Below are 112555 nucleotides of genomic sequence, written 5' to 3' on the forward strand. Positions count from 1 at the left end.
GTCCGCGCGTCGGCGGGCTGGCGACCCATGATCGCCCCCGCTTCCACCGCATATTCGATCAGCGCGCCGGTCTTGAGCTGCTGCAGCCGGGTGATGGCGGTGAGGTCGAGCTGCTGCTCCTCGGCCGCCAGATCCATCATCTGGCCGCCCGCCATGCCGTCCTGGCCCGAGGCGCGCGCCAGCTCGAGCACCAGCTCGGAGCGCACGAACGGGTCCTCGTGCGTGTCGGGGGAGGCGAGAATCTCGAAGGCGAGGGCGTGGAACGCGTCACCCGCCAGGACCGCGGTCGCCTCGTCGAATTGCTTGTGGACGGTTGCCTTGCCGCGGCGGAGATCGTCGTCGTCCATGCACGGCAGGTCGTCATGGATCAGCGAATAGACGTGAATGGCCTCGATCGCGGTGCCGGCGCGGATCGCCCGCTGCTCGTCGATCGCGAACAGGCGCGAGCTGGCCAGGGTCAGCAGCGGGCGGAGCCGCTTGCCGCCGCCGATCGCCGCGTGGCGCATCGCCTCGAACAGCCGCTGGCGGCCATCGTCCGGAGCGGCGAGCCACTGGTCGAACAGCGCGTCGACGCGATCGCGGACCTGCTGTCCCTCGCGCTCGAGCAGGTCGTCGGCCACCAGCGGCTCAGCGGCCATCGAACGGCGCCAGTCCCTTGGGCTGGCCGTCGGGCCCGAGCGCGATGGCGTCGATCCGCGCCTGCGCGGACTGGAGGCGCTGCTCGCACAGCCGCTTCAGCCGATCACCTTCCTGGTAGAGGTCGATGGACTGGTCGAGCGGCGCTTCGCCGCGTTCAAGAAGACGGACGATTTCCTCGAGGCGGGCGAGCGCCGCCTCGAAGCTCAGTTCCTGCTCGGTCTGGGTGGCCATGGATCAGTCTTGGCCGGAAACCGACAGGGCGGCAACCGTCTTAGCGGCGGAACGGATCGCGGATGCCGGGGACGATTTCGTCCGCGCCCAGCTCCTCGCCGCTGAGCGCCGCCTCGGCGTCGCGGGCATGCTGCTCGCGCTGCGCGCGCAGCTCGTTGATGAGGGCCTCGCGGTCGCCCTCGAGGCGAACGTCGGTCGGCGCCTCGGCCCCGGCCGCCTTGGCCGCCTTCGCCACCGCCGCATCCAGCTCGCGCTGGCTGGTCAGGCCGAGCGTCACCGGATCTTTAGGGGTGATATTGGCGATGTTCCAATGAGTACGATCACGGATAGCCGCAATCGTCGTCCTGGTCGTCCCGATCAGCTTGGAAATGGCGCCGTCGGACACGTCGGGGTGGTTGCGGATGATCCAGGCGATGCCGTCCGGCTTGTCCTGCCGCTTGCTGACCGGCGTGTAGCGCGGGCCCTTGGTGCGGGTCACCGCGTCGGGCGCCTTCTGCATCTTCAGCCGATAGTCGGGATCGGCCTGTCCTCGCTCGATCTCCTCATGGCTTAGCTCGCCGGAGCGAAGCGGGTCACGGCCGGTCAGCTTGGTCGCGGCGGTGTCGTCGGCGATCGCCTGCACCTCGAGAATGTGGAGGCCGCAGAAATCAGCGATCTGCTCGAACGTCAGCGAGCTGTTGTCGACCAGCCAGGCGGCGGTCGCATGAGGCATGAGCGGCGGGGTGGTCTGGGCCACGGGGCTTCTCCGAAGCATGTAGAAACAAATAGGGCCGCCCCTTCCCGGAGCGGCCGATCACCTTATCGCCTTAATCCGCGCTTCGCCCAAGGGCAAGGCTGCGCCTACTCCGCCGCCTGGGGGACCTGCTGGGCGAGAATGATCTCGCCGAGCTCCACCGTCAGCCGCTCGAGCAGCCTGGCGCAGCGATCGAAGCCGGGCCCCGGCCGCCGCAGCGTTCGATCGAGGTAGCAGCTGCGGTCGATCTCCACCTGCAGCGCGTGGATCCCGCTGGAGGGGTTGCCGTGCCGTTCGCTGATCCAGCCACCGGCATAGGGATCATTGAAGCCGACCGCGAAGCCGGCGCTCTCGGCGATCCGGCGGGCGGGATCGGTGACCCAGCGGTCCGCGGATCGACCGTAGCGGTCGCCGAACACGATCTGCGGCTTGCCCCGGCGCGGCGGCGGCATGGAGTGGAGGTCGAGCAGCAGCGCCGCGCCATAACGACTGCGCAGTCGCGCAAGCTCGGCGGCGAGGGCGGCATGGTAGGGCGCGTGGGCGTGGGCGACGCGACGCGCGAAATCATCGGCGTCGACCAGCCCGCGCCACAAGGGTCCGGCAAGGACGCTCCGGCCGGGAACCACGCCCAGTCCGTGGCGCGCGCGATGGCTCGGTTCGGGGCAGGGAAGGGCCACCACGCTGGTGTCGATGTCCGCCGCGTCGCGGTTGCAGTCGATCCCGGCGCGCCCGGCGTTGGCGATCACCGCGGCCGGTCCGGCCCCGAGCGCGCGCCAGGCGAGCCGGTCGACCAGCGGGTCCTCGAGGCTTTCCAGCGCGGCGCGCCCGCTGGCCGCCCGGCGCAGCAGCCAGTCGGGATATTCGCGTCCGCTGTGCGGAACCGACAGGAGGACAGGCAGCCCGCCGGACGCGGCTATAATGGTGGGAGAAGGGAGCGTATCGGCAGCCAAGAAGTTCTAGCTAGTCGTGCCACCTTGGGGCGGCAAGCGGTACGGCGCAGCGAGGCGCTGGAAAATCTTAAAGGTTGGGCGCATAGTCCCATGACGATGATCAAGATCCTGCTGGCCGAGGACGACACGTCCATGCGCGAGTATCTGCAGCGCGCCCTGCAGCGTGTCGGCTATGAAGTGCAGGCCGTCGGCTGCGGGACCGAGGCGATACCACTGCTCGAGACGGAGCATTTCGACCTCCTGCTGACCGACATCGTCATGCCCGAGATGGACGGGATCGAGCTGGCGCAGAAGGCGAGCGGGATCGACCCCGCGATCCGCGTGATGTTCATCACTGGTTTCGCCGCCGTGGCGCTGCAGAGTGGCCGCACCGCGCCGGAGGCCAAGCTCCTCTCGAAGCCGTTCCACCTCAAGGACCTGGTCGCCGAAGTCGACCGGCTGTTCCAGACCGAGGACCAGCACGGCCGGCTATAGGCCTGGGCGAGCGTCCAGTTGACCGGCAGTTCACTGGCGCGAGCAGCGCAGCAGCCTTAGACGTGCCGCGCATGCCGACCGTCCTCCTGCTGCTCGTCTCCAACCTGTTCATGACCACCGCCTGGTACTGGCATCTCAAGGGCGGGATGACCAAGCCGCTGGCGGTCGTCGTGCTGATCAGCTGGGGCTTGGCGTTCGTCGAATATTGCTTCGCCGTCCCCGCCAACCGGATCGGCTATGCGAGCGGCTGGAGCGCGGCCCAGCTCAAGATCGTGCAGGAGGTGATCGCCTTGCTGGTGTTCGCCGGCTTCATGGTGACGGTACTCGGCGAGCCGCTCCACTGGCGCCACCTGGGCGCCTTCCTGTGCCTCGTCGGAGCGCTGCTGTTTCTCTTCGCCGGCAAATAGCGAAGAGGGTTGCGCGGTCCGTCGAGCCCGACTAGAGGGCTGGTCCGGCCACGGCCTCGGTGGGCGTGTAGCTCAGTGGTAGAGCACTGTGTTGACATCGCAGGGGTCGCAAGTTCAATCCTTGCCACGCCCACCATACTTCTCAATCGTTTAGCACTAGACCGCGTGCTTGGAACACAGGGATAGGCTGGTTCAAGTGCACCAGCGTTCCTCTTTTTGAGCCCATGGTCATCTGCGACGATGATTGGAACGCCTGTCTTGCGCCCAGCACGGCCATTCCGCCGGCGGCCAAGGGCAACCGTAAGCATACGTTCGTTCAGCATCGCCTCGCGTCTGCTTCTGGTGGGTAGCGGACGGTCCGCTACCCTCACCAAGTCGGCGAAGGCGGCCGTTCATTCAGGACGACAAGGTTTCAGCCCCGATCCTTTCTCTACAGTAACGTCGACTAACCTCCGAGCTTTCGTGTCCCCAGCCACTTCACCATTGCGGGATCGCGATGGTCGAAGAAGCTGCTGGTCTTCTGATCGAGCTTGGTGATGGCGGCGAGAACGTCTGTGCCCAGCTCAAAGTCGAACACGTCAAAATTCTCGGCCATACGCTCCTTGCGGACCGACTTCGGAATGGCGACGATTTCACGCTGGATCAGCCACCGCAGCACCACTTGTGCGATGCTCTTCCCGTACTTCTTGCCGACGGACGCGAGGACGCCGTTCTGGAACAGCCCGTTCTTGCCTTCAGCGAACGGTCCCCACGCCTCCGGTTGGATGTTGTATTCCTTCAGGACCGCCTGAGCATCCGCTTGCTGGTGGAAGGGATGGATCTCGATCTGATTGACCGCGGGCGTGATCTCATTGTGGAGGACAAAGTCCACGACCCTGTCGGGGTAGAAGTTGCTGATGCCGATGGCGCGGACTTTCCCGGCTCGGTGCAGCTCCTCCATCGCGCGCCAGGCGCCATAGACGTCGCCGTACGGCTGGTGGATGAGCCAGAGGTCGAGGTAATCGAGCTGGAGCTTGTTGAGAGAGCGCTCCAACGCCGCTTTCGCGCCATCATAGCTTGCGTCCTCGATCCACAGCTTTGTGGTGACGAATAGATCCCGCCGATCGACACCGCTGCTCCGGATGCCGGCGCCGACCGCCGCCTCGTTGCCGTAAGAGGTAGCCGTATCGAGCAGACGATAGCCCACCTCGATCGCGTCGCGGACGCTGCGTTCGCACTCGGCTGGGTCTGCAACCTGGAACACTCCGAAACCTAGGATCGGCATTTCGACGCCGTTGTTCAGCGTCACGGTTGGCGTCTTGGTGATTGTATTAAGCATCTGCCTTCTCCGGCGCCTCGCGGCCAACCATGGCCATTTGCGCGGGCGCATAGCGGTCGCCTTCCGGCTGGGTGTGCGACGCACCTTCATTGGTTTCCCGAAGGTCAGCCGCCGTTAGCTCGATGTTCGCGGCGCCAATATTCTCCTCCAAACGGTGGAGCTTGGTCGTCCCAGGGATCGGCACAACATAGGGTCGCTGGGCTAGGAGCCACGCCAACGCTATCTGCGCCGGGGTCGCGCCCTTCTCAGCCGCGAAGCGTTTCAAGAGGTCGACGAAGGCCTGGTTCTTGTCCATCGCTTCGGGCTGGAAGCGCGGAATGCTGGCGCGGAAGTCGCCTGCCGGAACCTCCTTGCTCATCGTCCCGGTCAGGAAACCCTTGCCGAGCGGGCTATATGGCACGAAGCCGATACCAAGCTCGTCGCACGCTTCGAGTATCCCGTTGGTTTCCACCGCGCGCCACCACAGTGAATATTCGTTCTGGATCGCCGCTACCGGTTGCACCGCATGCGCCCGGCGAAGCGTCTGTACGCCCGGCTCGGAGAGCCCAAAATGCTTGACCTTGCCTTCGCCGATCAGGTCGCGAACCGTCCCTGCGACATCCTCGATCGGAACATTGGGATCGACGCGGTGCTGGTAGAGCAAGTCGATGGTATCGACGCGGAGGCGTTTCAGTGAGCCTTCGACGGCCGCGCGGATATGCTCGGGCCGGCTATTCAACGCGCCGCCACGGTTTTCTCGCGTTTGAACGTTGATGTCGAACCCGAACTTGGTCGCAATCACGACGCTGTCGCGGATGGGCTGGAGAGCCTCGCCAACGACTTCCTCATTCTCGAACGGGCCATAGACTTCGGCCGTGTCGAAGAAGGTGACGCCGCGCTCGAAGGCGCCGCGGACCAGCCGGACTCCCTCGTCCTTCGACAGCTTGTCGGCGTAGCCGAAGCTGATCCCCATGCAGCCAAGCCCGATGGCTGAAACCTCGGGGCCGTTGCGGCCAAGCTTACGCGTCTGCATCGTCTGCCTCCTCGGATTTGGGTTGGGCGCCGGCGGCGTCGGCAAACACCTGACGCGCGATGCCCAGCGCGGTGCTGGCCGTCGGCCAACCGGAATAGAAGGCGAGGTGAGTGATCGCCTCAATGATCTCCTCGCGCGTCACGCCATTCTCAAGCGCCTTCCTGAGGTGAAACGGCATCTCATTCTGTCGGTAGAGCGCGATCAGCGCCGAAATTGTGACGAGGCTTCGGTCGCGCGGGCTGAGCTGGGGCCGCTGCCAGACGTCGTCGAAGAGCACCTTGTCTGTGATGTCGGTAAGATCGGGCGCGATATCTCGCCAGGGTGCGCGCATTGGACTTTCGGATGCCATTGCCTGGTTCTCCTTGCTGGTTCTCCATGTAGTGAGGCAGAGCAATGCCGATTAGGCTAATTAATCCGAATGACACTGTGAGCTGGATTCACTAATGCCGCGACATACGATCGATGACCTGTTGACCTTTCGCGCCGTCGCTCGCGAGCGGAGCTTCACGCGTGCGGCCGCGCAGATGGGCCTTTCCCCATCGGCGATCAGCCATGCCATCCGAGGCCTCGAGGAACGTCTGGGCATCAGGCTTTTGACCAGGACAACGCGCAGCGTCGCACCCACCGAAGTGGGGGAGCGACTACTGGGCGCAATCGGTCCGCGCTTCGACGAAATTGAAGCGGAGATTTCCGCTCTGAGCGAGCTTCGCGACAAGCCGGCCGGCACCATCCGCATTACGACCGGCATGGATGCCGCCAGATCGATCCTCTGGCCCGCCGCCGTGCACATTTTGCGCGATTACCCCGACATAAAGCTTGAAATCAGCGTCAATCCCGGATTCGTCGACATCGTCGCCGAACGCTTCGATGCCGGCATCCGGCTCGGCGAGACGATTGCGCACGATATGGTCGCGGTGCGTATCGGGCCCGACCTGAGCATGGCCGCCGTCGCTTCGCCGGCTTACTTCGCAAGCCACAAGCCACCTCGCACTCCGCACGATCTCAGCAACCACAATTGCATCAATCTACGTTTCCCGACGCTGGGCGGGCTCTACGCGTGGGAGTTCGAAAAACGCGGGCGGCCGCTTATCGTCAGAGTCGATGGTCAGCTGATCGTCAACGAAACCTCGATTGCCCGGCAGGCAGCGATGGATGGAAACGGGATCGCCTTTCTTCCTGACAACGCAGTGGCAGCCGAATTGGAGAGTGGGCGACTGGTGAAGGTGCTCAAGGATTGGACACCGCCCTTTCCCGGATATCACTTGTATTATCCCAGCAGACGCCAGCAGACCCCCGCGTTCGCGCTGCTTGTGGAGGCGTTGCGGCACCGAGGATAACAGCAGATTTCACAGATTGATGCCGCTCAAACCCAAGTTCGTGGTGGGCCAGCGGACCAGCCCACCTTTTGAATTACAACTCCGTGGCCTCGGCCAACGCCAATGCGTCTTCAACCTCGATCCCTAGGTAACGGACTGTTGTCTCGATCTTGGTATGGCCGAGCAGGATTTGAACGGCGCGCAGATTGCCAGTCTGCTTATAGATCAAGGCTGCCTTGGTGCGTCGGAGAGAGTGGGTACCATATTCGTCCGGGCGCAACCCGATCGCAGTCACCGAGTCGTCGACTAGGCGGGCGTATTGTCGAGTACTTAGGTGCGCGAGCCTGTCCGTTCGGCTGGGGAAAACATACTCCTCAAGGGAGCCTCCGCGCCTCTCAAGCCACTGAAGCAAGCTGGTGCGGGCTGGCTCCAGAAGCTCGAACTGTACCGGCCGGCCGGTCTTCTGCTGAATGACGATTGCCCGTTGACGAATGCGCGCTCCGCTGACGAGCTCTTCGATCTTGATCTTCACAAGATCGCAACCGCGCAGCTTGCTGTCGATCGCGAGGTCAAAGAGCGCTCGGTCACGGAGGCGATGCTCCTGCTCCAGAAAGAAGCGCACGGCCCAAACCTGCTTGGGTAGGAGCGGCCGCTTGGCGCCGAGCTTCCGGCCAACATTCCACGCAGGACGGTCTTCCCAACCGGGATCGTAGATTGCATGTCCCATGCTTCATCTCCTCAGGCCAACAGCGGCCGAAAAGGAAACGCGTCCAGGGGCTAGGCTTGGTGGATAGCGGACCGGCTGCTTTCGGGTGCGCATTCCCTTGTACCCGCCGTTAGTTCATCTGCCGGGGGTCAGCTTAAACACCTTTCTCGGACATAGCCGAACGGCCATTTTCCTTCAGCGGCCAACTGTATTCGCGCTCTGCACAAGGCAGTGCTCGCACGCTTGCCCACCCGTCAGCGTTCACGGTTGGGGTCGAATCATTATTGCGGCGTGCTACTTGGAAGTGGGGCTGTCTTTAGAGGCCAACTACCAAATCTAGCATTGGCGGCAAACACCTGAAGGTAAGTTGCGACCATTGCTCGAAATTCATTTTGAAACTGTTGCGGTAAATAAAAGCTAAATATAACGTTGGCTTACGACTGGACCAATGTCGAGTCGCGGGGCGGGGGCCCTAGTATTGTGCGTTCTTGTAAAGCTTTCCCAAGCTTGCACCCTGCTGCACCGGCGTTCGTCGGGCCGACGGCAATCGCGGTCGCTGATGCTGCTCCCACCATTGTCACCCCTGTCGGCGTAGTATCGACCAGCGGCGATCTGCGCCGGCGGTCCAGCGACGGAAAGAAGCCAGCATGAGCGTTCATCACACTCTCGAGGTGGTCCTCGATCGCTTTTGCTCGCACGTTGATCTCAGCGCCATTTCATCTCGCCAGAAGGCGGAGGCGCTTCGCGAGATAGCCGACCTCCGTCCGCTGCTAAGCGCCCGGTATCCCGCCCTCGCCTCGCCGCTCGCACGTCTTGAGGCGGAACTGCGCCGGGCCTCGACCTCGCCGACCGGCAACCGTCGTGCGGTGCGGAAACTGAGGCGTATCCTCCGCCTGCTCGTTCCTCTGTCGCTCGGCGCGGCGTCGGCCGGACTGATCGGCGCAGTTCCGGCATTTGCCAACTACACCCCCATCCCGGTGGGTGGGACCGTGTTCAACCCGGTAACCCGGGCCGACGAGAAAGTCGTTGAGATCATCGGGGCCGGCTATGCGGTTCGGACCGACCAGGATCACATCATCTTCCTCGCGACGGCGGTCGGCGATACCTATTCGGTGACCAGCAGCACCGGCGTGACCACCAGCTACAAGGTCACTGCGGTCAGCAAGACGACCTATGGCACCGGTCAGTCGGCCGTAACCTATGTGACGGGCGTCACCGTCGAGGACAGCAGCAAGACATCGTCGACGATCCCCGTCGTTTCGAGCATCTCCTACACCGTCCCGGCGGTCGGTGGCGCAGACGGGACCGGAGTCGTTTTCCCGGCCTTCCCGGTTCCGGCCGGCAACGAGCAGTTTTCCGACGTCCGCGCTGGGGCCAATGGTAGCAAGGGCAGCGACGGCGGCGGCATTCGGGTCTGCGTTCCTCTGACCGACATCTGCGGAATCATCGGCTACGGTGGGAGCGCCGGAGGCAATGGGGCAACTGGGCCGACCTTCACCAGCACTGTTCCCGCAACCTATTCGGGCGGTCTGATCAGCAGCACGGCGGACAATCTGCCGGGCATCCAGATCGCCAGCATCGGCGGCACTGGCGGACAGGGCGGGGCGGCCTACGGCAATTTCGACGCCCAGCCCGGCGGCGCGGCCGGCAACGGCGGCAACGTCACCGGCATCAACTATGTCGACGTTTCGACCTCCGGCAAGAACAGCTACGGCATGTGGGTCTTCTCGCAGGCCGGTGCCGGCGGTGCGGGCGGCGGCGCCTTCATCCTGGGCAGTGGCGGCGGTGGCGGCGGGGCGGCGTCCGGCGGATCGGCGACCGGTCAGAACTACGGCTCGCTGACCACCCAAGGCGTGAATGCAACCGGTCTTCTGGTGCAGAGCCTTGGCGGCGCGGGCGGGTCCGGCGGCTCCAGCTACGGGATTGTCGGCTCAGCGGGGTCCGGCAGCGTCGGCGGCAATGGGGGCAATGTCACCGCCTATAACGCCGGGACGATCCTGACCCGCGGCACCTTTGCGAACGGAGTCGAGGCCCAGTCGATCGGGGGAAATGGCGGCAGCAGCGGAGATGCCGGCGGCATCGTCGCGTTCGGTGCGACCGCCGGCGGCGCCGGGACGGGCGGCAACGCGACCATCACGCTCGACTCGACCAGCGACGTCACCACCGCGGGCAATTACGCTCACGGCGCGTTTGCGCAGAGCGTCGGCGGCGGCGGCGGATCGACCGGCTTTATCGGCGGCGCGGTCAGCTTCGGCGGCTCGGCGGGCATCGGCGGCACGGGCGGTCAGGTCAACGTCAACACCATTGCCGGTTCTTCGATCACCACCTTCGGCATCGGATCCTACGGCATCTTCGCGGAGTCCGTCGGCGGAAATGGGGGCACGGCGGCCGGCACGGGCGGCGTCTTCACCATGGGCGGGAGTGGCGGCTCCGGGAATACAGGTGGCAATGTCACTGTCGCCAGCAATGGCGCGATCACGACCTACGGCACCGATTCCCGGGGCATCTTCGTGCAGTCGGTTGGCGGTGGTGGCGGCAACGCCAACACCTCCGGCGGCGTCGTGTCGCTGGGAGGCACCGGTGGCAGCGGTGCGAACGGCGGCACCGTCAAGGTAACGCTCGGAAGCAGCAGCGATGTTTCCACCGCAACCAAGGGGAGCGACGGCGTGTTCGCGCAGTCGGTCGGCGGCGGCGGCGGCGCGGGTGGGACCTCCGGTGGCCTTGTGGCGCTCGGCGGCAGCGGCTCGGTTGGCGGCCAGGGAGGGCAGGTCAGTGTCAGCAATGCGGGTGTGATCACGACCGGCGGCGCCTATTCGCGCGGCATTTTTGCCGAGTCGGTTGGCGGTGGCGGCGGCAGCGGCGGTGACGGCTATGGCCTCGCGGCAATCGGCGGCAGCGGCAGCGCGGCCGGAGCCGGCGGCAACGTCAGCGTCGACAACAGCGGCTCGATCGCCACGCAGAAGAACATGTCGGCCGCGATGCAGGCGCAATCGGTCGGCGGCGGCGGCGGCGACGGCGGGACGACCGGCGGCGTGCTGCTGACGATCGGCGGCTCGGGTGCGGGGGGCGGTGTCGGTGGCACGGTGATCTCGAACATGTCGGGCACGCTCGAGACCCATGGCAACGACTCCATGGGTCTGTTCGCGCAGTCGGTTGGCGGCGGCGGCGGCAATGGCGGTTCGTCGACTTCGGTCAGCCTGTTCGCCGGCCTCGCGCTCGGTGGCAGTGGCGCGGGCGGCGGCGCGGGTGGCGTGGTCACCGCCAACTTCTTCGAGCGGTCGCTACTCGTAAACGGAAGTCCGCAGCTCGTGCTGCCCTCGATCGTCACCTCGGGCGACCGCTCGGGCGGCGTCCTTCTGCAGTCCATCGGCGGCGGCGGCGGGAACGGCGGCATGGCCGTCCAGGTCTCTGCCGGTCTGTTCGGCGCGGCGAGTTTCGCGCTCGGCGGAAGCGGGGGTGCTGGCGGTACCGGCGGGGTAGTCACCGCAAACGGCAAGGTCGCCATCAGCACGGCGGGCGACAATTCGTCCGGCTTCTTCGCGCAATCGGTCGGCGGCGGCGGCGGCAGCGGCGGCGCGTCGGTTGCGGTGGCGGCGTCCGTTGGAGTGGGCGCAAGCGCGTCCCTGGCGGTGTCGCTCGGCGGAAGTGGCGGGAGCGGCGGTGCTGGCGGCACGGTCAATGTGAACAGCGGCGGTTCGATCCTGACCACCGGCGCCTATTCGACCGGCTTCGTGGCCCAGTCGGTCGGCGGCGGCGGTGGCAAGGGCGGTTTCTCCGTCAGCGTCGCGGGGGCGGGAAGCAGTTCCATCGCCATTGCGGGCGGTCTGGGAATTGGCGGCAGCGGCGGCAAGGGCGGCGTGGGCGGCAACGTCACCGCGTCCTTCGACGGCGATATCGACACGGGCGGCATGGACGGCCAAGGTCATGATTCCGGCGGCGCGCTGATCCAGTCGGTCGGCGGCGGCGGCGGCGGCGGCGGGTTCAACGTGACGGCGGCGGTCTCGCTTTCCGGCGCGGCGGCGGGTGCCGCCGCGGTCGGTCTCGGTGGCACTGGCGGCGATGGCGGCGTCGGCGGGACCGTGATCGGCAGCGTTGGCGGGAACGTCGTTACGCACGGCGTCAAGTCGACCGGTGTCCTCATCCAGTCGGCCGGCGGTGGCGGCGGCAGTGGCGGCTTCAACGTCAGCGGCACGGTCAGCTTGGGTGGAGCGGTCAGCGGCGGGATTCAGGTTGGGCTTGGCGGCGCGGGCGGCGGCGGCGGCAATGGCGGGACCGTGACCGGTTCGGCGCTCGGAACGGTTCAGACCTTCCAGGCGCAGTCCGACGGCGTGGTGATCCAGTCGGTCGGTGGCGGCGGCGGCAGCGGCGGATTCAACGTCAGTGGTGGGATCGCCCTTGGCGGCACCGGAGCGCTGGCGATCGGCGTTGGCCTTGGTGGCAACGGCGGCGGAGCCGGCAGCGGCGGGATCGTCACCGGTACTGTGGACGACGTGGTGACGACGAGTGACGACCAGTCGCGCGGAATCGTCATCCAGTCGGTCGGTGGCGGCGGCGGTGCCGGTGCCTTCAACGTCACTGGCGGCCTCGCCGTTGGCGGAACCGCGGGCGGCGCCATCGGAGTCGGGTTGGGGGGCAACGCCGGCGGCGGCGGAAGTGCGGATATCGTCACTGCGACGGTTCGATCCGTGCACACCATGGGTGACGACTCCACCGCCTTCGTCGCGCAGTCGGTCGGCGGCGGCGGCGGCATTGGCGGGTTTAACGTAACCGGCACGCTCGGCATCGGCGGCACGGGCGGCGGGACCGCGTCCATCGGCCTTGGTGGCAGCGGCGGCAGCGGTGGCTCGGCCAAGAAGGTCACCGCCAGCCTGACCGGCGTGGCATCGAGCGGGGGCGATCGCTCGGGGGCCATCCTCGCCCAGTCGATCGGTGGCGGCGGCGGCGCCGGAAGCTTCAACATCAGCGCTGGGATCGCGGCCGGGGGAACGGGCGCGGGAACGCTCAACATCGGTCTTGGCGGCTCCGGCGGAACCGCGGGAGTTGGCGGCGATATCGATCTGACCGTCGCGGGCTACGCGATCACGGACGGCATGGAGTCGGACGGCATTGTCGCGCAGTCGGTCGGCGGTGGCGGCGGCAACGGCGGATTCACCATTTCCGGCGGGATCGCGGCGGCCGGTACTGGTGCCGGTCAGGTCGGCTTCGGGCTTGGTGGTCGCGGCGGTGGCGGTGGCCATTCGGGCGACGTCAGCCTGACCCTCAACGGAGGGGCGACCACGAACGATCTCGATCGTGCCGCGGCGATCACGACCCACGCCTTCAGCAACGGCATTATCGTCCAGTCGCTCGGCGGGGGCGGCGGCAACGGCGGCTTCAACGTCACCGGCGGAGCGAGCTTCGCGGGCACGGGCGCCGGCGGGGTCAATATCGGGATCGGCGGCTCCGGCGGGGCCGGTGGCTACGCGATGGCTGCCAAGGCCGACATCAGCGGCTACACGCGGACGAGTGGTGACGAGAGCGTCGCCATCCTCACCCAGTCAATCGGCGGGGGCGGTGGCAATGGCGGCTTCTCGGTGACCGGCGGGCTGACGGTCGCGGGGACCGGCTCGGGCACGCTCAACATCGGGATCGGCGGAGCCGGCGGAACCGGCGGCAAGGCCGGCGACGCGACCCTCAAGGTCAATGCCGGCATCGTGGATCCGGCGCAGCAGCTCATCGCGGCGGTCACGGGCGGTGATCACTCCGACGCGGTGGTGGTGCAGTCGCTCGGCGGCGGCGGCGGCAACGGCGGGTTCAACGTCACCGGCGGGATCAACATCGCCGGAAGCGGTTCCGGCGGCGGCAACATCGGCATCGGCGGCATGGGCGGCGACGGCGGCATGGCTGGAAACGCCACCGCCGATATCACCGGCGGCATCGCCACGAGCGGGTTCGATTCCGACGGCGTGATTGTCCAGTCGATCGGCGGTGGTGGCGGCAACGGCGGCTTCGACGTCAGCGGCACGCTCTCGGTCGCGCGCAACAGCGGAGCGCTGAGCGTCGGTGTCGGCGGGTTCGGCGGCAATGGCGGTCAGGCGGGCGATGCTCGCCTCGATTTGAACCAGCGCACCAGCGACCCGCTCAACACGCTTGCCGCGGTGTCGACCGTTGAGGCGGAGGCCTCCGGTATCATCGTCCAGTCGCTCGGCGGCGGCGGCGGCAACGGCGGCTTTAACGTGACCGGCAGCATGAGCTTCGCTCAGGGCGGCGCCGGTAACCTCGGGATCGGTGTCGGCGGCTTCGGCGGAGACGGTGGCTTGGCCGGACAGGCAACCGCGAACGTGCGCGGTGACCTCGTCACTATCGGCGCCAGTTCAGGCGCCCTGCTTGTCCAGTCGATTGGCGGTGGTGGCGGCAATGGCGGCTTCAATGTCACTGCTGGCCTCACCGGATCGAAGGGCGCCAACGGAAACATCGGGATCGGCGTCGGCGGTTTCGGCGGCACCGGTGGCGACGGCCAGGCCGTTCACGCCAAGGTCGAAAGCGATATTCAGACCTCTGGCGCGGAGAGCTTCGGCGCGACGATGCAGTCGCTCGGCGGCGGCGGCGGCAACGGCGGGTTCAACGTCACCGGCGGGGTGGCGCTGACCATCGGCCAGGGAGCCAACGGCAACTTCGGCTTCGGGATCGGCGGCTTCGGCGGCGATGGCGGCGACGGCGGGACCGTCACTATCGACCTGACCGGCAACATCCAGACCGTCGGCAAGAAGAGCTACGGCATCCTCGTCCAGTCGCAGGGCGGCGGCGGCGGCGGCGGCGGGTTCAACGTCACCGGTAGCCTGTCTGCGAGCAAGGGCTCAAACGGCTCGATGGGCGTCGGTATCGGCGGCTTTGGCGGGCTTGGCGGCGACGGCAAGCTGGTCACCGCGTCGATGACCGGAAACATCCTGACCCAGGGTAACGAAGCATACGGCGCCACCTTCCAGTCGCTCGGCGGCGGCGGCGGCGACGGGGCGTTCAACGTCACCGCGGGCATCAGCCTTGCCCTCGGCTCTGGCACGGCCGGCAACCTCAACATCGGCATCGGCGGCTTCGGCGGCGGCGGCGGCACGGCCGGCGACGTGATCGGCAGCCTCTTCGGCAACGTCCAGACGCACGGCGCCGACGCCCACGGCATCCTCATTCAATCGCTCGGCGGCGGCGGCGGCAACGGAGGCTTCAACGTCAGCGGCGGAATCGCGCTGGCGAAGGGGACGACGGGTTCGGTCGGCTTCGGTCTCGGCGGTTTCGGCGGCGACGGCGGTGACGGGGGGATCGTTACCGGAACGCTCGCCGGCAACGTCAACACCAGCGGCCCGGGAAGCTACGGCGCGATGATCGAGAGCGTCGGCGGTGCCGGCGGCAATGGCGCGCTGAACGTCACCGGCGGGCTGACCATCTCGAAAGGCGACTCTACGTCCGGCGCGGTGTCGATCGGCATCGGCGGATTCGGCGGTGGCGGCGGAAATGCGAAGGCGGTGACGGCGGACGTTCGCGGGACGTATGTGGCCGAGGGTCCGCTGTCGCCGGGTGTCGTCGCGCTCAGCCTCGGCGGCGGCGGCGGTGCCGGCGGGCTCAACGTCTCGGGCTCGATTGCGGTATCGACTGCCGGGACCGGCGCCGGAGTTGCGCTCGGGCTTGGCGGTTTCGGCGGCGACGGCGGAAATGCCGGCGATGTCACGCTCGTCCGCGTCGGCGAGACCGTCACCCGGCAGAGCAATTCCGATGGTGTCGTCGCTGCGTCGATCGGCGGCGGCGGTGGGCGCGGCGGGCTCAACGTGTCGGGCGGAATCGCCGCGACCAACACCGGCAACGCGGGAACGGTCACGATCGGGATCGGTGGCTTTGGCGGCGGCGGCGGAGACTCCGGGATCGTCAACGCGACGATCGTCGACAGCGTACGGGCATTGGGCAGCGACGGCCCGACCAGCTTCTTGCCGGAAAACAGCATCATTGCCGGTAACGACATTACGTTCGGTGCGAAGACCCATCTTCTCAACGGGTCGAACGGGATCGTGGTCGAATCGCTTGGCGGCGGTGGCGGCTCGGGCGGCATGAACATCAGCGGCGGCATTTCGCTCGCCAAGTCGGACGACCAGTCGACCGGAAGCGCGCTCGTCCTCGGGATGGGCGGATTCGGCGGTGGCGGCGGCGACGCCGAGATGGTCAACGCGACGGTTGGCCAGCCCTCGGGCGAGCGCATCCGGGTCCAAGGTACCGGCGACACCAAGTCGGCCGTGCTCGTCGCCTCGGTTGGCGGGGGCGGCGGCGACGGCGCGATGAACATCTCCGGCGGGATCACCACCGACGGGTCGGTCGTCGCCGGCTTCGGCGGTGCTGGCGGCGGCGGCGGCCTCGGCCGCGCGGTGACGGCCAGCGTCAACGCCGATTTGTTTGCGAGCGGCTACAAGTCGAGCGGCCTGACCGTGCAGTCGGTCGGCGGCGGCGGCGGCACCGGCGGGATCAATATCTCGGGCGGCCTCAAGCCGCTCGCCCGGAGCGAGCCGGTCATCACCTTCGGCATGGGCGGTGACGGCGGCACCGGCAATTCGTCGGGCGACGTCACCGTCCAGCAGGATGGCGAGGTGCTGGTCGATGGCTTCAACTCGCACGGCGTGCTGGTCCAGTCGGTAGCCGGCGGCGGCGGCAGCGGCGGGATGGACATCGTTGCCGACGTCAACCGCTCCGAGGGCGACTCCAAGATCGACGGCTTCGCGGCCGGGATCGGCATCGGCGGGACCGGTGGCAGCGGCGGGTCCGCGGGCAATGTCAGCCTCCGCAGCACCGGCAACGTGCTCGTCAACACGATCGTCGGCGTGGCGGCCGACGGCTCGGCGACCCTCAGCGCGAGCAACGAAGCGGGCATCTCGACCGGCGTCGCCGCTCAGTCGATCGGCGGCGGGGGCGGCTCGGGCGGCTTCAACATTGTCGGCATCTTCGCCCCCAAGGGTAATCCGGTCAGCTTCTCGATGGGCGGCAGCGGCGGCGTCGGCGGCGACGCGGGAACCGTCACGGTCCGTCGTGGCTATGCCGAGACCGGCGCAATCGATGCGTCGCTGATCAACACCTTCGGACCCGGTTCGGTCGGGTTGCTCGCCCAATCGATAGGCGGCGGCGGCGGCAATGCCGGGACCAACTTCTCCTTTGCCAAGGGCAGCACGAAGGCCGACCAGACCGGCTTCGGCGGGCAGATCGTCATCGGCGGCGATGGAGCGACCTCGGGCGACGGCAAGGCCGTCGGGGTCGATCATGTTGGGTCGATCCAGACCAACGGGATTGGCAGCAGCGGGCTGGTCGCCCAGTCGATCGGCAAGGGCGGCGGTAACGCGGCGCTCAACGTCGGCGTGATGCTGCTCGGCGAGGATACCAAGTTCCGGGGGGACTCGACCAAGACCTCGACCGTCAACGGTTTCTCGATGGCGATTGGCGGCGCGGCAGGCGACGCGGGCTCGGCAGGCGACGTGACCGTCAACCACAACGGCACGATCGTCACCCAGGTCGCGCTCTCCAACGGGCTGGTGGCGCAGTCGCTCGCAGGCGGCGGCGGCAATGTCGCGTTCAACGCCGGCGCCTTGCTTGGCGCGGACAACAACCTCAAGATCTCGATCGGCCGCGAAGGCGGCAAGGGCGGCACCGCCGGGAAGGTCATCGTCAACGCGAGCGGCCAGATTCTCGTCTCCGGGGACAAGAGCAATGGAATCGTGGCGCAATCCGTCGGCGGCGCCGGCGGGATGAGCGGCAGCATCTCGGTCAGCGGTCAGTTCCGCGACGGCTCCGGAACGTCCTCGACGAACAATGGCGCAGCGGTTTCGATCGGCCTTGATGGCGCGGCGGGCGGTCACAGCTCCACCGTGACCGTTACAAATGCGGCGCTCATCACCACCAATGGCGAGAGCGCCCGCGGGATCGTCGCCCAGTCGATCGGCGGGGACGGCGGAATCGCGGGATCCGCGCGCACGACTACCACCGACCAGACCGACAGCGTGGCCGTCGTGGTCGGCGGCGGCGGTGGCGCCGGCGCCCAGTCGGAAAAGGTGACCGTCTCGAACAACGGGACCATCATCACCAAGGGCGTGACGAGCGACGGTATCCTGGCGCAATCTGTCGGCGGGAGCGGCGGTGTCGGTGGTTCGGCGTCGACCATCAAGCCCTACACCAAAGGCCTTAGCGACAAGTCGGCAACGACCATTGCCGTGACCGTTGGCGGGAGCGGCGGCGACGGCTCGGTGGCCGGCGATGTCGAGGTTCGCAACGACGGGATCATCTCGACCGAAGCCGATATTTCGTTCGGCATCCGCGCCCAGTCCATCGGCGGCGGCGGCGGGGTCGGAGGCGCGACCTACAACATCGAGACCCAGCTCGCGCGGGACATTAACACGATGAACCTGTTGATTGGCGGGGGCGGCGGCAACGGCCAGCTCGCCGGCCGGGTCGACGTGTTCAACCATGGCCTGATCCAGACCACCGGTGCCGGCTCGATCGGGATCAGTGCCACGTCGGTTGGCGGCGGCGGTGGCGACGCGGGTTCGGTCTCAAACTCGTCGACCTTGATCAACAGGAACGGCGGGCAGACCAACGCGCTTCAGATCCTGATCGGCGCTGGTGGCGGCTCGGGCGGGAAAAGCGGCATCGTCAATGTCGTCAATTCACCGACCGGCGGGATAGACTCGGGAACCATCATCACCACCGGGAAGGCGGCGCATGGCATCTTTGCGCAGAGCCTCGGCGGCGGCGGCGGTAATGGGTCGTCAATCCTCGATGCCACCATCAGCAATGGCGCGAAGGGTAGCATTTCGGTCGGGGTAAGCCTCGGCGGGGGCGGCGGCGACGGCAACCCCGGCGGCGATGTCACCGTTGCGAACAGCGGGCTGATCCACACCAGTGGCGAAGGGAGCTTCGGCATTCTCGCGCAGTCGATCGGCGGCGGCGGCGGCAACGGGGGACTGACGCTGTCCGCCAACCTCCTGCTCAGGTCGAGGGACAAGTCTCCGCTTATTTCGCTCGGCGGGATCGGCGGCAATGGCAATGATGGCGGGCATGTCACCGTTTCCAACAGCGGCGAGATCATTACCAAGGGCAAGAACGCCGATGGCATTGTCGCCCAGTCGATCGGCGGTGGCGGCGGAAGTGCCGGCTTCGCGGTCGCGCTGACGGGCGAGCTGAAGACCCTCGTCGCGTCAAACCTGCTCGGCATTCTGGTCGGGTCCGAAGGCGGCGGAAGCTCGGGGCTTGGCGGACAGGTGGACGTTGTTCACAGCGGCGATATCACTGTGCTCGGCGAAGGCTCGCAGGCGATCGTCGCCGAAAGCATCAACGGCGGCGGCGGCCATGTCAGCTTCGAGATCACCGGAATCGCGGTGCCCTCGCTGTCTGGCGCGCTCCCGTCCGGGCTCGTGCTCCCCGACCTCTATTCGCTGAATGGCCTCCCCAACCTAGTCGCGGGCGAGCCGGTCAACAAGCCGGTCGACCCGGTCATCGTCGCCGCGCGCGTCGGCGCATCGGATGCGAGCAAGCTCAACGGCGGCAATGTCAACATCACCGTCACCGGCACCTTGGGCGCGGCCGGTGACTTCGCCAAGGGTACGACCATCCGCTCGGTAGGCGGCGGCGGCGGCGCGCTGACGATCAGTGGATCGGTGGTCGATGCCGATGCGACGATCGCCGGTGATGTCAGCGCTCAGGCGATCTATGCGGTCGGCCTCGGCGCCAAGGACAGCAACGACAGCTCCGGCGCAGCGCTGGTCAGCAATCATAGCGGCGAGATCGTCACCACCGGCAAGGCTGCCGACGGCGTCCTCCTCCAGTCGATCGGCGGCGGTGGCGGAAGCGCTTTGGTCAATCTCACCACCGAGGACCCGGCGCTCATCGACAGCGTCCGGCTCGGCCTGGGCGCGGTCAACACTTCGGACTCGTCGGGCGGCGCGGTCACGCGGACCCAGACCGGCGCCGTGGTGACCACCAACGATCTTGCGCACGGCGCCGTGATCCAGTCGATCGGCGGGGGCGGCGGTGAGGCGATCGCGAGCGTGCGGCGCGCCGACCAGGCGTCCCCACCGGTCGACGCCTCGGCGGTCGCCACCGGCCAGCATGTGCAGGGCTGGAAGCAGACCCTGGCGGTCGACAACGGCGCTGGTACAGCCGGGATCGTCTCGCTCGGCGCCACCGGCGGCAGCGGCAATGACGGGGCTGCGGTAACCCTCTCCTTCACGGGCGGGTTCGCGACGCTAGGCGACCATGCGAACGGCCTTGTCGTCCAGTCGATCGGCGCGGGCGGCGGTGCCGTCACGCTCGACGGGATGGGGGCAAGTTCGATCCTGCTCGGCGGGCAGGCGAACGCAGCGGGCTCCGCGGGCGCGGTGACCGTCGTCAACAACGGGACGGTGATGACTGCCGGGCAGGGTGCCAACGGCATCCTCCTCCAGTCGATCGGCGGCGGCGGCGGCGCGGTGTTCAACCCCGGCGCGGGTTCGACCGTCACCCTATCGGCTTCGAACAGCGGCGATGGCGGCACGATCACCCTCAACCAGACGGGCGACTTGCTGGTCACGGGCGCGAACGCCACCGGAATCCTAGCGCAGAGCCTTGGCGGCGGCGGCGGCTATGTCGAAGGCCTGTTCGCGGGCACGGCCGGCGGCTCCGGGCGAGCCAACGCGACCTCCCTCGGCGTGAATGGCGCGGTGCTGGCCACCGGCCTGAACTCGACCGCCATCGTGGCGCAGAGCGTCGGCAGCCTTGGTGGCGGCGACATCACTGTCTCGGCGGCGGGCGCGATCCGCGGCGGCAGCGGGACGGGAGCAGGCATCGCCCTCGCCGGGGGCGCGAACAATGTCGTCACCATTCAGAACAGCCTTTCCTCAGTGTCTGGCCTGGCCCTGACGGGAACGTTCGGCAACGATCGGCTCGAGAACAACGGCCTGACCGTCGGGAACATCGATCTCGGCTCCGGCAACAACCTCGTGCACAACGCCGCCGGCGCGACCTTCCTGACCATCGATACGCTCAACCTGCGGAGCGGGGCGGGCAGCACCGGCGCCTTCCAGAACGACGGTAACCTGCTGCTCGGGTTGGGCGCCAGCCGCTACCCGCTGGACCTGCTGCATGGCGCCACCTTCGCGCCTCCGACGATCACGGATCCGCGCAACGACCTGCTTAATGGTACGTCGGTGATCAGCACCGTCGCGCTGAACGGCGACTTCCGTCAGTCGGCGACTGGGGTCATGAACTACGACGTGGCTTTCGGGCCCTATGCCAGCGACCGGATCAACGCGACCGGCACAGCGGTCGTCAATGGCACGGCGAACATCACGCTCACCTGGCTGGAGAACAACAATCCGTTGACGCTGATCGCAGCGGCGGGCGGCGGCACCGACCTCGGCCTGAAGCCGGTGGACACGCTGGCAATCGATTACGGGATCCTCGCCAACTCGACCGGTATCCAGCTGACCCTCACGCCGAACTTCGGTCTGCCTTGGCTGTCGGCCAACCAGCGGCAGATCGGGCACAATCTCGACTCCTCGGTCGAGGTCGGCGGCGCAGCGCAGATCGGGCGGCTGCTGACACTGCTCGGCAACCTCACCGCCGGGCAGGAGCAGGTTTACGCCGACATCTTCCGCGAACTGGGTCCCGAGGCCTTGCTGACGCCCGTGATCGAGCAGCTGGATGCCGCGCGTGACTTCAGCTCCAACGTCCTGGACTGCGATACTCGGCCCACTCGCGCGGGCCTGTGCCTGTTCGGACAGGTGGAGACGCATCGCCTGAGCCGTTCGCGTGGGTCGATGGACGTGGCCGTGGATATGCCGGCGCGCCTGCGCTTCGGCGGGGCGGCGGCGATCGGTGGCGGCTGGCAGATCGGCGCCGCGGTCGGGGTTGCCCGTGAGGGCGAGCTTCACGCCGACGGGGGACGGTTCGTCGGCAAGGACGGGCGCAACTTCAACGCCGGTATCGGGGTGGAGAAGCATTTCGCGGGAGATGATGGCGTGTTCGGGCTGGCGCTGGCCGCCGGTAGCCAGCGCTTCCCGACGACCCGCTACCAAGACATCTTCGCGCCTGGCTTTGGCGATGCGACGATCCGAACCGAATACCGCGGCGCGGATGCGAAGCTCGGCTACCGCTTCTCGGCGGGGACCTTCTTTGCCCGGCCCGAGCTCGAGCTCCAGGGTATCCGCATGTCCTTCAAGAGCTTCTCGGAAGAGGGGCTCCAAGGCACCGGTGCGCGCAGCGTCGGGTCGAGCCGCTGGTATCTTTCGGCAACCCCGAAGGTCAGCGCCGGCCTGGACACTGGCCCGCTTAAGCTGTTCGGAACGGTTGGCTACCAGTTCGCTAACAAGGGCCAGATCGTCGCTCCGCTGCGGCTGGTCGGCGCGCCCGACGCGTCGGACCCGGCCCGCATCGCCACCGCGATCGACAAGCAGACGATGCTGCTTGGCCTGACCGCCGAGGCGAAGGCGGGCGACCGTGCGACGCTGCAGTTCGGCTTCACCGGGCTCTACGGCGACCATGTCACGAGCAAGAGCGCGAACATGAAGCTGATCTTCCGCTTCTAACGGCAAGCATCAGCTAGCCACGAAGAGACGAGCAGAGGCGGAGGAGCGGCTGAAATCCCTCCTCCTCACCTCGATGCGGGCCCTCTGCTCCTGGCAGACAGCCGGCGCTCGACTTGACGTCTTCGAACGACTGCTTGAGGGTTTTCACGATGTCACCGTGAACGTTGGCACGGGGTCTCTCCTACCTCAGCCAGCCTCGATGAACGATCGTCCGTTTACGGGCGACAGGAAGCCGAGCCTCAGCGTCCAAGAATGGGTCTTTTCAGACGCCAGAACTTGCAAACCAAGCGTCTTCTTCATGGCTTCAGTCACCCCGAGAAAGCTGAGCCATTTGCCGCTAGGATCGTACAACGTGCGGCGAGCGGAGCGAAGGCTGATCCTAAAATCATCATTATGCTTTCAGCTGGCCAAGCGGCCCGTTTGCGATAAATTTAAATCCGTCTCCGTGCCTTCGCGTGACCGCTTAGCCATAGACGTAAGCAGGAGTATCAAAGCCGGGCGAGCCGGCGAAACAGGGGCGACGAGCATGGAATCGATGAGCCTTCGCCGGTCGGATCTGCGCTGGAGCTTACTAGCGGGGGTGGCGCTGCTGATCCCTGCGGTAGCATCGGCACAATCAACTCCGTCAATTCGAGAGCAACCCACCACGACAACCGACGCCGACCAAGATACGGCAGGCACAATCAAGACTGCCCGTACCGCTGACGGCGCGATTATTGTTACCGCCCGCAACTATGTTCCGCAGGGCGCGCAAGCGGCAAACAAGACCAACATCCCGCTAATCGAGACGCCGCAGTCGGTGTCGGTCGTCACCCGTGACCAGATCGATCTCCTGAACTTCACCGATGCGCAGCAGGCCGTCCGCTATACTGCGGGCGTGTTCGGAGAGAATTATGGGCCGGACCTGCGGTTCGACTTCTTCACCGTCCGCGGCTTCACGCCCAAGCAGTATATCGACGGGTTGGCGGCGCCCATCTCCACGACGATCTACTCGGTCGGGCTCGACCTCTACGCTTTCCAGAGCCTCGAGCTGCTTAAGGGACCGGCTTCCGTCCTCTACGGCAATGCGCCCCCAGGCGGCATCTACAACGAGACCAGCCGCCGCGCCGCCGATGAGCTGGGCGGCGAGCTGAACCTGAAATATGGCAGCTACGGTTACAAGCAGGTCTCAGGCACGATCACTGGCCCGCTTGCGCACGGGTTCGACGCGCGGCTGACCGGCCTCTATCTCGACCGGCACGCCGAGGTGGAGCATGTCCGCGACCGCCGAGCGCTGATCGCGCCCACCGCGACCTGGACGATCGGCAGCAACACCAAGCTGACCGGGCTGGCCTATTATCAGAACGATCACATCCGCGGTGGAGGGCCCGGCTTTCTCCCGGTGCAGGGCACGCTGCTGCCCAACCCCAACGGCAAATTGTCGCACCGCACCAACCTCGAAAGCCCGGACTATCTCTACCGGCGCAACCAGTGGGGGGTCGGCTACGACTTCTTGCACCGGTTCGGGGCCGCAACCTTCCGGTCGAACGCCAAGTGGAGCCGCTACAAGGAAGCGACGCCGTACGGCGCCTACGACAGCGGCGGGTTCGTCAACACGACTAACCCCGCGCTGCCGAACTATTTCCGCGACGTGACGATCTCCAACTTCACCTATCGCGAGCGGGTCAACAGCTTCGCGATCGACAACCGCGTGGAAGGAACGTTCGACACCGGCGCGATCCGCAACAAGTTCCTGGTCGGCGTCGATTACCGGAACGTTCGGAACGCGGCGGACTTCGGGTTCGATTTCGGGATCGCGACGGTCAACGCCTACGACCCGGTCTGGCCGGCGCGCGCGGCCTCGGACTTCGGCTACCCGACCCGCTACAATCACCAGCGGCTGAAGCAGACCGGAACTTACGCCCAAGATCAGCTGAAGATCGGCAACTTCTATCTCCTCGCCGGGGCGCGCTACGATTGGGTGCGCAGCCGCTACCTCGACCCGTTCACTGCCGTGACTGCACCAGCGGGAACGAACCGCACCAGGGCAGAGAAGTTCACCTACCGCGTCGGCGGCAGCTATGTGACCCGCAGCGGGCTGGCGCCCTACATCAGCTACTCCACCTCGTTCGAGCCGCAGATCGGCGTCGACGGGACGACGAGCAAGGCCTTCAAGCCATCGACCGGCAAGCAGGTCGAGGGTGGGGTCAAGTATGACGGGCGCGCACTGTCGCCAAACGTACGGGTCTTCGCGACCGCGGCCCTGTTCGACATCAAGCAGACCAACGTCGTCAGCACGACCCCGTCGGTCTCCCCGGTGTTCGGCACGCAGAGCGGCAAGGTCGAAGTCTATGGCGGCGAGCTGGAGTTCGTGGCTCGCATCCGCAACCAGCTCTCGTTCAATGGCAGCTACAGCTACAATCACAGCAGGGTTCTCGAAAGCAACACGGCGGCGGAGATCGGCCAGCCGCTGCCGACCACGCCCAAGCACAAGGCTTCGCTGTTCGGCGACTATTCCTTTCAGAACGGCGCGCTTGCTGGCTTCGGTCTCGGTGGCGGAGTCCGCTACACCAGCAAGAGCGCGGGCAGCCTGCCCGGGCCCTTCAATCCCGTCGTTTATTACGGCCAGGCGGCAACCCTGTTCGACGCGATCCTCCACTACGATGCGCCGCATTACCGGGTGTCGCTGAACGGCTCGAACATCTTCGACAAGCGCTACGTGGCGCGCTGCTCTGGCCCGGCGGGTTGCGTCTACGGGTCCGGTCGCCAGATCCTGCTGACGCTGACCGGGCGGTTCTGATCCGGGTCGGCATCGGCGGTGAGCGGGGCGGGCGTTTCGGGCTCGCCCTTGTCCTGATGCTGGCCGGCGCGCCGCTCCGGGCCCAGCACGGCGACGAACCCGAACTGGCCAACCGCCCCGCGACGAGCGATACCCGGCCGCCGCAGCAGCCGCCCGGCCAGGCCCTGCCGATCGCGCCGGCGCGCCATCTCCGCTTCACCGCCGAGCGCGGCACCTGGCTCTCGCTCGACGAGGGACGGGGTCGGATCCTGTTCGACCTGCTCGGCGACCTCTATTCGGTGCCGGCCGGCGGCGGCGCCGCGATCCGCCTCACCGGGGGCGCCGGCTTCGACACCCAGCCGACCTTCTCCCCCGACCGACGCTTCGTCGCCTTCGTCTCGGATCGCTCCGGCGCCGACAATCTGTGGGTGATGAGCGCCGACGGCTCGGCTCCGCACCAGCTCAGCTTTAACGACGACGACACGGTCATGGCCTCGCCGGCCTGGAGCGCGGACGGACGTTCGCTGTTCGTCAGCCGCTACCGCGCCGACCTCAATAATTACGAGCTGTGGCAATATTCGGCGGGTGGGGGCGCCGGCCGTTTGCTGGTCCCCATCCGCGACACGGTGGACGCGCCGCGTGACCTGTGGCGCAGCACGCTCGGTGCGGTGGCCACGCCCGACGGGCGATCGCTGGTCTTTGCAAGGCGCGTCGGCGGGCTCGATTTCGATACGGTCGACGAGTGGACGATCGTGCGTCGCGACCTCGCGACCGGCGCGGAGACGGTGCTGGTGGCGGAGCCCGACGGTCCCCGCAAGGCGCTCAATCCGGGCGCCTTCTTCCGCCCCGCCGTGTCGCGGGATGGACGCCTTCTCGCCTACGGCGCGAGGCGCGAGGGGCGGACGGAAATCCGCCTCCGCGACCTCTCCACCGGCGCCGACCGCAGCCTCGTCTTCCCCGCCGAGCACGACCAGCTCCAGGCGTCGATGTGGCAGGACCTGCTGCCGCGCTACGCCTTCTCGGAGGACGGCCGGGCGCTGGTCCTGTCGCGCGCGGGCCGGATCGAGCAGGTCGCCATCGACGGGGGCGCAGTCACCGCCGTCCCGTTCCGCGCGACGGTCGACCTAGCGGTGGGCGGTTCGACCCGGCAGGCGATCCGCGAGGAGGACGCCGGGCCGATCCATGCCCGGCTGGCGCAGTTCGCGGTCGTCGCTCCGGACGGACGCCGGGTGGCCTGGTCGTCGCTCGGCCGAGTCTTCATCATGCCGCTGGACGGCGGAGCGCCGACCCGGCTCGCCGTACCTCCTGCCGCGCTGCCGGCGTACCAGCCGAGCTGGAGCCCGGACGGCCGGACCCTGGCGTGGGTCAGCTGGGATGAAGCCACCGGCGGGGCGATCTGGTCGGCGCCGGCGGATGGCAGTGCTCCCCCGCGGCGGCTGACCGACCGGCCCGCCTTCTACACCTATCCGGTCTTCGCGCCCGACGGCCGCACCATCGTCGCGGTCCGTTCCGCGCAGGATGCCCGGCTCCGCCTCTACATGGAGTTCGGCAAGCTGCGCGACGCCGAGCTGGTGACCCTACCGGCAAGCGGCGGCCCGGCCCGGGTGGTTATGAGCGGCCACATCGGAAGCCGGCCCCAGTTCACCCATGACGGCCGGCTGTTCGTGATGAGCTCGGCCGGGCTGGAACAGGTTGACCGAGGGACCGGAGCGCACACCCGGCGGGTCCAGGTGATCGGTCCGGGCTGGTACTTCCAGGACGGCCCGCAGCCGGTCGACGACCTCCGGATCAGCCCGGACGGGCGGCAAGTCGCGGCGCAGGTCGCGCAGCAGCTGTTCCTCCTGGCGCTGCCGGCGGCGGACTCGACGCTCGACCTCACCGGCGACAAGGGCCGGTTCCGCCGGCTGACCCGCGGCGGCGCCGACTTCTTCGAATGGAGCCGGGACGGGCGAACCCTCTTCTGGTCGGCGGGATCGCGGCTGGTGGCGCAGCCGGTCGACTCGCTTGCGCTCGACACCGGCGCGCCGCCGGCGGAGGGCCGCCTGTGGCGCCTCGATGCCCTGTTCGACCGTCCCGCGCCGCCGCCGCCGCTGTTGCTCGCCAATGCGCGGGTGCTGACCATGGCCGGGGGCGACCGGGTGATCGAGCGCGGCGACGTGCTCGTCGTCGGAGGCCGCTTCGCCGCGGTCGGCCCCGCCGGGACCCTGGCGGTGCCAGCGGGCACGCGCCGGCTCGACTTCGCCGGCGCGACCATCGTCCCGGGCTTAATCGACACCCACGACCATGTCGCCACCGTTCGCCGCGAGGTGCTCGGCTTCGACGACTGGGGCCTTCGCGCCCGGCTCGCCTATGGGGTGACGACCAGCTTCGACCCTTCGACCCTGTCGATCGACATGATGGCCTATCAGGATGCGCTCGACGGCGGCCTGATGCTGGGCCCTCGGCTCCGCTCGACGGGCATGGCGATCTTCTCGTTCAACCGCTTCCAGTCGCTGGACGAGGTCCGCGCGGTGCTGCGGCGCTACCGGGACGACTACCGGCTCCGCAACGTCAAGGAATATCGCACCGGCAACCGGCGGGTCCGGCAGTGGATGGCGCAGGCCGCGCGGGAACTCGGCCTCCAGCCGACCACCGAGGGCGCGCTGTCGATGAAGCTCGACCTCACCCAGATCATGGACGGGTATGCGGGCAACGAGCATGCGCTGGTCGCCGCGCCGCTGCAGCCGGACGTGCTGACCCTGCTGCGCGAGATGCGAACGAGCTACACGACGACGCTCGAGATCACCAACGGCGGCTATGAAGGGCAGGATTGGTCGATCAGCCGGGACGACCCGGCGGGCGATCCCAAGCTCCGGCGCTTCTGGCCGGGCTTCGCGCTCGACCAGATGTTCCTCCACCGCGAATGGCACCCGTTCACCGAGTATCGCTTCCCCGCGATCGCCGCCGACGCCGCCGCCTTGCAACGGTCGGGCGGACTGGTCGGGATCGGCTCGCACGGCGAGGCCCCGGGGATCGGCTTCCACTACGAGATGGAGGCGCACGCCGCGGGCGGCATGACGCCGGCCGAGGTGCTCCACGCCGCGACCATCGGTTCGGCCGAGACGATCGGCCGGGCGACCGACCTCGGCAGCATCGAGCCGGGCAAGCTCGCCGACCTGGTCGTCCTTGACGCCGACCCGCGGCTCGACCTCCGGAATGCCCGGCGGATCCGCGCGGTGATGCGCGACGGGCGGCTGTGGGACGGCGCGACGCTAACCCCGCTATGGCCGGCCGGCCCGGTCCAGGCCCCCTGGTTCGAGCAGCGCGGCGAGCGACGCCAATGGCTTCCGGAGGAGAAGAAATGATGGCGACGAAGCCGCACCGGCCGTGGGCCAGAAAGCCGATCGACACGGTCCGGGCCCAGGCGGACAGCACCGGCATGACCCGCACGCTCGGCCCGGTGCAGCTGATCCTGATCGGCATCGGCTGCATCATCGGCGCGGGCGTCTACGTCATGACCGGCACCGCCGCCGCCAACTACGCCGGGCCGGCGGTCATCCTCAGCTTCGCACTCGCCGGGCTTGCCTGCGGGCTGATCGGCCTGTGCTACGCCGAGCTGTCGTCGGTCCTCCCGGTGTCGGGCGCCAGCTACACCTATACCTATGCGGTGCTCGGCGAGGCGGCGGCGTGGGGGCTGGGCTGGATGCTGATGTTCGAGTTCGGGCTCGCCGGCTCGGCGCTGGCGGTCGGCTTCGCCGGCTATCTCGGCAGCCTGCTCGGAGACTTTGGAGTCCACATCCCCGCCGCGTTCGCGACCTCGACCGTGCAGGCCGCGCAGCGGGGCGGCGACACCAGCTTCAGCTTCGCGCCAAGCGTCAACCTCGTCGCCCCGGCCGCGCTGGCCGTCGCCAGCCTCGTGCTGATCCGCGGGATCCGCCAGTCGGCGGCGGTCAACACGCTGCTGGTCGTCATCAAGTGCGGCGTGCTCGCGGGGTTCGTGCTGGTCGGGGCCGGTCATGTCGACAGCACCAACTGGAGCCCTTTCATCCCGGCCAACGAGGGCGGGTTCCACTATGGCGTGCCCGGGATCCTCCGCGCCGCCTCGATCCTCTTCTTCGCCTACCTCGGTTTCGAGGCGGTGGCGACCGCCGCCGCCGAGGCTCGGCGGCCGCAGCGCGACGTCCCGGTCGGGATCCTCGGCGCGCTGCTCTTCTCGACCCTGATCTACGCGGTGGTCGCCTTGGTGCTGACCGGGCTGGTGCCGTTCCGCTCGCTCGGCGTTCCCGACCCCATCGCCCTGGCGGTGAGCGCGATCGGGCTCCCGGTCGTCGCCGTCGTGATCAAGGTCGGCGCGCTGACGGGACTCGGCTCGGTGTTGCTGGTCAACACCTATGGCCAGTCGCGCATCCTATTCGCCATCGCCGCCGACGGGCTGCTTCCGCCGGCGCTCGCCGCCATCCACCCGATCCGGGCCACGCCCGCCAACGGCACGGTCACGGTGGCGGTGATTTCCGCCGTCGCCGCGGCGCTGCTCCCGATCTCCCTGCTCGCCGACATGGTCAGCATCGGGACGGCGCTGGTCTTCATCTCGGTCGCGATCGCGGTGATTCGACTGCGGACCACCCACCCGGACCTGCCGCGTCCGTTCAAGGTGCCGATCGGCGGCGCGTGGATAGGGGGGCAGTGGATCGGCGTCGTTCCCGCACTGGCGATCCTCGCCTGCCTGCTGATGATGGGACCGGTGCTGATCGACATTGTCGCCAAGGCAATCGCCGGCGACTGGATCCCGCTCTCGATCCTGCTCGGCTACATGCTGCTCGGCGTCGGCATCTATCTCGGCTACGGGCGTCACCACAGCGCTCTGCGGCTCGCCGCGGACTAGCGGTAGTTGCGCATCCAGGCGGCCAGTTCGCGATCGGGATGGCGCTCGACGATGGTGCCGAAATCGGCCTCGCTTTCGTCCTGCCCGAGCTTGAAGCGCACTCGGACCGCCTCGATCGCCGCCTCGAAGCCGATCACCCGGGCGCGCAGCACCGGATAGCGCTCGCCCATCTCCGCGACCCTCCACGGGTCGGTCTGCTGCTTCTCGACATGCGCCACCAGCCGGTCGAGCGCGGTGTCGGTCAGCAGTTCGTCGAAGCGGACCGTCCCGGTCACCACCGCCACCGCAAAGTTCCAGGTTGGCGCCCAATTGGGACCATCAACTAGCGCAGGGGATATGTAGCCGGCGGGCCCCTGGAACAGGAAGGTGGCGCGCGGATCCGTGCGCAGGGCGCCGGCCAGCGCCCCCGCCAGCGGCAGGTGCCCGAGCAACGCGCGCGGCTCGGCCTTGCCGAGCAGCAGCGGCATCGGCGAGGCGAGCGACGGGTCGGCGGTCGGAACGATCCAGCCGAGCGGGTAGGCATCGACCAGCCGGTCCAGCGCGGCCGGGTCGGCGGGCACGAACGGCTCGGTCATCCGAGCTGCCGCCGGAGCCAGGCGGAGGCCTCGCCGAGCGCGCGGTCGGCGAGCGGAGAGACTTCGACCGCCTCGAGGAAACTGTGGCTCGCGCCGGGGTAGACCACGGCCTGGGTGTCCACGCCGGCAGAGCGGAGCCGCTCCGCCAAGGCTAAGTTTTCGTCGCAGAGAATATCGCACTCGGCGATGCACAGGAAAGTGGGGGGGAGGCCGTCCAGCTCGGCCAGCAGCGGCCTGGCGAGCGGATCGCGGGAGGCGGCGAAGTCCTCGCCGAGATAGTTGCGCCAGAAGTCGGCCATCTCCTCCGACAGGAGCATGAAGTCGTCGCTGTCGTAGAGGGCGTAGGAGCCGGTCGGGTCGGGATCGAGCGCCGCATAGTTGAGCAGCAGCGCGCCGAGCGGCATTTGGCCGAGTGCCCGCAGCGCGGAGGCGAGCGCGAGGTTGCCGCCGGCGCTGTCCCCGCCGAGCGCGATACGGGCGGGATCGAGGCCGTGCTCGCGCCCGCTGTCGGCGATGAAGGCGAGGACCGCCGCCACCTCGTCGAGCGCGGTCGGGAACCGCGCCTCGGGCGCCAGGCTATAGTCGACGCCGAGCACCGCACAGCCCGACCGCGCGGCATATTCGCGCATCAGCCGGTCGTGCGTGTCGATGCTGAACAGGGTCCAGCCGCCGCCATGGAGATAGACGAGCACCGGGAGGTCGTCGCCGGCGACGGGCCGGTGGATGCGGATGCGGACGCCCGGCGGCGTCACCGTCAGCGTCTCGGACGAGGCCATCGCCGGCCCGCCGCTGCGCCACGGCTCGCGGACCTGTTCGGCGACCGCTCGGCGCTGACCGAGCGTGCTGACATCGGCGCCGAGCCGGGCATAGTCCTCCGAGGTGCGCCGATGGAATTGGCGAACTCCGCTTTCCAGCCGGTCGGTCATGCCGCCGCCGCCGCCAGCCGCCGCCGGGTCGCGGCCGCCTGCGCGCGCCGCGACCGGCGCTTCTTCAGCCAGATGTAGAAACCGGTGATGCTCATTTCGATCGTCGACAGTCCCAGCACGAAGATCAGCAGCTCGGTCGGCCACCCTGCGACCTGCCCGCTGTGCAACGGATAAAGCACGCGGATGAGTTTCAGGCCCAGGCTGTCGATATAGGGATCGACGCGGTGGCGCAGCGCGCCGCTCCTCGCGTCGACATAGAGATAGACGGGGCCGAGCGCGCGATAGTCGAGCGTGCCGTCGCGGGTGAAGGTCACGCCGTAGAAATTCCAGTCGGGGCGGTAGACCATCGTTGCCGGGATCCACGGCTGGCGGTCGGCCGCGGCCTGCCGCTCGACCAGCCGAAGAGCGTCGGTAAATCGCAGGGTCGGTCGGGCACCGTCCGGAAAGGGGGCGTCGCGGTCGAACAGGTCGTAGCGGAGCGGCGAAAGCCGGGTCACCGTGGGCTCGTAGGCCTCGGAGAAAAAGTTCATGCAGACCGAGGTCAGCGCGAGGATGCTGAGCCCGGCGAGCAGCCACAGGCCCGACGCGCGATGGAGGTCGAGGAGGAAGCGGGGCAGGCTGCTCGACGGGCTCGCCTTCCACATCCGCTTCCACTTGCTCCAATAGGGCGCCTTTGCGGGCCAGGTCAGCCAAACTCCGACGAAGTTGGTCAGCAGCCAACCGAGCGCGAGCACCCCCATCAGCCAGCGGCCCCATTTCCCGGCGAGTAGGTCGTAATGGAATTCCGCCAGTCCGGCGACGAACCCGCGGCGATCCCAGGCCGGTCCCTTGAGCCGTGTGCCGACGAGCGAGCCGTCGGCGGGATCGAGGAAAATCTGGTCGAACCCGAGCGGCGCCGCTCCCGGCAGCGGCCCGACGTCCACGGCCACGGTTCGCGCAACAGGCTGGCGGAGCGGGAATCCAAGCAGCTGCATCGCGGGTCGGCCGGCGGCGAAGCGCTCGACCGCGACCAGCGGCGGGAGCGCGGGCGCGCTGCTCCGGCGGATCGTCAAATCGGCGTTAAGCGCGCGGTCGAGCGGCGCGGCGAAGACGAGGATGCAGCCGGTGAGCGCGGCGAGCGCAAGGAACAGCATCGCGCCCAGCCCGAACCAGCGGTGCAGCAGGATCCACAGGGAACGGGGCTCGGCGGCGGTGGTCATGGTCAACCGCCTGCATAGCAGGACGCGCCGCGCTTGCTCGTCGCGAGCGGACCCAAGGGTGCCTCAATCAGGCCGGACCCCTCGCCCGCTGCATCGGCCGGGGCTTGAGATGGGCCTGCTGGAGATAGGCGCTGGGCGGCATTCCGAAGGTGCGGTGGAACATGGCGGTGAAGGCGCTCGCGCTCTCGTAGCCGACGTCGAAGGCGGCGTTGGCGATCGCCTCGCCCTGCGCCAGCAGCGACAGCGCGGCCATCAGCCGTACCTGCTGCCGCCAGACCCCGAAACCGGCGCCGGTCTGCTCGCGGAAGAGGCGGGTGAAGGTGCGCCGCCCCATGCCGGCGATCGCCGCCCAATCATCGAGATCACGCTGGTCGGCAGGATCGTCGATCAAGGCGTGGCAGACCCGTAGCAGCCGGCGGTCACTTGGCATGAAAATTTCACTAGGGGTGCTCGGCATGTGCTCGACCTCGTCGAGGAGGAGGCGCGCGATCCGACCTTCACGGCCAGCAAGGTCATAGTCGGCTGGGAAACCGCCGACCTCGAAGATCAGGGCGCGGACCAGATCGCTGACTTCGAACACGCGGCAGCGCCGGAGACCGCGGTCGAACTCGGGATCGATGTACAGCGTATAGGTCGACACCGACGCGCGGCAGTGTAGCTCGTGCATCGTGCCGGCAGGGATCCAGATTGCTCGTTGCGGCGGCAGAATAAAGCTGGCGCTTTCCGTTCGAACAGCGATGGTGCCGTTTGCGGCGTAGGACAGCTGTGAGCGGTGATGTAGATGGAGCGGATCGACGAACCCTGCCGGATAATCATCTGCGAAGCCAATGATCGGCCTGCTCTCTAGTGGATAGTCGATTGATCGCTTCATTCAGCTACCAATTGTCGCGTCGGCAGGAGCATGTTCAGGGTTCTCGAACTGGTCACCTAGTACGATGCCCGATAGGATGATCGTAGTCGAGGCTTGGCTATCTGGCATACCTGTGTTGACCACCGTAAATGCGCGCCTTGCAGCTACGAACAACACTTCAAATTAGTATTGCCGAGACTAAGCGGCGGAGTAGTCTGTGCCGGGACGATTGCGTCGTTGAAGTCGTTACAACCTCAGACCTTCCAAGTTAGCCTACCTTGAAGTCAGTCATGCTTACTCCACGTCCAGTCGGTTGCAGAACATTCCCCCGCCGTGAAGATAAGAGTGCTGGCAGGGTATGGCCGGTTGCGAGCACTTTCCGGGCTTTCGCATACGAGGAAACTGTGACCTACACAGAAGAAAGAAAAGTTAGCCGGACCGCCAAGAAGATCTTTGCGACCATCTCTGACGCGTGGGGTTTGGCCGAAGCGCAGCAGCGAACGATCTTGGGGCTGCCGGTCGAACAAAGCCTGTCGAAGTGGCATGCCAACCCGTCGCCCATGGGTTCCGAGCAGATGATTCAGATATCCCACCTCATGGCCATCTACAAAGCCTTGCATACTTTGTTGCACCAAGCCTCCCGCGCCAACGCCTGGCCGCAAAAGCCCAACAAGGCACCGCTGTTCAACGGCGGCAGCGCTCTCGACCTTCTTCTGAGAGGTAGGCAGGAAGATATCCACCTCGTCCGGCGGTATCTCAAGGCAGAGATGGGCTTACGCTGCCCGAAGCTTGATGCCCGTCCGTGAGCGCATCCAACGCGCCGACCGAGAAACAACTTTCTCAATCGTCTTGAGCCGGCTTGGCTGATCCTCCGGAGCATTGCGGCCGACCAACGCCGCTCCATTTTCTTCCACCTTCGCCGCGCGATGACGAGGCTGCGCGGATGCGCTGGCCGGTCGCTGCGGCGATGCTGAACAGATTGAGCTACAGTTTGGGAATCGGTTGGCCACTTGGTCGTGGCGCCGCTTACTCGAGCGCAAGCTGAGCCCACCAGAGGCCGGCGGCGATGGCGCCGATCAGCGCCAGCGCCAGCGCCAGCGCACGGAGGAGGTTCGAGCGACGCGCCCGCCGGTGACGCCGGCGGCTCTTCGCGCGAAAAGCCTCCTCAAAGTCGCCGGTCAGTCGCGAATCGTCGTCCGTGTCCAAGCCGAGCCCCCTGCCAGCCCCGCGTCACGCGTGGCGGAAAGCCGGGCAATTACGCAGCTCGACCTGACCATTGAAGCGCCAAGATGGCGCTGGCCGCGCCGATCTGGCAATGATTTACTTCGCCCGTTCGACCTGCTCGAATTCGAGCTCGACCGGTGTCGCGCGCCCGAAGATCGAGACGCTGACCTTCACCCGGCTGCGGTCGAAGTCGAGTTCCTCGACCACGCCGTTGAAGCTGGCGAACGGACCGTCGAGCACCTTCACTGCGTCGCCGATCTCGTAATCGACCTTGACCTTCTGCTTCGGCGCGGCGGCGGCGGCTTCCTCCTTGGTGTTGAGGATGCGCGCGGCCTCGGCCTCGCTGATCGGCTGCGGCTTGCCGTTGGGACCGAGGAAGCCGGTGACCTTGGGCGTGTTCTTGACGAGGTGATAGACCTGGTCGCTCATCGCCAGCTTGGCGAGTACGTAGCCCGGGAAGAACTTGCGGTCGCTGGTGACCTTCTTGCCGCGGCGGATCTCGGTCACCTTCTCGGTCGGCACTTCGACCGACTCGACCATGTTCTCGAGCCCCAGCCGCTGCGCGTCGGAGAGGATCTGCTCCCGCACCTTGTTCTCGAAGCCAGAGTAGGCGTGGATGATGTACCAGCGCGACATGGGATGAATTCGTCCTTGTAAGATCAGCCGGAAAGACGGGCGAGCAGGAACTTGACGATCGCGTTGAACGCCCCGTCGACCGTGAAGAAGAAGATGGCGAGGATCGCGGCCATGATCAGCACCATGATGGTGCTGGCGAAGGTCTCCCGGCGCGACGGCCAGACGACCTTGCTGGTTTCCAGGCGGACCTGCCGGATGAACTCGCCTGGGGAAATCTTGTCGGCCACGATCTGCTGCTCGCTCGGCTTGCTGGAGATAGAAAAACGAGGTCCGCGGATGGCTCCGCCGGACCTCGGACGAGGGCTATTTAGCGAAGCCCGGACGCCGCTTCAAGCGGTCCGGCCTGGCAGGGGCAGAGGGACTCGAACCCACGACCCTCGGTTTTGGAGACCGATGCTCTACCAACTGAGCTATACCCCTCCAGGCAGAGGTCCGCCTAGCTTTCCCGCCGCCGGAGCGCAAGGCGCGTCCGCCGGCGTCCGGCTCAGGCAGCAATGTCGAAGGGCACGATCTCGCCGCTGAGGTAGAGATTGCGCGCCTTGGTCCGCGACAGCTTGCCCGAGCTGGTGCGGGGCAGGGTGCGCGGCGGGATCAGCTCGACGACCGGCGAGATGCCGGTGATGGCGCGGACCCGCTCGCGGATGTCATCGCGCAGCTTGCCGCGCTCCTCCGGGTCGGACACGCGGCAGTGGACGAGCACCGCGGGGGTTTCCTCGCCGCTCGGACCGGTGATCGCGAAGGCGGCGATGTCGCCGGACTTGAAGCCGGGCAGCTGCTCGACTGCCCACTCGATGTCCTGCGGCCAGTGATTGCGCCCGTTGATGATGATCATGTCCTTGGCGCGACCGACGATGAAGATATAGCCACCCGACATGTAGCCCATGTCGCCGGTGTCGAGCCAGTTGTCCTGCAGGCAGGCGGCGGTCGCCTCGGGATCGCGGAAATAGCCGACCATGACGCTGGTGCCGCGAACCCAGACCTTGCCGATGCCGCGGTCCGGCAGGGCAACCCCCTGCTCGTCGCGGATCTCGATCTCCATGCCGGTGACCGGCCGGCCGCAGTTGACGATTGCCCGGTAGCGGGTCGGGCGTTCCTTCTGGGACGGGTCGCCCCCCGACAGCGCCGCTTCCTCGACCAGCTCGAGCCGGATTCCCTCGCCGGGCGGCATCAGCGACACGGCGAGCGTGGCCTCGGCCAGCCCATAGCTCGGGCAGAAGGCGCCCGCCTTAAAGCCAGCGTCCGCGAATGCATCGACGAACGACTGCATGACATCGGGGCGGATCATGTCCGCGCCATTGCCCGCGACCCGCCAGCGGGAGAGGTCGAACCGCTCCCGCGCCCGCGTCTGCGAACTCATCCGGCGCGCGCAGATGTCGTAGCCGAACGTCGGCGAATAGCTGATCGAGCTGCCCGGGTTGCGGGTGATGAGGTCGAGCCAGGCGAGCGGTCGCCGGGCGAAATCCTCGGTCTTCATGTAATCGACCGAGATCTGCAGGCTCATCGGCGACAGGAAGCAGCCGACCAGCCCCATGTCATGGTACCAGGGAAGCCAGCTGATGCAGCGGTCGTTGGGCTGGACCTGAAGGCCGACGCCATGGGCATGAAGATTGTCCAGCAGCGCGCGATGGGTGATCGCGACGCCGTGCGGGAAGCGGGTCGAACCGCTCGAATACTGGAGATAGGCGATTTCGTCCGTCTCGGCCGACGGCAGCTCGGCCGGCGACGGCTCGATGGCCGACAGGCTCGTCCAGTCCCGGTGTGCGATCCCGCGCTGGTCCGCGGCGTCGCGGGCATAGTCGGCGAGCTCCGGCGGGTAGATGAAGAGCGCGGGGTCGCTGCTGCCGAGCATCACCTTGAGCTGTTCGACATAGGCTTCGCGGCCGCCGAAGCTGGTCGGCAGGGGCAGCGGCACTGGCCACAGGCCGGCGTAGATGGCGCCGAAGAAGCAGGCCGCAAACTCCGCCCCGGTCTCCGCCACCAGGGCCAGGCGGTCGCCCTTCGCTAGGCCGAGCGAGATGAAGCGGCGGGCATGGTCGAGCGCGTCGGCGCGCAGTTCGGCATAGGGATAGGCCCGGACCAGCGAGCCGCGCGGATCGTGGAAGTTGAGCCCGCGGCAGCCTTCGGCCGCATAGTCGAGCGCGGCGCCGATGGTCGCGAAATCGGCGATACGACGCGGCTGGCGGTCGACGGTGGGGGTGGCGCCCGGGGGCGTCAGCTCGGCTGCTGTCTGCTTGTGGCCGTCGAGCACCATATTGTCCTGAACCATTGATCTGAAAAAACGGCGCCAGGCGCCAGATGTGGCTCATCCTGTCCGACTGTGGCACAAAAAGGGCGCGATGAGAAAAGCAAGAGGGGAACGCGCGGCGCGTCCGCTCGACGAAACGGCGCTGCGGGAACTGGCGATGGCCTATGTTGCCCGGTTCGCGACCACCGCCGCCAAGCTTCGCTCCTATCTCGGCCGCAAGCTCAGGGAGCGCGGGTGGGACGGGGCGGAGGAGCCCGATCTCGACCGCCTGACCGCGCGAATGGTTGAACTGGGGCTGGTCGACGACCGGGCGTTCGCCGAGGCGCGGTCGCGCTCCCTGCTGGCGCGCGGGTACGGTGAACGGCGGGTTTCGCAGGTGCTCGCGGCGGCCGGCGTGGCGGACGAGGACCGAACCGACGCCCGCACCCTCGCTCAGGATCAGGCGTTCGAAGCGGCGCTCCGCTTTGCGCGAAAGCGGCGACTGGGGCCGTTCGCCGCGCAGCCCCAGCATGACCCGAAACTCCGCGACAAGGCGCTCGCCGCGATGATGAGGGCCGGACATAGTTTCGCCGTTGCCAAGGCTGTGCTAGAATTAAGTAACTCCGGCAACGAACCCCGTTTGTTGCCATAGTTAAGGCAAAATACCGCAGAAATGCGAGCTTTGTTGCGTGGACGGACCGTGGTAAGAGGTGCGCTGTGCAACCGATGGTGTCCATGGACGAGGAACGCTCCGCCGAGGGCGTGAAAGCGGCTTCCCTTCCCGACGTGGGAGAGGCCATTCGCGGCCGGGTGAAGTGGTTCGATACGACTCGCGGGTTCGGCTTCCTCGTCAGCGAGGACTGCGACGGGGACGTGCTGGTCCACTACAGCGTGCTCAAGGATCACGGCCGCCGCAGTGTTCCGGAAGGCGCAATCATCAGCTGCACGGTCGTGACTTCCGATCGTGGCTTGCAGGCAGGCCGCGTGCTCGCCATTGATCTCTCCGAAGCCGTGCCCGTCCGCCCGGCGGCGCCCGCCCGATCGGCCGACCGGTCCGATCGCCAGGCGCTGGCCGAGGATGCGGGCCCGTTCGAGCTGGTGGAGGTCAAATGGTTCAACCGCGTCAAGGGTTACGGCTTCCTCAATCGGCCGAGCGCGCTGGCACAGGATATCTTCCTGCACATGGAGACGGTGCGGCAGGCGGGGCTGGCGGACCTGGAGCCGGGACAGCGTTTCGAGGCGCGCATCGCGGAGGGGCGCAAGGGTCTCACCGCCGTGGAACTGCGACTGCCCGCCTGACCCTTGCCGCGGTGCTTCTGCCGCTCGGATTTGCCATGACCGCCTGTCACTCGTCTAACCAGCCGGCGCTCGGCCTGTCGCCAGCCGGCCTGGAGCAGGCGCCGCTGGTGATCCGCAGCGCCAACGGAGAGCATCGCTTCACCGTCGAGATCGCCCGGACGGCGCAGCAGCAGGAATATGGGCTGATGAACCGCCAGACCATGGCCGCGGACCACGGCATGATCTTCCCCTATTCGCCGCCGCAACAAGTCAATTTCTGGATGAAGAACACGCTCATCCCGCTGGACATGCTGTTCATCAAGGGTGACGGCACCATCGCCGACATCCGAACCGCCGCACCGCTGTCGCTGGATCCGGTGGGGCCCGGCAGCACGCCGATCGGCGCGGTCCTGGAGCTGAACGGGGGCACCGCGGCCCAGCTCGGCATCAAGCCGGGCGACACGGTGAAGTGGCCCGGCTAGCCGCCGCAGCCGCCTTGCCATAAGCTCCTCGACCGGGCAGAGGCGACCGCATGGGATTGCTTGGCAACTTCTTCAAGCCGACCTGGTGGACCGGCATGACCTTCGGCACGGCGCTGTTCACGCAGCGGCACGGCAGCGAGGTCGGCCGCGACGAGGCCGGGAACGTCTACTACCAGCACAAGAAGAACCCGGCACGGCGATGGGTCGTCTACAACGGCAGCACCGACGCGAGCCGGACCCCGCCTGCCTGGTATGCCTGGCTCCGGGGCACCATCGACGAGCTGCCGGAGAAGGCGCTGCCGCCGCGCCGCCCGTTCCAGATCCCGCCGGAGCCCAACCGCACCGGCACCGACGAGGCTTGGCGGCCCAGCGGTTCGCTGTCGCGCGGCGAGCAGCGTCCGGCGACGACCGGGGATTACCAGGCCTGGATCCCGGACTGACGTGAACCGCGTCCTTACGTCTGTTTCGCTGTCGCTCCTGGCGCTCGCCGGTTGCAACCGGTCGCAGCCGCCTGCCCAGCCCCAGAAGCGCTCAACAGTGACGGTGAAGACCGCGCCCCCGGTTGTCGCTCCAGCCGCGACGGTGACCCCGATGGCGGAACGGGTAGCCGTGCTCGGGCTGCTGAACAAGCGCAACGGAATCGAGCGCGATATTACGCTGAAGCCGGGGCAGGCGATCCGGGTCAAGGACGCGATCGTTCGTCTTCGGGCCTGCGAGACGACGGCCCCGTGGGAAGAGGAGCGGCTGACCGGCGCCTTCGTCCAGCTCGACGTCCAGCAACCCGACAAGGGGTGGCGCCGGGTCTTCTCGGGCTGGCTCTATAAGGAGAGCCCGTCGCTCAACGTCGTCGAGCACCCGCTCTACGATGTCTGGCCCAAGAGCTGCGCGATGACTTTCCCCGCCGCGCCGGGCGAGTCCGCCGCTCCCGATGCCTCGAGTAACCGGTCCAGCGCCGTGAACTCCGCCAACGACTCCGGTTCTCCCGAACCTTCCACCGCCGCGGTCAGCAACCGGGCGTAATCGTCGCGGCTGAGCGACACCGCGCCGAGCGAGGCGAGGTGCTCGGTCATGAACTGGCAGTCGAGCAGGGTGAAGCCGCCGATCCGCAGCCGAGCCACCAGCCAGGCGATTGCCACCTTGGAGGCGTCGCGGACCCGGCTGAACATCGACTCGCCGAAGAAGGCGTGGCGCAGCTTGACTCCATACAGGCCGCCAACGAGCGCTCCTGCCGCGTCCCAGACTTCCACCGAGTGAGCATGTCCCGCCGCATGGAGGGCGATCACGGCCCGCTCGATGTCGGTGTTGATCCACGTCTCCTCGCGGTCTGCGCAACCTGCCAGGACCGTCGGGAAGGCTCGGTCGCTCGTCACGGTAAAGCGCCCCGACCGGACCAGCTTGCGCAGCGAGCGGGAGAGATGGAAGCGATCGAGCGGAAGGACCGCTCGCTCCTTGGGCTCTACCCAGAACAGCTCGCTCGAGGTGCGGCTTTCCGCCATCGGGAAAATGCCGGCGGCATAGCCGTGGAGGAGCAGCTTGGGATCGAGCGCGCTCATGGCTGACGACCAGCGATCGTCGGCGGCAGGAGAGGTCTGTTCACGCCTCCACGGCCGCGGACCGGATCTGTGTCGGTCCACAGCCGGAATGGTGAGAGATGGTCACCTTCATGCCTCGGCTCTAGGTCAATCCAGGGGCTCGAAGAAGTCAGCCGTCCACCCGCTCGGTTCGCAGATGCTCCGCGGGAACGCTCATGGTGACCACGGCGCCGTCCGACCGCCAGTCATAGCTAAGATGCCCGCGCAGCTGCCGCTCCACCGTCGCGCGGATCATCGTCGACCCGAAGCCCTGCTTCTGCGGACGGACGACGTCGCGGGCGCCGTGTTCCGCCCACTGGATGTCGATCTGCTCGGCTCCGTCGCTGCCGCTGACGTTCCAGTGGATGTCGAGCGATCCCGTGGCCTGCTTAAGCGCGCCATATTTCGCGGCGTTGGTCGCCAGCTCGTGGAGCACGAGCCCAAGTCCCTGCGCGGCGGCCGGGCGCAGCAGGATGGGCGGACCGCCCACGTGGAGCCGCTTGTCGCCGATGCTGACATAGGGCGCGAGCTCCTCGGTGGCGAGCTGCGACAGTTCCACTCCGTCCCAGCGAGCGTCCGCCAGCAGGCTGTGCGCGCGCGAAAGGGCCTGGATCCGCCCGATCACCGACTGGCGAAAGCTGTCCGGCTCGACGTCGCGGGAAAGCTGCACGATCGACTGGATCACCGCGAGCAGGTTCTTGGCGCGGTGGTCGACCTCGCGCGCGAGCAGCTTCTCGCGATCTTCCGCGGCCTTGCGATCGCTGATCTCGATCATCCAGAGGCCCGCGGCCGTGACCTGGTGGCCGGTCTTGACCGGGAACAGGCCGACCATCCAGTGCCGCTGCGCACCGGCCTGGCTTGCGGGATCGTTCGCGATCTCGAACTCGCGCATCGGCATGCCCGTGTCGAAAACCTTGTCGATCGCCGAACCCAGCGTCGCGGCGTTGTGCGGCGCCAGTTCGTGCAGGGTCCGGCCAAGATGCGCAGCGACGGGACGGCCGTTTATCTCGGCGAGCTCGCGATTGACCCGAATGAACCGGTGCGAGCGATCGAAGTAGGCGAGGCTGATCGGCGCGCTGGTGAGCAGCGTCTCGAGTTCGGCGGTGCGAAGCCGCAGTTCGTCCTCGGTCCGCTTGAGGGCATCGACGTCGGTGTTCGTCCCGAACCAGCGGACGATCTCGCCGGCCTGGTTTCGGACGGGCACGATCCTGGTCAGGAAGGGCCGGTAGATGCCGTCCCAGCCGAGCAGGGGGAAGGTCATCTCGAACTCGCGGCCGGTCCTTAGCGACTCGGTCCAGCGGCGTTCGACCTCGCCGAGCGTGTCGGGGTGGTGGACCTGACGCCAGCCCCATCCCTGCATAGCAGCGAAGTCGGTGCCGGTATATTCGTACCAGCGGCGGTTGTACCAGTAGATGGCGCCGTCACCATAGGCCATCCAGCAGAGCGCCGGCATGTGATCGGCGAGCGTCTCGAAATCCGCGTTGCGGGACTGCAGCTGCTCCTCGGCCTGCTGATGCTCGCTGACGTCGGTGATGGCTCCCACCCAGCGACACGCCGACCCGCGATCGTCGCGCAAGATCGTCGCGACATCATTGATCCAGACGACCCGCCCGTCGGCGTGGCGGATGCGGTAGCGCTTCTCGAAGCGGGCCTCATGGTCGAGCGCGGCAGTGACCGCATCCCTGACCCCCCCGCAGTCGTCCGGATGCACGATCGAGAGCCAGTCGCCGAGCCGGTGCATCGTGCCGTAGCCGGTCACCTCGGCAAGGTGGCTGTTCTCCGAGATCGTGTCGCTCTCGGGGTCGTAGACGTAGATGGACGTTCTCGCGAGGGTCTGCGCCGCTGCGGCGACCTCGGCACTGCGCTCGGCTTCTTCCCGAGTCCTGCGCTGTACATCGTTGAGGCGGTCGAAGCGGCGGGCGGTCTCGGCCAGCTCCTGCTCCCTGGCGCTGAGCTCGTGCTCGGCACGCCGCTGCTCGCTGAGATCGTTGACGACGGCGACCGCCCGAACGCCTTGATGGCCCTTGATGAGCGCGGCCCTGACGCAGACGGGAACGGGCGAACCGTCCTTCCGCACATAGGTTTTCTCCGCCTCGAAGCCGGTGCTTCGTCCGGCCATCAGGTCGCTGAGCTGGGCCTCGGTCGTCGAGCGGTCGTCCGGATGAACGAAATCGACGATCACCTTGGCCTGCAGCTCGCCCTCATCATAGCCGAGGAGCCGCTGGAACGCCGCGTTTACCCGCACCAGCCGGCGCGAGCGGACATCCGCTTCGGCCATCGCTACCGGCGCATGCTCGAACAGGAAGTCGCCGGTGGTGGTCGCACCGGAGCCGAGTTCCGGGTCGCCGGCCAAGTACACCAGATCCCGCGATCCTGTTGAATCTCGATTTACCAAGTTCGGCCAACCTTTCCTCACTGCAACAATCGCCCGGGCCGCTCATTGTTGCGGGCAGCGGGTCATGGCAGGGCGAAATCGTGTCGGATGCAGCGGTTCTGGATGGTGCGGCCCAACGCGCAAGGCTGGTGGAAGCCCTGCGCTGCATGGCCGATGGCGACCGACAGGCGCTCCAGACCGTTTACGAGATGACCAGCGCGAAGCTGTTCGGCATCTGCTTCCGTATCTTGGGAGATGCCGAGGAGGCGGAGGACGCGTTGCAGGAAGTCTACGTCAGTCTGTGGCGGCGTGCGGGAAGCTTCGATCCCGATCGGGCAAGCCCCATCAGCTGGCTGGCGAGCTTCGCACGGAACCGCGCCATCGACCGGCTGCGCTCCGCGCGCCGCAGCCGAGACACGGCCCCGATCGAGGCGGCGGCAAATGTCGGCGACGACCGGCCGAGCGCCTTTGCCGTAGCCGCGCAGACCGAGGAAGAGACTCGGCTGCACCGCTGCCTCGACACGCTCGAGGAGCATAGCCGGGTGTCGATCCGGACAGCCTTCTTCGACGGCCTGACCTACTCGCAGCTGGCCGGGCGGGCCGAAGTTCCACTCGGAACCATGAAGAGCTGGATCCGGCGCGGCCTGCAGCAGCTTCGCGCGTGCCTCGAAGCATGACCGAGCTCGAACTTCTCGCCGCCGAGCACGCCGTCGGCCTTCTCGAGGGGGAAGAGCTGCTCGAGGCCCGTCGGCTGGAAGCGACCGACGCAGTGTTTGGCGACCAGCTGTCCGAATGGCGCAACCGGCTGGCCCCGTTGCTCGACGAGGTGGCGGATCGGCTTCCCCCCGAGTCGCTGTGGGCCAGGGTGGTCGAGGCCATCGACCGCTCGCAGGTGCCGGGCGCCGGTGCCGAGCTGATCGACCTCCAGCGGCGGATCCGCCGCTGGAAGGGTGCGACCGGTCTCGCCAGCGCCATCGCCGCGAGCCTCGCGCTTGTCCTGGTCATCCCCATGGGGCGGACGCCTCCACCGGCGCCGCGACCGACGCCGGTCGGGCCGGCCCCGATCAGCCGTTCGACGATGATGGCATCGCTCCCGATGACCAAGGGGCCGGGCGTCGTCTCGGTGTCGATCGTTCCGGGAACAAGCGCGCTGCTGGTCGATGCCGCCACGATCAGGGCGGTTGCCGGGCGCGACCATCAGCTCTGGTTAATCCCCGCCTCGACCGGGGCCAAGCCGTTGTCGCTCGGCCTTGTGCGCGCGGGCCGGATGGACCGAATGGCGATGCCGTCGCCGATGCTCGATTATCTGAAATCCGGCGCGACGATCGCGCTGTCCAGGGAACCGGTGGGCGGTTCGACGACCGGCCTGCCGACCGGTCCGGTTGTCGCGTCTGGTCGGCTCCAGGAAATCTGAAGAGGACGCATCCGCCGGAGCGTGCCGCCCGTAACTGTCAGTGAGCGGCTCGGGATCACTCCCGGATACTCGCGCCGCCCGCGGCCGGCCGTCTCACTGCCCTCAGAGGCGGCCGGTCGCCACCCTCAGACCGAATGCCGCGGCCCGACTTTCGCGCGCTCCTCGCTCGGCTCGATGAACCAGGCGGTGATCGTCCGCGGGTTGAACGGCTTGCGGATGACCGGAACCGCCGCGAACCGATCCGGCACCGCCGCAGCCCCGGCGTATCCCGTGCAGAAGATGAAGGGGAGGGCGAGGGCGGTTAGGCGGTCCGCAACCGTAAAACTGGTCACATCGCCCAAATTGATATCGAGAACCGCCGCGGTGGGGCGGCGTTGCTCGATCATCTCGAGCGCCTGCTCGACCGTGCTCGCCACCCCGACCACCTCGCAGCCGCCCTCGATCAGCGAGTCCTCCAGCTGCAGCGCGATCAGCGGCTCGTCCTCGAGCACCAGCACCCGGCACGACGACGGCTTGCGGAAGGCGGCCGGATCGGGCGCGTCGCCGGGCGAGGCCACATCGTCCTCGGCCGGCGCCCGGCGGAGCAGCGCGTCGCAGGGAATGTCGAGCTTGATCTCCACCCCCTGATCGCCCCACTCGTAGGCGACCGCGCCGTGCAGCTGGTTGCGAACGCTGGCCTGGATCAGGGTGGAGCCGAACCCGCGGTGCTCCGGCTCCTGCGTCGGGCGCCCGCCGCTCTCGATCCACAGGAGGATGAAGCGCTGGTCGCTCCCGCCCCAGCGCTCGCCGACCCCCCAGCGGATCGCCACCCGCCCGCCGAGCACGCCGAGCACGCCGTACTTGACCGCGTTGGTGACCAGCTCGTGGAGGATGAGCCCGAGGCTCTGCGCCGCCGGCGGGAGCAGCCGCAGCGGCGGCCCGTCCATGCTGACCCGCGTATCGAGCGCGTAGGGGGCGAGCTCGTCCTCGATCAGCCGGGTCAGCTCGACCCCGTCCCAGCGCGAGTCGGCGAGCAGGCTGTGGGTTCGTGCCAGCGCCTGGATGCGCCCTTCGACGCTCGCCTTGAACTCGGCCATCGTCTCGGCGCGGGTGAGCTGGACGACCGACTGGACGACCGCCAGCAGGTTCTTGGCGCGATGGTCGACCTCGGTCGTCAGCAGCCGCTCGCGCTGCTCGGCGGCGTGGCGCTCGGTGACGTCCTCGCTGAACAGCACCAGCCCGCCGATCTTACCGTCGGCACAGCGCCACGGCCGAGCGCCCCACCGCAGCCGCCGGGTCCGCCCGTCCGGAAGCGCGATCTCGCTTTCCTCTTCGCGATACTCGGCACCCTCGTCGAGCACCTTGCGGTGGATGGCGCGGAGCTCCTCGGGGAAGTCGGGGAAGAGGTCGGAATGAAGTCGGCCGACCGGGCTTCCGGCCAGGCCGCAGTCGGCCCGATGGCGTTCCGATGCGGCGATGTAGCGCATGTCGCGGTCGTACATGGCGATACCCGCCGGCACATGTTCGATCGCCAGTGCCAGCTGCCCGTCGCGCTCGACCAGCTGCTCGGCGGTCCGCCGCAGCTTGCTTTCCCACCGCCGCTCGTCGGCGATCGCGGCGAGCAGGAGAATGGTCGCGGCGGTGATCACCAGATATTGCTGGAGAAGCCCCAGTCCCGCCCGGACGTCCGGCGGCACCGATCCAAAAGGCCCGAGGCCGCGGTGCGTTCCGTAGATCGAGATGGCGGTCAGAAGCGTCAGGCTGAGGCTTGCCCCGCGCACCCGCGTCGCCAGCGCCGCCCAGACGAGCGGCGGGTAGACGAGCCATGCCCGCGGGCCGGACGGAAGCGTGAAGACGAACGTGACGACGAACGCGGTCAGCGCGATTGCCAAGGGAAGCTGCAGCCGTTCGCCGAGCGGCGCTCGCATGACCGACCCGTCGCGCCACGACAGCAGCAGCGCCCCGACGATCATCGCTCCCGCCCAGTCGCCGAACAGCCAACCGGCGGCGACCTGCGCCAGCATCCCGGGCTGGATCGCGCCCGCCAGCTGCAGGGCGCCGACCCCGGCGCTGGTCGAGCAGAGCGTCAGCGCGGCGGACGCGAGGAGCAGCCCGGCCGTCTCGCGAACGCCGGGAAACTTCGGCTTCTCGCCGGCGACCCAGTCGTGGACACTGGCCGCCACCACGGTCGCCAGGCCGTTGCCGAGGCCGGCGATCAGCTGCGTCCACAAGGGGTTCGGATTATCGTTCAGCTGATAGGCGATCAGCGTTCCGAGCGAGATGGCCGGCCACAGCCGCTTGCCCCACACGAGCAGCGCCGCCAGCCCGATCCCGGCCGCCGGCCAGACGGGCGAAGCCGCACCGCTGACCATCGCCCAGCGCAAACCGAACCATGCCGCGGCCGCGTAGGTGGCCAGCAGCAGAAATCCGTGGGTCCATTCCCGCGCGGAAGCCCCGAACAAGTACGCGCCCGGCCGCGCAGGCTTCCCAGCCACGCGACTCGCTTCTTCCATCCAGATGACTTGCTAATCGAGACCTATCGGCCCCGCAACAACCCCTGCTAGGCCCGCTGCTCCTCGAGCCAGCGCTCCAGCCACTTGATCGTGTAATCGCCGGCAAGGAACGCCGGGTCCTTCGCGATCCGCTGGTGAAGGGGAATGGTGGTCTTCATTCCCTCGACCACGAACTCCTCGAGCGCGCGCTTGAGGCGCATGATCGCCTCCTCGCGGTCGAGCCCGTAGACGATCAGCTTGCCGATCATGCTGTCGTAGTAGGGCGGCACGCGGTAGCCGGTGTAGAGCCCGCTATCGACCCGGACGTGCATGCCGCCGGGCGCGACATAATTCTTCACCGTGCCGGGCGAGGGCGCGAAGGTCTCGGGATCCTCGGCGTTGATCCGGCACTCGATCGCGTGCCCGTGGATGCGAACCTGGTCCTGGGTGCAGGACAGGCCGTCACCACTGGCGACCCGGATCTGCTCGCGGACGAGATCGATCCCGGTGATCATCTCGGTCACCGGATGCTCGACCTGGAGCCGGGTGTTCATCTCGATGAAGTAGAACTCGCCGTCCTCGTAGAGGAACTCGATCGTCCCCGCGCCCCGATAGCCCATCTCGGCCATCGCCTTGGCGACCACCCCGCCCATCTGGTTGCGCTGCTCGACGCTGATGACGGGCGAGGGGGCTTCCTCGATCACCTTCTGGTGGCGGCGCTGGATCGAGCAGTCGCGCTCGCCGAGGTGGATCGCCTTGCCGTCGCCGTCGCCGAACACCTGGAACTCGATGTGGCGCGGATCGCCGAGATATTTCTCCATGTAGACGGTGTCGTCGCCGAACGCCGCCTTGGCTTCCGACGCCGCCTGCATCATCAGGCTCTCGAGCTGGTCTTCGTCGGGCACCACCTTCATGCCGCGCCCGCCGCCGCCCGAGGCGGCCTTGATCAGCACCGGATAGCCGATCTCCGCGGCGATCTCCTTCGCCTCGGCGACGCTCTCGATCGGGCCGGGCGAGCCGGGGACCAGCGGCAGGCCGAGCTTGGCGGCGGTGCGCTTCGCCTCGACCTTGTCGCCCATCACCCGGATATGCTCGGGCTTCGGGCCGACCCAGACGATCCCGTGGCTCTCGACGATCTCGGCGAACTGGGCGTTCTCGGAGAGGAAGCCGTAGCCGGGATGGATCGCGTCGGCGTGGGTGATCTCGGCGGCCGAGATGATGTTGGGCATGTTGAGGTAGGAATTGGTCGCCGCCGGCGGGCCGATGCACACCGCCTCGTCGGCCAGCCGCACGTGCATCGCGTCGCTGTCGGCGGTCGAGTGGACCGCCACCGTCCGGATGCCCAGCTCGTGGCAGGCCCGGTGGATGCGGAGCGCGATCTCGCCGCGGTTCGCGATGAGCAGCTTGGTGATGGGCATGGAGGGGAACGCCTACTCGATAACGACGAGGGCCTGGTCGAACTCGACCGGCTGGCCGTCGGACACCAGGACCTGCTTGACGGTGCCGGCGCGCGGCGCGGTGATCGGGTTCATCACCTTCATTGCCTCGACGATCAGCAGCGTCTCCCCCTGCTTGACGGTCGCGCCGGCGCTGACGAACGGCGCGGCGCCCGGGCTGGCGGAGAGATAGGCGGTGCCGACCATTGGCGACTTGACCTGCTCGCCCGAGGGAAGCGCGGGTTCGGCGGACGCAGCCGGAGCGGCCGGCGCCCCCGGCGCAGCGGCGGGCATCGGGGCCGCGGCCGGCGCGGGCGCGGCGGCGTAGGTCAGCGGCGCGGCGGCGACGTGGATCTCGCGGCGGACGCGGATCTTGCGCGAGCCGTCCTCGACCTCGATCTCGCTGAGCTCGTTCGCCGCGAGCAGCTCGGCAAGCTCGCGCACCAGCGAGCCGTCGATCCGCATCCGCTCGTTGAAACCACCCTGTTCGGCCTGATCAGCCATCGAAACCCCTGAATGCGTGGAAAAAGGAAAGCGGGCGCTCTGTCAGAGCCGGGCCGCCGCGTCCAGTGCCAGCCGATAGGACAGCGCGCCGAACCCCTGGATCGTTCCGCGGCACACGGGCGCAATCAGGCTCCGGTGGCGAAAGGACTCGCGGGCGTGGGGATTGCTGAGGTGCACCTCGATGACGGGCAGGGTGATGGCCGCGACCGCGTCGCGCAGCGCGACGCTGCTATGAGTCAGGCCGCCGGCGTTGAGGATCACCGCCCTGGCGCCGTCGCGCTGCGCCTCGTGCAGCCAGTCGATGAGGTGACCCTCGTGGTTCGACTGGCGCATGTCGATGGCGAGCCCGAGCCCGCCCGCCTGGTCGTGGAGCGAGGCGCCGATGTCGTCGAGCGTGTCGCGGCCGTAGACCTCCGGCTCGCGGGTGCCGAGGAGGTTGAGGTTGGGCCCGTTGAGGACGAAGACGGTCGCGGTCATTGCGGACGCTTGCTGCATGAGACTAAGGCCTTCCGTCAATGAGCCTCGATTCAACCCACGCCGTCACTGTCAACGGCGAGCACCGCCGGGTCGCCCCGGGGACCAGCATCGCCGGACTGGTGCAGGAGCTCGGGCTCGACCCGGCCAAGGTGGCGGTCGAGCGCAACCTGGAGGTCGTCCCGCGCTCGACCCTCGCCGATGTCGAGGTCGAGGACGGCGACGACTATGAGATCGTCACTTTCGTAGGAGGAGGCTGAGTGAACGCCCCCCAAACAATCGACGCCGACGGCTGGAGCGTTGCCGGCCGCCACTTCACCTCGCGGCTGATCGTCGGCACCGGCAAGTACAAGAGCCTCGAGGAGAATGCCGCCGCGGTTGCCGCCTCGGGCGCGGAGATCGTCACGGTCGCTGTGCGGCGGGTCAACGTGTCGGACCCGAGCGCGCCGATGCTGACCGACCACATCGACCCGAACAAGGTCGTGTACCTGCCCAACACCGCCGGTTGCTTCACGGCGGAGGAGGCGATCCGGACGCTCCGGCTGGCGCGCGAGGCGGGGGGCTGGACCCTGGTCAAGCTCGAGGTGCTGGCGGAGGCGAAGACGCTCTACCCCGACATGATCGAGACGATCCGAGCCTGCGAGCTGCTGGCGAAGGAAGGGTTCGAGGTGATGGTCTATTCGACCGACGACCCGATCATGGCCAAGCGTTGCGAGGATGCGGGCGCGGTGGCGGTGATGCCGCTGGGCGCTCCGATCGGTTCGGGGCTGGGCGTGCAGAACCCGGTGACGATCCGCCTGATCGTCGAGCAGGCCAAGGTGCCGGTGCTGGTCGACGCCGGTGTCGGCACCGCGAGCGACGCGGCGGCGGCGATGGAGCTGGGCTGCGACGGGGTGCTGATGAACACCGCGATCGCCGAGGCGAAGAACCCGGTGCTGATGGCCCGCGCGATGAAGGCGGCGGTCGAGGCGGGGCGACTCGCCTATCGCGCCGGGCGGATGCCCAAGCGCCGCTACGCCGACCCGTCGAGCCCGCTCGCCGGCCTGATCTGACCTTAGGGGGCGGACGCCGCCCGGTCCGACAGCGCCAAACTTTCGCCACCAAGCTGGATCGAGCGGAACCGAAGCATGGCTTCGCGACGTTCCATTCATCCAAGTGGGGACGCTGGCGATGGCCGTTCACAACAGCGACCGAGGAAGTTTCCGGGACTGGGAGAACAGCCTGTTCCTGCTCGGGCAGAGCCTTCGCGACGCCTATGGCAGGCTGGGGCACGAGGCCGAGGAGGACGAGGAGCTGCCGCAGCGCCGCCGTCGTTGGCGGCACGACGGGATCGTCCACTTCCCGCTTCCCGAACCGACCGAGAACGAGGACGAGACGGGCAGCGAATAAGCGCGGAAAGGCGGTGCCATGGGCAGCAGACCCGACCTCGACTCGGCCCGGCGACGGATGGTCGCCGAGCAGATCGAGGGACGCGGGATCCGCGACCCGGTGCTGCTCGCCGCCTTCCGCACGGTGCCGCGGGAGCTGTTCGTGGCACCCGAGCTGGCGGAGCGCGCCTACGACGACTCGCCGCTGCCGATCGCGTGCGGGCAGACGATCAGCCAGCCCTATATCGTCGCGAGGATGATCGAGGCGGCGCGGGTCGGCCCGGGCGACCGCGTGCTCGAGGTCGGTTCGGGCTCGGGCTATGCCGCGGCGGTGCTGGCGCTGCTCGCGCGCGAGGTGGTCGGGATCGAGCGGCACCCGGAACTGTGCCGGCTGGCCGAATGGCGGCTTCGCGGTCTCGGCTTGGCGAACGGGTGTATCGTCGGCGGTGACGGGGCTCGAGGCTGGCCTTCAGCGGCGCCGTTCGACGCCATCATCGGCTCGGCGTGCGGCCCCGACCTGCCGCGCGCCTGGCTCGACCAGCTGGCGAGCGGCGGCGCGATCGTGGCGCCGGTCGGGGTGGGCGGGGGCGAGCAGCGACTGGTCCGCCAGTGGCGCTCCGGGCATGGCGGCTGGGCCCGGGACGATCTGGGTCCGGTCCGCTTCGTTCCGCTGGTCGAAGGAGATGGCTGAGCCAGCGCAGCGACCGCGCCAGCAGCGGGATCCGAAGGGCCGGACCGCGATGGCCCGGCCCCCGGAAAAGTAGATCAGCTGTGCGCTTCCACACGGCGGCCACCGCCATGGCTGGCGCGCCCGCCGACCCGCCCGGCTTCGGCCGCGCGCAGGCGGTCGTTGGCGAAATTGCCGCCGCTCGCCTTGCCGCCCTTGCTCGCGATTTCCCGCTGCTTGCCCGGATCCATCGCGGCGAATCCACGCTTGACGCTACCAGTGCTACGAGTTGCCATAAGTGAGCCCTCTGAAAAAGGACGCCCCTCCGCGTCCGGGACAATGTTCATCAGAGATTCACTTGTGCTCAAATGACACAGGTTAAGAAGCGAGCGCAAACTTGCTAACGTCTGTTAATAGAACCCGCGCTTGGTCGAACAGCGGATAAGCGACCAACCGAGGTTCACTTGGCGGAACCTTGTCGCGGGTACTGTTCGCGAGCCCCAACCGGGGTCAGGATCGGCTGCGCAGCCTGCTGATCGTCGTCGCGTTGCTGATGACCTCGACGTCGGTCCGGCAATGCAGCAGGCGGATCCCGTCCCGCTCGAGCGCGCGGTCCAGCGCCGGCGCGAAGTCCGCCGTCCGCTCCACCGTCTCGGCCCAGCCGCCATAGGCGCGGGCCAGCGCGGCGAAGTCCGGGTTGGTCAGCTGCGTCGCGCTGACGCGGTTTGGATATTCCCGTTCCTGGTGCATGCGGATCGTGCCGTAGGCGCCGTTGTCGACCAGGATGACGAGCAGGCTCGCGCCCTGTTGAGCGGCGGTCGCCAGCTCCTGGCCGTTCATCAGGAAGTCGCCGTCTCCCGCGACGCACACGACGCTGCGCTCGCGGAAGCGGATCGCGGCGGCGACCGCGGCGGGAAGGCCGTAGCCCATCGATCCGCTGGTCGGCGCCAGCTGGCAGGGCGGCCCGGCGTAGCGCCAGTAGCGGTGCCACCAGCCGGAGAAATTGCCCGCGCCGTTGCAGATGATGGTGTCGGCGGGAAGCGCCTCGCGCATTGCCTTGACGCACGGCCCGAGATCGAGCGCGACGCCCTCGCGCGGCTTGGGTTCGGACCAGTCGAGCCACTCGGCATGGGCAACCGGGCCGCTCGAGAAGGGGACCAGCTCGGGATCCTCCCACGCGTCGAGCATCTGCGCGAACTCGCCCATGTCGCTGATGATCGGCAGGTCGGCGCGGTAGACGCGGTCGAGCTCCATCGGGTCGGGGTGGACGTGGACGAGAATCTGCCCGGGGTGGTCGGGGGTGACGAGCTTGTAGCCGTCGGTCGTCGATTCGCCGAGCCGGGCGCCGACCACGAGCAGCAGGTCGGCGTCGCGGATCCGCTGCTGGAGCTTGGGATTGGGGCCGTAGCCGAGCTGGCCGGCGTAGACCGGGCAGCGGTTGTCGATCGCGTCCTGGCGGCGGAAGGCGGCGGCGACCGGCAAGCCGACCCGCGCCGCCCAGCGCGCGAAATGATGCGCGGCGGCCGGGCTCCAGTCGGCCCCGCCGACGATCGCCAGAGGCGCCGCGGCGTCCTTCAAAAGCTCGAACAAGGCGGCGACCGCGCCGGGATCGGGCATCTCGGCGACCGGCGGCACTGGCGGTCGGTCGAGCGCCTCGACCTCGTCGCGCAGCATGTCCTCGGGGATGGCGAGCACGACCGGGCCCGGCCGCCCGGCGGTCGCGGTGCGCCAGGCGCGGGCGACATATTCGGGGATCCGCCGCGCATCGTCGATCCGTGCCGCCCACTTCGCGACCGGCGCGAAGAAGGCCGCCATGTCAATTTCCTGGAAGCCCTCGCGGTCGCGGTCGGCCCGGTCGAGGTCGCCGACGAACAGGATCATGGGCGTCGAGTCCTGGAACGCGACATGGACGCCCGCGCTGGCATTGGTCGCGCCCGGTCCGCGGGTCACGAAGGCGATGCCGGGACGGCCGGTCAGCTTGCCGTCGGCGTCGGCCATGTAGGTGACCCCCCCTTCCTGCCGGCACACCACCGTCTCGATCTCGGGCGTGTCGTGAAGCGCGTCGAGCACGGCGAGGAAGCTCTCGCCGGGAACGGTGAAGAGACGGTCGCAGCCCTGGATGCGGAGCTGGTCGACGAGGAGGCGGCCACCGGTGCGAAGGGTCATGCGCCGGCCCTAGCGGTCCCGCGGCCTTCGCGAAAGCGGGCATGCCGGTGGAGCGAAGATGCGGGGGCTCGCCGGGACAACACGGCCGGAGTTAGTCCGCCGGCTCCAGCATGACGGCGAGTGCCAGCCCGGCGAGCAGGACGGCGTCGCGCTCGGGGCCGCGTTGGCGCGGTGCGTGGATCGTCCGGCTGGTGCCGTTGAGATCGACCGCGCCGACCGGCTGGCCATTGCGTTCGAACGAGTAGCCGAGGGGCGCGCCGGTCGGCAGCCCGCCGCCGGCGAACCGGTGGACGGGACGGATGTCGAGCCGGGTTGCGCCGAGCGCGACGTCGCCGGCGCGGGTGCGACCGGCGAGCGGCCCGCCGCCGTGCGCGACCTCGCCGAGCCGGAGCGTGCCGTCTGGTTGCTCACCTATGGCCGCGAACTGGCAGGCGTAGACGAAACGTCGGTCGGGAAGGACCGCGACTCCGAGGTCGGTCTCGCGCTCTCCGGAGCCGCAGCGGCCCGCGAAGCTGCGGCTGAGCTCCGGGCCGGCGAGGTCGAATTCCGCCGTGCCGCGCCTCGCAACGAAGGTGTCGAACAGCCTGGTCTCCCCGGTGCTGCGCCGGACCCGCCCCTCGGACGCGCCAAGCCTCAGCCGGCCGACGTTCCAGCCGGCCGTTCCCGTCAGCGCCAGCGGCTCGGTGGTGGCGGCGAGGGTGGGAGGGACCGCCATCCGCGGGTCGCCGCAGCCAGCCAGCGTCATCAGGACCAGAAACCCACAACCGAAGCTCCGCATCGTCCCTCGCTCGTTCCATTCCCGCAACGATATCGCTCCGGACCGGAAGTGCAAGGAGGGGCGGCTACTGGTTCTTCTGGGAGTAGCGGTCGAGCGTCTCGGTAACCCGCTGGTGGTCGTTCACCGACAGCGCGAAATAGCCGAGAACGATCAGCACCAGCAGGACGGCGACGACGATGATGAAGCAGCCCCGGCGGTTCTGCCGGTCTTCATCGCTGGTGGGACGCATACTGATACTGCCTCGTGGTGAAAACGCCGCCCGGAACCGGAAACAACCGGAGCGAGGCTTGGGCGTTCCGTCCGGAACCTCAGCTTAACGCCCTGATCTTTAAGCTGAACGTCAGCTTGAGCCGAGCCGGCGACGGGCTGCGGTCGCGGGTTGGAAGAAGGGTGAATGGCCGGGGCGGCGAACGGCGGCTAGGATTGCTCGGCAAGCAGGAGGAGAGCCGCCCATGGTCACTGTCAGCGTCGTCTATCCCGCCACCGAGCGGTTCGATCACGACCATTACGGGACGGTCCATGTTCCGCTGGTGGGTCGGCACTGGACGGAGCACGGCCTGAACGGCGTGACGGTGCTGAAGGGGCTGCCCGGCCCCGACGGAGCTCCCGCGCCCTACGCCCTGATCGCGCTGCTCGACTTTGCCGACGGCGAGTCGCTGCAGGCGGCGATGGCGGCGCCGGGTACCGCGGAGATCATGGCCGACATCGCCAACTTCACCGACGCGCCGCCGACGATCCAGGTCAACGAGCGGGTCGGCTGATCGCGGTCATGGCTGCGACGTCGGCGCTATCAGGGCGCGCCGCGAGCTCATGAGGCTGGGAATGCCGGAAGCGCAGGACGGCTGAAACAGATCGCGGTGCGAAGACGCAAGCCGCGATCTGCCCGCCCTGTTCATCACGCCATGTGGATGGCCTTGGTCACTTGATAGCTCTGCAGCCCTTCGACCCCGCCTTCGCTGCCGAAGCCGCTGTCCTTGATTCCGCCGAACGGCGCATCGGCTGCCGAGACGTTGAAATTGTTGATGCCGACCATCCCGCTCTCGATCTCGTCGCCGAGCCGGTTGGCGCGGCGGCCGTTCTCGGTGAAGACGAAGGCGGCGAGCCCGAAGGGCAGGCGGTTGGCCTGCTCGATCGCCTCGTCGTCGCTGGCGAACGGCCGCATCAGTGCGAGCGGGCCGAACGGTTCGGTGCTCATCACCTCGGCTTCGAGCGGGACGTCGGCGAGGAGGGTGGGCTGGTAGAAATAGCCGCGGTCGCCCGCCTCGCCCCCGGCCAGCACCCGCGCGCCCTTGGCCCGCGCGTCCTCGACCAGCGCGCTGATCGCCGGCACCCGGCGGTCGTTGGCGAGCGGTCCCATGCCGACTCCGGACTCGAGTCCGAAGCCCGTCTTCACCGCCTTGGTCCGCTCGGCGAAGCCCTTGGCGAACGCCTCGTAGATGCCCTCCTGCACGTAGAAGCGGGTAGGCGAGACGCAGACCTGGCCGGCGTTGCGGAATTTCTGCGGAACGACCGCGTCGAGCGTCTTGTCGAGGTCGCAGTCGTCAAAGATCAGCACCGGGGCATGGCCGCCCAGCTCCATCGTCACCCGCTTGGGCCCGTCGGCGCACAGCTTCATCAGGTGCCGCCCGACCGGGGTCGAGCCGGTGAAGCTGACCTTGCGGATCACCCCCGAGCCGATGAGGTGGCGGCTGACCGTGTCGGGAACGCCGTGGACCAGCTGGAACACGCCCTTGGGAATGCCGGCGTCGGCAAGCGCGCGGGCGAGTTCGGCGCAGCAGCCGGGGGTCTCCTCCGCCGGCTTGGAGATGACCGTGCAGCCGGCGGCGAGCGCGGCGCTGACCTTCTTGGCCAGGAGATAGATCGGGAAGTTCCACGGGGTGAAGGTGGCGGTCGGCCCGGCCGGCTGCGGGATGACGATCGAGCGCTGGCCGGGCTGGCGGACGAGCACGCGGCCGTAGGAGCGCTTGGCCTCCTCCGCATAATAGTCGAACAGCTGGGCCGCGCCCATCACCTCGCCCTTGGCCTCGGCGAAGGGCTTGCCCTGCTCGTGGACGAGGATCCGGCCGATATGGTCCGCGCGCTCGAACAGCAGCGCGGCGGCCTTCTTGAGGATGGCGCCCCGCTTGTCGACGCCGAGTTCCTTCCACGCGGGCCAGGCCCGCTCGGCGGCGTCGAGCGCCTCGTCGAGGTCGGCGGTCGAGGCGAGCGGCAGCTCGCCGATCGTCTCGCCGGTGGCCGGGTTGCGAACCTGGAAATGATCCCGCTCCTCCCCGGCGCGCCAGCTGCCGTTGATGAAGAGCTTGAGGTCGGCTTCGTAGGAGAGGTCGGTCATGGCCGGGACGATTACGCCACGACCGCCGTCGCGCCAAGCCGGATCAGAGCGGGTAGCCCATCCGCTCCGCCCACGGCTTGAGGATTGGCAGGACGCCCTCCATCCGGTCGCGGTAGCGCTCCCACCGGCCGACCGAGCGGTCGTTGATCTGCTCGGTGATCTGCGCGTAACTCGGCGTCGCGACATGGCCGCGGTCCTGCGCGGTGCGGCGATGGTCGAGCATGCGGTCGCTCCACGGCAGGTTGAGGAAGCTCGCCAGCGGGCGAAGCTCGGCTTCGACGTCCTCGACCAGCCGCTCGTAGCGGACGAGGTGCAGCACCAACGGGAGCACCGCCCGGCAATGGGTCCAGAAATCGAGCACCCGCGCGTAGAGCCGTGCCGTGTCGTCGAGGGTGAGGAAGTTGGTCATGCCCTCGACCGGCTGGAAGCGGGTCATGAAGCCGCTGAGGACGACGTCGCAGGGATGCCGCTGGACGAAGATGAAGCGCGCGTCGGGGAAGATGCGGTGGATGAGTGGAACCTCGATCGTGCCGAGCGGGAGCTTGTCGATCAGCAGCCGGGTGCCGCTCAGCCCGTCGACGTGCCGCGCCGCTTCCTCGAAGTAGACCGAGCGCAGCGCCTCGATCCGGTCGGGGCCGAGGGCCGCCAGCCGCTCGTAACCGCCGGCCGCCTCCGCCACCTTGCCGAGCATCGGCTTCTCCTCCGCCACGATGACGTCGGGATGGCCCATCAGCAGCGTGTCGAGGAGGGTGGTGCCCGAGCGCGGGAAGCCGATCATGAAGACCGGCGCGGGGCGATCGTGGAGTGGGCGCGGCCGCGGCCAGGAGCGGATCCAGCTGCGCGAGGCGAGGCGGGCGCGGTCGCTGATCGTATCGCGGAAGCGGCGCGCCTGGCGTTGCGGCTCGACCACCTCCAGCGCGGTCTCGCGGTTCATCGCCTCGAAGGCGGCGAAGGCCCGGTCGGCATCGTCGAGCCGGTCGTTGATCTGCCCGATCAGCAGCGCCCGGCTTCCCGGATCGGCCCCGGCCGGAACATGCTCGGCGGTGGCGAGCGCGGTCTCGTAATCGCCGCGCCGATAGGCCAGCCGGGCCTCGAGAAGATCGAGCCGGGCGTCGCGCACCCCGATCGCGGCGAGCCGCTCGAGCGTCTGCGCGAACGCTTCCATCCGGTTCTCGGCTTCGTCCTGCTCGGCCCGGACCAGCAGCGCGCCGACATGGTCGGGGGCACGGTGCAGCGCCTCGTCGATCGCCGCACGCGCCAAGTCCGGCCGGTCCATCAGGCTGTGCAGCCGGGCGATGGTGGTCTGGATCAGCGGGTCGGCGGGGTGCTCGGAATCATAGTCGAGCGCGCGGCGGAGCGCGTCCTCGCCGCGGCCGGCCAGCACCTCGGCGTCCGCCCACTTGTCGCGGAACACCGCCTGCGTGCGCCGGATGCGAAGCGAATGGGCCAATGCCTCGGCGCCTTCGGCGGGACGACCGAGAGCCACCAGACAGACGCCGAGCTGGCCCCAGCTCTCGAAATCCTGCGGCTCGCCGGCGACGATCGCGCGATAGGTGCGGACCGCCGCTTCGGGGTCGCCGCGGCGGCGCTGGATCTGGGCCGCGACCCGCGACTTCTCGCTCCCGTCCGGGACCTGCGCGAGCTGCGTTTCGGCCTCGTCGACCCGATCCAGCCCGACCAGGATCCGCGCCGACTCGAGCCGGGCGAAGACCTCCTGCGGGGCGAGGCCCAGTGCGTGCGAGAACTGCTCCAGTGCTTCTTCGAGCCGGACCTCGCGTGCCAGCAGCATGCCGGTGAAGATGCGGAGCCCGACGTCCTCGGGCGCCTCCGCGACGGCAAGCAGGCCGAGCTCCAGCGCAGCCGCAACCTGGCCCTGACGGACCAGTTCGATCGCCCTTCGCGCCGTCGGTGACATGGATCCAACCACCAGAAGGTGAAGGATCAGCAATGTCGGAGCGCCAAGATTGTTTCGACCAACGGAGGTGCGAAGCTTACAGATCCTGTCCATTCTGTAAGGATTCGCTCAATTTCGGCACTGGCGAGAGCCGTCCCGCGGAGCGCTCTTGTCCGTCCCGCGCTCGGCGGATAGCAGCCGGACGATCAGAGGAGTGAAGAGATGACCAAGCAGGAACTCGTCGCGAAGATGCAGGAGACCGGTGCGGTAGTCCCCGGAAAGACGGTCAAGATCGACTTCGGCGGTGACGAGGGCGCGATCATGCTCGACGGCAAGGCCAACCAGGTCGCCGAGGGCAACGAGCCGGCCGACACCACCATCAAGGTCAGCTGGAACGACTGGGAGCAGCTCGCCAGCGGTCAGCTCGACGGGATGACCGCCTTCATGACCGGCAAGCTCAAGGTCGAGGGCGATATGGCGAACGCGATGCAGCTGCAGGGCGTGCTGGCGAAGCTCAAGGGCTGATCCGCGACGCAAAGTTGAAAGTCGGTTCAACTTTGCCTAGGCGGTGGCGAGCAGGAGGATGAATGGCCAAGAAGATCTACCCTGACGCCGCCGCCGCGCTCGACGCGCTGCTGTTCGACGGGATGACCATCGCCGCCGGCGGGTTCGGCCTGTGCGGCATTCCCGAGCGGCTGATCGACGCGATCCAGGCGAGCGGGGTCAAGGACCTCACCATCGCCTCCAACAATGCCGGTATCGACAACGAAGGGCTCGGCAAGCTGCTGCGCACCCGGCAGGTCAAGAAGATGATCTCGTCCTACGTCGGCGAGAACAAGGAGTTCGAGCGGCAATATCTCGCCGGCGAGCTGGAGGTCGAGTTCTGCCCGCAGGGCACGCTCGCCGAGCGGATGCGTGCGGGCGGGGCGGGGATCCCGGGCTTCTACACGAAGACCGGGGTTGGGACGAAGGTCGCCGAGGCCAAGGAAGTGAAGAGCTTCGACGGTCCGAACGGCCCCGAGGACTATATCCTCGAGCGCGGGATCTTCGCCGACCTTGCTATTGTCAAGGGCTGGAAGGCGGACGAGAGCGGCAACCTCCTGTTCCGCAAGACGGCGCGCAACTTCAACCAGCCGGCGGCGACCTGCGGGCGGACCTGCATCGTCGAGGTGGAGGAGATCGTTCCGGTCGGCAGCCTCGACCCCGACTGCATCCACCTGCCGTCCATCTATGTGAACCGGCTGGTGCTCGGCGCGCCGTACGACAAGAAGATCGAGTTCCGCACCGTCCGGCAGCGCGAAGCGGCATAGGGAGCCGGCCTTCATGCGCCTCTACGTCTTTCCGTTCGCCCCCAACGTGATGCGCGTGCAGGTCATCGCGGCGGAGAAGGGCATCGCGCTAGAACAGGTCAATGTTCCCGACCTGCCGCCGGGTCGCTTCGCCGAGATCAATCCGCTCGGCCAGGTCCCCGCGCTCGAACTCGACGACGGCGAGGTCATCACCGAATCGCTGACCATCGGCCAGTATCTCGACGCCGTCTCCGGCGCGCCCTTCCTCCACGGTGACAGCGCGCTTGAGCGGGCGCGGATCGGCATGTGGGAGCGGCGGGCCGAGATGGCGCTGTTCCTGCCCAGCATCGAATATGGCCACCACACCCACTCCATGTTCGCCTCCTTCGTGACCCAGCACGCCGAGTGGGCGGCGACGCTGACGCCGCGCGCCGAGAAGATGCTGGCAGTAATGGGCGACCGGCTCGACCGCTCGCCCTGGCTCGCCGGCGACGCGTTCAGCGCCGCCGACATCACCGCCGCGCTCGGTTATTTCGGGCTGGTCGCGTTCGGCGGCATCCGGCCGTCCGATCGTCCGTCGCTCCAGGCCTGGTCGGGAACGATGCTCGCCCGGCCGAGCCTCGCCCCGCTGCGCGAGGCGGCGGCCTATCTTCAGACCCAAGCCAAGGAAGCAAGCGCGTAATGGCGACCCAAGTCGAAGCGAAGGGCTGGACCCGCGACCAGATGGCGGCCCGCGCCGCCCGCGAGCTGGAGGACGGCTATTACGTCAACCTCGGGATCGGCATCCCGACGCTGGTCGCCAACCATGTCCCCGCGGGCATGGAGGTCACGCTCCAGTCCGAGAACGGCATGCTCGGCATCGGACCCTTCCCCTACGACGACGCGGTCGACCCCGACCTCATCAACGCCGGCAAGCAGACGGTCAGCGAGCTCGACAAGACGAGCTATTTCTCCTCCGCCGACAGTTTCGCGATGATCCGCGGCGGGCACATCGACCTCGCCGTGCTCGGCGGGATGGAAGTGAGCGAGGGCGGCGACCTCGCCAACTGGATGGTGCCCGGCAAGATGATCAAGGGCATGGGCGGGGCGATGGACCTCGTCGCCGGGGTCAAGAAGATCATCGTCGTCATGGAGCATAACGCCAGGGACGGCAGCCCCAAGTTCATCCCCGACTGCACCCTGCCGCTGACCGGAAAGAATGTCGTCGACATGATCATCACCGACAAGGCGGTGTTCCAGCGCCCCGACCACCAGAGCCCGTTCCGGCTGGTCGAGCTGGCGCCGGGGATCAGCGCCGAGGACGTCCGCGCCGCCACCACCGCGCACTTCGTCGAATGATCCGCGCGGCGCCGCTGCTGCTGCTGTCGGCGCTCGCCGGCTGCGGCGAGGCGGCGCCGACGGTGATCGACGGCTCCTCGCCCGCCGCCTTCGCGCGGACGACCGGAATCGCGCGCAACGAGCTGCCCTATGCGGACCGGCTGACCTTCGACGAGGCGCTGCGCACCGCCGGCGGCCGCCGCTTCGCCCGGCGCGATTCCGACGGGCTGGCGCGGACCAGCTTCGACGGGCTGACCGCGGCCGAGGTGGTCGCCGAGCAGCGCAGCCACGAGGAGGCCGCCGCGCCCGACCAGGAGGAACCATGACGCTCACCCTGTTCACCGCCAACCGCAACTATTCGAGCTGGTCGCTCCGCCCCTGGGTGCTGATGAAGGTGCTGGGCATCCCCTTCGAGGACCGCATCGTCACTTTCGCTGGGCTCGACAACCGAGCCGCCTTCCGCGCCTTCAGCCCGACCGGCACCGTCCCCGCGCTGCACGACGGCGGGCGGGTGGTGTGGGACTCGCTCGGGATCGCCCTCTATCTCGCCGATCGTTTCGCCGGGGTCTGGCCGGAGGACGAGGCGGCGAGAGCCTGGGCGCAATGCGCCGTGTGCGAGATGCACGCCGGCTTCGCGGCGCTCCGCAACGACTGTACGATGAACGTCGGGGTCCGCGTCCGCCGCCATCCCGACAGTCCGGCGCTGGCCCGCGACCTCGCGCGGATTGCCGAGCTGTTCGAGGAGGGGCTGGAGCGGTTCGGCGGCCCGTTCCTCGCCGGGCCTGCCTTCACCGCCGCGGACGCCTTCTACGCGCCGGTGGTGTACCGGGTCCGCACCTACGACATCGCGCTCGGCCCGCTGGCGACCGGCTGGAGCGAGCGGATGCTGGCGCTACCGGCGATGCGCGCGTGGGAGGAAGCGGCGCTGGCCGAACCCTATCGCGAGGCGGGCCACGAGGCCGAGCTTGCCGCCGCCGGCGCGATCCTCGAGGACCGGCGACGGGCCTGACCTAGCCCGCGGGGACCAGCCCGGGGGGCACCTCCGTCCCGCCGCTCGCCTTGCGGAACGGCATCCGGCGTTGGTAGGCCAGGCTCTTCCAGACCCATTCGCACGGGCCGCTCGCGAAGTGGCGGAGCCAGAGATTGGCCGCCGCCAGCTCGCCGATGATCACCGCCGCCGCGAGGTCCATCAGCGCGGTAAAGCCGAGTTTCCCGTACATGTTGAGGCCCCACGGCGCGAACACCAGCCACATCATCAGCAGGCTGGTGAAGAGATAGACGGTGAGCGGCATCCGGCCGGCGGCCTGGAACGGCTGGAGCAGCGTCCGCCCGACCCGCGCGCGCAGCACCAGCTGGACGAGCGCGACATGGCCGATCACCACGCCGAGGCGGCTCAGGTCATAGAGGATGCCCTCCCAGTGCGGACCGGGAATGGCGTTGATGAAGTCGCTGCTCGGGATCGCCCGCAACGGCAGGCCGAAGGCGTAGCCGCCGACCAGCAGGGCGACATAGACCCGGGTCCGCGCCAGCCCCTGGATCACGCCGAGGCGGTAGAGCGCCATCCCGACCAGCATCGTCCCGACGATCTCGGCCTCGATGATCCAGAAGAAGCCCATGATCTGCAGCCAGTAGCCGGCGACTCCCGACCAGTATCCGGCGAAGCCGCTGTTGTGCTGGGCGACGGCCTTGCGCGCCTTGTCCGCCTGCTTCTTGTCCGCGGCGGGAAGGGTGTGGAGGCTGGTGAGCCGTTCGCCGAACGGCTCGGCGAGCTTCTTGTCGTCGGCGCTGACCGGCCGGTGCGCCGCGGTCGCCGCCTGGACCCGCTCGTAGGCGGCGCGCGATTGCACGCCCTGGTCGTAGTTGCTGTAGCTGAAGACGACCAGCCCGACGAAGAACAGCGCGGCCCAGCCGAGCAGTGCCCTCGCGTCCAGCTTGCGGAAGGCGAACAGGAAGGTCGCGGCGATCCCGTAGACCAGCAGGATGTCGCCCCACCACAGCAGCAGGAAAGCGTTGACCAGCCCCAGCACGCACAGCAGCAGGTTGCGGCGGAAATGGAGGTCGGCGACCTCGACCGGCCCGTCAGCGGTCATCGCCTTTCGAGCCATGATCAGGATTCCGGCGCCGAACAGCAGCTCGAGCATGCCGCGCTGGGTCCCGTCGAGGAAAACCTGCTGAACCCACCACAGTCGCTGGTCGCTCGCGGTCCAACTCGGCCAGCGCGGGTCGTGCAGGTCAAAGCTGGGCAGGCCCATGCCCGGGATGTTCATGAAGAGGATGAACAGGATCGCGATGCCACGAAGCACGTCGAGCGAGGCGATCCGCTCGCTGCTGCCGATACGCTCGATACCGAGAGTCTGGCCGTCCGCCATTGCCGCCCCCTATGCGCAATGAGTCGAAACTGGCGGAACCATGCGCTTTTGACGTCAGGACGGCAAGCTCGCTGCTGGACGAGCGCTCCGCTCGCCCCTATCTCGCGAGCCAAGGACCATAGGGGCATGGAATGACGACCTTCGACGACCGCGAGCGCGCCTTCGAGACCAAGTTCGCGCATGACGAGGAAATGAACTTCCGCATCATCGCCCGGCGCAACCGGCTGATGGGGCAGTGGGCGGCGCAGAAGATGGGGCTGTCGGAGGTGGAGGCGGAAGCCTATGCCAAGGACGTGGTGCGCGCCGATTTCGAGAGCGCCGGCGACGACGATGTCGTGCGCAAGCTGCTCGGCGACCTGACCGGCGCCAATGTCGAGATCGACGAGTCGGCGATCCGCCAAGCGCTCGACCACAAGTTCGTCGACGCCCGTCGCCAGATCATCGAGCAGACGAACCTCTAGCCATGCCGATGGCCGCCGCCGACATCGAAGCGCTGATCCTGGCCGCCATTCCGGACGCCCGGGTCGAGATCCGCGACCTGGCGGGGGACGGCGACCATTATGCGGCGCGGGTCGTCAGCAGCAGCTTCGCCGGGCTGAGCCGGGTCCGGCAGCACCAGAAGGTCTACAACGCGCTCGGGGGACGCATGGGGGGTGAACTTCACGCGCTGCAACTCGAGACCGCGGCGCCTTCGGGAGACGAACAGTGAGTGACGTGAACAGCCGGATCGACGAGATCGTGAAGGGCAACGACGTGGTGCTCTTCATGAAGGGCACCGCTCTCTTTCCCCAGTGCGGCTTCTCGTCGCGCGCGGTGGCGATCCTCGACCATCTCGGCGTGCCGTTCGAGACGGTGGACGTGCTGCAGGACCAGGAGATCCGCCAGGGGATCAAGGGCTACAGCGAATGGCCGACCATCCCGCAGCTCTATGTGAAGGGCGAGTTCGTCGGCGGCTCGGACATCATGATGGAGATGTTCGAAAGCGGCGAGCTGCAGCAGCTGGTCGCGGCCGAAGCCTGAGGCGGCGGAAACGAAAAGGGGACGGTGAGGGGACCAGAAACCGCTCACCGTCCCCTTTTGTTTGGCGTGGAACCAAAGTGGACGTCTCTACTAAGCAGGGGGCGTGCCAAACCGAATAGAGTGGCGGAAAACCTAGGTTTCTGGATTTTGGGGGAGTGGGGTTGAGCGAGCGAGCGTCAAATTTTCCGACGCTTTTGGGACTGGAGCCGTCGACATGAGCGACCCGCGCCTGTTCTGCGACGTGACCCAGAGCTGGTCCGACGTCGGCGGCGGCGTCGGCACCTATCTCCGCCACAAGCGCGCCCACCTGATTGAGCATACCGACCATCGCCACCTGATGATTCTGCCCGGCCGTCGCGACGAGCTGGTGGAGGAGGGACGGGCGATCACCGTCCGGATCCGCTCGCCGCGGGTGCCGGGGAGCCCGCAGTATCGGCTGCTCCTGCGCAACCGCGCGGTACGCCGGGCGCTCGAGCAGTTCGGTCCGGCGCTGGTCGAGTGCCAGGACGCCTACAACCTGCCGTGGGCGGCGCTGAAGCACGGCCGCCGCCACCCCGAGGTGGCGCTCGTCGCCGGCTATTTCACCGACTTCCCCACCGTCTACGTGGACCGGCCCTTCTCCAGATTGCTCGGGCGCGGGCTGGCGGACCGCGCGGCCCGCGCCGCTTATCGTTACTGCGGGCGGCTCTACGGCCGGTTCGACGCGGTGTTCGGGCTGAGCGAGCATGGCGGCGTGGCCAAGCTCCGCACGCTCGGGGTCGAGGACGTCGACGTGCTGCCGCTCGGCGTGCAGCTCGACGGCTTCCATCCCGACCGTCGCGACACGGCGCTGCGGGCGCATCTCGGGGTCGGCGAGGGCCAGCCCCTGCTCATCTACGCCGGGCGGCTCGACGGCGAGAAGCGGGCGGCGGTGGTGGTCGACGCGTTCCGGCGCCTGCCGCGCTCGCTCGGCGCGACGCTGGTGCTGCTGGGCGACGGTCCGCTGCGCGAGCATTTCGTCGCGCTCGGCGAGGCGGGGGAGCGGATCCACGCGCCCGGCTATGTCCGCGACCGCGACGAGCTCGCGCGCTGGCTGGCGAGCGCCGACATCTATGTCTCCGGCATGGCCGACGAGACCTTCGGGATCTCGATCATCGAGGCGCAGGCGGCGGGCCTGCCGGTGGTGGGCGTCGAGGCGGGGGCGATGATCGACCGGGTGAACCCGGCGATCGGGCGGCTCGGCCCGGTCGACGACAGCAGCGTCATGGCGGCCAACCTGCTCGCGGTGTGGAAGGAGGGGCCGGCGGCGATGGGCCAGGCCGCGCGCGCGCATGTCGCGGGCGAGTTCAGCTGGTCGCACAGCATGGATGTGCTGTTCGGCACCATCTATCCCAAGGCCCTCGCCAAGGCCGCCGAACGGGCCCGTTCATCCCCGGTTTAGCCGCGAAGGGCGAGCGGATGCGTCGCGACCCAAGGAAAGGAACGACGATGCGCCACCCGATCATCCTGCTTGCCGCGGCCGCGCTCCTGCCGCTCCCCGCGCTGGCGGCGCCCGCGGCCAAGCGCACGGTCGTCGTCAAGCACATGGTCAATCCCGACGGAACGGTCGGGGTCGGCAGCGCGGCGGGAGAGGACCCGGCGGTGCAGCGGCTGGTGAACGACTGTTCCGGCCGCAAGTTCGAGACGACCGGCTCGGTCGGCGAGGGGGCGGACAAGCGCGAGACGCGGATCAAGCTGTGCGGCAAGCCCGGCGCGAGCGGCGCCGAATGGGCCAAGACGCTGAAGGACGCGCGCAGCCGGATCGCGGCGGCCGACCTGCCCGACAGCAGCAAGGCGCAGATCGTCGCTGCGCTCGATACCGCCATCGCCAGGGCCGAGAGCGAACCGGGCCGATAGCGTGCGGCGTCGGCTCGTCCTACAGGGGACGGCATGAACGCACCCTATGCGGAACTGATCGAGCAGGAGCCGGGGATCGGCCGGGTCCTCGCGCCCAATCCCTCCGCCTTCACCGGGACGGGCACGCAGACCCACCTGCTGGGCACGGCCGAGCTGGCGGTGATCGATCCCGGACCCGACGAGGCGGCGCATGTCGAGGCGTTGCTGGCGGCGATCGCGGGACGCCCGGTCCGCGCCATCCTCGTCACCCACACCCACCGCGACCATAGCCCAGCGGCGCGGGCGCTGGCGGCGGCGACCGGCGCCCCGGTGATGGGCTGCGCACCGCTTCCGGTGACGAGCGGCTCGGGGCTCGAGGCGTCCTTCGACACCGGCTACAGCCCGGACCGGGTGCTCGGCGACGGCGAGACGATCGAGCTTGACGGCGCGCCGCTCGAGGCTGTGTTCACGCCCGGCCATACCAGCAACCACCTCTGCTTCGGCTGGCGCGGCGCGCTGTTCAGCGGCGACCATGTGATGGGCTGGTCGACCACCGTCATCATCCCGCCCGACGGCAACATGGGCGACTATATGCGCAGCCTCGACAAGCTGCGGCACCGCCGGGACCGGATCTACTATCCGGCGCACGGCGACCCGGTGACCCGGCCCCAGCAGCTGCTGCGCGGGATGATCGGCCACCGGCTGCAGCGCGAGCGGCAGATCCTGCGGCTGGTCGGGACGAGCGCGATGACGGTCGAGGAGATCGTCCCCGCGGCCTATCCGGGGCTCGACCCGCGGCTGACCCGGGCCGCCGGCGCCTCGGTGCTCGCGCACCTGCTGGACCTCGAGACCCGCGGGCTCGTTGAACGGGCGGAGGGCCAGCAATGGAGCAAAGCCGCCTGAGGCAGGCGTGGATCCCGATTACCATCCTGCTCGCGCTGCTGCTCGGGCTGATGCTGGGCGGCGGGTTCGGCGCCGCGCGCAAGGTGCTCGGCGGCCCGACCCCGGAAACGGTGGCGAGCTCGAGCCTGGTCGCGATGAAGGCGCAGAACCGGCTCGTTCCCTTCATCGCCCGCTACGTCTCGGTCACCACCTCGACCGAGCGCCACCTGTTCGGCATTGCCAGCGAGCGGACGCTCGTCCTGCCCGGGACCGTCCGCTACGAACTGGACCTGTCCAAGCTGCAGCCGAACGACGTGCGGTGGAACGCCGCGGCGAAGACGCTCAGCGTGCGGCTGCCGGAGGTCGAGATCGCCGGCCCGGAGGTCGATCTCACCCGGCTTCGCGAATATGGCAGCGACGGGGTGTTCGGCTCGCTGTCGGGCGACCGCAAGACGCTCGACGAGGCGAACCGCGCCCGCGCGGTGCAGGATCTGCGCAACCAGGCCAAGGCGCCCCAGGCAATGACGCTGGCGCGCAACGCGGCGCGCGAGGCGGTGGAGCGGAGCTTCGCCATGCCGCTCGCCGCCGCGGGGATCCAGGCGAAGGTGGTGGCCCGTTTTCCGACCGACGGCAGCGAGGACCCTAGCCTTCTCGACGCCTCCACCCCAATTAACACCGTGCTTGAGGAACAGGCGCGCCGCCGCGCCGCCGGGGGAGAATAGAGTTGAGTGCACCCATCCAGAGCCTGAAGGGCGTCGACCTGCTGGGCGAGATCGCGCGGCTCAAGAAGGAACGCAACGCGGTCATCCTCGCGCATTACTACCAGAAGCCCGAGCTGCAGGACCTCGCCGATTTCGTCGGCGACAGCCTCGACCTCAGCCGCAAGGCGGCGGCGACCGACGCCGACGTGATCGCCTTCTGCGGCGTGCGCTTCATGGCCGAGACGGCGAAGATCCTCAGCCCCGAGAAGACGGTGATCCTGCCCGACATGGACGCCGGCTGCAGCCTCGAGGACAGCTGCCCGCCCGACCAGTTCGCCGCCTTCCGCGCCGCCCACCCGGACCATATCGCGCTGACCTACATCAACTGCTCGGCGGAGGTGAAGGCGCTCAGCGACATCATCGTGACCAGCTCGTCGGCGCAGACCATCCTCGACCAGATCCCCAGGGACCAGAAGATCATCTTCGGGCCTGACCGCCATCTCGGCGGGTACCTGTCCCGCACGCTCGGGCGCGACATGCTGCTGTGGCCGGGCATCTGCATCGTCCACCAGGCCTTCAGCGAGACCGAGCTGTTGAAGCTCAAGGCCGAGCACCCGGGCGCGCCGGTGGCGGCGCATCCCGAATGCCCGCCGCACATCGTCGATCATGCCGACCTGGTCGGTTCGACCAAGGCGATCCTCGACTTCGCGCTGAGCTCGCCGGCCGAGACGATCCTGGTCGCGACCGAGCCGCACATCATCCACCAGATGGAGAAGGCGGCGCCGCACAAGACCTTCATCGGGGTCCCCGGCGGCGACGGCAACTGCAACTGCAACATGTGCCCCTACATGGCGCTGAACACGCTGGAGAAGCTCTACGTCTCGCTGCGCGATCTCACGCCGCGGATCGAGCTGGCGCCCGAGCTGATGGACCGCGCGCGGCTCCCGCTCGAGCGGATGCTGGAGATGGCGAGCGGGACGGTCGGGCAGGGGGATGTCGGCAAGCCGATCGTCGCCGCGCCGGAGACGATCGACCCGACGATCAGCGGCGACTAGCCGCCGCGGTCGTCAGGCGCGGCCGTGGAACAGCCGCTCGATGTCGACCAGCCCGGCCTGGATCGTCTCGGCCAGCAGGTCGATCGCCACGGGATTGGGCTCGCCGCCGGCCGAGCGGCACTCCAGCAGGGTCTCGATGCCCGCCGCGGCGGCGTTGGCGATGCGCGTGCTGCGCTGGTCGAAGCAGCGGCGGACGGGCTCGGAAGCGAAGGGCCACAGCGCCTCGACGGTAAGGTCGTCGCCGCCCGCGCGCGCGGGCCGGCCCTCGGTCATCTCCACCAGCCGCAGCGCCTGCTGGATGCTACGGAACCGCGCGACGGCCTCGGCGACCGGCTCGGGCGCCGGGCAGATGGTGTCCGGATCGGGCAGGAAGTGGATCATGGCGACGGGTCTAGACCGCCATGACTAACGAAGCGTGAAAATGGCCTCCGCTTCGGCGGGAACCGCGCTCGTCCCACCGCTGGCGAGGCGAGGCGCGAGGCGGATCAGGCCGCCTCGCTGTTCTCCAGGTCGCGCAGGATCCAGCCGCGCTGCGGGATCGTCTCGATGAACTCGGCCCCGCCGCTGGCCATCCGCAGCTTCTTGCGCAGCTTGGAGATGAACACGTCGATGATCTTGGGCTGCGGCTGGTCGTCGGCGCGGCGATAGAGATGCTTCAGCAGCATCGTCCGGGTGACGACGTTGTTGCGGGCGAAGGCCAGCAGCTCGAGCACCCGATACTCCATCTCGGTGATGGCGATCGGGTGGCCGTCGATGCGGATCAGCCGCTGCATCTGGTCGACCGCCAGCCGCCCGCCGCACAGCGTCGGCGGGATCTCGCCGCCGCCCTCCTTGATCGCCGTCAGCATCCGCGACGCGGCTTCCTCGCCCTCGCGCGGGCTGACCGCCACGGGCGATCCCATCACCTGCTGCTGCAGCTCGGCAAGCGCGCGGTGCGCCTCCTCGACCAGCCGCGCGCCTTCCTCGAAGCGGCGGCGCGAACGGTCGAGCAGCGCTTCGACCTCGACCAGCCGGGCGGAGAGGGTCTCGGTGGCCATCAGGGAACCGACGCGCTCGCGTCCTGGCCGTTCGTCTCGGCGGCCGCCAGGATGGTCTGGGTGGTGGCGCCCTTGTCGACGATCTGCGTCGCGGGGTCGCCGACGGTGGAGCGGACGCCGAGCGAGGCGCGCTCCGCCCCGGCCTTCTCGAGCATGCTGCTCTCGCTCTGGCTGCGCGGGGCAGGCCCGCCGAACAGCGCCTCGATAGCCTGGCCCTGGACAGCCTCGGGGGCGAGGGTGGCGGTGCCGGCCTGCGGCGGGGTCAGGCTGTAGTCGGGCGGGATCACCAGCGGGGCGTTGCGGGCGACGGCGAACTCGTCGAGCGCCTTGCCGCGCGAGGCGCAGCCGGCCGCCGGAAGCAGGGCTGCCATCGCCACGAGGGTCAGTGTCTTACGCATGAGTCTCCGTCTCCTTGCGCTCTTCCTTGTTGAACAGGAAGGCGCGGATGAACAAGGTCGCTGCCCCGATGCTAATCGCTGCGTCGGCGACATTGAAGACCAAAAAGGGACGCCACGTGCCGAAGTGTAGGTCGGCGAAGTCGACAACATAGCCGATCCGCACGCGATCGAGAATGTTGCCGAGCGCCCCGCCCAGCACGAGCCCCAGGGCGAGCCTATCGCCGTGCTTGGGTTCCTTGAAGATCCACACCAGCACGGCGACCGCGATCGCGGCGGTGACGAGCACCAGCGCCCAGCGTCCGGCCGGGCTGTCGGCGTTGAACAGGCCGAGGCTGATCCCGCGGTTCTCGACCCAGCTCAGGTTGAAGAAACCGGTGAGCACGATCTGCCCGACCTCGTTCAGCCGGAGCGGGCCCCACATCAGCCATTTGACCAGCTGGTCGAGGGCGAACACCAGCCCGGCGGTCAGCAGCGCGACGCGGCGGTCAGCCATTCACCACCTCCTCGCAGCGCGCGCACAGGTCGCCGTCCTCGGCGACCTCGGTTAGGTGCCGCCAGCAGCGGCCACACTTGTGGTTGGCGGTTCGGCCGGCGACCACGGCCGGGCCGTGGACCACCGTTCCGGTGTCGAGCACCACTTCGGAAACGATGAACAATTCGGCGAGCTCCTCGGCGCTCAGCATGGGCCGGTCGGCCGCATCGGGGAAGCCCAGCGCGACCCGCACCTCGAGGCTGGAGCCGACGGTCTTGTCGCGGCGCATCGGCTCGATCTCGGCGGTGACCTGCTCGCGCAGCGCCCGGTAGCCGGTCCAGATGTCGACCAGGCGCGCATCGGCCCAGTCGCCGATCTCGGGCCATTCGAGCAGGTGAACGCTGCCCGCGTCCGGGTAGCGCGTCCCCCAGACTTCCTCGGCGGTGAACACCAGCACCGGCGCGGCCCAGCGGACCAGCGCCTGAAACAGCGTGTCGAGCACCGTCCGGTACGCCCGCCGCTTGGGATCGGCGGCGGCGTCGCAGTAGAGGCTGTCCTTGCGGATATCGAAGAAGAAGGCCGACAGGTCCTCGTTGCAGAAGTCGGTCAGCGCCCGGGTATAGTCGTTGAAGTCGAAGCCATCGACCGCGGCGCGCAGCCGCTCGTCGAGGCGGCCGAGCAGCGCCAGCATGTAGCGCTCGAGCTCGGGCATCTCCGACGCGTCGTCTACCCGTTCCTCCTCCGAGAACCCCTCCAGCGCGCCGAGCAGGTAGCGGAAGGTGTTGCGGAGCTTGCGATACTGGTCCGAGACGCCGGCGAGGATCTCCTTGCCGATGCGATGGTCCTCGGTGAAGTCGACGCTCAAGGCCCACAGGCGAAGAATGTCGGCGCCGCTATCGCGCATCAGGTCGAGCGGGTTGATCGTGTTGCCGAGCGACTTGGACATCTTCATGCCCTTGGCGTCCATGGTGAAGCCGTGGGTCAGCACGGCGTCGTAGGGCGCGCGGCCGCGCGTGCCGCAGCTCTCCAGCAGCGAGGACTGGAACCAGCCGCGGTGCTGGTCGGAGCCTTCGAGGTAGAGGTCGGCGGGCCAGCGCAGCTCGGGCCAGCGACCGCTCTCCAGCACGAAGGCATGGGTGCAGCCGCTGTCGAACCAGACGTCGAGGATGTCGCTGACCTGCTCGTAGTCGTCGGGGTTGCGGCCCTCGCCGAGGAAGCGCGCGGGGGCGCCGTCCTCGCTCCAGCCGTCGACGCCCTTCTCCGCGATCGCGGCGACGATCCGGGCGTTCACTTGCGGGTCGACCAGCAGCTTGCCGGTCTTGCGCTCGACGAACAGGGTGATCGGCACACCCCACGCCCGCTGCCGCGAGATCACCCAGTCGGGCCGCCCCTCGACCATCGACCCGATCCGGTTGCGGCCCTTCTCGGGCACGAAGCGGGTCTTGCTGATCGCCTTCAGCGCCAGTTCGCGCAGCGTCGGGGAACCGGCGCTGGCCTGGTCGTCGATCCGGCTGTCGCCGCCCTCGTCCTCCCACCGCTGCTCCGGTCGCGTGAGCGCGGGGAGACGGTCGAGCGGCTGGTCCATGGCGATGAACCACTGCGGGGTGCAGCGATAAATGACCTTGGCCTTGGAGCGCCACGAGTGCGGGTAGCTGTGGCGGTAGTCGGCGCTGGCGGCAAGCAGCGCTCCGGCCTCGCGCAGGTCGGCGCAGATCGGTCCGTCGGGCGCGTTGAACTTGGGGTTGATGACGCTGCCCTGGCCGGGGAGCCAGCCCCAGTCGGCGCGATATTTGCCGTCGCCCTCGACCGCGAAGACCGGGTCGATGCCGTTCGCCTTGCACAGGTCGAAGTCGTCCTCTCCATGGTCGGGCGCCATGTGGACGAGCCCGGTCCCGCTGTCGGTGGTGACGAAGTCGCCGGGGAGGAAGGGGCGGGGGCGGGCAAAGAAGCCGCCGAGGTGATGCATCGGGTGGCGGGCGATAGTGCTGGCGAGATCGCGAGGGTCGACCTGCCTCTCAGTATCGACCCGCTCGAACGAGGCCCTCTTCGCAAACTCACCAATCAGCTTGTTTGCAACGAGGTAGCGCCGGTCTCCAACTCCAATAAGAGAGTAGTCCACGTGAGGCCCATAAGCGATCGCCTGGTTGACCGGGATCGTCCACGGCGTCGTCGTCCAGATCACCGCATGGGCGCCCACCAGCTCGGGGATCGGGCTCTCGACGATCTCGAACGCCACGTCGACCTGCGTCGACGTGATGTCCTCATACTCGATCTCGGCCTCGGCCAGCGCGGTCTTCTCTACGGGTGACCACATCACCGGCTTGGCGCCGCGATAGACCTGGCCGCTTTCCGCGAACTTCATCAGCTCGGCGACGATCGTCGCCTCCGCCTGATAGTCCATCGTCAGATAGGGATGGTCCCAGTCGCCGTTGATCCCGAGCCGCTTCAGCTGCTCGCGCTGGGTGTCGACCCAGTGCTGGGCGTAGGCGCGGCACTCGGCGCGGAATTCGGCGGGGTCGACCTCGTCCTTGTTCTTCTTCTGCTTGCGATACTGCTCCTCGACCTTCCACTCGATCGGCAGCCCGTGGCAGTCCCAGCCGGGCACATAGGGCGCGTTCTTGCCGAGCAGGCTCTGGGTGCGGACCACCATGTCCTTGAGGATATGGTTGAGCGCATGGCCGATGTGCATGTCGCCGTTGGCGTAGGGCGGCCCGTCGTGGAGGATGAACTTCTCCCGCCCCGCACGCGCATTGCGCAGCTGGCGGTAGAGGTCCTGCTCTTGCCAGCGGGCGAGGATCCCCGGCTCCTTCTGCGGCAGGCCCGCCTTCATCGGGAAGGCGGTCTGGGGCAGGAAGACGGTGCTCCGCCAATCTTGCTTTGCGGAAGCGTCGGGCTTGCTGGAAGGGGCGTCGGCCATCGCGCGCGGCTCTAGCGGCACGGGCGGCGATTGCAAAATGCGTTGTGCCGCGGTTCGCTCCGGCGGCCGCCGCGGGCCGGCTTTAGCCGAGCAGCGCGCGCGCCTGCCGCTCGTCGCGCTTCATCTGCGCCATCAGCGACTCCATGTCGGTGAAGCGCGCCTCGGGGCGGAGGAAATGGTGGAGCGCCACTTCGATCCGCTGGCCGTATAGGTCGCCGGAGAAATCGAACAGGAAGGTCTCGAGCAGCTCGACCGGCGGCTCGAAGCTCGGGCGGATGCCGAGATTTGCGACCCCCGCATGCTCGCTCCCGTCGGCGAGGCGGACGCGCACCGCGTAGATGCCATAGGCCGGCCGCTGATAGTCGCCGAGCAGCGTGTTGGCGGTCGGATATCCGAGCACCCGGCCGCGCTGGTCGCCCGGCTGTACCACGCCTTCCAGTGCGAAAGGGCGGGAGAGAAGGTGCGTGGCGGTGCCCGGGTCGCCGTCGACCAGCGCCTGGCGGATCCGGCTCGAGGAGATCGGCTGCTGCTCGAGCATGACCGCGTGGACCGCCTCGGCGGCGATCCCGTGCTGGCGGCCGAGCGCGGCCAGGCTCTCGGCGCTGCCGCCGCGGCCCTTGCCGAAGGTGAAGTCCTCGCCGGTGACCACCGCGGCGGCGCCGAGCCGTCCGGCGAGGATCTCGGCGACGAAGCGGTCGGCGCTGGTCGCCGCCAGCTCGCCGTCGAACCCGAGCACCAGCATCGCATCGGCGCCCGCCCCGGCGAACAGGCGCTGGCGCTGGTCGAGGCTGGTCAGCTTGAAGGGCGGCCTGTCGGGGCGGAAGTGGCGGACCGGGTGGGGGTCGAAGGTGGCGACGATCGCCGGCCGGCCCTCGTGGAACGCGCGCGCGACCGCGCGGCCGACCACCGCCTGGTGCCCGAGGTGGAAGCCGTCGAAGTTGCCGAGGGCGACGACGGCGCCGCGCAGGGCGTCGGGAAGGGGCTCGGCGAGGCTCAGTCTCTCCATCGTGCCCGCCGTCTAAGGCCCCGTGCGCCGGTCCGCAAATCGCGGGCAAGCGCTTGACGAACCGGGGCCCCGACCGTATCTGGCCGCCATCCCGTTCCTCCGGCTTCCGGCGGCGCACTTGTGCGCGCGCCGTTTTTCCTTTGGTGCGGGACATGCGACGAGATGGGGCGACGACCGCCCTGTGGAGCTGAAAGAAGGACTGAGAATGGCACGTATCGCCGGGGTGAATATTCCGTCGAACAAGCGCGTCGAGATCGCGCTGACCTACATCCATGGCATCGGGCGGACGACGGCCCGCCGGATCATCGACCAGCTGGCGATCACGCCGGAGCGTCGGGTGCAGGATCTGACCGACCAGGAGGTCGTGCAGATCCGCGAGACCATCGACCGCGAGCATACCGTCGAGGGCGACCTTCGCCGCGAGACGGCGATGAACATCAAGCGGCTGATGGACCTCGCCTGCTACCGCGGGCTTCGCCATCGCCGGGGTCTCCCGGTCCGCGGCCAGCGCACGCACACCAATGCGCGCACCCGCAAGGGCAAGGCCAAGCCGATCGCTGGCAAGAAGAAGTAACTGACACAGCGGCCATCCGGGGGATGGTCGCGCTGCAGTTACTCCGCCGGAGGCAGCTCTCCACGAGCCTCGCCGCCGCGAGCACCACCGAATACCAAGGATGTAGAACATGGCCCGTGAGCCCCAGCGCCTTCGCCGCCGCGAGCGCAAGAACATCACCGCCGGCGTCGCGCATGTGAACGCCAGCTTCAACAACACGATGATCACCATCACCGACGCCCAGGGCAACGCCATCGCATGGAGCTCGGCCGGCATGATGGGCTTCAAGGGCAGCCGCAAGTCGACTCCCTATGCCGCCCAGGTCGCCGCCGAGGATGCCGGCCGCAAGGCCGCCGACCACGGCGTCCGCACCCTCGAGGTCGAGGTCAAGGGCCCGGGTTCGGGTCGCGAGAGCGCGCTCCGCGCCTTGCAGGCGGTGGGCTTCACCATCACCTCGATCCGCGACGTGACCCCGATCCCGCACAACGGCGTCCGCCCGTCCAAGCGCCGCCGCGTCTGACGCTCGCGGCCGGGGCCCGACTCCGGCCGGGAACGTGACTGGATAACGATAAATCCGGGGCCGCGGGACGCCGCCGCCCCACTGCCAAGGAAGCATTCATGGCCGTCAACGCAAAGAACTGGCAGGAACTCAAGAAGCCGAACAGCCTCGAGCGCAAGGCCGGTGGCGACAGCCGCCGCAAGGCCGTGTTCGTCGCCGAGCCGCTCGAGCGCGGCTTCGGCATGACGCTCGGCAACTCGCTGCGCCGCGTGCTCCTCTCGAGCCTGCAGGGCGCCGCCGTCACCGCGATCAAGATCGAGGGCGTGCTGCACGAGTTCTCGTCGCTCGCCGGCGTCCGCGAGGACGTCACCGACATCATCCTCAACGTCAAGCAGGTCGCGCTCCGGATGGAAGGCGAGGGCCCGAAGCGGCTCCACCTCACCGCCACCGGCCCGGGCGAGGTCACCGCGGGGCAGATCCAGACCTCGGGCGACATCGAGGTCACCAACCCCGAGCTGGTGCTCTGCCACCTCGACCAGGGCGCGACGCTCAACATGGAGCTGACCGCCGACATCGGGAAGGGCTATGTCCCGGCTTCGGCCAACCGCCCGGCGGACGCCCCGATCGGGCTGATCCCGGTCGACGCGCTGTACAGCCCGGTGCGCCAGGTCGCCTACAAGGTGGAGAACACTCGCGTCGGCCAGGAGCTGGACTATGACAAGCTCACGCTGACCATCGAGACCGACGGCACCGTCACGCCGGAGGACGCGATCGGCTATGCCGCGCGCATCCTCCAGGACCAGCTGGCGCTGTTCGTCCACTTCGACGACACCAGCGTCCGCACCTCGGCGCCGGCGATGATCGGGGTGGCGACGGCCGCCGCGCCGGTCGAGCCGCAGACCGACACCAACCAGCTCAACCGTTACCTGCTCAAGAAGGTCGACGAGCTGGAGCTGTCGGTGCGCAGCGCCAACTGCCTCAAGAACGACAACATCATCTACATCGGCGACCTCGTCCAGAAGACCGAGGCGGAGATGCTCCGCACTCCGAACTTCGGCCGCAAGTCGCTGAACGAGATCAAGGAAGTGCTCGCGAGCATGGGCCTTCGCCTCGGCATGGACATCCCCGGCTGGCCGCCGGAGAACATCGAGGAAATGGCCAAGAAGCTCGAGCAGGAGATGCTCGGCTGAGGTTGCTGATCCTCACCTGACGCGAAAGGGTCGTCCCGCGAGGGGCGGCCTTTTTCGTTTCCTTAACCCGCGGATGGCAGTCCGGCGCCCCGGGCCGGCGCGGCCCGGTTGGCGATGAGCCGGGTATTCTGGTACGCGGGGCGCCTCACTGTCGGCTTGAAGCCCATGCGTGTTGGAAGGAGTATATGGCGGGCGATCTTCAACTGGCGGCGGAAGATCATGCGACCAGCCCGGACCGGATGCTCAAGGGCATCGATACGCTCCGCTTCATCACCGCCTTGTGGGTCGCCTTTTCACACGGGGCGCGCTTCCCCGTCGCGGGCCTGGTCGACCCGGATACCACGACCGGCAAGGTCGCCCTGCTGCTCGGGAACACGACCTTCAACGGCACCGCCGCGGTCACCATCTTCTTCGTCATCTCCGGCCTCTGCATCCACCGCGCCAACCTGGGCAGGACGCGGATCGACTATGCGCCGTTCGTCACCCGCCGGCTCGTCCGCATCGGCGTGCCCTTGCTGTTCGTTCTGCTGCTCGCCCGCGCCTGCGGGCCGGCCTATGTCCGGGCGCTCGATGACGTTCTCTGGTCGGTCTACTGCGAGCTCGTCTACTATCTCCTCTACCCGCTGTTCTTCCCGCTGATCCGCCTTGTCGGCGCGGTCCGGGTCATGCTCGGCGCGCTGACCGTCTCCTTCCTCCTGCTGATGACCAGCCCCGCGTCCATCTATCTGTGGGAGTTCGGAACGCGGCTCAGCTGGCTGTTCAACGCGCCGTTATGGCTGGCCGGCGTGGTGCTGGCGGAAAAGCTCGGCGCCATCCAGCAGCGGGTTGAGCGGATCAACGTCTGGGCCTTCCGGGTCGGGGCGCTGCTCGTCTGCTACGCGGCGACGATCCTCGCGACCCACGCAGGGCGGCTGGCGATCGGCTATACCTGGACCATGCCGCTGTTCGCGATCTTCTGCCTGTTCTGGATCGCGCGGGAGGCGCAGCACGCCGCCGAGGTCGGCCCGGTGCCCCTGCTCGAGCGGCTCGGGGTAGCGGGCTATTCCATTTACCTCGTCCACAAATTCCCGATCACCGCCTTCGCACCGTTCGCGGCGAGCGTTCCGCCGCTCCTGTGGTGGGCCGCCCAGCTCCTCGCCATCGGCCTCGCCACCTTCCTGCTCTACCGGCTGATCGAGTGGCCCGCCCATCGCGTCTCGCGCGTGCTCGCAGGGCGGATCGCCTCCAGGCCCGGCATGCTTCCACGCCGGACCGCGTGAACCCCGCCCGGGCCGATCGCCTCGCACAGCGCGTCGACTCCTTGCTCGGTCGACAGGTCGGACGCGAACGTCTCGACCCACCCGCCACCGCGAGCGAGATCGGCCTTGGCCTGTGCGAGGTGACCCTCGTCTTCCGCCGCGATCAGCACGTCGAAGCCGTTCTCGAGGACGGTGCGGGCAAGCTCGAGACCGATCCCGTTGGACCCGCCGGTGACGACGGCAAACGAGGACGAGTTTGGATTGGTGGATATGCTGGTCGTTCCTCGCGGCGGAAGGCCGCGTTCGGTCCGGTGAACGGGAGCGGTCGGAGGGGCGTCCCACTTGTTTCGGGTCGGCCAACGGATCCAGCCGGAACAGCCAAACAAAGAAATTCAGCAGGTTCCGGCGAGTTCCTAACTTAGATCATTGCACGGTTTCTAAGCGAAAGCCGACTAGAAGCGGTTTGGAAAGGACCCGGCGTCGATGTTCCAGTCCTCAGTGCGCGTACGGACGGTGACCTCGAGTCGCAGAACCTGGTGCTCGCCGGCGTCAACCGGATCTTCCGCGAGGCGCTGGTGGCCGGCTCGGCCGAGCAGCTGGCGACCCGTTGCCTGACCGTCGCCGAGGAGGTCACCGGCGCGACACTGAGCTTTCTCGACGAGTCGGCCACCGCGGACCAGCCGCGTCGGCTCGCCACCAGCGAGCGGATGCCGCGACACCCGGCGGTGGACGGGATCGGGCGCAGTGCGGCCCTGTTCGGCGTCGACCCGCTGGTCGCCGAGGCGGCTGAGTCGGACCGGGGCATCATCCGCAACGAGCTTGCACAGCCGCCGATCGACCATTTCATGGGGATCCCGATCCGCGAGGGCGGCCGCACGATCGGAGTGCTCGGCCTCGGCAATCGCAGCGGGGGTTTCGGCGACGGCGAGCGGGCCTCGGCGCTGGCGCTGGCGCCGACGATCCTCCAGGCGCTGCGCGGCAAGCGGCTGGAACAGGCGGTTCGCGACAGCGAGGAACGTTACCGCAACCTGTTCGAGACGGTCCCGGTCGGCGTCGGGCTGGTCGAGGTGGTCCGCAACGCGGCCGGGCGGGTGGTCGACTGGACCCTGCTGGAGATCAATCCCGCGATGCGGCGGAGCATCGAGCTCGATCCGTCGGAAGCCGCGGGGCGGCGGATCCGCGACATCCTGTCGCTTCCGGAACTCGGCAGCTCGGGCCAGTTCTTTCAGCAGGTGCTCGACAGCGGCGAGTCGCTGCACGACCAGATCCATATTCGCCGCACGGACCGCTGGCTGGCGGTCACCGCGACGCCCGCGGGCGGCAACCGCGTCAACCTCATCCTCGAGGACATCAGCGTCCGCAAGAAGGCCGAACTGCTGCTGCGTCGAAGCAAGGAGCGGCAGGCGCTCCTGCTGCGGCTCGGCGACCCGCTGCGCCAGAGCAACAGCGCGGACGAGGTCATCGCCGAAGGATCGCGGCTGCTCGGCGAGGCGGTGGGCGCTTCCCGGGTGGTGTTCGGCGAGATCGACGAGGCGGAAGGCGTGGCGCGGATCTCGCCCGGCTGGCTGGCGTCGGGCGCGCAGGAACATCCGTCGGTCCTCCGCCTCGACGATTTCGACGTGCTACAGCTGGAGCAGCTTCGCCGGGGCCATGCGATCAGCTTCGACTCGGTCGGGAGCGGGCGCGGACGACGCGCCGACCTCGTGGCGTTCGAGGCGATCGGGATCCGCGCCGGGATCAGCGTCCCGCTGATCGTCGCCGGGCGCTTCGTCATGAAGCTCGACGTTCACCAGCACCAGGAGCGGAGCTGGACGTCCGACGAGATCGAGCTGACCCAGATCGTCGCCGAGCGGATCTGGAGCGACGTGATCCGCGCCCGCGCGGAGGAACGCCGCGCGGCGAGCGAGCGTCGGCTGCAGACCCTGGTGGAGGGGGTTCCGCAGCTGGTGTGGCGGGCCAAGGACCTCGGCAACTGGACCTGGGCTAGCCCGCAGTGGACGGAATATACCGGGCAGCCCGAGGCCGATAGCCACGGGTCGGGCTGGCTCGACCCGGTATGCCCCGAGGATCGCGAGCACGTCCAAGCGATCTGGGCAGAGGCGGGACGGCTGGGCGTGTTCCAGGCCGAGTATCGCATCCTCCACCAGGCCGAGAAACGATATCGCTGGTTCCAGACCCGCGCCACGCCGGTGCGCGACGAGCAGGGGCGGATCGTCGAATGGCTCGGCACCTCGACCGACGTCGACGACCTCCGCCGGCTGCAGGAGCGCCAGCAGGTCCTGCTCGGCGAACTTCAGCACCGCGTTCGCAACATCCTGGCGGTGGTCCGCTCGGTCTACGACCGGACGGTGGAGGCGGACGGCGGCCTCGACGAGATTGCCGACAGCTTCCGCGGCCGGCTCGACAGCCTCGCTCGTACCCAGGTGGTGGTGACCCAGAGCGCCACCGGCGAGGTCGAGCTCGGCCAGCAGATCCGCGAGGAGCTGGAGAGCGTCGGCGCGGACGAGGGGGGACAGCTATCGCTCGGCGGCCCGCGGCTGCTGCTCGCCCCCAAGATTGCCGAATCGCTGGGACTGGCGATCCACGAGCTGCTCACCAACGCGCTAAAATATGGTGCATTGAAGGAAGCGTCGGCGCGGCTCGCGGTCGAGTGGAAGGTGAGCCCCGAGCCCGAGGGCGCGCGCCGGCTCGACCTGTCGTGGAGCGAGGACGGGCTGAGCCAGCTTCAGCCCGAGCCGCGCCGCCGCGGCTTCGGCAGCGAGCTCATCACCGAGGCGCTGCCCTATGCGCTCGACGCGCGCACCAGCCTGACCTTCGGCCGCGATTCAGTCCGCTGCTCCATCTCGGTGCCGCTGCCGCCCGATGAACTCCCGCTCTGGAAGGATTTCGAACCATGATCGCCAGCCTTGCCGGCAAGAAGATCCTGATCGTCGAGGACGAGTATTTCATCGCCTCCGACCTCGCCTGGGTGCTGGCGCGGGAGCAGGCGGTAGTGGTCGGTCCGGTCAGCGACCTCGCCCGCGGCCTGTCGCTGGTGGCCGAGGGCGGGGTCGATGCCGCGGTGCTCGACGTGAACCTGGAGGGGGCGCATTCCTACGCGATCGCCGACCGGCTCGGGGAGGTGTCGGTACCCTTCATGTTCCTGACCGGCTACGACAGCTGGTCGCTGCCGGAGAGCTACCGCGACGTTCCCCGTCTGTCGAAGCCGGTGCCGATGCAGAAGGTGCTGAACTGCGTGCGCCAGCTCCTCCAGGACTAACGGCTGGTCGAACGCGGCCGAAGGCGAGCGGGAACCGGAGGGCGGCCGCGCCATTTCTGGCAGCATGGCACAGGATGACATTCAGCTCCCGCAGACCTACGACCGGGCGAGCGACGTGGTGGCCGACGGCGACCGCGTGCTGGTCGACGGTCCCGATCATGTCCATGTCGCGCTGACCGCCAGCGCCGCGGCCGAGACCGGCGAGCGGCTCGCGCGGGCCGCGATGAAGGCGACCCAGTCCTCGCTGGCGGCCAACGAGAATGCCGCGGAGTAGCGCCGCAGCTTGACTTTTCAGGCTCGCCCCTCTTAACGGGCGCCGCGCGAGGCGGCCCGTTCGGGCTGGCCGGCGCACGGGACATGGGGCGGTTCCCACTGCAAATCCGCCTGGCCGGGCCTGCCTGACACGGGGCCCCGACGAACGAAGGACTGAAGACATGCGGCACAAGGTTGCCCATCGCAAGCTGCAGCGCACCACCGCACACCGTACCGCGCTCCTGCGCAACATGGCGGCGGCGCTGATCAAGCACGAGCAGATCACGACGACCCTCGCCAAGGCGAAGGAGCTCCGTCCCTACACCGAGAAGCTGATCACGCTCGCCAAGCGCGGCGGCCTCTCCAACCGCCGCCTGGCGCACGCCCGGCTGCTCGACGACACCCAGCTGGTCAAGCTGTTCGACGTGCTGGCCGAGCGCTACGCCGGTCGCGACGGCGGCTACACCCGCGTCATCAAGGCCGGCATCCGCCAGTCGGACGCGGCGCCGATGGCGATCATCGAGTTCGTCGACCGCGACGTGTCGGCCAAGGGCCAGGACTCCGGCCCGGTGCTGACCGAGGAGGACGAGGCGCTCGCCGCCTGAGCCCTTTTTCGACGAAAGGCACTGGATAAGCGAAGGGCGCCGCTGCTAGCCAGCAGGCGCCCTTCTCGCGTTCCGGAGCATTCATGCGCCAGTCCCTGCTCTTCGCCGCCCTTCTCCTCACCACCGCTCCCGTCATCGCCATGGCCCCGCCCCCCACCGACGCTCCGCCCACGCCGGCCCCCGTCAGCGCTCCGCTGCCCGTGCCGCCCTATCCCCAGACCCGCACCGTCGACGTGGTCGAGGACCATTTCGGCACCAAGGTCGCCGATCCCTATCGCTGGCTCGAGAACGACGTGCGCGGGGACGCCGAGGTCCGCAGCTGGGTCGAGGCGGAGAATGGCGCGACCAACCGGTTCCTCGCCGAGCTGCCGGGCCGCGAGCATCTCAAGCAGCAGATGACTGCGCTCTACGACTATGAGCGGTTCGGCATCCCCGAGCGCAAGGGCAGCCGCTACTTCTACACCCGCAACGACGGGCTTCAGAACCAGTCCGTCCTCTACGTCCGCGACGCGGTGAACGGCCCGGCGCGGCTGCTGATCGATCCCAATGGCTGGTCCAAGGACGGCGCCACCGCGCTGGCCGAGTGGCAGCCGAGCGAGGACGGTTCGCACCTCCTCTACGCGATCCAGGACGGCGGGACCGACTGGCGGACGCTGAAGGTGCTCGACACGGCCAGCGGCCAGCTGCTGCCCGACGAGATCAAGTGGGTGAAGTTCTCCGGCCTGTCGTGGACCAAGGACGGCAAGGCGTTCGTCTACAGCCGCTTCCCCGAGCCCGCGGCCGGGGCGACCTTCCAGTCGCTCAACCGCGACCAGCAGGTCTACCTCCACCGGCTCGGCACGCCGCAGAGCGCCGACGTCAAGCTCTACGCGACGCCCGACCGGCCCGAGCTCAACCACCAGGCGCAGGTCAGCAAGGACGGGCGCTGGCTGGTGGTGACCTCGTCGAGCGGGACTGACGACCGCTACGAGGTCGTGCTGCTCGACATGGCCAGGCCCGGCGCCAGGCCGCGGGTGATCGTCCCCGGCTTCACCGACAATTTCACCTACGTCGGCAACCGCGGCACCCAGTTCTACTTCGTCACCAACAAGGGCGCGCCCAAGCTCAAGGTGGTGACGATGGACGTCGCCGCGGCGAACCCGGTCTCGCGCGACCTGATCGGCCAGCAGGAGGCGACGCTCGACAGTGCCAGCCTGGTCGGCGACGCGCTGGTCGCTTCCTACCTCAAGGACGCGAAGACCGAGGTCCGGGTCCACGGCCTCGACGGCCGGCTGCGGCGGACGATCGCATTGCCGGGGATCGGCTCGGCCAGCGGGTTCGACGGCGATCTCGGCAATTCCGAGACCTTCTTCGCCTTCACCAGCTTCAACCGTCCCACCACCATCTACCGCTACGACGTGGGCAGCGGGCAGGCGACCGCCTGGGCAACCCCCAAGCTCAACTTCAACCCCGACGCCTACACCGTCGAGCAGAAGTTCTACGCCTCCAAGGACGGCACCAAGGTGCCGATGTTCATCGTCCGCAAGAAGGGCTCGACCGGCCCCGCGCCGACGTTGCTCTACGGCTATGGCGGGTTCAACGTGCCGCTGCCGCCGAGCTACTCGCCGACCCGGCTCGCCTGGCTCGAGGCGGGCGGCACCTTCGCGCTCGCCAACATCCGCGGCGGCGGGGAATATGGCAAGGCGTGGCACGATGCCGGCCGGCTGGCCAACAAGCAGAACGTGTTCGACGACTTCATCGCCGCGGGCGAGTATCTCAAGGCCAACGGCTATACCGGCCCCAATCAACTCGCGATCGAGGGCGGCTCCAACGGCGGCCTGCTGATCGGCGCGGTGGTCAACCAGCGCCCCGACCTGTTCGCCGCCGCGCACCCGGCGGTGGGTGTGATGGACATGCTGCGCTTCGATCGCTTCACTGCCGGCCGCTACTGGGTCGACGATTATGGCTACCCCGGCAAGCAGGCCGACTTCCCGCGGCTGCTGGGCTATTCGCCCTATCACAACATCAAGGGCGGAAAGCCCTATCCGGCGGTGCTGGTGACGACCGCCGACACCGACGACCGGGTGGTCCCGGGGCACAGCTTCAAATATATCGCGCGGCTGCAGAGCACGGCGGGGACCGGCGACAAGCCGCACCTCATCCGAATCGAGACGCGCGCCGGGCACGGCTCGGGCAAGCCGACCTCGAAGATCATCGAGGAGACGAGCGACGTCTACGCTTTCCTCGGCTATTATACCGGGCTGAAGCTCTAGGCCGACCGCGCCCGGATCGCCGCCGACGATCGGCGACGATCCGGGGGGCGACGGACGGGCCTAGTGCGCGGGGACGGTAATCACCCGCGTCACGGCATAGCTCTGCGGGTCGACGACATAGACGTAGCCGTCGGTTGAGACGTAGCGCGCCGAGGGCGCGAGGCTGTACTGGGTGACGAGCGGCTGCGGCAGGGTCGAATAGTCGCTGTAGTAGCTGTAGTTCGGCCCGAACACGGTTCCGACCTTTACCTCGCCGGCCTGCTTGCGGGTCAGCCGGTTCCAGGCGACGCACTGGCCGTCGCGGTAGCCGCTGCAGGCGATCTGGTTGGAGTAGCTGCGCGCCTCGGCGGCGCTGCCGGCCAGCGCGATCGCGGCGCCGGCGAGAAGGACAAGACTCTTGGTCATGTGCATGGCTCCTTTCGGGTTGGGACCGGAAGAAAACCGGCCGGCCTGCTGCCCGGTTGCCGCGCATGAACAAGGATTAACCAGGTCGCGCGGCCCCGAACGCCGCCGTTGTCCGACCCCGACTTCCGCTCTCAGCATGCGTCATTGATCCGGCGGCATAATGCCGGTTGTGCCCGGGCCGAAACACCGGAGCCTTCTTCTTCGAGGCTACTTTTCCGGGAGCTTTCCGCCAATTAGAGGCGCGTAATGCGCTATTCCATCGACGATCGCGAGGCGGGTTCGGCGCCGGCTCGCGACCATTCCGCGATCATGCCCGGCACCACGCTCGAAACCTATTGCAACCCGGTGCTCGACGCCGATTTTCCCGATCCCGCCGTCCTGCTCGCCGAAGACGGCTTCTATTACGCTTATGCAACCCAGACCTGGCGCGACGGGCGCTGGATCAACATCCAGGTCGCGCGATCGGCCGACCTCGTCCGGTGGGAGCATCTGGGCGACGCGCTTCCGGACAAGCCGGCCTGGGGGCTGGCCACGCAGGATTACTGGGCGCCGGACGTCATCTTCGCCGACGGCCGCTACATCATGTACTACTCGGCCAAGCCCGACGCCTGCGCCGAGACCAAGGACCATTGTTTGGCGATCGCGGTCGCGGACTCGCCCGCTGGCCCCTTCGTCGACATCGGCGCGCCGCTGCTGGTCGGGCAGGGGTTCGAATATATCGACCCGATGGCGTTCGACGACCCGGCGACGGGGAAGAAGTATCTCTACTGGGGCTCGGGCTTCCAGCCGATCAAGGTGCAGGAGCTGAGCGCGGACCGGCTGTCGTTCGCGCCCGGCACGCGCCCGGTCGAACTCATCTGGCCCAACCCGGTAAAGGGCGCCTTCCCGCGGCTGGTGGAGGCGAGCTGGCTGATCCACCGCGACGGCGCCTATTATCTCTTCTACTCGGGCGACAATTGCTGCGGCCCGCACGCCGAATATGGCGTGATGGTCGCCCGCTCGAGCTCGCCGACCGGCCCGTTCGAGACGCTCGAGGAGGCGAGGGGCGTGCCCTACAGCCTGATGCTCCACAAGAACGACCGCTGGCTCGCGCCCGGCCACAACTCGATGATCGCGGACAAGGCGGGCGACTGGTGGATGGTCTACCACGCGATCGACGTGAACCGGCCCCGGACCCGGCAGGAAGACGAGATCAACAGCCGCCGGATCCTGCTGATCGACAAGGTCGAATGGGTCGAGGGATGGCCGATGATCGGCACGCCGAGCGACGGACCGAAGCCCGCGCCGCGGACCTGATCAGCGCGGCTAGCGGGCGGCGACCGCCGCCCGCGCGCGCGGCTTGCGGCTGGCGCGCAGCTCGTCGAACAGGATCCGCTGCGCCTTCATTTCCGCGAGCAGTCCCTCGTCGACGTGGCGGGCGCCGTCGGCGGTGACGGTGGAGAGGAGGCCGGCCTCGGCATGCCGGCTGTTGTCCCAGCCGGGATAGGCGGTGATCGGGTACCAGCAGATGCCCTCGATCCGCGCGCCGCGGCGCATCGCGTCGCGCACCTCGCTGCAGACATAGTGGAACCAGCTCGCCTTGCCCGAGCCCTCGGCCCCTGTCTCCGACAGGAAGATCGGCTTGCCGTAGCGCTCGGCGACCTCGACCAGCATGTCGGCGAGCGGCCGATATTCATGGTGCCCCATCGGGATGGTCGGCCCGTCGCGGTACCATTGGTTGTGCGGGTAGAAGTTGAGCCCGACGACGTCGACGAAGCTCGGATCGCCGCCGAGCTCCGGTTCGTCGGCGCCGATGATCCAGTCATAGGCCTGGAACTGGCCGAGCCGCGCCTGCTCGGCGGCGCGGACGTCGTTGCGATGGTGGCTGGGCGGCGCGACATGGACCAGCGGCTCGGCCCAGCACAGGGTCGCGCGGGGCCAGCGGCGGCGGATGGCGCCGGCGGCCATCACCGCGGTGCGCACCAGCTGCCGCTTGAACCAGCCCTTCTGGTCGGGTCCGACGCGGGGGAAATAGCCGACCTCCACCGCCCAGGACTGGAAGCTGATCTCGTTCAGCGGGCAGACGATCGGCGGCGCGTCGCTGACCGACTGCTGCACCTCCACGGCGGCCATGGCGAAGTCGGTGAAGCGCTTGGGGAAGTCGGGGCCAGCCTGGTCGACGAAGTCGGGCGAGCCATAGTGGAAGAGGTCCCAGATGACCTGCAGCCCGTTCGCCTCGGCGGCTTCCAGCACGGGCATCCAGCTCGACCAGTCGTACCGGCCGGGGGAGCGCTCGACGAGGTGCCAGCGGACGCCGTCGCGCAGGGTGCGGAAGCCCAGCTCGCGGCACAGCCGGTAGTCCCGGTCGGCGTGCCGGTCGTGCGAGGTCGCGCGAATGAGGTCGAGCCGGACGCCATCCTGACGCCGGTGCGACGAGCATTCGAAGCCCGCCTGGAGAAAGCTGTCGAAGCCACCAGCCATGGTGTTGTGGATGTGCCTTGTATCGTTCGCGCGCGAGCCCCCAACGGGAGTTCGGGCGGATCGTTCCGGCTGCGCTTCGCTTGTTCGCCGGCAGGGCGGCCGGCGCGCCGGGCCTCAGACCGCGTGCGGCAGGTCCGCCGAAAGCGCGTCCGCCAGCGGGTAGAGCATCCGGTTCTCGCGGGCGATCCGCTCGGCCAGCGCCGCGAAGACCGCGTCGCATTCGCGCCGGAAGGCCGGGAAGTCGGCGGTCATCTCGCGCGAGTTGCGCCAGCGTTCGGCGAAAGCGGCGTAGGTGGCGCTGAGGCCCCCCATCTCCTCGCGGAAGGCGCGGGCGGTGCGGGCGGCGGTTTCGTCGCTGGCCGCTTCCATGAATGGATAGAGGATCTCGTCCTCCTGCGCGAAGTGGATGCGCAGGAGGCCGGTCAGCTTGGCGAGCATCAGCGAGATCTGGAACGCCTGCGCGTCGCTCGGCGGTGTTCGGCAGGCGTCCTTGATCCTGACGACCAGGGCTTCGGCGGCGTCGTGCTGGTTCTTGAGGGTGGCGGTGCGGGGCATGGCGATACTCGGGGACAGGGAGCCTCCCGGTAGGCGGCCAGTCTTAACGTTTCCATGTGCAACGGACCGAAACGGAGGTGAATCCCGAAGCTGAACGCTTTCCAACCGGCATGTTCAGCACCGATGCAGCCCGTTTCGGACATCGAACGTTCGGGTGAACGACCCGCGTCGGCAACGACGCCCGGAAACAGGAGAGATGCAATGAAGTCTTTCAGGAAGGCGCTGGCGATGTCGGCCGGAGCGGCGCTCGCTGCCGCGGCGCTGGCCACCCCCGCGGCGGCCCAGTACGGCAACCCTTATGGCGGATATGGCGGTTACGGCGGATGGGGCGGTTACAGCTACGGCGCCGGCCCGGCCACGCTGATCGGCAACGTGCTCGACAGCATCCTGCGGGGCACTTACGCCGCCACCAACGGCTATAACTACGGGCCGGAGCGCTGGGCGTCGGACCAGTGCGCTCGCGCCGTCGAAGCCCGGCTCAACAATTACGGCGGTTACGGCGGCTACGGCTACGGCCCGCGGGCGCGCGTCGTCAGCTTCGACAAGATCGAGCGGCGTGGCGACGGGCTGAAGATCTGGGGCTGGGCGACGACCAGCCGGCCGGGCTACGGCGGCGGCGGTTACTACGGCAACTGGGGTGGCTGGAACGGCGCCTACAGCCGCGACGTCCGGATCGCCTGCAAGATCGACCGCTACGGCCGGGTGTTCGACACGGACATCAAGCGCGGCCGCTGGTAGGCCAACGGCCGTCTCCGGCCTGATCGGCGCCGGGGCCCTTCGCGGGTCCCGGCGCTTTTCTTTAGGGGCGCTGCTGGCTATCCGCCGGCCATGAGCCTCCAGCCCTCCGAATCCATCCTCATCGTCGACTTCGGCAGCCAGGTGACCCAGCTGATCGCCCGCCGCGTGCGCGAGAGCGGGGTCTATTGCGAGATCGCCCCGTTCAGCGCGGCGGAGGAGGCCTTCCACCGCCTTCAGCCTAAAGGAATCATCTTTTCCGGTGGACCCTCGTCGGTGACCTGGGAGGACAGCCCCCGCGCCCCGCAAATCCTGTTCGACAGCGGCCTGCCGCTGCTCGGCATCTGCTACGGCCAGCAGACGCTCCACCAGCAACTGGGCGGCAAGGTCGTGACCTCCGACCAGAAGGAGTTCGGCCGCGCCTTCATCGAGGTGGTGGCGCCCAGCGCGTTGTTCGACGGGCTGTGGCAGGTCGGCGAGAGGCATCAGGTATGGATGAGCCACGGCGACCGGGTCGAGAGCCTCGCGCCCGGCTTCACCATCGTCGCCCGTTCCGAAGGCGCGCCCTACGCGATCGCCACCGACGAGGCGGCGCGCCGCTACAGCCTGATGTTCCACCCGGAGGTCGTCCACACCCCCGACGGCGGCAAGCTGCTCGCCAACTTCGCGCGGCACATCTGCGGCTGCTCGGGCGAGTGGAGCATGGAGGCCTATCGTCAGGCCAAGATCCGCGACATCCAGGACCAGGTCGGCTCGGGCAAGGTCATCTGCGGCCTGTCCGGCGGGGTCGACAGCGCGGTTGCCGCGGTGCTGATCCACGAGGCGATCGGCGAACAGCTGACCTGCGTCTTCGTCGACCACGGCCTCATGCGGCAAGGGGAGGCGGACCAGGTCGTCTCGCTGTTCCGCAATCACTACAACATTCCGCTCGTCCACGTCGAAGCCGAGACGCTGTTCCTCTCCGGCCTCGCCGGGGTCGCCGACCCCGAAGCCAAGCGCAAGTTCATCGGCAAGACCTTCATCGACGTGTTCGAGGACGAGGCGCGCAAGATCGGCGGCGCCGACTTCCTGGCCCAAGGGACGCTCTATCCCGACGTGATCGAGAGCGTCAGCTTCACCGGCGGTCCGTCGGTGACGATCAAGAGCCACCACAATGTCGGCGGCCTCCCCGAACGCATGAACATGAAGCTGGTCGAGCCGTTGCGCGAGCTGTTCAAGGATGAGGTGCGCGAGCTCGGCCGCGAGCTGGGCCTGCCGGACGCGTTCGTCGGACGCCACCCGTTCCCCGGCCCCGGTCTCGCCATCCGGATCCCGGGCGAGGTCAGCAAGGAGCGCTGCGACATCCTCCGCAAGGCCGACGCCATCTACCTCGAGGAGATCCGCAACGCCGGGCTCTACGACGCGATCTGGCAGGCTTTCGCGGTGCTCCTGCCGGTCCGCACCGTCGGCGTGATGGGCGACGCGCGCACCTACGACAGCGTCTGCGCGCTGCGTGCCGTGACCAGCGTCGACGGCATGACCGCCGACGTCTACCCGTTCAGCGCCGACTTTCTCAGCCGAACCGCGACCCGCATCGTCAACGAGGTCCAGGGCATCAATCGCGTCACCTACGACTACACCTCGAAGCCCCCCGGCACGATCGAGTGGGAGTAACGCGGACGCGCGACTGGCCGGGAGCCAGCCGCGGCCGCATTACTCGAACGTCCCATGGTTCGGGACGATTAACGACTGCCCTTCTTGCCTCGGAGCGAGTGGTTAACGCTAAACAAGCGTTTACCAAGCCGTTGACGTAGCGGCACTTTTTCCCGCATCGCGTCAAGGGGACACATTCGAGGGCGAGGGGCCATGCGGATTTCGAAGGGGCTGGTGACGGCGACGCTTGGCGCGCTGCTGGTGGGGGCCTGTGCGAACCAGCCCAGGCAGGTGGCGCTTGCGCCGCCGCCTCCGGCCGAGCCGCAGCTCCCCTACAAGTGGACACAGGGCAATGCCCCGCAGGCGTACAAGGATGCGGTCGCGGCGTTCGGGCCGCTGGCGCTCAAGCCGGGCGAGTATAAGTGGACGGCCGCGGTTCCCACGAACGGCGACACGAAGGTCGTTATCGATCTGCTGCGCCAGCTCTTCTTCGTCTACCGCGCGGACCAGCTCGTGGGCGTCGCCACCGTCTCAAGCGGCAAGAAGGGCCGTGAAACCCCGCTCGGCTTCTGGTCGGTCATGCTCAAGAAGAAGAAGGGCTACAGCCGCAAGTACGACAATGCGCCGATGCCCTACATGCAGATGTACGATCCCAAAGGCATCGCCTTCCACGCCGGGGCCAATCCCGGCCACCCTGCCAGCCACGGCTGCGTGCGCCTGCCGCTCAAGTTCGCCGAGCGGCTGTTCGACCTGACGCAGGTCGGCACCAAGGTCACGATCGAGGGGTAGGCGCCTCGTCGCTGGTGACCGGCTCGGCCGCGAGCCGCGCTCCGGGAAACGGCGAGTCGATGGTGAACACCAGCCCGTCGGGCTCGTAGCGGGTCCATACGCCGTCCGGGAAATAGGCGCGGAGCGAGCGTTCGATCATCAGCGTTCCAAAGCCGCGCCGGGTCGGTGGTCTGACCGGCGGGCCGCCATGCTCCTGCCACGCCATCGTAAAGTGCGGGTCGACCTCGCCGTTGGCGAGCAGCGACCAGCTCAGGTCGACGGTGCCGCTGTCGTTGGACAGCGCGCCATGCTTCATCGCGTTGGTGACCAGCTCGTGCAGCGCGAGGGTGAGGGCGAGCGCTGGTAGTGGCTTGATGCAGATTGCCGGGCCGCTCAGCCGAAAGCGGCTGTCGATGCCGCTGCTGGTCGCGACCGCGTTGCGGACCAGATCTCGGATCGGCGCCTCCTCCCATTCCGCCGCGGTCAGAACGTCGGCGGCACGGCCGATCGCCGCTAGCCGTTGGGACAAGTTGACGTTGGCAGTGCCAAGATCAGTGGCGCGGCGCAGTGTTTGATTGACGACCGCCTGAATGATGGTGAGCAGATTTTTGAGTCGATGGTTCAGCTCGCCCGCCAGGAGTCGCTGGCGGTCATGTAGCAGAACCTGCGCCGTGGTCTCGGTAACGATGTCGAGCATGCCGACCACCTTGCCGGTCTCATCCCGAATGGGACTGAAGCAAAAGGTGAACCAGACCTGCTCGGGCGGGCCGTTCCGCTCGATCGTGAGCGGCCAATCCTCGATGTAGTTGGCGCAGCCGGCAAACGCCTCGCACACCAGCGGAGCGAGAGAGGGCCAGACCTCGCTCCAGATCTCGTCGAAGCGCCGGCCGAGGGCATCGGGCTTGTTGCCGAGAATGGGTAGATAAGCGTCGTTGGGAAAAGTGACCAGCCCATCGCCCCACACAACGCATTGCGGAAAATGCGATCCGAGGATCAGGCCGAGACTGGTCTTGAGAGCGGCCGGCCACTTTTCGGGCGGCCCTAGCGGATCGGACGACCAATCGCGCGACCGGATGGTTGCACCCATCTTGCCGCCGTTGTTCAGAAAGCTCAACACACGACCGCGCCCCTTCGAGCCGATACGTTAACTGCGCTGTAGGTGGTTGACAACGGGCCAAATTAATACGGTGAGTTTCCGCAACGAACTGGCTGTTGTCGGGTGGAAATCACGGCAGCAGCACCGTTGATCCGCTGGTGCTCCGCGCTTCCAATTGCCGCTGGGCCTCGGCGGCGTCGGTCAGCTTGAAACGCTGGCCGATCTCGACCTTGAGCTTGCCGGAGCGGACGAAGTCGAACAGCCGGTCGACCGACTCCTGCCGCTCCTCGGCGGTGACGGCATAGTCGAACAGGGTCGGCCGGGTCACGAACAGGCTGCCGTGCGCCGACAGGATGGCAAGGTTGACGCCGTCGACCGCGCCGGACGCGTTGCCGAAGCTGACGATCAGGCCGCGTCGACGGGCGGACTTGAGACTGTCCTCCCAGGTCGCCTTGCCAACCCCGTCGAAGACCGTCTTCACGCCCTTGCCGCCGGTGAGCTCGCGGGCGCGTTCGGCGGTCGGCTCCTGCTTGTAGAGGATGATCTCGTCGGCACCGAGCGCGCGCGCCTTGTCGGCCTTCTTCTCGTCGCCCACCGTGCCGATGACGCGGGCGCCGATCGCCTTCAGCCACTGGACCATCAGCTGCCCGACTCCGCCGGCGGCGGCATGGACGAGGACGTCGTCGCCGGCTTCAACGCGGGCGCAGCGTTCGACCAGCGCCTCGACGGTGCAGCCCTTGAGGAGCACCGCGGCGGCGGTCTCGTCGTCGATGTCGTCCGGCAAGTGGACGAGGCTGTCGGCCGTCACGTTGCGGGCCGAGGCGTAGGCTCCGCGGGCCGGGCCGAAGGTGCCGACGCGATCACCTTCGCGGAAGCCGTCCACCTCCGGCCCGACCGCGACGACGGTCCCCGCGCCCTCGACCCCCAGGCCGGAGGGCAGCGGGCCCTTGTAGAGGCCGGTGCGGTGATAGACGTCGATGAAGTTGAGGCCGGCGGCGCCGGTCTTCACCTGCACCTCGCCGGCGGCCGGGGCGGGAAGCTCGCGCTCCTCCCACTCGATGACCTCCGGACCGCCGTTGCGGCGGATGATCGCGCTGGTCGCCTTCATGTCGTGCCGGTCTCCTCCTGGTGCCGGCACCGGCGCCTAGCAGGCGAGGAGCGGCCGTTCCGACGAAACGCCGCTGAGACTGCGCAGTTGCTCGAAATGGAGGGCAGCCAGCCGCAGGTGCGCACGGGCGGCCTTGAGGCTGGGCGCGGTCAGGCCGAGGTCGAGCTCGCGGCGGGCGCGCTGGCGATGATAGTCGATGTCCTGCTCCATGCCGCCCCTATGGCACGCGGATGTGACAGGTTGATGTGAGGCTGGAAACCGGCTGGAAACAAGAAAAACGGGCGGCGCAGAGGCCGCCCGCTCCCTCGGTCGCCTGGCTTAGCGCGGCCGGCGCTTGTGCTTGCGCGAGGTCGTGGTGGTGGTGGTGCTGGTCGAGTCCGTCGTGGTCGGGCTCGTCGTGGTGGTGTCGGTGGTCGGCGCCGTGCCCAACTGGTCGCTGCCCGACCCCGTGGTGGTCGTCGAGTTGCCGGGGGTGGCCGGCGTGGCGGGGGTCGCCGGAATTCCCGCCGACGGGTCGGCCGGGGTGGCCGGCGTCGCGGGCACCGTGCCGCTGGGCGTGGTCGCCGGCGGGGTGGTGGTGGTTGTGGTGCTGCCCGACGGAGGCGTGGTGGTCTGGGCGAGGGCGGCGGCGCTCAGTCCGACGCTCGCCGCGACGGACAGGATGATGGTCGCTCGCATGAAACACTCCTGATGATTATCAATGTTGCGCCGGGCCTCGGGGGGCTTGAAGAGTGCCCGGCGCGACGGACTGGGTAGGCGGGTTCGGGATTAACCCAAGCCGTTGTCGGCAGGGCGATGAGGCGGCAGGGTTGGCCGACCGTTTCGCGTTCGTCTAAGCGAAGGGTAGCCATGTCCACGTTTACCATCGACACCGCGACAAGCCGCGCGACTCCAACGCCGCTGCCCGGCAAGAGGATGACCGTTCCGGCCATCAAGAGCCGCAAGGCGGACGGCTCGACGGCGCAGCCGATCGTCATGCTGACCGCCTACACGATGCGGATGGCGCAGCTGCTCGACCCCCATTGCGACGTGCTGCTGGTCGGCGACAGCCTGGCGCAGGTGATCTACGGCCTGCCCAGCACCGTCCCGGTCACGCTCGAGATGATGTGCGCGCACGGCGCCGCGGTGGTGCGTGGCAGCTGGCACTCGCTGGTCGCGGTCGACATGCCGTTCGGCAGCTACGAGTCCGGTCCCGAGCTGGCCTTCGCCAGCGCCGCGCGGATCCTCAAGGAGACGGGCTGCGCGGCGGTGAAGCTCGAGGGCGGCGAGGCGATGGCGCCGACGGTCCGCTTTCTCGTCGAGCGCGGCATCCCGGTGATCGGCCACGTCGGGCTGACTCCGCAGGCGGTGAACGCGCTCGGCGGTTACGGCGCGCGCGGACGGAGCGAGGCGGAAGCGGCGAAGATCCTCGCCGACGGCCGCGCGATCGCGGACGCCGGGGCGTTCATGCTCGTCGCCGAGGGCGTGATGGAAGCGCTGGCCGACGACCTGACCCGCGCGGTGACCTGCCCGGTGATCGGCATCGGCGCCTCGGCCACGTGCGACGGCCAGGTCCTCGTCATCGACGACATGCTGGGCATGTTCGAGCGGGTCCCCCGCTTCGTGAAGCGCTATGCCGATCTCGCCACCGAGATCGACCAGGCGGTCGCGCGCTACGCGGGCGAGGTGCGCGGGCGCAGCTTCCCCACCGCCGAGCAGACCTACCGCCCCAAGCCGCAGGGCTAGGCAGCCGCGCGGCGGATCGCTAGACGCGCTCTCGCCATCTGCCGTTCAGCAATCGACGGCCAGAAGGCGGGGGATTGTACAACCATTCGAGGACCAGCTTGGCCATCGCTCCCGAATCCGACGACAGCTTCATCCGCGAGGTCGACGAGAACCTCCGCCGCGACCGCACGGAACAGTTCTTCCGCCGCCACGGCGGGGCGATCGGCGCAGGTGTCGTCGTCTTCCTGGTCGCCGTCGGCGCCTTCCTGTGGTGGCAGAACCACCGCCGTGAGCAGGCCGCCGAGCAGAGCGTCCAGCTCTCGCAGGTGATGAACGACATCGGCGCCGCCAACCTCCGCACCGTCCCGCAGCGGCTCGACGGCCTGTCGGGCAGCAGCAGCGATGGCATCCGCGCCGCGGCGCTGCTCACCCGCGCCGACGTCGCGCTGCAGCAGAACGATCGGCCCGCCGCGGTCGCCGCGTTCCGCAAGGTCATGGACGATGGCGGCCTGCCGCAGCCCTACCGCGACGTCGCGACCATTCGCCTGACCCAGGCCGAGTTCGACAGCATGGCCCCGGACGCGGTCATCAGCCGGCTGCAGCCGCTCGCGCAGTCCGGCAATCCCTGGTTCGGCAGCGCCGGGGAGCTGACCGCGCTGGCGCTGATCAAGGCCAACCGCCGCAACGAGGCGGCGCGGCTGCTCACCGAGGTCGGCGCCGACCAGACCGTTCCCGCCACGATCCGCGACCGCGCCCAGGCGCTCGGCGCGTCGCTCGGAACGCCCGCGGCGGCCGCAGCCGCGCCGGCGCTCGCGCGCTAACTGCTTCAAGGAACCCAGATGAACCGTCGGATCATCCTCCTGCTCGCCGCCACCATTCTCGCCAGCGGATGCAGCGTCATCAACAAGAAGCGGCCGACCACGCCCGTGCTCGGCAACCGCGTCTCGGTGCTCACCAACGAGGCCGACATCAGCATCGACCCGGCCACCGCGGCCGCGCCGTTCAGCATCCCCGAGCCGGTCGCCAACGCCGACTGGGCGCAGCCGGGCGGCGACAGCGACAAGGCGATGAACCATGTCGCGCTCGGAAGCCGGCTGGCGACCGCCTGGACCGCGCAGATCGGGGCGGGCGCGACGCTGCGCGCGCGGCTCGCCGCGGCGCCGGTGGTGGCCGGCGGCAAGGTCTTCACGATCGACGCCAACTCGACCGTCCGCGCCTTTGATGCGCGGACCGGCCGCCAGCTGTGGGCGACCCAGTTCGGCTCCGAGCGCCGCAACGAGGCGTCGCTGTTCGGCGGCGGGCTCGCGGTCGATAACGGCCGGGTCTTCGCGACCAACGGGCTCGGCTATGTCGCCGCGCTCTCGACCGAGAATGGCGGCCGGGTATGGCAGGTCCATCCCGGTGGCCCGCTGCGCGGCTCGCCGTCGGTCAGCGGCGGCACGCTCTACGTGATGAGCCAGGACAACCAGCTCTACTCGCTCAAGGAGCAGGACGGCTCGACCAACTGGTCGGCGGCCGCCGCGCTCGAGATCGCCGGCGTGTTCGGTGCCGGCTCACCCGCCATCGCGCAGGGGACGGTCGTCGCCGGCTTTTCCTCCGGCGAGCTCAACGCCTACCGCTACGAGAACGGGCGGCTGGTGTGGCAGGACGCGCTGCAGCGGACCAGCATCAACAACAGCGTCTCCTCGCTGTCCGACATCGACGCGGATCCGATCATCGACAACGGCCAGGTGTTCGCCGTCGGGCAGGGCGGGCGGATGGTCAGCCTCGACCTCGTCAGCGGCCAGCGCATCTGGGAGCTCAACATCGCCGGAATTTCGACGCCGTGGGTGGCGGGCGACTGGCTGTTCGTGACCACCGACGACGCCAAGCTCGTCGCCATCGCCCGGCAGACCGGCAAGGTGCGCTGGATCAACCAGCTGCCGCGCTGGCTCAAGCCCAAGGCCAAGACCGGTCCGATCCACTATGACGGACCGATCCTCGCCGGCGGCCGGCTGATCGTCACCGGCACCAACGGCGCGGTGATCAACGTCGACCCGGCGACCGGCGCCTTCCAGAACCAGAGCAGCGTCGGGGCGAGCATCAGCCTGCCGCCGGTGGTGGCGGGCCAGACCCTCTACGTCCTTGACGACCGCGGCCGCCTGACGGCGTTCCGCTAAGGATCATTCCTCCCCGCGAGCATCGCTCGCGGGGAGGGGGACCGCTCGGCGTAGCCGAGTGGTGGAGCGGCCATCCGCCGCCGCCGAAGAAGCGCCGACCAGATCAAAGCTCGGAGAGCCCCAAGGCCCCTCAGCCCCTCGCTTCGCGAGCGGTCCCCCTCCCCATTGCTCTGCAACGAGGAGGATGGGAGGGTGGACCTTCCTCATTCCTCCCCGTGAGCATCGCTCGCGGGTAGGGGGACCGCTCGGCGCAGCCGAGTGGTGGAGGGGCCAGGGTTCGCCAGCGCAAGCAGCAGGTCCGCAACCTCGTCGGCATTGCGGAACACGTCCGCGGCAAGCACTCGGATCACCGCCAGCCCAAGCCCGCGCATGTACCCGTCCCGCCGCTCGTCATGGCGGGCGCCTCGGCACAATCATGCGTATTGCCGTCCACCTCGATCACGAGCTTGGCCGCCGGGCAGTAGAAGTCCGCCACATAGGGCCCGATCGCATGTTGCCGCCGGAAGCGGATGCCCGGCACTGCCTTCAGCCGGCGCCACAGGATCAACTCCGCCGGTGACATGCTCCGCCGCTGCCGACGCGCCAACTCCATCGACGATCGTGTCGCCCGCACGGCCCCTCCACCTCTCGCTTCGCGAGCGGTCCCCCTCCCCATTGCTGCGCAAGGGTGAGCATGTGCCGAGCGGCGCTACGCTACCCTGTGGGTCGCCCCATGTCATTCCTCCCTGCGAGCATCGTTCGCGGGGTGGGCCCCTCCACCACTCAGCGTCGCTGAGCGGTCCCCCTCCCCATTGCTGCGCAACGGGGAGGATTGAAGACAATGCCATCCTTAGTCCTCCCTGCGAGCGGAGCTCGTGGGGAGGGGGACCGCTCGGCGCAGCCGAGCGGTGGAGGGGCCTGCTCCCGGTCGCCCCCATCGCCACTCCTGACCCCTGTCATTCTGCGGCTTTTCCGCTATTCGGCCCGCATGCCCCGCCTTCCCACCGTCGCGATCGTCGGCCGCCCCAACGTCGGCAAGTCGACCCTCTTCAACCGGCTGGTCGGCAAGCGGGTCGCGCTGGTCGACGACCGGCCGGGCGTGACGCGCGACCGGCGCGAGGGCGATGCCAAGCTGCTCGGGCTCGAGTTCCGCCTGTTCGACACCGCCGGGTTCGAGGACGAGGACCCGTCGAGCCTGCCGGGGCGGATGCGCCGGCAGACAGAGGCGGCGGTCGGCGATGCCGACGTCGCGCTGTTCCTGATCGACGGGCGCCAGGGCGTGACGCCGCTCGATGAGGAGATTGCCCGCTGGCTGCGCGAGCAGGAGACGCCGGTGATCATCGCCGCCAACAAGGCCGAGGGACGCGCCGGAGAGAGCGGGCGGCTCGAGGCCTATGCGCTCGGGCTGGGCGAGCCGCTGGCGCTCAGCGCCGAACATGGCGAGGGCACGGTCGACCTGTTCGAGGCGCTCCGCCCCTTCGTCGAGCGCGACGAGCTCGAGGAGGAGGAGCACGAGGAGGGCGCCCCCGGGGCGCCGCTCAAGCTGGCGATTGTCGGCCGGCCCAACGCGGGCAAGTCGACTCTGGTCAACGCGATGCTCGGCGAGGAGCGGATGATCACCGGCCCCGAGGCCGGGATCACCCGCGACAGCATCACGCTCGACTGGGCCTGGCAGGGCCGCCCGGTGCGGCTGGTCGACACCGCGGGGCTGCGCAAGCGGGCCAAGGTCGAGGACAAGCTCGAGCGGCTGAGCGCGATGGACACCCGCCGCTCGATCGACATGGCCGAGGTCGTCGTGCTCCTCCTCGACGCGACCCGCGGACTCGAGGCGCAGGACCTTCGGATCGCCGACCAGGTGGTCGAGGAAGGCCGCGCGCTGGTGATCGCGCTCAACAAGTGGGACGTCGCCGAGAATGCTTCCTCGCTGTTCAACGGCGTGAAGGCCGCGCTGGAGGAGGGATTGTCGCAGCTCAAGGGCGTGCCGGTGCTGACCGTCTCGGGCAGGACCGGCAAGGGCATCGACCAGCTGCTCGGCGCCGCCTTCGAGGTGCGGGAGGCGTGGAACCGCCGGGTCCCGACCGGCGAGCTCAACCGCTGGTTCGAGAAGGCGGTCGACGCCAACCCGCCGCCAGCGCCCGGGGGCAAGCGGATCAAGCTTCGCTACATCACCCAGGTCAAGTCGCGGCCGCCCAGCTTCGTGGTGTTCGGGACCCGCACCAGCGAGCTCCCCGATAGCTATGGCCGCTATCTGCTCAACTCGATGCGGCGCGACCTCGACCTCGGCGCGATCCCGCTCCGGCTGACCTTCCGCAGTCCCAAGAACCCGTTCGACCGCGAGCAGCGCTAACCCGCCCTTTACCCTTTGCCCTGTAAGCCGGCGGCTTGTGGGAACCCACGGCCGATGCGCAACGGCCAGCGTGGAGCAAAGCGTGAACGACGACGCCGACATCATCGACTGGCAGCATTTCGAGAAGGCGCGGGCCGAGCTGGGCCCGGGCTTCATCCGTATCCTGAGCTATTTCCGGGAGGACGGCACCAAGTCGGTGCGTCAGATCGAGATGGCCATGCACGAGCAGAACACCGCCGCGCTCGTCATCCCGGCGCACACGATCAAGGGCGAGGCGCGGCAGTTCGGGGCCGAGCCGCTCGCCGCGATCGCCGAGCTGATCGAGGTGACCGCGCGGCTGTGCGTCGAGACCCACCGCTTCCCGGACGAGCTGGTCCCCGAGGTGGTGCAGCTGCGGACCCTGTTCGACCAGACCATCCGGCAGTTCGACCGCGCGACCAACCCGCTGCAGAGCCGGGCGCCGCAGGGCGGGTTCGGACGCCGCTCCGCGAACCAGGACTTCGGGCGGATCTGAGGCCTAGGCCGTCCCCTCGCGCGCGACGCGGGGGGCGGACGGCTTTCGCATCGGCTGCAGGTGGCCGCGCGACAGGCTGCGCCACAGCCATTCGAGCGGGCCGTAGCGATAGCGCTCGAGCCAGGGCTTCGACCAGGCCAGCATGACCAGCCAGAACAGGGGCGCGAGCAGCCATGCCTGCCAGCGCTCGACGCTGCCGTAGAGGCCGAGGCCCCAGCCATAGAAGATGAGGCTGGCGAGGATCGAGGTGCCGAGATAGTTGCTGAAGGCGGCCCGGCCGGCCGCCGCCACCCGATCCCACCACGCGCCACCGCGCCGGCTCAGCAGGATGATCAGCGCGGCATAGCCGAGCGCCTGCAGGGTGATGAGCGGGGTGGCCACGACCACCAGCGCGCCGACCAGCACGATCGGATCGAACCCGCTGACGAGGTCCGCGACGGCAACCGCTCCACTGCCGACAACCCCAACCCCAATACCCCATCCTACCGCGCGGCGATATTGCACGTCGCTCCACGCGCCCGTCAGGAAGCCAGACCGGTAGGCGGCCATGCCGATCAGCATCAGCCCGATCGTCTCAGGGATGAAGATGACGGTGTTGCCGATGACGCTGCCCCAGCGGGCCAGGTTATGAGCGGCAAATCCGGTCCAGCTGCCGAGATGGAGCGCGCGGTCGCGGGCGATGTCCGACGCGCTCGGCTCGAGGCTGCCCATCCCGTCGTTCCAGACCTCCAGTGCGTGGCGGCTCGCGTGCGGGGCATGGGCGGCGAGTTCGGCCTGGTACTGGCCGGCGAGGAACATGGCGAAAAAGGCCATGTTGGCGGCGATGAACAGGCTTCCGAGGATCACCAGCTTGTAGCTCGGGCGGCGGCGGAAGAGGAAGGCGACCAACCCGCTGACGGCGTAGAGGGTCAGGATGTCGCCGAACCAGATCAGGTAGTAATGGACGAGGCCGAAGCCGAGCAGGACCGCCATGCGGCGCAGGTGCACCGCGCGTCCGTTCAGCCCGGCGGCCTCGGCCTTTTCGATCACTAGCAAGGCCGAGGCGCCAAACAGCATCGAAAAAAGCGAGCGCATCTTGCCATCGATGACGAGCATGTTGGCCACCCAGACGAAGAGGCTCGCGCCGCTTGCGCCGCCATAGGCCGAAGGGTTGAAGTAGGCGCTGTCGATCATCGCGAAGGCGACGACGTTGACCGAGAAAATGCCCATTACCGCGATGCCGCGGATGACGTCCAGCGACCGGATCCGACCGGAGTCGTTGCTGCTGTTCATGGCCGGCCCCCTGCTGACCCGGGCCTCATAGCAGATCGGCCGGCGCGGGGTAGCTAGAGCTCCCCGCGCATCAGCGCCCGGAGGAAGCCTTCATGCGCGCTGCGCAGCTCGGCGAGGCTCACCCGCTGTTCGCCGCCGCGGCCAACCAAGTCGAACACCAGCGCGTCGCCGCCCGTGGTGCCGATCCTGACCGCGAACAGCTGCGCCGCATTGGCCGCGGCGCGCACCGCGTCGCCGTCGCGAGTGGTGACCACGTAGCGGCCCTGGTCCTCGCCGAACAGGATGGCGGCGGGATGCGGGATCTGCTCGACCACCGTCATCGTCATGCCGATGTCGCCGGCCAGCGCCATTTCGGCAACTGCAACGGCAGCGCCGCCGTCGGCACAGTCGTGGACGGCCGTGACGTGGCCCCCGGCAATCAGTTGGCGGACCAGCTCGCCGGCGCGGCGCTCGGCGGCGAGATCGACGGGAGGCGGCGGACCATCGCGGCGGCCGTGGACTTCGCGAAGCCAGAGCGACTGGCCGACGTGGCTGTCCGAGTGGCCGATGAGGATGATCTGCTCGCCCGCCGCCTTGAAGGCGATGGTCGCGCTCTTCGACCAATCGTCCATCAGCCCGACCCCGCCGATCGCGGGGGTGGGGAGGATCGCGCTGCCGCCGCCGGTCGCCTTGCTCTCGTTGTAAAGCGAGACGTTGCCCGAGACGATCGGATAGTCGAGCGCGCGGCAGGCCTCGCCCATGCCGTCGAGACAGCCGGTGATTTGGGCCATGATCTCGGGCCGCTGCGGATTGCCGAAGTTGAGGCAGTTGGTGACTGCCAGCGGCCTGGCGCCCACGGCGCAAAGATTGCGGTAGGTCTCGGCGACCGCCTGGCGACCGCCCTCGACCGGGTCGGCATAGCAGTAGCGCGGGGTGCAATCGGTGCTCATCGCCAGCGCCTTGGCCGTCCCGTGCACCCGGACCACCGCCGCGTCGCCGCCGGGCCGCTGGACGGTGTCGGCGCCGACCTGGCTGTCGTACTGCTCCCAGATCCAGCGCCGCGAGGCGAGGTCGGGCGAGCCCATCAGTTTGAGTAGGTCGTTGGCGATGTTGCCCGAGGGCGGTAGCTCACCCAGCGGCGCAACCTTGGCCCAGTCCTTGTACTCGTCCTGGCTGAGATGCGGGCGGTCGTAGAGTGGCGCCTCGTCGGCGAGCGGCCCGAGCGGGATGTCGGCGACGGTCGCGCCATTCCATAGCAGCTCCATCCGGCCGGTGTCCGTCACGGTGCCGATCACCGCGAAGTCCAGTTCCCACTTGCGGAAGATGGCCTCCGCCTCGGCCTCCCGGCCGGGCTTGAGCACCATGAGCATGCGCTCTTGGCTCTCCGAGAGCATCATCTCGTAGGGCGTCATGCCGGTTTCGCGCTGCGGGACCGCGTTCATGTCGAGCCGGATGCCGACGCCGCCCTTGCTCGCCATCTCGACGGAGGAGGACGTAAGGCCGGCGGCGCCCATGTCCTGGATGGCGACGATCGCGTCGGACGCCATCAGCTCGAGGCAGGCCTCGATCAGCAGCTTTTCGGTGAAGGGGTCGCCGACCTGGACCGTCGGGCGCTTCTCCTCGCTGTCTTCGGAAAAGTCGGCGGACGCCATGGTCGCGCCGTGGATCCCGTCACGACCGGTCTTGGAGCCGACATAGACGACCGGGTTCCCGATCCCCGCAGCGGCCGAGTAGAAGATCTTGTTCGTGTCGGCGACGCCGACCGTCATCGCGTTGACCAGGATGTTGCCGTCATAGGCGGGGTCGAAGTTGACCTCGCCGCCGACGGTGGGGACGCCAACGCAATTGCCGTAGCCGCCGATCCCGCTGACCACGCCCGAGATGAGGTGGCGCATCTTGGGATGGTCGGGCCGGCCGAAGCGCAGCGCGTTGAGGTTCGCCACCGGCCGAGCGCCCATGGTGAAGACGTCGCGCAGGATGCCGCCGACCCCCGTCGCGGCGCCCTGGTAGGGCTCGATGTAGCTGGGGTGGTTGTGGCTCTCCATCTTGAAGATGGCAGCCTGCCCGTCGCCGATGTCGATCACGCCCGCATTCTCGCCCGGGCCGCAGATCACCCACGGCGCCTCGGTCGGCAGTTTCTTGAGGTGGATCCGGCTCGACTTGTAGGAGCAATGCTCCGACCACATGACCGAGAAGATGCCCAGCTCGACCCGGTTAGGCTCGCGGCCGAGCGCGTGGAGGATGCGCTCATATTCCTCGGGCGAAAGGCCGTGCTCGGCGACGATCTCGGGCGTGATCTCGGACATGCGCCGCGCCCTAGCCTTGGCGGCGGCAAAGAAAAACCCCCAGCGCCGTGGGCACCGGGGGTCCATGCTTGTTGAGGCGAAGGGTCAGGCCTTGCAGCTTTGGCCCTTGTAGGTGACCGTCGTGTCGGTCGCCGAGCCCTTGAGCTCGCTCGAACCGGCCGCCAGCTCGGTGCCGGCCTCGTCCTTGCTCTTCTTGACGCGGGCGGCGCCGTTGTTGAGCCAGTCGATGTAGACGATGCTGTTGTCCTTGCAGCGATACGACTTGCTGGCGGTGATCGCCGGCGGCAGCGTCACCGGCGGCGCGTTCTTCAGCTCGTTCGCCATCGGGTCGGCAGGGCCGCCGGCGACGATGTTGTGGTCACTGCTGTTGTTGCAGCCGGCAAGCGCAGCGGATGCAGCAACGACGAGGAGGAGGGGGGTCCGAATCATGTTCGCCCCTTTGCGTCCGATCCGGGAGAGGTCAAGCGGCAATGAAAGACTCTCCCCTTGCATCGATGAACGGTGGCTCTAGTCTGACGACATGCGGTCCGACCCTGGCAGCACCATGCAGCGCATCCGGGCCGGGCTGACGGGGCTGGCCATCGTCTTCCTATTCGTGATGCTGGGAACCGCCATCAGCGGATCGAGCGAGAACAGCGCGGCGCCGACGCCGAACGTCGCCGGACCGGTCGCCGAGCCCAACGAGCCGCTGGCCGAGCTGGGCGTCGCGCCGGGCGAGACCTCGACCGACAACAGCAGCAAGAGCGCGGCCGGGAACGCGGCCGCCGGCAAGGGGCGCTAGGACCCCGAGTCCCGATGGTGTGAAGCCAAGCGGGGTCGATCTTCTTTCTGTTGCCGTGCCAAGGCGTTATGGTGGGGCGACCGAGCCGCCGGACGGAAGGGGCAAACCGTCTCAGCGAGGCCATGCCCGAGCAGCTTGCCAAGGCCTCGCAAACAGGCTCACGGACATTTGCGAACAGACTTATCCACAGAATGGTCCCGGCTGTACACGGGGTTTGAGGACGTCGCGGCCGCATCAAAGAACCAAGCAAATCCGCCAAAATCTACCAACCGGCATCAAATCCCCACGTAGGGCATGGAATCCCATTGCATCCCCACGGCGTCCCTGTTACCAACAGGCTCTAGCGCGGGGCATTCCTTCTTGATGTCAGGGGCGCGGAACGGACCGGCGTGAGTCGGGTGCTTCCGCGATCGGAAAGCCGCGCGCGCGAAAGGGACGCGGGTGGCACTCGAGCATCTGTTTCAGGGCAGTGCGCTGAACACGGTCGACGCCAAGGGGCGTGTGTCCGTGCCCGCCTTCCTGCGCCAGGTGATCGAACGTCGCGGCGACTCCCGCTCGATCGTCCTCGCCAAGCACGAACAGTTCGCCTGTCTCGGCGCCTATGATCCCGCCTATGCGGCGCTGAAGCACGCCAAGCTCGAGCGGCTCCTCGAAAAGGAGGAGACCAACGCCGACGCGCAGCTCGAGTATCAGCAGCGCAACCTGATGGCGTTCGCCGCCACGGAAGAAGTGCCCTACGATACGTCGGGCCGGATCGTCCTGCCGCCGATGATGCGGCGCAAGGGCGGGATCGCGGATCTCGCGCTTTTCCTCGGCACCGGCGAAACGTTTCAGATCTGGAATCCCAAGACCTTCCTCGAGGATCCCCGGATCCCCGAGGACATGAAGGACATCGCCCGGTACCGGCTCGAGGAGCGGGGGGTCGCATGACGAGTGCGGTCCCCACCCCCCAGCCTCATGTCCCGGTTCTGGTCGATGAAGTCGTCGACGCCCTCGCCATTGTCCCTGGCGAGACGGTCGTCGACGGCACCTTCGGGGCTGGCGGCTATACGCGCGCCATGCTCGGGGCGGGGGCGGGACGAGTGCTCGCTTTCGACCGCGACCCATCCGCCGTCGCGGCCGCAAGCGCACTCGTCCCGGACGTCCGCCTGACCCTGATCGAGGAACGGTTCAGCCAGATGGATCGAGCGTTGGCGGAGCGGGGGATCCACCACGTCGACGCGATCACGCTCGACATCGGCGTTTCTTCCATGCAGCTCGACCAGGCCGACCGCGGCTTCTCCTTCCGCGAGGATGGACCGCTCGACATGCGGATGAGCCAGGCCGGCGAGACCGCGGCCGAGTTCCTCAACCAGGCCGACGAGGCGGAGATCGCCCGCGTGATCCGCGACTATGGCGAGGAGCCGCGCGCCCGCGCCGTTGCCCGAGCGATCGTCGCCGCCCGCCCGCTGACCCGCACCGCCGAGCTCGCCGCCGCCGTCCGCAAGGCCCTTGGCCATCACCCGGGCATGAAGAGCGACCCGGCGACCCGCACCTTCCAGGCGATCCGCATCCACCTGAACGCCGAGCTGGAGGAGCTTGAGCAGGGGCTACGCGCCGCCGAGCGGCTGCTGGTGCCCGGCGGCCGGCTGGCGGTGGTGACCTTCCATTCGCTCGAGGACCGGATCGTTAAGCGCTTCCTTAAGGAGCGCAGCGGCGCCACCCCGGCCGGCTCGCGCCATCGCCCGCTCGCCGCGGCCGGTCCGTCGCCCAGCTTCGAGAAGGTCGCCAAGCCCGTCGCCCCGTCGGACGACGAGCTGGCCCGAAACCCGCGCGCGCGCTCGGCGCGGCTCCGCTCTGCGGTCCGCACCGATGCGCCCGCGTGGGACCAATCCCGCGTTTCCCCAGGAGGTCGCCGATGAGCGCCCGCAGTTTCCGCTCCGTCTTCATGGTCGCAACCTGCGCGGGGGCGGCGCTCGGCTGCTACCTCGTCTCGCTCCGGGTCGCCTCGGAGCGCGCCGCGCTGGAGGACGTGGAGACCAAGATCGTGCTGACCCAGCGCGACATCCGGCTGCTGCAGACCGAGATCGGCACGCGGGGCCGGCTGGCGCAGCTCGAGCGGTGGAACGTCAAGGTGCTGGCCCTCTCCGCGCCGGCTGCCAACCAGTTCCTCGAGGGTAGCTTCCAGCTCGCCACTCTCGCGGCGCCCAAGCCCAAGGAACAGGTCGGCGCCCCGGTGGTGCTGGCCTCCGCGCCCGAAGATGCGGCCAGTCGTCCCAAGCTGATCGGCACGCCCGCGCCAATGCCCGCACAGCCGGTGTCGTCGGCGTCGGCGGAAACGCCGCGGGCGCTCGCGCCCGACCAGCTGATGCATGTCGCCAGCTTCAAGGTGCCGGAACGCAACATGGCGCCGAAAAAAATAGTGTCCGTCTCGCTGGCGCCGACTTTGCCTGAAAAGACAAGGACGAAGCCCGCAGCAGCGGTTAAGACCGCAGCTGTCGACCCGCTCGCGCCCAAGCCTGACAAGGCCGCGGCGACGCGGCCGACGGCGCCGTCCAAAATTCATAATGCGAACGAGGCCGACAAGGACTGATGAACGCGCCGACACCCGCTCTCGTCGCCCGGCCCGAGCGGCTCCGACTCGTCGGACAGCGCCGCCAGATCCTCGCCCTCATGCACCAGCGGCTGATGTTCGGCATGCTGGTCTATGCGCTGGTAATCGGCGTCATCATCCTCCGCCTGGTCTGGCTCGCCGCGTTCGGCGACCATGCCGGGCGCAAGGGAACGGTCACCGCCTATGTCCCGGCGCGCGGCGACATCGTCGACCGCGACGGGGAGCCGCTGTCGCGCACCATCGACGTCTGGTCGGTCGGCGTGCACCCCGCACGGATTCTCGGCGACAAGCTGGCGATCGCGCAGAAACTCTCGCAGCTATTGCCGGAGAAGGACGCGGCCAGCTATTTCGCGATCCTCAAATCCGACAAGCCGTTCGTCTACCTGCGCCGCCGTGCCGGGCCGGACCTGATCGCCGCGCTCAACGCGCTGGGCGAGCCGGGAATCGCGCTCGATCGCGAACCCGACCGGCTCTACCCGCAGACGAGCCTCGCCGCGCACGTCCTCGGCTTCACCAACATCGACGGCCACGGTGCCGCCGGGGCGGAGCGGGCGTTCGACCGCGAGCTGACCAGCCCGGAGACGCGCGGGGAGCCGATCACCCTGTCGATCTCGAGCAAGGTGCAGCAGGCGCTGGAGCATGAGCTGGGCGCGGCGATGCAGGAGTTCTCGGCGATCGGCGCGGCGGGCGTGGTGCTCGACATCCACACCGGCGAGGTGCTGGCGATGACGTCGCTGCCGAGCTTCAACCCCAACCAGCCCGGGCACACCAACCCGGAAGCCATGTTCAACCGCGCCACGCTCGGCGTCTACGAACTCGGCTCGACCTTCAAGCCGTTCACCGTGGCGATGGCGATGGAGGACAAGAAGATCCGGTCGATGGGCCAGATCTACAATTGCCCGCATGACCTGCCGGTCTACGGCCACGTGGTCCACGACACCCACCCGTTCGGCCGCGCCTGCACCGTGTCCGAAATCATGATGGAATCGTCCAACATCGGCACCGCGCAGATCGCCGACCAGGTCGGGACCGAGCGGCAGAAGTGGTGGCTGAACCGCATGCACTTCCTCGAGCCGGTGCATGTCGAGCTTCGGGAGCGTGGCCGCACCCTGACCCCGGGGAAGCGCTGGGGGCCGTTCGAGACGATGACCGTCGGCTTCGGCCAGGGCATCGCGGTGACTCCGCTCCACCTCGCCAATGGCTATGCAACGCTGTTCAATGGCGGGCTGTGGCGCCCGGCGACCATCCTCAAGGTGGACCGCACCCATCCGGCGCCGCGTGGCGAGCGGGTGTTCACCGAGGACACCAGCTACAAGATGCGCGCGCTGCTCCGGCTGGTCGTGATGAAGGGCACCGGCAAGAAGGCCGATGCGCCCGGCTACCGTGTCGGCGGCAAGACCGGCACCGCGCAGAAGCTGATCGGCGGCCGTTATAGCCAGAACGTGGTGCTGACGACGTTCGCCGGCGTTTTCCCGATGGACGAACCCCGTTATGTGGTCGTCGCCATGCTCGACGATCCCAAGTCCACTAAGGATACCTACGGCTTCCACACCGCCGGCTGGAACGTTGCCCCGGTGGTGAGCCGCACCATCAGCCGGATCGCGCCGATGCTCGGCGTCAGGCCGGACATGAAGCGGGAGCCGAACATGAACGAGGTGCTCCCCTACATCCACGAACCCGCCGAGAAATAGGGGCAATGCGGTTGAGGGATCTGGCCGGGATCGACAGCGATTCCGACGTGACTTGTGTATCGATCGACCACCGGCGGGTGGCGCCGGGCTGCCTGTTCGGCGCCTTCGAGGGCGCCCGCTTCAACGGCGAGGACTTCATCCCCGAGGCAATCGAGCGCGGCGCCGTCGCGGTGGTCGCCAGGCCAGGAGTCGAGGTTCCAGGCGCCGCGCTGATCGCCGACGAACGGCCGCGGCGCCGCTTCGCCGAGCTGGCGGCGCGGGTCATGGCGCCGTTCCCCGGCACCGCCGTCGCGGTCACCGGCACCAACGGCAAGACCTCGACGGTCGAGATGACGCGGCAGCTGTGGCGAATGGCCGGGCATCGCTCCGCCTCGATCGGGACGCTGGGCGTCACGACCAGCGACGACCAGGTCTCGACCGGGCTGACCAGCCCCGACATCGTCACCTTCCTGTCGAACATGGCGGGGTTGAAGAAGCTTGGCATCAGCCATGTCGCCTACGAGGCGTCGAGCCATGGCCTGGACCAGTACCGGTCGGAGGGAGTGCCAGTCGCGGCGGCGGCCTTCACCAATTTCTCGCGCGACCATCTCGATTACCACCAGACGATGGACTCCTACTTCGCGGCCAAGATGCGGTTGGTCGACGAGGTGGTCGCGGCCGATGGGACTGCGGTGGTGTGGACCGACGATCCCCGCTCCGGCGAGGTAATCGAGCATGTCCGCCGCCGCGGGCTGAAGCTGCTCACCGTCGGCCGGGCGGGGGAGACGATCCGCCTGGTCAGCCAGACCCCGAGCCCGCTCGGGCAGGTGCTGGTGCTGAGCCACGAGGGGGGCAAGGAGCAGAAGCTCGCGCTGCCGCTGATCGGTGCCTACCAGGCCGCCAACGTGCTGGTCGCTGCGGGTCTGGTGCTGGCGACCGGCGGAACCTGGGCGACGACCTTCACCGGCATGGGCCGGCTCGCGCCGGTGCGCGGGCGGCTGGAACGGGCGGTGATCACGCCCGCCGGCGCGCCGGTCTACGTCGACTACGCCCATACGCCCGACGCGATCGAGGCGGCGATCGCCGCGCTGCGCCCGCACGTCGAGGGCAAGCTGATCATCGTCTTCGGTGCCGGTGGCGACCGCGACCAGGGCAAGCGCCCGGACATGGGCCGGGTGGCGAGCCGCCTAGGAGACGTCGTCATCGTCACCGACGACAACCCCCGGAGCGAGGACCCGGCATTGATCCGGGCCGAGATCATGGCGGCTGCGGAGGGTGCGATCGAAGTCGCCGACCGTCGCGCCGCGATCGGGCGCGCAATCGAGGTCGCGCGCAAGGGTGACATCATCCTCCTGGCGGGCAAGGGACACGAGACCGGGCAAATCGTTGGCGACCGGGTGCTTCCGTTCGACGATGCCGAGGTGGCGCGCGAGATGGCGGCATGAGCGCGCCGCTTTGGACCTCGGCCGAGATCGAGCAAGCGACGGGCGGGACCGCGTCGGAACTTTTCGACGTCGGCGGGATCGCCTTCGACAGCCGGGAGATCGAGCCGGGCTTCCTCTTCGTCGCCATGCCCGGAACGGTGGCCGACGGGCACGATTTCGTCGCCGGCGCTTTCCTCAAGGGAGCAACAGCGGCGCTGGTGTCGCGGCCGGTTGACGGTCCGCACGTGCTGGTCGCGGACGTGCCGGCGGCGCTTACCGCGCTCGCGATCGCGGCCCGGGCGCGAATGAGTGGCAAGGTCGTCGGGGTCACCGGCTCGGTCGGCAAGACCAGCACCAAGGAGGCGCTTGCCGCCGCGCTCGAGCGCCGGGCGCGCGGGCGGGTCCATCGCTCGGTCAAGAGTTACAACAATCATACGGGCGTCCCGCTCAGCCTCGCCCGGATGCCGCGCGACAGCAGGTATGCGGTGCTCGAGATGGGGATGAACCACGCCGGCGAGATCTCCGCTTTGACCCGGCTCGTCCGCCCGCACGTCGCGCTGATCACCGCGATCGGCCCGGCGCACATCGAGAACCTCGGGTCGCTCGACGGAATTGCCGACGCCAAGGGCGAGATCTTCCAGGGGCTGGAGGAGGAAGGCGTCGCGATCATCCCGGCCAACACGCCGCAGCGCGACCGGCTGATCCGCGCCGCCCGCCGTCATGCGGGCGAGACGATCACCTTCGGCGCCCCCGACGCGGAGGTCTCGGCGCTTCACTTCGTCCCCGCCGACGGGGGCGGCAGCCTGGTCACCGCGCGGCTGGTCCATTGCGAGCTGACCTTCACCGTCAGCCAGCGCGGCGAGCACTGGGTGTCGAACGCGCTGGCGGTGCTCGCCGCGGTCGAGGCAGTTGGCGCCGACGTGGCGGCGGCGGGCCTCGCGCTGGCCGATCTCGGGGGCCTCAAGGGTCGGGGCGAGCGTCACCGCGTGGCGCTGCCCGGCGGCGAGGCGCTGCTGATCGACGAGAGCTACAACGCCAACCCCGCTTCCGTCGCGGCGACTCTGAAGACGCTGGCGACCGAGCCGGGCCGGCACCTGCTGGTGCTCGGCGCGATGCGCGAGCTCGGCACCCACAGCGACGAGCTGCACGCCGGGCTGGCGGACCCGATCTCCGACGCCGAGGTGCGCGAGGTGATCCTCGTCGGCGAGGAGACCCAGCCGCTCGAGCGGGCGCTGAGCGGCCGGGCCGAGGTTGCCCGGGTCGGCAGTCCCGACGAGGCCGCCGACCTGCTGCTCCAGCGGCTCGCGCCGGGCGACGCGGTGCTGGTCAAGGCGTCCAACTCGGTCGGGCTTGCGAAACTGGTCGAGCGAGTGGCAGGAGCTGGCCGGTAATGCTCTACCTGATCGCCGAATATTTCGGGTTTCCGCACCTTCTCAATCTTGTCCGCTACATCAGCTTCCGGGCTGGCGCGGCGAGCGCGACCGCGCTGGTGATCGGCCTGATCTGGGGACCGACCTTCATCGGATGGCTGCGGGTGCGCCAGGGCAAGGGGCAGCCGATCCGCGCCGACGGGCCGCAGACCCACCTCGCCAAGCGCGGCACGCCAACCATGGGCGGGCTGCTGATCCTGATCTCGGTCGGGATCTCGGTCCTGCTCTGGATGGACCTTCGCAACCCCTATGTCTGGGCCTGCCTGCTGGTCACCGGCGGGTTCGGGCTGATCGGCTTCCTCGACGACTGGGACAAGGTCCGGAAGGCCCATCATGCAGGGCTGAGCGGCAAAACGCGCCTGATGTTCGAGTTCCTGATCGCCGGCGCGGCGACCTTCCTGATGGTCCAGTCGGGCAACACCAATCTCTACCTGCCCTTTTACTCCGGGCCGGTGCTCTACCTCGGCTGGCTTTACGTCATCTTCGGGGCGTTCGTGATCGTCGCGTTCGGCAATGCAGTGAACCTCACCGACGGGCTAGACGGACTGGCCACCATGCCGGTGATCATCGCTTCGATCGCCTTCCTCATCATCGCTTATCTGGTCGGCAATGCGAAGTTCGCCACCTACCTCGGCATCCCGCACGTACCGGGCGTCGGCGACCTC

Annotated in this window: 104 protein-coding genes, 2 tRNA genes and 2 pseudogenes (2 of these 108 running past the window's edge); 60 read left to right on the plus strand and 48 right to left on the minus strand. The window is 68.4% G+C overall.

Annotated elements, in window-relative coordinates:
- From HMF7854_RS04975 to HMF7854_RS04990, 4 genes are all read right to left on the minus strand, one after another.
- Window positions 1–638, minus strand: partial view of a polyprenyl synthetase family protein gene (locus HMF7854_RS04975; protein ID WP_126718084.1) — the 5' portion only. The gene continues 274 nt to the left of window position 1, outside the view; 638 of the gene's 912 nt are visible here — the first part of the coding sequence; its start codon is at window positions 636–638; its stop codon lies beyond the left edge, outside the window.
- Window positions 628–870: an exodeoxyribonuclease VII small subunit gene (locus HMF7854_RS04980; protein ID WP_126718085.1), complete on the minus strand. Its 243-nt coding sequence runs from the start codon at window positions 868–870 to the stop codon at window positions 628–630. The genes HMF7854_RS04975 and HMF7854_RS04980 overlap by 11 nt, the downstream gene beginning before the upstream one ends.
- A gap of 40 nt (window positions 871–910) precedes the next feature.
- A complete protein-coding gene (locus tag HMF7854_RS04985; protein ID WP_126720074.1) occupies window positions 911–1582 on the minus strand; it encodes a DUF1013 domain-containing protein in 672 nt (223 codons plus the stop codon).
- A 128-nt stretch (window positions 1583–1710) separates the two neighbouring features.
- Complete coding sequence (locus HMF7854_RS04990) at window positions 1711–2553, minus strand: N-formylglutamate amidohydrolase (RefSeq protein ID WP_126718086.1); 843 nt, start codon at window positions 2551–2553, stop codon at window positions 1711–1713.
- Between the two features lie 96 nt (window positions 2554–2649).
- On the opposite strand from HMF7854_RS04990, the gene cpdR reads away from it, so the two are divergent.
- The 3 genes from cpdR to HMF7854_RS05005 all read left to right on the plus strand — a co-directional run bounded on the left by cpdR (window position 2650) and on the right by HMF7854_RS05005 (window position 3570).
- On the plus strand, window positions 2650–3027 hold the full coding sequence (gene cpdR, locus HMF7854_RS04995; RefSeq protein WP_126720075.1) for a cell cycle two-component system response regulator CpdR: 378 nt from the start codon (window positions 2650–2652) through the stop codon (window positions 3025–3027).
- Window positions 3028–3098: 71 nt separating this feature from the next.
- Window positions 3099–3434, plus strand: coding sequence for a DMT family protein (locus HMF7854_RS05000; protein ID WP_126718087.1), 336 nt, complete (start codon window positions 3099–3101; stop codon window positions 3432–3434).
- Between the two features lie 61 nt (window positions 3435–3495).
- Window positions 3496–3570 (plus strand) — tRNA-Val (locus HMF7854_RS05005).
- A 309-nt stretch (window positions 3571–3879) separates the two neighbouring features.
- Here HMF7854_RS05005 and HMF7854_RS05010 read toward each other — a convergent pair.
- From HMF7854_RS05010 to HMF7854_RS05020, 3 genes are read right to left on the minus strand one after another with little or no spacing between them, the layout of a single operon-like run.
- On the minus strand, window positions 3880–4752 hold the full coding sequence (locus HMF7854_RS05010) for an aldo/keto reductase (protein WP_185829159.1): 873 nt from the start codon (window positions 4750–4752) through the stop codon (window positions 3880–3882).
- On the minus strand, window positions 4745–5764 hold the full coding sequence (locus tag HMF7854_RS05015; RefSeq protein WP_126718088.1) for an aldo/keto reductase: 1020 nt from the start codon (window positions 5762–5764) through the stop codon (window positions 4745–4747). Before HMF7854_RS05015 ends, HMF7854_RS05010 begins: the two co-directional genes overlap by 8 nt.
- A complete protein-coding gene (locus tag HMF7854_RS05020; protein ID WP_126718089.1) occupies window positions 5751–6113 on the minus strand; it encodes a carboxymuconolactone decarboxylase family protein in 363 nt (120 codons plus the stop codon). Before HMF7854_RS05020 ends, HMF7854_RS05015 begins: the two co-directional genes overlap by 14 nt.
- Before the next feature lie 94 nt (window positions 6114–6207).
- Here HMF7854_RS05020 and HMF7854_RS05025 point away from each other — a divergent pair, with 94 nt between their 5' ends.
- On the plus strand, window positions 6208–7101 hold the full coding sequence (locus HMF7854_RS05025) for a LysR family transcriptional regulator (RefSeq protein WP_126718090.1): 894 nt from the start codon (window positions 6208–6210) through the stop codon (window positions 7099–7101).
- A gap of 73 nt (window positions 7102–7174) precedes the next feature.
- On the opposite strand, the gene HMF7854_RS05030 is transcribed toward HMF7854_RS05025, so the two are convergent.
- Window positions 7175–7807 (minus strand): tyrosine-type recombinase/integrase, encoded by a 633-nt coding sequence (locus HMF7854_RS05030; protein ID WP_126718091.1) that lies wholly within the window; start codon window positions 7805–7807, stop codon window positions 7175–7177.
- Window positions 7808–8433: 626 nt separating this feature from the next.
- Here HMF7854_RS05030 and HMF7854_RS15690 point away from each other — a divergent pair.
- From HMF7854_RS15690 to HMF7854_RS05050, 4 genes are all read left to right on the plus strand, one after another.
- Window positions 8434–22347: an autotransporter outer membrane beta-barrel domain-containing protein gene (locus HMF7854_RS15690; protein WP_185829160.1), complete on the plus strand. Its 13914-nt coding sequence runs from the start codon at window positions 8434–8436 to the stop codon at window positions 22345–22347.
- Between the two features lie 526 nt (window positions 22348–22873).
- Window positions 22874–25126 (plus strand): TonB-dependent siderophore receptor, encoded by a 2253-nt coding sequence (locus HMF7854_RS05040; RefSeq protein ID WP_126718092.1) that lies wholly within the window; start codon window positions 22874–22876, stop codon window positions 25124–25126.
- 56 nt (window positions 25127–25182) lie between these two features.
- A complete protein-coding gene (locus HMF7854_RS05045) occupies window positions 25183–28449 on the plus strand; it encodes an amidohydrolase family protein (protein WP_126718093.1) in 3267 nt (1088 codons plus the stop codon).
- A complete protein-coding gene (locus HMF7854_RS05050) occupies window positions 28446–29966 on the plus strand; it encodes an amino acid permease (RefSeq protein ID WP_221766410.1) in 1521 nt (506 codons plus the stop codon). Before HMF7854_RS05045 ends, HMF7854_RS05050 begins: the two co-directional genes overlap by 4 nt.
- Here HMF7854_RS05050 and HMF7854_RS05055 read toward each other — a convergent pair.
- From HMF7854_RS05055 to HMF7854_RS05070, 4 genes are all read right to left on the minus strand, one after another.
- Complete coding sequence (locus HMF7854_RS05055; protein WP_126718094.1) at window positions 29963–30541, minus strand: FMN-binding negative transcriptional regulator; 579 nt, start codon at window positions 30539–30541, stop codon at window positions 29963–29965. The two genes, HMF7854_RS05050 and HMF7854_RS05055, sit on opposite strands and share 4 nt — an antisense overlap.
- The gene (locus HMF7854_RS05060) at window positions 30538–31467 is read right to left on the minus strand and encodes an alpha/beta hydrolase (RefSeq protein ID WP_126718095.1); all 930 of its coding nucleotides are present in this window, start codon (window positions 31465–31467) and stop codon (window positions 30538–30540) included. Before HMF7854_RS05060 ends, HMF7854_RS05055 begins: the two co-directional genes overlap by 4 nt.
- A complete protein-coding gene (locus tag HMF7854_RS05065) occupies window positions 31464–32666 on the minus strand; it encodes a PepSY-associated TM helix domain-containing protein (protein WP_126718096.1) in 1203 nt (400 codons plus the stop codon). The genes HMF7854_RS05060 and HMF7854_RS05065 overlap by 4 nt, the downstream gene beginning before the upstream one ends.
- Before the next feature lie 67 nt (window positions 32667–32733).
- Window positions 32734–33537 carry an AraC family transcriptional regulator gene (locus tag HMF7854_RS05070; protein ID WP_126718097.1) on the minus strand — a complete coding sequence of 268 codons (804 nt, stop codon included), beginning with the start codon at window positions 33535–33537 and terminating at the stop codon, window positions 32734–32736.
- A gap of 383 nt (window positions 33538–33920) precedes the next feature.
- On the opposite strand from HMF7854_RS05070, the gene HMF7854_RS05075 reads away from it, so the two are divergent.
- Window positions 33921–34322 carry a DUF2384 domain-containing protein gene (locus HMF7854_RS05075; protein WP_126718098.1) on the plus strand — a complete coding sequence of 134 codons (402 nt, stop codon included), beginning with the start codon at window positions 33921–33923 and terminating at the stop codon, window positions 34320–34322.
- A 220-nt stretch (window positions 34323–34542) separates the two neighbouring features.
- Here the strand turns inward: HMF7854_RS05075 and HMF7854_RS05080 are convergent, their stop codons facing one another.
- The 5 genes from HMF7854_RS05080 to HMF7854_RS05100 form a co-directional block, all read right to left on the minus strand.
- Entirely contained in the window at window positions 34543–34722 is a 180-nt protein-coding gene (locus tag HMF7854_RS05080) for a hypothetical protein (RefSeq protein WP_126718099.1), read from the minus strand.
- A gap of 114 nt (window positions 34723–34836) precedes the next feature.
- The gene (gene nusG, locus HMF7854_RS05085) at window positions 34837–35376 is read right to left on the minus strand and encodes a transcription termination/antitermination protein NusG (protein WP_126718100.1); all 540 of its coding nucleotides are present in this window, start codon (window positions 35374–35376) and stop codon (window positions 34837–34839) included.
- Between the two features lie 23 nt (window positions 35377–35399).
- Window positions 35400–35603 carry a preprotein translocase subunit SecE gene (gene secE, locus HMF7854_RS05090; protein WP_126718101.1) on the minus strand — a complete coding sequence of 68 codons (204 nt, stop codon included), beginning with the start codon at window positions 35601–35603 and terminating at the stop codon, window positions 35400–35402.
- A gap of 117 nt (window positions 35604–35720) precedes the next feature.
- Window positions 35721–35796, minus strand: a tRNA-Trp gene (locus HMF7854_RS05095).
- 64 nt (window positions 35797–35860) lie between these two features.
- The gene (locus HMF7854_RS05100; protein WP_126720078.1) at window positions 35861–37627 is read right to left on the minus strand and encodes a fatty acyl-AMP ligase; all 1767 of its coding nucleotides are present in this window, start codon (window positions 37625–37627) and stop codon (window positions 35861–35863) included.
- A gap of 85 nt (window positions 37628–37712) precedes the next feature.
- Between HMF7854_RS05100 and HMF7854_RS05105 the strand changes: the two genes are divergently transcribed.
- The 5 genes and pseudogenes from HMF7854_RS05105 to HMF7854_RS05125 all read left to right on the plus strand — a co-directional run.
- Window positions 37713–38252, plus strand: a complete 540-nt coding sequence (locus HMF7854_RS05105; protein ID WP_126718102.1) for a regulatory protein RecX — start codon at window positions 37713–37715, stop codon at window positions 38250–38252.
- 83 nt (window positions 38253–38335) lie between these two features.
- Window positions 38336–38899 carry a cold-shock protein gene (locus HMF7854_RS05110; protein ID WP_239016846.1) on the plus strand — a complete coding sequence of 188 codons (564 nt, stop codon included), beginning with the start codon at window positions 38336–38338 and terminating at the stop codon, window positions 38897–38899.
- Window positions 38900–38934: 35 nt separating this feature from the next.
- Complete coding sequence (locus HMF7854_RS05115; RefSeq protein WP_126718103.1) at window positions 38935–39360, plus strand: DUF192 domain-containing protein; 426 nt, start codon at window positions 38935–38937, stop codon at window positions 39358–39360.
- A gap of 50 nt (window positions 39361–39410) precedes the next feature.
- Entirely contained in the window at window positions 39411–39800 is a 390-nt protein-coding gene (locus HMF7854_RS05120; protein WP_126718104.1) for an NADH:ubiquinone oxidoreductase subunit NDUFA12, read from the plus strand.
- Between the two features lie 151 nt (window positions 39801–39951).
- Window positions 39952–40185 (plus strand): annotated as a pseudogene (locus HMF7854_RS05125) (DUF2155 domain-containing protein); the annotation flags it as partial.
- A gap of 35 nt (window positions 40186–40220) precedes the next feature.
- On the opposite strand, the gene aat reads toward HMF7854_RS05125, so the two are convergent.
- Both aat and HMF7854_RS05135 read right to left on the minus strand, forming a co-directional pair.
- Entirely contained in the window at window positions 40221–40913 is a 693-nt protein-coding gene (gene aat / locus HMF7854_RS05130) for a leucyl/phenylalanyl-tRNA--protein transferase (protein ID WP_126718105.1), read from the minus strand.
- Window positions 40914–41061: 148 nt separating this feature from the next.
- Window positions 41062–43290 carry a PAS domain S-box protein gene (locus HMF7854_RS05135; RefSeq protein ID WP_126718106.1) on the minus strand — a complete coding sequence of 743 codons (2229 nt, stop codon included), beginning with the start codon at window positions 43288–43290 and terminating at the stop codon, window positions 41062–41064.
- Window positions 43291–43472: 182 nt separating this feature from the next.
- On the opposite strand from HMF7854_RS05135, the gene HMF7854_RS05140 reads away from it, so the two are divergent.
- Both HMF7854_RS05140 and HMF7854_RS05145 read left to right on the plus strand, forming a co-directional pair.
- Window positions 43473–43982 carry a sigma-70 family RNA polymerase sigma factor gene (locus HMF7854_RS05140; protein ID WP_126718107.1) on the plus strand — a complete coding sequence of 170 codons (510 nt, stop codon included), beginning with the start codon at window positions 43473–43475 and terminating at the stop codon, window positions 43980–43982.
- Window positions 43979–44719, plus strand: coding sequence for an anti-sigma factor (locus HMF7854_RS05145; RefSeq protein WP_126718108.1), 741 nt, complete (start codon window positions 43979–43981; stop codon window positions 44717–44719). Before HMF7854_RS05140 ends, HMF7854_RS05145 begins: the two co-directional genes overlap by 4 nt.
- A gap of 125 nt (window positions 44720–44844) precedes the next feature.
- On the opposite strand, the gene HMF7854_RS05150 is transcribed toward HMF7854_RS05145, so the two are convergent.
- The 4 genes from HMF7854_RS05150 to aroQ all read right to left on the minus strand — a co-directional run bounded on the left by HMF7854_RS05150 (window position 44845) and on the right by aroQ (window position 49607).
- Entirely contained in the window at window positions 44845–47160 is a 2316-nt protein-coding gene (locus HMF7854_RS05150; RefSeq protein WP_185829161.1) for an MASE1 domain-containing protein, read from the minus strand.
- Window positions 47161–47258: 98 nt separating this feature from the next.
- Window positions 47259–48608, minus strand: coding sequence for an acetyl-CoA carboxylase biotin carboxylase subunit (gene accC / locus HMF7854_RS05155; RefSeq protein WP_126718110.1), 1350 nt, complete (start codon window positions 48606–48608; stop codon window positions 47259–47261).
- Window positions 48609–48620: 12 nt separating this feature from the next.
- Window positions 48621–49130, minus strand: coding sequence for an acetyl-CoA carboxylase biotin carboxyl carrier protein (accB, locus tag HMF7854_RS05160; protein ID WP_126718111.1), 510 nt, complete (start codon window positions 49128–49130; stop codon window positions 48621–48623).
- Window positions 49131–49172: 42 nt separating this feature from the next.
- Window positions 49173–49607 (minus strand): type II 3-dehydroquinate dehydratase, encoded by a 435-nt coding sequence (gene aroQ, locus HMF7854_RS05165; RefSeq protein ID WP_126718112.1) that lies wholly within the window; start codon window positions 49605–49607, stop codon window positions 49173–49175.
- A 38-nt stretch (window positions 49608–49645) separates the two neighbouring features.
- Between aroQ and thiS the strand changes: the two are divergent.
- From thiS to HMF7854_RS05180, 3 genes and pseudogenes are all read left to right on the plus strand, one after another.
- Window positions 49646–50656: pseudogene (gene thiS / locus HMF7854_RS05170) on the plus strand (sulfur carrier protein ThiS).
- A gap of 118 nt (window positions 50657–50774) precedes the next feature.
- Window positions 50775–50993: a hypothetical protein gene (locus HMF7854_RS05175; RefSeq protein WP_126718113.1), complete on the plus strand. Its 219-nt coding sequence runs from the start codon at window positions 50775–50777 to the stop codon at window positions 50991–50993.
- A gap of 18 nt (window positions 50994–51011) precedes the next feature.
- Entirely contained in the window at window positions 51012–51662 is a 651-nt protein-coding gene (locus tag HMF7854_RS05180) for a protein-L-isoaspartate(D-aspartate) O-methyltransferase (RefSeq protein ID WP_126718114.1), read from the plus strand.
- Window positions 51663–51736: 74 nt separating this feature from the next.
- Here HMF7854_RS05180 and HMF7854_RS16165 read toward each other — a convergent pair whose 3' ends face one another.
- The 4 genes from HMF7854_RS16165 to HMF7854_RS15700 form a co-directional block, all read right to left on the minus strand.
- Window positions 51737–51985 (minus strand): con-10 family general stress protein, encoded by a 249-nt coding sequence (locus HMF7854_RS16165; protein WP_126718115.1) that lies wholly within the window; start codon window positions 51983–51985, stop codon window positions 51737–51739.
- A 163-nt stretch (window positions 51986–52148) separates the two neighbouring features.
- The gene (locus HMF7854_RS05190; protein WP_126718116.1) at window positions 52149–53804 is read right to left on the minus strand and encodes a thiamine pyrophosphate-binding protein; all 1656 of its coding nucleotides are present in this window, start codon (window positions 53802–53804) and stop codon (window positions 52149–52151) included.
- A gap of 91 nt (window positions 53805–53895) precedes the next feature.
- Window positions 53896–54582, minus strand: a complete 687-nt coding sequence (locus HMF7854_RS05195) for a VV20781 family protein (RefSeq protein ID WP_476712809.1) — start codon at window positions 54580–54582, stop codon at window positions 53896–53898.
- A 64-nt stretch (window positions 54583–54646) separates the two neighbouring features.
- Entirely contained in the window at window positions 54647–54811 is a 165-nt protein-coding gene (locus tag HMF7854_RS15700) for a hypothetical protein (protein WP_185829164.1), read from the minus strand.
- A gap of 223 nt (window positions 54812–55034) precedes the next feature.
- Here HMF7854_RS15700 and HMF7854_RS05200 point away from each other — a divergent pair, with 223 nt between their 5' ends.
- Complete coding sequence (locus tag HMF7854_RS05200) at window positions 55035–55343, plus strand: EthD family reductase (protein WP_126718118.1); 309 nt, start codon at window positions 55035–55037, stop codon at window positions 55341–55343.
- Between the two features lie 134 nt (window positions 55344–55477).
- Here HMF7854_RS05200 and HMF7854_RS05205 read toward each other — a convergent pair whose 3' ends face one another.
- A complete protein-coding gene (locus HMF7854_RS05205; RefSeq protein ID WP_126718119.1) occupies window positions 55478–56914 on the minus strand; it encodes an NAD-dependent succinate-semialdehyde dehydrogenase in 1437 nt (478 codons plus the stop codon).
- Window positions 56915–56957: 43 nt separating this feature from the next.
- Window positions 56958–58829, minus strand: coding sequence for a tetratricopeptide repeat-containing sulfotransferase family protein (locus tag HMF7854_RS05210; protein ID WP_185829165.1), 1872 nt, complete (start codon window positions 58827–58829; stop codon window positions 56958–56960).
- Between the two features lie 201 nt (window positions 58830–59030).
- Between HMF7854_RS05210 and HMF7854_RS05215 the strand changes: the two genes are divergently transcribed.
- From HMF7854_RS05215 to HMF7854_RS05240, 6 genes are all read left to right on the plus strand, one after another.
- Window positions 59031–59333 (plus strand): SCP2 sterol-binding domain-containing protein, encoded by a 303-nt coding sequence (locus HMF7854_RS05215; protein ID WP_126718121.1) that lies wholly within the window; start codon window positions 59031–59033, stop codon window positions 59331–59333.
- A 62-nt stretch (window positions 59334–59395) separates the two neighbouring features.
- Window positions 59396–60118, plus strand: coding sequence for a CoA transferase subunit A (locus HMF7854_RS05220; RefSeq protein WP_126718122.1), 723 nt, complete (start codon window positions 59396–59398; stop codon window positions 60116–60118).
- 13 nt (window positions 60119–60131) lie between these two features.
- Window positions 60132–60779 carry a glutathione S-transferase family protein gene (locus HMF7854_RS05225; RefSeq protein ID WP_126718123.1) on the plus strand — a complete coding sequence of 216 codons (648 nt, stop codon included), beginning with the start codon at window positions 60132–60134 and terminating at the stop codon, window positions 60777–60779.
- The gene (locus HMF7854_RS05230; RefSeq protein WP_126718124.1) at window positions 60779–61435 is read left to right on the plus strand and encodes a CoA transferase subunit B; all 657 of its coding nucleotides are present in this window, start codon (window positions 60779–60781) and stop codon (window positions 61433–61435) included. The genes HMF7854_RS05225 and HMF7854_RS05230 overlap by 1 nt, the downstream gene beginning before the upstream one ends.
- Entirely contained in the window at window positions 61432–61740 is a 309-nt protein-coding gene (locus tag HMF7854_RS05235; protein WP_126718125.1) for a hypothetical protein, read from the plus strand. Before HMF7854_RS05230 ends, HMF7854_RS05235 begins: the two co-directional genes overlap by 4 nt.
- On the plus strand, window positions 61737–62423 hold the full coding sequence (locus HMF7854_RS05240) for a glutathione S-transferase family protein (RefSeq protein WP_126718126.1): 687 nt from the start codon (window positions 61737–61739) through the stop codon (window positions 62421–62423). The genes HMF7854_RS05235 and HMF7854_RS05240 overlap by 4 nt, the downstream gene beginning before the upstream one ends.
- A 1-nt stretch (window position 62424) precedes the next feature.
- Here the strand turns inward: HMF7854_RS05240 and HMF7854_RS05245 are convergent, their stop codons facing one another.
- Window positions 62425–63783, minus strand: a complete 1359-nt coding sequence (locus tag HMF7854_RS05245; protein WP_126718127.1) for a DUF418 domain-containing protein — start codon at window positions 63781–63783, stop codon at window positions 62425–62427.
- 131 nt (window positions 63784–63914) lie between these two features.
- Here HMF7854_RS05245 and HMF7854_RS05250 point away from each other — a divergent pair, with 131 nt between their 5' ends.
- From HMF7854_RS05250 to nadA, 8 genes are all read left to right on the plus strand, one after another.
- Window positions 63915–64244, plus strand: coding sequence for a DUF1476 domain-containing protein (locus tag HMF7854_RS05250; RefSeq protein ID WP_126718128.1), 330 nt, complete (start codon window positions 63915–63917; stop codon window positions 64242–64244).
- 2 nt (window positions 64245–64246) lie between these two features.
- Window positions 64247–64492: a BolA family protein gene (locus tag HMF7854_RS05255; protein WP_126718129.1), complete on the plus strand. Its 246-nt coding sequence runs from the start codon at window positions 64247–64249 to the stop codon at window positions 64490–64492.
- Entirely contained in the window at window positions 64489–64803 is a 315-nt protein-coding gene (gene grxD / locus HMF7854_RS05260; RefSeq protein WP_126718130.1) for a Grx4 family monothiol glutaredoxin, read from the plus strand. The genes HMF7854_RS05255 and grxD overlap by 4 nt, the downstream gene beginning before the upstream one ends.
- A 214-nt stretch (window positions 64804–65017) precedes the next feature.
- Window positions 65018–66223: a glycosyltransferase gene (locus HMF7854_RS05265; protein ID WP_126718131.1), complete on the plus strand. Its 1206-nt coding sequence runs from the start codon at window positions 65018–65020 to the stop codon at window positions 66221–66223.
- A 47-nt stretch (window positions 66224–66270) separates the two neighbouring features.
- Complete coding sequence (locus tag HMF7854_RS05270; RefSeq protein ID WP_126718132.1) at window positions 66271–66678, plus strand: hypothetical protein; 408 nt, start codon at window positions 66271–66273, stop codon at window positions 66676–66678.
- A gap of 33 nt (window positions 66679–66711) precedes the next feature.
- Window positions 66712–67560 carry an MBL fold metallo-hydrolase gene (locus HMF7854_RS05275; RefSeq protein WP_126718133.1) on the plus strand — a complete coding sequence of 283 codons (849 nt, stop codon included), beginning with the start codon at window positions 66712–66714 and terminating at the stop codon, window positions 67558–67560.
- Window positions 67542–68261 (plus strand): DUF4230 domain-containing protein, encoded by a 720-nt coding sequence (locus HMF7854_RS05280; RefSeq protein WP_126718134.1) that lies wholly within the window; start codon window positions 67542–67544, stop codon window positions 68259–68261. Before HMF7854_RS05275 ends, HMF7854_RS05280 begins: the two co-directional genes overlap by 19 nt.
- A 2-nt stretch (window positions 68262–68263) precedes the next feature.
- Window positions 68264–69295: a quinolinate synthase NadA gene (gene nadA / locus HMF7854_RS05285; RefSeq protein WP_126718135.1), complete on the plus strand. Its 1032-nt coding sequence runs from the start codon at window positions 68264–68266 to the stop codon at window positions 69293–69295.
- 12 nt (window positions 69296–69307) lie between these two features.
- Here nadA and HMF7854_RS05290 read toward each other — a convergent pair whose 3' ends face one another.
- The 6 genes from HMF7854_RS05290 to HMF7854_RS05315 all read right to left on the minus strand — a co-directional run bounded on the left by HMF7854_RS05290 (window position 69308) and on the right by HMF7854_RS05315 (window position 75125).
- A complete protein-coding gene (locus HMF7854_RS05290) occupies window positions 69308–69676 on the minus strand; it encodes a hypothetical protein (protein ID WP_126718136.1) in 369 nt (122 codons plus the stop codon).
- Between the two features lie 104 nt (window positions 69677–69780).
- Window positions 69781–70332, minus strand: a complete 552-nt coding sequence (locus HMF7854_RS05295; protein WP_126718137.1) for a winged helix-turn-helix domain-containing protein — start codon at window positions 70330–70332, stop codon at window positions 69781–69783.
- Window positions 70332–70730 carry a DUF3035 domain-containing protein gene (locus tag HMF7854_RS05300; protein ID WP_126718138.1) on the minus strand — a complete coding sequence of 133 codons (399 nt, stop codon included), beginning with the start codon at window positions 70728–70730 and terminating at the stop codon, window positions 70332–70334. The genes HMF7854_RS05295 and HMF7854_RS05300 overlap by 1 nt, the downstream gene beginning before the upstream one ends.
- Entirely contained in the window at window positions 70723–71223 is a 501-nt protein-coding gene (gene lspA / locus HMF7854_RS05305; protein WP_126718139.1) for a signal peptidase II, read from the minus strand. Before lspA ends, HMF7854_RS05300 begins: the two co-directional genes overlap by 8 nt.
- A complete protein-coding gene (ileS, locus tag HMF7854_RS05310; RefSeq protein ID WP_126718140.1) occupies window positions 71216–74119 on the minus strand; it encodes an isoleucine--tRNA ligase in 2904 nt (967 codons plus the stop codon). Before ileS ends, lspA begins: the two co-directional genes overlap by 8 nt.
- Window positions 74120–74201: 82 nt before the next feature.
- On the minus strand, window positions 74202–75125 hold the full coding sequence (locus HMF7854_RS05315; RefSeq protein ID WP_126718141.1) for a bifunctional riboflavin kinase/FAD synthetase: 924 nt from the start codon (window positions 75123–75125) through the stop codon (window positions 74202–74204).
- 205 nt (window positions 75126–75330) lie between these two features.
- On the opposite strand from HMF7854_RS05315, the gene rpsM reads away from it, so the two are divergent.
- From rpsM to HMF7854_RS05335, 4 genes are all read left to right on the plus strand, one after another.
- A complete protein-coding gene (rpsM, locus tag HMF7854_RS05320) occupies window positions 75331–75699 on the plus strand; it encodes a 30S ribosomal protein S13 (protein WP_126718142.1) in 369 nt (122 codons plus the stop codon).
- Window positions 75700–75808: 109 nt separating this feature from the next.
- Window positions 75809–76198, plus strand: a complete 390-nt coding sequence (gene rpsK, locus HMF7854_RS05325) for a 30S ribosomal protein S11 (RefSeq protein ID WP_126718143.1) — start codon at window positions 75809–75811, stop codon at window positions 76196–76198.
- 98 nt (window positions 76199–76296) lie between these two features.
- Window positions 76297–77367 (plus strand): DNA-directed RNA polymerase subunit alpha, encoded by a 1071-nt coding sequence (locus HMF7854_RS05330; protein WP_126718144.1) that lies wholly within the window; start codon window positions 76297–76299, stop codon window positions 77365–77367.
- A gap of 185 nt (window positions 77368–77552) precedes the next feature.
- Window positions 77553–78626, plus strand: coding sequence for an acyltransferase family protein (locus HMF7854_RS05335; RefSeq protein WP_126718145.1), 1074 nt, complete (start codon window positions 77553–77555; stop codon window positions 78624–78626).
- On the opposite strand, the gene HMF7854_RS05340 is transcribed toward HMF7854_RS05335, so the two are convergent.
- A complete protein-coding gene (locus tag HMF7854_RS05340) occupies window positions 78530–78991 on the minus strand; it encodes an SDR family NAD(P)-dependent oxidoreductase (RefSeq protein ID WP_221766412.1) in 462 nt (153 codons plus the stop codon). The genes HMF7854_RS05335 and HMF7854_RS05340 overlap by 97 nt on opposite strands.
- Window positions 78992–79141: 150 nt before the next feature.
- On the opposite strand from HMF7854_RS05340, the gene HMF7854_RS05345 reads away from it, so the two are divergent.
- The 5 genes from HMF7854_RS05345 to HMF7854_RS05365 all read left to right on the plus strand — a co-directional run bounded on the left by HMF7854_RS05345 (window position 79142) and on the right by HMF7854_RS05365 (window position 84973).
- Entirely contained in the window at window positions 79142–81502 is a 2361-nt protein-coding gene (locus tag HMF7854_RS05345) for a PAS domain-containing protein (protein WP_126718146.1), read from the plus strand.
- Complete coding sequence (locus HMF7854_RS05350; protein WP_126718147.1) at window positions 81499–81864, plus strand: response regulator; 366 nt, start codon at window positions 81499–81501, stop codon at window positions 81862–81864. Before HMF7854_RS05345 ends, HMF7854_RS05350 begins: the two co-directional genes overlap by 4 nt.
- A gap of 64 nt (window positions 81865–81928) precedes the next feature.
- Entirely contained in the window at window positions 81929–82138 is a 210-nt protein-coding gene (locus HMF7854_RS05355; RefSeq protein ID WP_239016848.1) for a hypothetical protein, read from the plus strand.
- Between the two features lie 160 nt (window positions 82139–82298).
- Entirely contained in the window at window positions 82299–82721 is a 423-nt protein-coding gene (gene rplQ / locus HMF7854_RS05360; protein ID WP_126718148.1) for a 50S ribosomal protein L17, read from the plus strand.
- An 83-nt stretch (window positions 82722–82804) separates the two neighbouring features.
- Window positions 82805–84973 carry a prolyl oligopeptidase family serine peptidase gene (locus HMF7854_RS05365; RefSeq protein WP_239016849.1) on the plus strand — a complete coding sequence of 723 codons (2169 nt, stop codon included), beginning with the start codon at window positions 82805–82807 and terminating at the stop codon, window positions 84971–84973.
- 60 nt (window positions 84974–85033) lie between these two features.
- Here the strand turns inward: HMF7854_RS05365 and HMF7854_RS05370 are convergent, their stop codons facing one another.
- Window positions 85034–85378, minus strand: coding sequence for a hypothetical protein (locus tag HMF7854_RS05370; RefSeq protein ID WP_126718149.1), 345 nt, complete (start codon window positions 85376–85378; stop codon window positions 85034–85036).
- Window positions 85379–85624: 246 nt separating this feature from the next.
- On the opposite strand from HMF7854_RS05370, the gene HMF7854_RS05375 reads away from it, so the two are divergent.
- Complete coding sequence (locus HMF7854_RS05375) at window positions 85625–86674, plus strand: glycoside hydrolase family 43 protein (RefSeq protein WP_221766413.1); 1050 nt, start codon at window positions 85625–85627, stop codon at window positions 86672–86674.
- Between the two features lie 9 nt (window positions 86675–86683).
- Here the strand turns inward: HMF7854_RS05375 and HMF7854_RS05380 are convergent, their stop codons facing one another.
- Complete coding sequence (locus HMF7854_RS05380; RefSeq protein WP_126718150.1) at window positions 86684–87838, minus strand: glycoside hydrolase family 26 protein; 1155 nt, start codon at window positions 87836–87838, stop codon at window positions 86684–86686.
- Between the two features lie 114 nt (window positions 87839–87952).
- Window positions 87953–88393 (minus strand): hemerythrin domain-containing protein, encoded by a 441-nt coding sequence (locus HMF7854_RS05385; RefSeq protein WP_126718151.1) that lies wholly within the window; start codon window positions 88391–88393, stop codon window positions 87953–87955.
- Between the two features lie 201 nt (window positions 88394–88594).
- Here HMF7854_RS05385 and HMF7854_RS05390 point away from each other — a divergent pair, with 201 nt between their 5' ends.
- The 3 genes from HMF7854_RS05390 to HMF7854_RS05400 all read left to right on the plus strand — a co-directional run bounded on the left by HMF7854_RS05390 (window position 88595) and on the right by HMF7854_RS05400 (window position 91549).
- Window positions 88595–89131, plus strand: a complete 537-nt coding sequence (locus HMF7854_RS05390) for a hypothetical protein (RefSeq protein WP_126718152.1) — start codon at window positions 88595–88597, stop codon at window positions 89129–89131.
- Between the two features lie 90 nt (window positions 89132–89221).
- Window positions 89222–90781: a glutamine-hydrolyzing GMP synthase gene (guaA, locus tag HMF7854_RS05395; RefSeq protein WP_126718153.1), complete on the plus strand. Its 1560-nt coding sequence runs from the start codon at window positions 89222–89224 to the stop codon at window positions 90779–90781.
- A 192-nt stretch (window positions 90782–90973) separates the two neighbouring features.
- On the plus strand, window positions 90974–91549 hold the full coding sequence (locus tag HMF7854_RS05400; RefSeq protein ID WP_126718154.1) for a L,D-transpeptidase family protein: 576 nt from the start codon (window positions 90974–90976) through the stop codon (window positions 91547–91549).
- Here HMF7854_RS05400 and HMF7854_RS05405 read toward each other — a convergent pair.
- The 4 genes from HMF7854_RS05405 to HMF7854_RS05415 form a co-directional block, all read right to left on the minus strand.
- A complete protein-coding gene (locus HMF7854_RS05405) occupies window positions 91533–92642 on the minus strand; it encodes a sensor histidine kinase (protein WP_126718155.1) in 1110 nt (369 codons plus the stop codon). The genes HMF7854_RS05400 and HMF7854_RS05405 overlap by 17 nt on opposite strands.
- Before the next feature lie 112 nt (window positions 92643–92754).
- Window positions 92755–93732, minus strand: a complete 978-nt coding sequence (locus HMF7854_RS05410) for a quinone oxidoreductase family protein (RefSeq protein WP_126718156.1) — start codon at window positions 93730–93732, stop codon at window positions 92755–92757.
- A 36-nt stretch (window positions 93733–93768) separates the two neighbouring features.
- Window positions 93769–93942 carry a hypothetical protein gene (locus tag HMF7854_RS15705; RefSeq protein WP_185829166.1) on the minus strand — a complete coding sequence of 58 codons (174 nt, stop codon included), beginning with the start codon at window positions 93940–93942 and terminating at the stop codon, window positions 93769–93771.
- A gap of 108 nt (window positions 93943–94050) precedes the next feature.
- Window positions 94051–94410: a hypothetical protein gene (locus tag HMF7854_RS05415; RefSeq protein ID WP_126718157.1), complete on the minus strand. Its 360-nt coding sequence runs from the start codon at window positions 94408–94410 to the stop codon at window positions 94051–94053.
- 171 nt (window positions 94411–94581) lie between these two features.
- Here HMF7854_RS05415 and panB point away from each other — a divergent pair, with 171 nt between their 5' ends.
- The 3 genes from panB to HMF7854_RS05430 all read left to right on the plus strand — a co-directional run bounded on the left by panB (window position 94582) and on the right by HMF7854_RS05430 (window position 97595).
- Window positions 94582–95457: a 3-methyl-2-oxobutanoate hydroxymethyltransferase gene (panB, locus tag HMF7854_RS05420; protein ID WP_126718158.1), complete on the plus strand. Its 876-nt coding sequence runs from the start codon at window positions 94582–94584 to the stop codon at window positions 95455–95457.
- A gap of 98 nt (window positions 95458–95555) precedes the next feature.
- Window positions 95556–96257, plus strand: a complete 702-nt coding sequence (locus tag HMF7854_RS05425; RefSeq protein WP_185829167.1) for a tetratricopeptide repeat protein — start codon at window positions 95556–95558, stop codon at window positions 96255–96257.
- Between the two features lie 18 nt (window positions 96258–96275).
- The gene (locus tag HMF7854_RS05430; protein WP_126718160.1) at window positions 96276–97595 is read left to right on the plus strand and encodes an outer membrane protein assembly factor BamB family protein; all 1320 of its coding nucleotides are present in this window, start codon (window positions 96276–96278) and stop codon (window positions 97593–97595) included.
- A gap of 346 nt (window positions 97596–97941) precedes the next feature.
- Here HMF7854_RS05430 and HMF7854_RS05435 read toward each other — a convergent pair whose 3' ends face one another.
- Window positions 97942–98157: an endonuclease domain-containing protein gene (locus HMF7854_RS05435; RefSeq protein WP_185829168.1), complete on the minus strand. Its 216-nt coding sequence runs from the start codon at window positions 98155–98157 to the stop codon at window positions 97942–97944.
- A gap of 405 nt (window positions 98158–98562) precedes the next feature.
- On the opposite strand from HMF7854_RS05435, the gene der reads away from it, so the two are divergent.
- Window positions 98563–99921 (plus strand): ribosome biogenesis GTPase Der, encoded by a 1359-nt coding sequence (der, locus tag HMF7854_RS05440; protein ID WP_126718162.1) that lies wholly within the window; start codon window positions 98563–98565, stop codon window positions 99919–99921.
- A gap of 82 nt (window positions 99922–100003) precedes the next feature.
- Window positions 100004–100435: an Hpt domain-containing protein gene (locus tag HMF7854_RS05445; RefSeq protein WP_239016850.1), complete on the plus strand. Its 432-nt coding sequence runs from the start codon at window positions 100004–100006 to the stop codon at window positions 100433–100435.
- Window positions 100436–100438: 3 nt separating this feature from the next.
- Here HMF7854_RS05445 and HMF7854_RS05450 read toward each other — a convergent pair whose 3' ends face one another.
- The 3 genes from HMF7854_RS05450 to HMF7854_RS05460 all read right to left on the minus strand — a co-directional run bounded on the left by HMF7854_RS05450 (window position 100439) and on the right by HMF7854_RS05460 (window position 104421).
- Window positions 100439–101707: a DUF418 domain-containing protein gene (locus tag HMF7854_RS05450; protein ID WP_126718163.1), complete on the minus strand. Its 1269-nt coding sequence runs from the start codon at window positions 101705–101707 to the stop codon at window positions 100439–100441.
- Between the two features lie 53 nt (window positions 101708–101760).
- A complete protein-coding gene (gene purL / locus HMF7854_RS05455; RefSeq protein WP_126718164.1) occupies window positions 101761–103992 on the minus strand; it encodes a phosphoribosylformylglycinamidine synthase subunit PurL in 2232 nt (743 codons plus the stop codon).
- 84 nt (window positions 103993–104076) lie between these two features.
- Window positions 104077–104421, minus strand: coding sequence for a hypothetical protein (locus tag HMF7854_RS05460; protein WP_126718165.1), 345 nt, complete (start codon window positions 104419–104421; stop codon window positions 104077–104079).
- A gap of 91 nt (window positions 104422–104512) precedes the next feature.
- Between HMF7854_RS05460 and HMF7854_RS05465 the strand changes: the two genes are divergently transcribed.
- From HMF7854_RS05465 to mraY, 8 genes are all read left to right on the plus strand, one after another.
- Entirely contained in the window at window positions 104513–104773 is a 261-nt protein-coding gene (locus HMF7854_RS05465; protein WP_239016851.1) for a hypothetical protein, read from the plus strand.
- Between the two features lie 441 nt (window positions 104774–105214).
- On the plus strand, window positions 105215–105703 hold the full coding sequence (locus tag HMF7854_RS05470) for a division/cell wall cluster transcriptional repressor MraZ (protein ID WP_126718166.1): 489 nt from the start codon (window positions 105215–105217) through the stop codon (window positions 105701–105703).
- Window positions 105700–106674 carry a 16S rRNA (cytosine(1402)-N(4))-methyltransferase RsmH gene (gene rsmH / locus HMF7854_RS05475; protein WP_126718167.1) on the plus strand — a complete coding sequence of 325 codons (975 nt, stop codon included), beginning with the start codon at window positions 105700–105702 and terminating at the stop codon, window positions 106672–106674. The genes HMF7854_RS05470 and rsmH overlap by 4 nt, the downstream gene beginning before the upstream one ends.
- Complete coding sequence (locus HMF7854_RS05480; RefSeq protein ID WP_126718168.1) at window positions 106671–107345, plus strand: hypothetical protein; 675 nt, start codon at window positions 106671–106673, stop codon at window positions 107343–107345. The genes rsmH and HMF7854_RS05480 overlap by 4 nt, the downstream gene beginning before the upstream one ends.
- Window positions 107345–109057 (plus strand): peptidoglycan D,D-transpeptidase FtsI family protein, encoded by a 1713-nt coding sequence (locus tag HMF7854_RS05485; protein ID WP_126718169.1) that lies wholly within the window; start codon window positions 107345–107347, stop codon window positions 109055–109057. The genes HMF7854_RS05480 and HMF7854_RS05485 overlap by 1 nt, the downstream gene beginning before the upstream one ends.
- A gap of 5 nt (window positions 109058–109062) precedes the next feature.
- On the plus strand, window positions 109063–110481 hold the full coding sequence (locus tag HMF7854_RS05490; protein ID WP_126718170.1) for a UDP-N-acetylmuramoyl-L-alanyl-D-glutamate--2,6-diaminopimelate ligase: 1419 nt from the start codon (window positions 109063–109065) through the stop codon (window positions 110479–110481).
- Entirely contained in the window at window positions 110478–111851 is a 1374-nt protein-coding gene (locus tag HMF7854_RS05495; protein WP_126718171.1) for a UDP-N-acetylmuramoyl-tripeptide--D-alanyl-D-alanine ligase, read from the plus strand. The genes HMF7854_RS05490 and HMF7854_RS05495 overlap by 4 nt, the downstream gene beginning before the upstream one ends.
- Window positions 111851–112555: the 5' portion of a phospho-N-acetylmuramoyl-pentapeptide-transferase gene (gene mraY, locus HMF7854_RS05500; RefSeq protein ID WP_126718172.1), read on the plus strand. 366 nt of this gene lie beyond the right edge of the window; 705 of the gene's 1071 nt are visible here — the first part of the coding sequence; the start codon lies at window positions 111851–111853; its stop codon lies beyond the right edge, outside the window. Before HMF7854_RS05495 ends, mraY begins: the two co-directional genes overlap by 1 nt.

Origin of the sequence: Sphingomonas ginkgonis, from assembly GCF_003970925.1 — a bacterium.
GTDB classification, from domain to species: Bacteria; Pseudomonadota; Alphaproteobacteria; order Sphingomonadales; family Sphingomonadaceae; genus Sphingomicrobium; species Sphingomicrobium ginkgonis.

Bases quoted from the DNA above. Each gene is read 5' to 3' on its own strand.
- rpsM (WP_126718142.1), top strand. From the start codon at position 75,331: ATGGCACGTATCGCCGGGGTGAATATTCCGTCGAACAAGCGCGTCGAG.
- HMF7854_RS05010 (WP_185829159.1), bottom strand. From the start codon at position 4,752: ATGCTTAATACAATCACCAAGACGCCAACCGTGACGCTGAACAACGGC.
- HMF7854_RS05055 (WP_126718094.1), bottom strand. From the start codon at position 30,541: ATGACCGAGCCGTTCGTGCCCGCCGACCCGGCCGCGCTGGACCGGCTG.
- HMF7854_RS05120 (WP_126718104.1), top strand. From the start codon at position 39,411: ATGGGATTGCTTGGCAACTTCTTCAAGCCGACCTGGTGGACCGGCATG.
- HMF7854_RS05350 (WP_126718147.1), top strand. From the start codon at position 81,499: ATGATCGCCAGCCTTGCCGGCAAGAAGATCCTGATCGTCGAGGACGAG.
- HMF7854_RS05450 (WP_126718163.1), bottom strand. From the start codon at position 101,707: ATGAACAGCAGCAACGACTCCGGTCGGATCCGGTCGCTGGACGTCATC.
- HMF7854_RS05385 (WP_126718151.1), bottom strand. From the start codon at position 88,393: ATGCCCCGCACCGCCACCCTCAAGAACCAGCACGACGCCGCCGAAGCC.
- HMF7854_RS05190 (WP_126718116.1), bottom strand. From the start codon at position 53,804: ATGACCCTTCGCACCGGTGGCCGCCTCCTCGTCGACCAGCTCCGCATC.
- HMF7854_RS05245 (WP_126718127.1), bottom strand. From the start codon at position 63,783: ATGGCGGACGGCCAGACTCTCGGTATCGAGCGTATCGGCAGCAGCGAG.
- HMF7854_RS15690 (WP_185829160.1), top strand. From the start codon at position 8,434: ATGAGCGTTCATCACACTCTCGAGGTGGTCCTCGATCGCTTTTGCTCG.
- HMF7854_RS05065 (WP_126718096.1), bottom strand. From the start codon at position 32,666: ATGACCACCGCCGCCGAGCCCCGTTCCCTGTGGATCCTGCTGCACCGC.
- HMF7854_RS05480 (WP_126718168.1), top strand. From the start codon at position 106,671: ATGAGCGCCCGCAGTTTCCGCTCCGTCTTCATGGTCGCAACCTGCGCG.
- HMF7854_RS05235 (WP_126718125.1), top strand. From the start codon at position 61,432: ATGATCCGCGCGGCGCCGCTGCTGCTGCTGTCGGCGCTCGCCGGCTGC.
- HMF7854_RS05400 (WP_126718154.1), top strand. From the start codon at position 90,974: ATGCGGATTTCGAAGGGGCTGGTGACGGCGACGCTTGGCGCGCTGCTG.
- ileS (WP_126718140.1), bottom strand. From the start codon at position 74,119: ATGGCCGACGCCCCTTCCAGCAAGCCCGACGCTTCCGCAAAGCAAGAT.
- lspA (WP_126718139.1), bottom strand. From the start codon at position 71,223: ATGGCTGACCGCCGCGTCGCGCTGCTGACCGCCGGGCTGGTGTTCGCC.
- cpdR (WP_126720075.1), top strand. From the start codon at position 2,650: ATGATCAAGATCCTGCTGGCCGAGGACGACACGTCCATGCGCGAGTAT.
- HMF7854_RS05365 (WP_239016849.1), top strand. From the start codon at position 82,805: ATGCGCCAGTCCCTGCTCTTCGCCGCCCTTCTCCTCACCACCGCTCCC.
- HMF7854_RS05410 (WP_126718156.1), bottom strand. From the start codon at position 93,732: ATGAAGGCGACCAGCGCGATCATCCGCCGCAACGGCGGTCCGGAGGTC.
- HMF7854_RS16165 (WP_126718115.1), bottom strand. From the start codon at position 51,985: ATGAACATTGTCCCGGACGCGGAGGGGCGTCCTTTTTCAGAGGGCTCA.
- HMF7854_RS05215 (WP_126718121.1), top strand. From the start codon at position 59,031: ATGACCAAGCAGGAACTCGTCGCGAAGATGCAGGAGACCGGTGCGGTA.
- aat (WP_126718105.1), bottom strand. From the start codon at position 40,913: ATGAGCGCGCTCGATCCCAAGCTGCTCCTCCACGGCTATGCCGCCGGC.
- accB (WP_126718111.1), bottom strand. From the start codon at position 49,130: ATGGCTGATCAGGCCGAACAGGGTGGTTTCAACGAGCGGATGCGGATC.
- HMF7854_RS05380 (WP_126718150.1), bottom strand. From the start codon at position 87,838: ATGGCTGGTGGCTTCGACAGCTTTCTCCAGGCGGGCTTCGAATGCTCG.
- rsmH (WP_126718167.1), top strand. From the start codon at position 105,700: ATGACGAGTGCGGTCCCCACCCCCCAGCCTCATGTCCCGGTTCTGGTC.
- HMF7854_RS05485 (WP_126718169.1), top strand. From the start codon at position 107,345: ATGAACGCGCCGACACCCGCTCTCGTCGCCCGGCCCGAGCGGCTCCGA.
- HMF7854_RS05025 (WP_126718090.1), top strand. From the start codon at position 6,208: ATGCCGCGACATACGATCGATGACCTGTTGACCTTTCGCGCCGTCGCT.
- HMF7854_RS05375 (WP_221766413.1), top strand. From the start codon at position 85,625: ATGCGCTATTCCATCGACGATCGCGAGGCGGGTTCGGCGCCGGCTCGC.
- accC (WP_126718110.1), bottom strand. From the start codon at position 48,608: ATGCCCATCACCAAGCTGCTCATCGCGAACCGCGGCGAGATCGCGCTC.
- HMF7854_RS05250 (WP_126718128.1), top strand. From the start codon at position 63,915: ATGACGACCTTCGACGACCGCGAGCGCGCCTTCGAGACCAAGTTCGCG.
- HMF7854_RS05415 (WP_126718157.1), bottom strand. From the start codon at position 94,410: ATGCGAGCGACCATCATCCTGTCCGTCGCGGCGAGCGTCGGACTGAGC.
- der (WP_126718162.1), top strand. From the start codon at position 98,563: ATGCCCCGCCTTCCCACCGTCGCGATCGTCGGCCGCCCCAACGTCGGC.
- HMF7854_RS05145 (WP_126718108.1), top strand. From the start codon at position 43,979: ATGACCGAGCTCGAACTTCTCGCCGCCGAGCACGCCGTCGGCCTTCTC.
- HMF7854_RS05495 (WP_126718171.1), top strand. From the start codon at position 110,478: ATGAGCGCGCCGCTTTGGACCTCGGCCGAGATCGAGCAAGCGACGGGC.
- HMF7854_RS05045 (WP_126718093.1), top strand. From the start codon at position 25,183: ATGCTGGCCGGCGCGCCGCTCCGGGCCCAGCACGGCGACGAACCCGAA.
- HMF7854_RS05050 (WP_221766410.1), top strand. From the start codon at position 28,446: ATGATGGCGACGAAGCCGCACCGGCCGTGGGCCAGAAAGCCGATCGAC.
- HMF7854_RS05390 (WP_126718152.1), top strand. From the start codon at position 88,595: ATGAAGTCTTTCAGGAAGGCGCTGGCGATGTCGGCCGGAGCGGCGCTC.
- HMF7854_RS05200 (WP_126718118.1), top strand. From the start codon at position 55,035: ATGGTCACTGTCAGCGTCGTCTATCCCGCCACCGAGCGGTTCGATCAC.
- HMF7854_RS05275 (WP_126718133.1), top strand. From the start codon at position 66,712: ATGAACGCACCCTATGCGGAACTGATCGAGCAGGAGCCGGGGATCGGC.
- HMF7854_RS05280 (WP_126718134.1), top strand. From the start codon at position 67,542: ATGGAGCAAAGCCGCCTGAGGCAGGCGTGGATCCCGATTACCATCCTG.
- HMF7854_RS05225 (WP_126718123.1), top strand. From the start codon at position 60,132: ATGCGCCTCTACGTCTTTCCGTTCGCCCCCAACGTGATGCGCGTGCAG.
- HMF7854_RS05270 (WP_126718132.1), top strand. From the start codon at position 66,271: ATGCGCCACCCGATCATCCTGCTTGCCGCGGCCGCGCTCCTGCCGCTC.
- panB (WP_126718158.1), top strand. From the start codon at position 94,582: ATGTCCACGTTTACCATCGACACCGCGACAAGCCGCGCGACTCCAACG.
- HMF7854_RS05015 (WP_126718088.1), bottom strand. From the start codon at position 5,764: ATGCAGACGCGTAAGCTTGGCCGCAACGGCCCCGAGGTTTCAGCCATC.
- HMF7854_RS04985 (WP_126720074.1), bottom strand. From the start codon at position 1,582: ATGCCTCATGCGACCGCCGCCTGGCTGGTCGACAACAGCTCGCTGACG.
- HMF7854_RS05100 (WP_126720078.1), bottom strand. From the start codon at position 37,627: ATGGTGCTCGACGGCCACAAGCAGACAGCAGCCGAGCTGACGCCCCCG.
- HMF7854_RS05435 (WP_185829168.1), bottom strand. From the start codon at position 98,157: ATGTCACCGGCGGAGTTGATCCTGTGGCGCCGGCTGAAGGCAGTGCCG.
- HMF7854_RS05110 (WP_239016846.1), top strand. From the start codon at position 38,336: ATGGACGAGGAACGCTCCGCCGAGGGCGTGAAAGCGGCTTCCCTTCCC.
- aroQ (WP_126718112.1), bottom strand. From the start codon at position 49,607: ATGACCGCGACCGTCTTCGTCCTCAACGGGCCCAACCTCAACCTCCTC.
- HMF7854_RS05490 (WP_126718170.1), top strand. From the start codon at position 109,063: ATGCGGTTGAGGGATCTGGCCGGGATCGACAGCGATTCCGACGTGACT.
- HMF7854_RS05195 (WP_476712809.1), bottom strand. From the start codon at position 54,582: ATGCGGAGCTTCGGTTGTGGGTTTCTGGTCCTGATGACGCTGGCTGGC.
- HMF7854_RS05335 (WP_126718145.1), top strand. From the start codon at position 77,553: ATGGCGGGCGATCTTCAACTGGCGGCGGAAGATCATGCGACCAGCCCG.
- HMF7854_RS05000 (WP_126718087.1), top strand. From the start codon at position 3,099: ATGCCGACCGTCCTCCTGCTGCTCGTCTCCAACCTGTTCATGACCACC.
- HMF7854_RS05290 (WP_126718136.1), bottom strand. From the start codon at position 69,676: ATGATCCACTTCCTGCCCGATCCGGACACCATCTGCCCGGCGCCCGAG.
- rplQ (WP_126718148.1), top strand. From the start codon at position 82,299: ATGCGGCACAAGGTTGCCCATCGCAAGCTGCAGCGCACCACCGCACAC.
- HMF7854_RS05295 (WP_126718137.1), bottom strand. From the start codon at position 70,332: ATGGCCACCGAGACCCTCTCCGCCCGGCTGGTCGAGGTCGAAGCGCTG.
- HMF7854_RS05355 (WP_239016848.1), top strand. From the start codon at position 81,929: ATGGCACAGGATGACATTCAGCTCCCGCAGACCTACGACCGGGCGAGC.
- HMF7854_RS05370 (WP_126718149.1), bottom strand. From the start codon at position 85,378: ATGACCAAGAGTCTTGTCCTTCTCGCCGGCGCCGCGATCGCGCTGGCC.
- HMF7854_RS05220 (WP_126718122.1), top strand. From the start codon at position 59,396: ATGGCCAAGAAGATCTACCCTGACGCCGCCGCCGCGCTCGACGCGCTG.
- guaA (WP_126718153.1), top strand. From the start codon at position 89,222: ATGAGCCTCCAGCCCTCCGAATCCATCCTCATCGTCGACTTCGGCAGC.
- HMF7854_RS05210 (WP_185829165.1), bottom strand. From the start codon at position 58,829: ATGTCACCGACGGCGCGAAGGGCGATCGAACTGGTCCGTCAGGGCCAG.
- HMF7854_RS05070 (WP_126718097.1), bottom strand. From the start codon at position 33,537: ATGAAGCGATCAATCGACTATCCACTAGAGAGCAGGCCGATCATTGGC.
- HMF7854_RS05060 (WP_126718095.1), bottom strand. From the start codon at position 31,467: ATGACCGACCGGCTGGAAAGCGGAGTTCGCCAATTCCATCGGCGCACC.
- HMF7854_RS05255 (WP_126718129.1), top strand. From the start codon at position 64,247: ATGCCGATGGCCGCCGCCGACATCGAAGCGCTGATCCTGGCCGCCATT.
- HMF7854_RS05175 (WP_126718113.1), top strand. From the start codon at position 50,775: ATGGCCGTTCACAACAGCGACCGAGGAAGTTTCCGGGACTGGGAGAAC.
- purL (WP_126718164.1), bottom strand. From the start codon at position 103,992: ATGTCCGAGATCACGCCCGAGATCGTCGCCGAGCACGGCCTTTCGCCC.
- HMF7854_RS15700 (WP_185829164.1), bottom strand. From the start codon at position 54,811: ATGCGTCCCACCAGCGATGAAGACCGGCAGAACCGCCGGGGCTGCTTC.
- HMF7854_RS05265 (WP_126718131.1), top strand. From the start codon at position 65,018: ATGAGCGACCCGCGCCTGTTCTGCGACGTGACCCAGAGCTGGTCCGAC.
- HMF7854_RS05230 (WP_126718124.1), top strand. From the start codon at position 60,779: ATGGCGACCCAAGTCGAAGCGAAGGGCTGGACCCGCGACCAGATGGCG.
- HMF7854_RS05240 (WP_126718126.1), top strand. From the start codon at position 61,737: ATGACGCTCACCCTGTTCACCGCCAACCGCAACTATTCGAGCTGGTCG.
- HMF7854_RS05115 (WP_126718103.1), top strand. From the start codon at position 38,935: ATGACCGCCTGTCACTCGTCTAACCAGCCGGCGCTCGGCCTGTCGCCA.
- HMF7854_RS05020 (WP_126718089.1), bottom strand. From the start codon at position 6,113: ATGGCATCCGAAAGTCCAATGCGCGCACCCTGGCGAGATATCGCGCCC.
- HMF7854_RS05330 (WP_126718144.1), top strand. From the start codon at position 76,297: ATGGCCGTCAACGCAAAGAACTGGCAGGAACTCAAGAAGCCGAACAGC.
- HMF7854_RS05430 (WP_126718160.1), top strand. From the start codon at position 96,276: ATGAACCGTCGGATCATCCTCCTGCTCGCCGCCACCATTCTCGCCAGC.
- HMF7854_RS05460 (WP_126718165.1), bottom strand. From the start codon at position 104,421: ATGATTCGGACCCCCCTCCTCCTCGTCGTTGCTGCATCCGCTGCGCTT.
- HMF7854_RS05315 (WP_126718141.1), bottom strand. From the start codon at position 75,125: ATGGAGAGACTGAGCCTCGCCGAGCCCCTTCCCGACGCCCTGCGCGGC.
- HMF7854_RS05205 (WP_126718119.1), bottom strand. From the start codon at position 56,914: ATGACCGACCTCTCCTACGAAGCCGACCTCAAGCTCTTCATCAACGGC.
- HMF7854_RS04980 (WP_126718085.1), bottom strand. From the start codon at position 870: ATGGCCACCCAGACCGAGCAGGAACTGAGCTTCGAGGCGGCGCTCGCC.
- HMF7854_RS05300 (WP_126718138.1), bottom strand. From the start codon at position 70,730: ATGCGTAAGACACTGACCCTCGTGGCGATGGCAGCCCTGCTTCCGGCG.
- HMF7854_RS05105 (WP_126718102.1), top strand. From the start codon at position 37,713: ATGAGAAAAGCAAGAGGGGAACGCGCGGCGCGTCCGCTCGACGAAACG.
- nusG (WP_126718100.1), bottom strand. From the start codon at position 35,376: ATGTCGCGCTGGTACATCATCCACGCCTACTCTGGCTTCGAGAACAAG.
- HMF7854_RS05465 (WP_239016851.1), top strand. From the start codon at position 104,513: ATGCGGTCCGACCCTGGCAGCACCATGCAGCGCATCCGGGCCGGGCTG.
- HMF7854_RS05180 (WP_126718114.1), top strand. From the start codon at position 51,012: ATGGGCAGCAGACCCGACCTCGACTCGGCCCGGCGACGGATGGTCGCC.
- HMF7854_RS05040 (WP_126718092.1), top strand. From the start codon at position 22,874: ATGGAATCGATGAGCCTTCGCCGGTCGGATCTGCGCTGGAGCTTACTA.
- HMF7854_RS15705 (WP_185829166.1), bottom strand. From the start codon at position 93,942: ATGGAGCAGGACATCGACTATCATCGCCAGCGCGCCCGCCGCGAGCTC.
- rpsK (WP_126718143.1), top strand. From the start codon at position 75,809: ATGGCCCGTGAGCCCCAGCGCCTTCGCCGCCGCGAGCGCAAGAACATC.
- HMF7854_RS05140 (WP_126718107.1), top strand. From the start codon at position 43,473: ATGGCCGATGGCGACCGACAGGCGCTCCAGACCGTTTACGAGATGACC.
- HMF7854_RS05030 (WP_126718091.1), bottom strand. From the start codon at position 7,807: ATGGGACATGCAATCTACGATCCCGGTTGGGAAGACCGTCCTGCGTGG.